Source organism: Actinotalea solisilvae (assembly GCF_016464425.1).
In the GTDB taxonomy this organism is placed as follows: domain Bacteria; phylum Actinomycetota; class Actinomycetes; order Actinomycetales; family Cellulomonadaceae; genus Actinotalea; species Actinotalea solisilvae.
The window spans coordinates 283967-399309 of sequence record NZ_JADDKQ010000001.1; the positions used below are offsets into that span (position 1 = coordinate 283967).

Annotated in this window: 98 protein-coding genes, 2 tRNA genes, 1 pseudogene and 1 riboswitch (1 of these 102 cut by a window edge); of the genes and pseudogenes, 43 read left to right on the forward strand and 58 right to left on the reverse strand. The window is 74.1% G+C overall.

Translation table 11 applies throughout. The features are described from left to right. Window positions 1-128: 128 nt before the first annotated feature. The 4 genes from JIG38_RS01290 to JIG38_RS01300 all read right to left on the reverse strand — a co-directional run bounded on the left by JIG38_RS01290 (window position 129) and on the right by JIG38_RS01300 (window position 2297). Window positions 129-1169 (reverse strand): hypothetical protein, encoded by a 1041-nt coding sequence (locus tag JIG38_RS01290; protein WP_199421676.1) that lies wholly within the window; start codon window positions 1167-1169, stop codon window positions 129-131. Between the two features lie 10 nt (window positions 1170-1179). Then, window positions 1180-1371 carry a hypothetical protein gene (locus JIG38_RS01295; protein ID WP_372419648.1) on the reverse strand — a complete coding sequence of 64 codons (192 nt, stop codon included), beginning with the start codon at window positions 1369-1371 and terminating at the stop codon, window positions 1180-1182. A 10-nt stretch (window positions 1372-1381) separates the two neighbouring features. After that, on the reverse strand, window positions 1382-1654 hold the full coding sequence (locus JIG38_RS21210; protein ID WP_372419649.1) for a hypothetical protein: 273 nt from the start codon (window positions 1652-1654) through the stop codon (window positions 1382-1384). 409 nt (window positions 1655-2063) lie between these two features. Beyond that, window positions 2064-2297 (reverse strand): DUF2188 domain-containing protein, encoded by a 234-nt coding sequence (locus JIG38_RS01300; protein ID WP_307844423.1) that lies wholly within the window; start codon window positions 2295-2297, stop codon window positions 2064-2066. A gap of 221 nt (window positions 2298-2518) precedes the next feature. Here JIG38_RS01300 and JIG38_RS01305 point away from each other — a divergent pair. Next, window positions 2519-3681 (forward strand): IS3 family transposase gene (locus JIG38_RS01305; protein ID WP_307844425.1). Its coding sequence is split into 2 segments (ribosomal slippage): window positions 2519-2780 and window positions 2780-3681, totalling 1164 coding nucleotides; the frame shifts between segments, so codons are not numbered across the junction. Window positions 3682-4780: 1099 nt separating this feature from the next. On the opposite strand, the gene JIG38_RS01310 is transcribed toward JIG38_RS01305, so the two are convergent. Both JIG38_RS01310 and JIG38_RS01315 read right to left on the reverse strand, forming a co-directional pair. Further along, entirely contained in the window at window positions 4781-5374 is a 594-nt protein-coding gene (locus JIG38_RS01310) for a hypothetical protein (protein ID WP_199421677.1), read from the reverse strand. Between the two features lie 278 nt (window positions 5375-5652). Further along, window positions 5653-5726 (reverse strand) — tRNA-Pro (locus JIG38_RS01315). Between the two features lie 101 nt (window positions 5727-5827). Here JIG38_RS01315 and JIG38_RS01320 point away from each other — a divergent pair. Further along, window positions 5828-6367, forward strand: coding sequence for a hypothetical protein (locus JIG38_RS01320; protein ID WP_199421678.1), 540 nt, complete (start codon window positions 5828-5830; stop codon window positions 6365-6367). 92 nt (window positions 6368-6459) lie between these two features. Further along, window positions 6460-6990, forward strand: coding sequence for an arsenic metallochaperone ArsD family protein (locus tag JIG38_RS01325; RefSeq protein ID WP_199421679.1), 531 nt, complete (start codon window positions 6460-6462; stop codon window positions 6988-6990). 15 nt (window positions 6991-7005) lie between these two features. Here JIG38_RS01325 and JIG38_RS01330 read toward each other — a convergent pair whose 3' ends face one another. The 12 genes from JIG38_RS01330 to JIG38_RS01385 form a co-directional block, all read right to left on the reverse strand. Continuing rightward, window positions 7006-8124 carry a hypothetical protein gene (locus JIG38_RS01330; RefSeq protein WP_199421680.1) on the reverse strand — a complete coding sequence of 373 codons (1119 nt, stop codon included), beginning with the start codon at window positions 8122-8124 and terminating at the stop codon, window positions 7006-7008. Beyond that, window positions 8121-9698 (reverse strand): ribosome biogenesis GTPase Der, encoded by a 1578-nt coding sequence (der, locus tag JIG38_RS01335; protein ID WP_199421681.1) that lies wholly within the window; start codon window positions 9696-9698, stop codon window positions 8121-8123. The genes JIG38_RS01330 and der overlap by 4 nt, the downstream gene beginning before the upstream one ends. A gap of 43 nt (window positions 9699-9741) precedes the next feature. Then, window positions 9742-10446, reverse strand: coding sequence for a lysophospholipid acyltransferase family protein (locus tag JIG38_RS01340; RefSeq protein WP_199421682.1), 705 nt, complete (start codon window positions 10444-10446; stop codon window positions 9742-9744). 19 nt (window positions 10447-10465) lie between these two features. After that, complete coding sequence (cmk, locus tag JIG38_RS01345) at window positions 10466-11173, reverse strand: (d)CMP kinase (protein WP_199421683.1); 708 nt, start codon at window positions 11171-11173, stop codon at window positions 10466-10468. Continuing rightward, window positions 11170-12324 (reverse strand): prephenate dehydrogenase, encoded by a 1155-nt coding sequence (locus tag JIG38_RS01350; RefSeq protein ID WP_199421684.1) that lies wholly within the window; start codon window positions 12322-12324, stop codon window positions 11170-11172. The genes cmk and JIG38_RS01350 overlap by 4 nt, the downstream gene beginning before the upstream one ends. After that, a complete protein-coding gene (gene aroH, locus JIG38_RS01355; RefSeq protein WP_199421685.1) occupies window positions 12321-12683 on the reverse strand; it encodes a chorismate mutase in 363 nt (120 codons plus the stop codon). The genes JIG38_RS01350 and aroH overlap by 4 nt, the downstream gene beginning before the upstream one ends. A gap of 64 nt (window positions 12684-12747) precedes the next feature. Continuing rightward, window positions 12748-13515: a pseudouridine synthase gene (locus JIG38_RS01360; RefSeq protein WP_199421686.1), complete on the reverse strand. Its 768-nt coding sequence runs from the start codon at window positions 13513-13515 to the stop codon at window positions 12748-12750. Next, complete coding sequence (gene scpB / locus JIG38_RS01365; RefSeq protein ID WP_199421687.1) at window positions 13512-14201, reverse strand: SMC-Scp complex subunit ScpB; 690 nt, start codon at window positions 14199-14201, stop codon at window positions 13512-13514. The genes JIG38_RS01360 and scpB overlap by 4 nt, the downstream gene beginning before the upstream one ends. After that, window positions 14198-15130 carry a segregation and condensation protein A gene (locus JIG38_RS01370; RefSeq protein ID WP_199421688.1) on the reverse strand — a complete coding sequence of 311 codons (933 nt, stop codon included), beginning with the start codon at window positions 15128-15130 and terminating at the stop codon, window positions 14198-14200. Before JIG38_RS01370 ends, scpB begins: the two co-directional genes overlap by 4 nt. Then, window positions 15120-15986 carry a ParA family protein gene (locus JIG38_RS01375; protein ID WP_199421897.1) on the reverse strand — a complete coding sequence of 289 codons (867 nt, stop codon included), beginning with the start codon at window positions 15984-15986 and terminating at the stop codon, window positions 15120-15122. Before JIG38_RS01375 ends, JIG38_RS01370 begins: the two co-directional genes overlap by 11 nt. A gap of 111 nt (window positions 15987-16097) precedes the next feature. Then, window positions 16098-17060 carry a site-specific tyrosine recombinase XerD gene (locus JIG38_RS01380; RefSeq protein WP_307844426.1) on the reverse strand — a complete coding sequence of 321 codons (963 nt, stop codon included), beginning with the start codon at window positions 17058-17060 and terminating at the stop codon, window positions 16098-16100. Window positions 17061-17065: 5 nt separating this feature from the next. Further along, window positions 17066-18043: a heme o synthase gene (locus JIG38_RS01385; RefSeq protein WP_199421689.1), complete on the reverse strand. Its 978-nt coding sequence runs from the start codon at window positions 18041-18043 to the stop codon at window positions 17066-17068. Window positions 18044-18328: 285 nt separating this feature from the next. Here JIG38_RS01385 and tkt point away from each other — a divergent pair, with 285 nt between their 5' ends. The 6 genes from tkt (at window position 18329) to JIG38_RS01415 (ending at window position 25816) form a co-directional block, all read left to right on the forward strand. Continuing rightward, complete coding sequence (gene tkt / locus JIG38_RS01390) at window positions 18329-20503, forward strand: transketolase (RefSeq protein WP_199421690.1); 2175 nt, start codon at window positions 18329-18331, stop codon at window positions 20501-20503. Window positions 20504-20587: 84 nt separating this feature from the next. Beyond that, window positions 20588-21784, forward strand: a complete 1197-nt coding sequence (gene tal / locus JIG38_RS01395) for a transaldolase (RefSeq protein ID WP_199421691.1) — start codon at window positions 20588-20590, stop codon at window positions 21782-21784. Between the two features lie 34 nt (window positions 21785-21818). Further along, window positions 21819-23360, forward strand: coding sequence for a glucose-6-phosphate dehydrogenase (zwf, locus tag JIG38_RS01400; RefSeq protein ID WP_199421692.1), 1542 nt, complete (start codon window positions 21819-21821; stop codon window positions 23358-23360). 58 nt (window positions 23361-23418) lie between these two features. Further along, a complete protein-coding gene (opcA, locus tag JIG38_RS01405; RefSeq protein ID WP_199421693.1) occupies window positions 23419-24339 on the forward strand; it encodes a glucose-6-phosphate dehydrogenase assembly protein OpcA in 921 nt (306 codons plus the stop codon). Then, entirely contained in the window at window positions 24336-25100 is a 765-nt protein-coding gene (gene pgl / locus JIG38_RS01410; protein ID WP_199421694.1) for a 6-phosphogluconolactonase, read from the forward strand. Before opcA ends, pgl begins: the two co-directional genes overlap by 4 nt. Before the next feature lie 59 nt (window positions 25101-25159). Further along, entirely contained in the window at window positions 25160-25816 is a 657-nt protein-coding gene (locus tag JIG38_RS01415) for an O-methyltransferase (protein ID WP_199421695.1), read from the forward strand. A 28-nt stretch (window positions 25817-25844) separates the two neighbouring features. On the opposite strand, the gene JIG38_RS01420 is transcribed toward JIG38_RS01415, so the two are convergent. The 9 genes from JIG38_RS01420 to uvrC form a co-directional block, all read right to left on the reverse strand. Next, window positions 25845-26192: an RNA polymerase-binding protein RbpA gene (locus JIG38_RS01420; RefSeq protein ID WP_199421696.1), complete on the reverse strand. Its 348-nt coding sequence runs from the start codon at window positions 26190-26192 to the stop codon at window positions 25845-25847. Window positions 26193-26204: 12 nt separating this feature from the next. Further along, window positions 26205-26450: a preprotein translocase subunit SecG gene (secG, locus tag JIG38_RS01425; protein WP_199421697.1), complete on the reverse strand. Its 246-nt coding sequence runs from the start codon at window positions 26448-26450 to the stop codon at window positions 26205-26207. A 177-nt stretch (window positions 26451-26627) separates the two neighbouring features. After that, on the reverse strand, window positions 26628-27428 hold the full coding sequence (gene tpiA / locus JIG38_RS01430; RefSeq protein ID WP_233404135.1) for a triose-phosphate isomerase: 801 nt from the start codon (window positions 27426-27428) through the stop codon (window positions 26628-26630). Continuing rightward, window positions 27428-28633 carry a phosphoglycerate kinase gene (locus JIG38_RS01435; protein ID WP_199421698.1) on the reverse strand — a complete coding sequence of 402 codons (1206 nt, stop codon included), beginning with the start codon at window positions 28631-28633 and terminating at the stop codon, window positions 27428-27430. Before JIG38_RS01435 ends, tpiA begins: the two co-directional genes overlap by 1 nt. Before the next feature lie 179 nt (window positions 28634-28812). Next, window positions 28813-29820, reverse strand: coding sequence for a type I glyceraldehyde-3-phosphate dehydrogenase (gap, locus tag JIG38_RS01440; protein ID WP_199421699.1), 1008 nt, complete (start codon window positions 29818-29820; stop codon window positions 28813-28815). A 212-nt stretch (window positions 29821-30032) separates the two neighbouring features. After that, a complete protein-coding gene (gene whiA / locus JIG38_RS01445; protein WP_199421700.1) occupies window positions 30033-31013 on the reverse strand; it encodes a DNA-binding protein WhiA in 981 nt (326 codons plus the stop codon). 17 nt (window positions 31014-31030) lie between these two features. Continuing rightward, entirely contained in the window at window positions 31031-32008 is a 978-nt protein-coding gene (locus JIG38_RS01450) for a gluconeogenesis factor YvcK family protein (protein ID WP_199421701.1), read from the reverse strand. 95 nt (window positions 32009-32103) lie between these two features. Beyond that, window positions 32104-33042: an RNase adapter RapZ gene (gene rapZ, locus JIG38_RS01455; protein WP_199421702.1), complete on the reverse strand. Its 939-nt coding sequence runs from the start codon at window positions 33040-33042 to the stop codon at window positions 32104-32106. Further along, the gene (gene uvrC, locus JIG38_RS01460; RefSeq protein WP_199421703.1) at window positions 33039-35147 is read right to left on the reverse strand and encodes an excinuclease ABC subunit UvrC; all 2109 of its coding nucleotides are present in this window, start codon (window positions 35145-35147) and stop codon (window positions 33039-33041) included. Before uvrC ends, rapZ begins: the two co-directional genes overlap by 4 nt. Window positions 35148-35243: 96 nt before the next feature. Here uvrC and JIG38_RS01465 point away from each other — a divergent pair, with 96 nt between their 5' ends. After that, window positions 35244-35732 carry an OsmC family protein gene (locus JIG38_RS01465; protein WP_199421704.1) on the forward strand — a complete coding sequence of 163 codons (489 nt, stop codon included), beginning with the start codon at window positions 35244-35246 and terminating at the stop codon, window positions 35730-35732. Then, window positions 35729-36268 (forward strand): DinB family protein, encoded by a 540-nt coding sequence (locus JIG38_RS01470; RefSeq protein WP_199421705.1) that lies wholly within the window; start codon window positions 35729-35731, stop codon window positions 36266-36268. The genes JIG38_RS01465 and JIG38_RS01470 overlap by 4 nt, the downstream gene beginning before the upstream one ends. A 21-nt stretch (window positions 36269-36289) precedes the next feature. On the opposite strand, the gene uvrA is transcribed toward JIG38_RS01470, so the two are convergent. Further along, window positions 36290-39151 carry an excinuclease ABC subunit UvrA gene (uvrA, locus tag JIG38_RS01475; protein ID WP_199421706.1) on the reverse strand — a complete coding sequence of 954 codons (2862 nt, stop codon included), beginning with the start codon at window positions 39149-39151 and terminating at the stop codon, window positions 36290-36292. Between the two features lie 125 nt (window positions 39152-39276). Between uvrA and JIG38_RS19850 the strand changes: the two genes are divergently transcribed. Next, window positions 39277-41157: a glycoside hydrolase family 15 protein gene (locus tag JIG38_RS19850; protein WP_233404136.1), complete on the forward strand. Its 1881-nt coding sequence runs from the start codon at window positions 39277-39279 to the stop codon at window positions 41155-41157. A gap of 2 nt (window positions 41158-41159) precedes the next feature. Continuing rightward, window positions 41160-41852: an MBL fold metallo-hydrolase gene (locus JIG38_RS19855; protein WP_307844429.1), complete on the forward strand. Its 693-nt coding sequence runs from the start codon at window positions 41160-41162 to the stop codon at window positions 41850-41852. A 102-nt stretch (window positions 41853-41954) separates the two neighbouring features. On the opposite strand, the gene JIG38_RS01485 is transcribed toward JIG38_RS19855, so the two are convergent. Together JIG38_RS01485 and JIG38_RS01490 are read right to left on the reverse strand one after the other, a co-directional pair. Next, window positions 41955-42524 carry a hypothetical protein gene (locus tag JIG38_RS01485; protein WP_199421707.1) on the reverse strand — a complete coding sequence of 190 codons (570 nt, stop codon included), beginning with the start codon at window positions 42522-42524 and terminating at the stop codon, window positions 41955-41957. Beyond that, complete coding sequence (locus JIG38_RS01490) at window positions 42521-43864, reverse strand: serine/threonine-protein kinase (RefSeq protein WP_199421708.1); 1344 nt, start codon at window positions 43862-43864, stop codon at window positions 42521-42523. The genes JIG38_RS01485 and JIG38_RS01490 overlap by 4 nt, the downstream gene beginning before the upstream one ends. Before the next feature lie 157 nt (window positions 43865-44021). On the opposite strand from JIG38_RS01490, the gene JIG38_RS01495 reads away from it, so the two are divergent. Further along, a complete protein-coding gene (locus JIG38_RS01495) occupies window positions 44022-44333 on the forward strand; it encodes a YciI family protein (protein WP_199421709.1) in 312 nt (103 codons plus the stop codon). 68 nt (window positions 44334-44401) lie between these two features. On the opposite strand, the gene uvrB is transcribed toward JIG38_RS01495, so the two are convergent. Then, complete coding sequence (gene uvrB, locus JIG38_RS01500) at window positions 44402-46507, reverse strand: excinuclease ABC subunit UvrB (protein WP_199421710.1); 2106 nt, start codon at window positions 46505-46507, stop codon at window positions 44402-44404. A 173-nt stretch (window positions 46508-46680) separates the two neighbouring features. Next, window positions 46681-46754, forward strand: a riboswitch (cyclic di-GMP riboswitch). A gap of 14 nt (window positions 46755-46768) precedes the next feature. Between uvrB and JIG38_RS01505 the strand changes: the two genes are divergently transcribed. Next, window positions 46769-46975, forward strand: coding sequence for a BldC family transcriptional regulator (locus tag JIG38_RS01505; RefSeq protein ID WP_199421711.1), 207 nt, complete (start codon window positions 46769-46771; stop codon window positions 46973-46975). Window positions 46976-47135: 160 nt separating this feature from the next. Here the strand turns inward: JIG38_RS01505 and JIG38_RS01510 are convergent, their stop codons facing one another. From JIG38_RS01510 to JIG38_RS01545, 8 genes are all read right to left on the reverse strand, one after another. Then, window positions 47136-47786 (reverse strand): pyroglutamyl-peptidase I, encoded by a 651-nt coding sequence (locus tag JIG38_RS01510; protein WP_199421712.1) that lies wholly within the window; start codon window positions 47784-47786, stop codon window positions 47136-47138. Next, a complete protein-coding gene (coaE, locus tag JIG38_RS01515) occupies window positions 47783-48409 on the reverse strand; it encodes a dephospho-CoA kinase (RefSeq protein WP_307844430.1) in 627 nt (208 codons plus the stop codon). The genes JIG38_RS01510 and coaE overlap by 4 nt, the downstream gene beginning before the upstream one ends. A 126-nt stretch (window positions 48410-48535) precedes the next feature. Continuing rightward, window positions 48536-50011 carry a 30S ribosomal protein S1 gene (rpsA, locus tag JIG38_RS01520; RefSeq protein ID WP_199421713.1) on the reverse strand — a complete coding sequence of 492 codons (1476 nt, stop codon included), beginning with the start codon at window positions 50009-50011 and terminating at the stop codon, window positions 48536-48538. A gap of 190 nt (window positions 50012-50201) precedes the next feature. Continuing rightward, window positions 50202-51227, reverse strand: a complete 1026-nt coding sequence (locus JIG38_RS01525; RefSeq protein ID WP_199421714.1) for a 6-phosphofructokinase — start codon at window positions 51225-51227, stop codon at window positions 50202-50204. A 167-nt stretch (window positions 51228-51394) separates the two neighbouring features. Then, a complete protein-coding gene (locus tag JIG38_RS01530; RefSeq protein WP_199421715.1) occupies window positions 51395-53143 on the reverse strand; it encodes a dipeptide ABC transporter ATP-binding protein in 1749 nt (582 codons plus the stop codon). A 5-nt stretch (window positions 53144-53148) separates the two neighbouring features. After that, a complete protein-coding gene (locus JIG38_RS01535; RefSeq protein WP_199421716.1) occupies window positions 53149-54138 on the reverse strand; it encodes an ABC transporter permease in 990 nt (329 codons plus the stop codon). Further along, entirely contained in the window at window positions 54135-55142 is a 1008-nt protein-coding gene (locus JIG38_RS01540; RefSeq protein WP_199421717.1) for an ABC transporter permease, read from the reverse strand. Before JIG38_RS01540 ends, JIG38_RS01535 begins: the two co-directional genes overlap by 4 nt. 3 nt (window positions 55143-55145) lie before the next feature. Further along, complete coding sequence (locus tag JIG38_RS01545) at window positions 55146-56774, reverse strand: ABC transporter substrate-binding protein (protein ID WP_199421902.1); 1629 nt, start codon at window positions 56772-56774, stop codon at window positions 55146-55148. Between the two features lie 179 nt (window positions 56775-56953). On the opposite strand from JIG38_RS01545, the gene JIG38_RS01550 reads away from it, so the two are divergent. Then, window positions 56954-57823: a class I SAM-dependent methyltransferase gene (locus tag JIG38_RS01550; RefSeq protein WP_199421718.1), complete on the forward strand. Its 870-nt coding sequence runs from the start codon at window positions 56954-56956 to the stop codon at window positions 57821-57823. Here JIG38_RS01550 and JIG38_RS01555 read toward each other — a convergent pair. The 3 genes from JIG38_RS01555 to polA all read right to left on the reverse strand — a co-directional run bounded on the left by JIG38_RS01555 (window position 57820) and on the right by polA (window position 62688). Further along, complete coding sequence (locus JIG38_RS01555; RefSeq protein WP_307844432.1) at window positions 57820-59463, reverse strand: monocarboxylic acid transporter; 1644 nt, start codon at window positions 59461-59463, stop codon at window positions 57820-57822. The genes JIG38_RS01550 and JIG38_RS01555 overlap by 4 nt on opposite strands. Continuing rightward, the gene (locus tag JIG38_RS01560) at window positions 59460-59795 is read right to left on the reverse strand and encodes a DUF485 domain-containing protein (protein WP_199421719.1); all 336 of its coding nucleotides are present in this window, start codon (window positions 59793-59795) and stop codon (window positions 59460-59462) included. The genes JIG38_RS01555 and JIG38_RS01560 overlap by 4 nt, the downstream gene beginning before the upstream one ends. Window positions 59796-59979: 184 nt before the next feature. After that, a complete protein-coding gene (gene polA / locus JIG38_RS01565; RefSeq protein WP_199421720.1) occupies window positions 59980-62688 on the reverse strand; it encodes a DNA polymerase I in 2709 nt (902 codons plus the stop codon). On the opposite strand from polA, the gene JIG38_RS01570 reads away from it, so the two are divergent. Beyond that, a complete protein-coding gene (locus JIG38_RS01570; RefSeq protein WP_199421721.1) occupies window positions 62687-63133 on the forward strand; it encodes a PaaI family thioesterase in 447 nt (148 codons plus the stop codon). The genes polA and JIG38_RS01570 overlap by 2 nt on opposite strands. On the opposite strand, the gene JIG38_RS01575 is transcribed toward JIG38_RS01570, so the two are convergent. Beyond that, window positions 63046-63705, reverse strand: coding sequence for a GNAT family N-acetyltransferase (locus JIG38_RS01575; protein ID WP_199421722.1), 660 nt, complete (start codon window positions 63703-63705; stop codon window positions 63046-63048). The genes JIG38_RS01570 and JIG38_RS01575 overlap by 88 nt on opposite strands. Window positions 63706-64055: 350 nt before the next feature. Here JIG38_RS01575 and JIG38_RS01580 point away from each other — a divergent pair, with 350 nt between their 5' ends. Genes JIG38_RS01580 through JIG38_RS01595 form a run of 4 tightly spaced genes read left to right on the forward strand, consistent with a single transcriptional unit; the run spans window position 64056 to window position 68263 of the window. Next, window positions 64056-65501 (forward strand): branched-chain amino acid ABC transporter permease, encoded by a 1446-nt coding sequence (locus tag JIG38_RS01580; RefSeq protein WP_307844433.1) that lies wholly within the window; start codon window positions 64056-64058, stop codon window positions 65499-65501. Window positions 65502-65512: 11 nt separating this feature from the next. Next, window positions 65513-66499 carry a branched-chain amino acid ABC transporter permease gene (locus tag JIG38_RS01585; RefSeq protein WP_199421724.1) on the forward strand — a complete coding sequence of 329 codons (987 nt, stop codon included), beginning with the start codon at window positions 65513-65515 and terminating at the stop codon, window positions 66497-66499. Next, complete coding sequence (locus JIG38_RS01590) at window positions 66489-67412, forward strand: ABC transporter ATP-binding protein (RefSeq protein ID WP_199421725.1); 924 nt, start codon at window positions 66489-66491, stop codon at window positions 67410-67412. The genes JIG38_RS01585 and JIG38_RS01590 overlap by 11 nt, the downstream gene beginning before the upstream one ends. Beyond that, window positions 67409-68263 carry an ABC transporter ATP-binding protein gene (locus JIG38_RS01595; protein WP_199421726.1) on the forward strand — a complete coding sequence of 285 codons (855 nt, stop codon included), beginning with the start codon at window positions 67409-67411 and terminating at the stop codon, window positions 68261-68263. Before JIG38_RS01590 ends, JIG38_RS01595 begins: the two co-directional genes overlap by 4 nt. Before the next feature lie 212 nt (window positions 68264-68475). Here JIG38_RS01595 and JIG38_RS01600 read toward each other — a convergent pair whose 3' ends face one another. Both JIG38_RS01600 and JIG38_RS01605 read right to left on the reverse strand, forming a co-directional pair. Continuing rightward, window positions 68476-69756 carry an ABC transporter substrate-binding protein gene (locus tag JIG38_RS01600; RefSeq protein WP_199421727.1) on the reverse strand — a complete coding sequence of 427 codons (1281 nt, stop codon included), beginning with the start codon at window positions 69754-69756 and terminating at the stop codon, window positions 68476-68478. A 250-nt stretch (window positions 69757-70006) separates the two neighbouring features. Beyond that, window positions 70007-70675, reverse strand: coding sequence for an ANTAR domain-containing response regulator (locus tag JIG38_RS01605; protein ID WP_372419668.1), 669 nt, complete (start codon window positions 70673-70675; stop codon window positions 70007-70009). An 88-nt stretch (window positions 70676-70763) separates the two neighbouring features. Between JIG38_RS01605 and JIG38_RS01610 the strand changes: the two genes are divergently transcribed. After that, window positions 70764-70837: transfer RNA gene (locus JIG38_RS01610), tRNA-Leu, on the forward strand. An 87-nt stretch (window positions 70838-70924) separates the two neighbouring features. Here the strand turns inward: JIG38_RS01610 and JIG38_RS01615 are convergent. The 3 genes from JIG38_RS01615 to JIG38_RS01625 are packed head-to-tail and all read right to left on the reverse strand — an operon-like array spanning window position 70925 to window position 73055. Further along, complete coding sequence (locus tag JIG38_RS01615; protein ID WP_199421728.1) at window positions 70925-71230, reverse strand: hypothetical protein; 306 nt, start codon at window positions 71228-71230, stop codon at window positions 70925-70927. A gap of 41 nt (window positions 71231-71271) precedes the next feature. Next, window positions 71272-71961: an ABC transporter ATP-binding protein gene (locus JIG38_RS01620; protein ID WP_199421729.1), complete on the reverse strand. Its 690-nt coding sequence runs from the start codon at window positions 71959-71961 to the stop codon at window positions 71272-71274. Then, window positions 71958-73055, reverse strand: coding sequence for an ABC transporter permease (locus JIG38_RS01625; protein ID WP_199421730.1), 1098 nt, complete (start codon window positions 73053-73055; stop codon window positions 71958-71960). Before JIG38_RS01625 ends, JIG38_RS01620 begins: the two co-directional genes overlap by 4 nt. Window positions 73056-73230: 175 nt before the next feature. Between JIG38_RS01625 and JIG38_RS01630 the strand changes: the two genes are divergently transcribed. From JIG38_RS01630 to JIG38_RS01650, 5 genes and pseudogenes are all read left to right on the forward strand, one after another. Next, a complete protein-coding gene (locus JIG38_RS01630; protein ID WP_199421731.1) occupies window positions 73231-74487 on the forward strand; it encodes a sensor histidine kinase in 1257 nt (418 codons plus the stop codon). Next, window positions 74471-75109 (forward strand): response regulator, encoded by a 639-nt coding sequence (locus JIG38_RS01635; RefSeq protein WP_199421732.1) that lies wholly within the window; start codon window positions 74471-74473, stop codon window positions 75107-75109. Before JIG38_RS01630 ends, JIG38_RS01635 begins: the two co-directional genes overlap by 17 nt. Window positions 75110-75227: 118 nt before the next feature. Further along, window positions 75228-75497, forward strand: a pseudogene (locus JIG38_RS01640) (magnesium transporter); the annotation flags it as partial. A gap of 457 nt (window positions 75498-75954) precedes the next feature. Further along, the gene (locus JIG38_RS01645; RefSeq protein ID WP_199421733.1) at window positions 75955-77178 is read left to right on the forward strand and encodes an FG-GAP repeat domain-containing protein; all 1224 of its coding nucleotides are present in this window, start codon (window positions 75955-75957) and stop codon (window positions 77176-77178) included. A gap of 60 nt (window positions 77179-77238) precedes the next feature. Beyond that, entirely contained in the window at window positions 77239-77787 is a 549-nt protein-coding gene (locus tag JIG38_RS01650) for a DUF6653 family protein (protein WP_199421734.1), read from the forward strand. Here JIG38_RS01650 and JIG38_RS01655 read toward each other — a convergent pair. From JIG38_RS01655 to JIG38_RS01665, 3 genes are all read right to left on the reverse strand, one after another. After that, the gene (locus JIG38_RS01655; RefSeq protein WP_199421735.1) at window positions 77759-77944 is read right to left on the reverse strand and encodes a hypothetical protein; all 186 of its coding nucleotides are present in this window, start codon (window positions 77942-77944) and stop codon (window positions 77759-77761) included. The genes JIG38_RS01650 and JIG38_RS01655 overlap by 29 nt on opposite strands. 62 nt (window positions 77945-78006) lie before the next feature. Then, window positions 78007-78978: a non-homologous end-joining DNA ligase gene (gene ligD, locus JIG38_RS01660; protein WP_199421736.1), complete on the reverse strand. Its 972-nt coding sequence runs from the start codon at window positions 78976-78978 to the stop codon at window positions 78007-78009. Between the two features lie 83 nt (window positions 78979-79061). Then, window positions 79062-80096 (reverse strand): TerC family protein, encoded by a 1035-nt coding sequence (locus JIG38_RS01665; RefSeq protein WP_199421737.1) that lies wholly within the window; start codon window positions 80094-80096, stop codon window positions 79062-79064. Between the two features lie 345 nt (window positions 80097-80441). On the opposite strand from JIG38_RS01665, the gene JIG38_RS01670 reads away from it, so the two are divergent. Then, window positions 80442-82373, forward strand: a complete 1932-nt coding sequence (locus tag JIG38_RS01670; protein WP_199421738.1) for a glycosyl hydrolase 53 family protein — start codon at window positions 80442-80444, stop codon at window positions 82371-82373. Between the two features lie 83 nt (window positions 82374-82456). Here JIG38_RS01670 and JIG38_RS01675 read toward each other — a convergent pair whose 3' ends face one another. Then, window positions 82457-83512: a LacI family DNA-binding transcriptional regulator gene (locus JIG38_RS01675; protein ID WP_199421905.1), complete on the reverse strand. Its 1056-nt coding sequence runs from the start codon at window positions 83510-83512 to the stop codon at window positions 82457-82459. An 11-nt stretch (window positions 83513-83523) separates the two neighbouring features. Here JIG38_RS01675 and JIG38_RS01680 point away from each other — a divergent pair, with 11 nt between their 5' ends. Then, window positions 83524-85731: an alpha-galactosidase gene (locus JIG38_RS01680; RefSeq protein ID WP_199421739.1), complete on the forward strand. Its 2208-nt coding sequence runs from the start codon at window positions 83524-83526 to the stop codon at window positions 85729-85731. Window positions 85732-85741: 10 nt separating this feature from the next. Here JIG38_RS01680 and JIG38_RS01685 read toward each other — a convergent pair whose 3' ends face one another. After that, window positions 85742-88975 carry a LamG-like jellyroll fold domain-containing protein gene (locus tag JIG38_RS01685; RefSeq protein ID WP_199421740.1) on the reverse strand — a complete coding sequence of 1078 codons (3234 nt, stop codon included), beginning with the start codon at window positions 88973-88975 and terminating at the stop codon, window positions 85742-85744. Between the two features lie 227 nt (window positions 88976-89202). Between JIG38_RS01685 and JIG38_RS01690 the strand changes: the two genes are divergently transcribed. Both JIG38_RS01690 and JIG38_RS01695 read left to right on the forward strand, forming a co-directional pair. Next, entirely contained in the window at window positions 89203-91860 is a 2658-nt protein-coding gene (locus tag JIG38_RS01690) for an ATP-binding protein (protein WP_199421741.1), read from the forward strand. 90 nt (window positions 91861-91950) lie between these two features. Beyond that, complete coding sequence (locus JIG38_RS01695; RefSeq protein ID WP_199421742.1) at window positions 91951-92766, forward strand: class I SAM-dependent methyltransferase; 816 nt, start codon at window positions 91951-91953, stop codon at window positions 92764-92766. Here the strand turns inward: JIG38_RS01695 and JIG38_RS01700 are convergent. Then, a complete protein-coding gene (locus JIG38_RS01700; RefSeq protein ID WP_199421743.1) occupies window positions 92718-93977 on the reverse strand; it encodes an MFS transporter in 1260 nt (419 codons plus the stop codon). The two genes, JIG38_RS01695 and JIG38_RS01700, sit on opposite strands and share 49 nt — an antisense overlap. A gap of 240 nt (window positions 93978-94217) precedes the next feature. On the opposite strand from JIG38_RS01700, the gene JIG38_RS01705 reads away from it, so the two are divergent. After that, window positions 94218-95807: a sensor domain-containing diguanylate cyclase gene (locus JIG38_RS01705; protein WP_199421744.1), complete on the forward strand. Its 1590-nt coding sequence runs from the start codon at window positions 94218-94220 to the stop codon at window positions 95805-95807. 15 nt (window positions 95808-95822) lie between these two features. On the opposite strand, the gene JIG38_RS01710 is transcribed toward JIG38_RS01705, so the two are convergent. Continuing rightward, entirely contained in the window at window positions 95823-96797 is a 975-nt protein-coding gene (locus JIG38_RS01710) for a LacI family DNA-binding transcriptional regulator (protein ID WP_307844441.1), read from the reverse strand. A 152-nt stretch (window positions 96798-96949) separates the two neighbouring features. Here JIG38_RS01710 and JIG38_RS01715 point away from each other — a divergent pair, with 152 nt between their 5' ends. The 4 genes from JIG38_RS01715 (at window position 96950) to JIG38_RS01730 (ending at window position 102844) form a co-directional block, all read left to right on the forward strand. Next, window positions 96950-99232, forward strand: a complete 2283-nt coding sequence (locus JIG38_RS01715) for a glycoside hydrolase family 3 C-terminal domain-containing protein (RefSeq protein ID WP_199421746.1) — start codon at window positions 96950-96952, stop codon at window positions 99230-99232. A 183-nt stretch (window positions 99233-99415) separates the two neighbouring features. After that, window positions 99416-100387 (forward strand): ABC transporter ATP-binding protein, encoded by a 972-nt coding sequence (locus JIG38_RS01720; protein WP_199421747.1) that lies wholly within the window; start codon window positions 99416-99418, stop codon window positions 100385-100387. Continuing rightward, window positions 100387-102111, forward strand: coding sequence for an ABC transporter permease (locus tag JIG38_RS01725; RefSeq protein WP_199421748.1), 1725 nt, complete (start codon window positions 100387-100389; stop codon window positions 102109-102111). Before JIG38_RS01720 ends, JIG38_RS01725 begins: the two co-directional genes overlap by 1 nt. A 106-nt stretch (window positions 102112-102217) precedes the next feature. Beyond that, window positions 102218-102844, forward strand: coding sequence for a cytidylate kinase-like family protein (locus JIG38_RS01730; RefSeq protein ID WP_199421749.1), 627 nt, complete (start codon window positions 102218-102220; stop codon window positions 102842-102844). A 25-nt stretch (window positions 102845-102869) separates the two neighbouring features. On the opposite strand, the gene JIG38_RS01735 is transcribed toward JIG38_RS01730, so the two are convergent. After that, the gene (locus JIG38_RS01735; protein WP_199421750.1) at window positions 102870-103079 is read right to left on the reverse strand and encodes a helix-turn-helix domain-containing protein; all 210 of its coding nucleotides are present in this window, start codon (window positions 103077-103079) and stop codon (window positions 102870-102872) included. After that, window positions 103079-103558, reverse strand: a complete 480-nt coding sequence (locus JIG38_RS01740; RefSeq protein WP_199421751.1) for a DUF2975 domain-containing protein — start codon at window positions 103556-103558, stop codon at window positions 103079-103081. The genes JIG38_RS01735 and JIG38_RS01740 overlap by 1 nt, the downstream gene beginning before the upstream one ends. 107 nt (window positions 103559-103665) lie before the next feature. Between JIG38_RS01740 and JIG38_RS01745 the strand changes: the two genes are divergently transcribed. Together JIG38_RS01745 and JIG38_RS01750 are read left to right on the forward strand one after the other, a co-directional pair. Continuing rightward, entirely contained in the window at window positions 103666-104025 is a 360-nt protein-coding gene (locus tag JIG38_RS01745; RefSeq protein ID WP_199421752.1) for a CU044_2847 family protein, read from the forward strand. Window positions 104026-104163: 138 nt separating this feature from the next. Beyond that, a complete protein-coding gene (locus JIG38_RS01750) occupies window positions 104164-105285 on the forward strand; it encodes a LacI family DNA-binding transcriptional regulator (protein WP_199421753.1) in 1122 nt (373 codons plus the stop codon). Window positions 105286-105491: 206 nt separating this feature from the next. Here JIG38_RS01750 and JIG38_RS01755 read toward each other — a convergent pair whose 3' ends face one another. Then, window positions 105492-107129 (reverse strand): HNH endonuclease signature motif containing protein, encoded by a 1638-nt coding sequence (locus JIG38_RS01755; RefSeq protein WP_199421754.1) that lies wholly within the window; start codon window positions 107127-107129, stop codon window positions 105492-105494. Window positions 107130-107417: 288 nt separating this feature from the next. On the opposite strand from JIG38_RS01755, the gene JIG38_RS01760 reads away from it, so the two are divergent. From JIG38_RS01760 to JIG38_RS01780, 5 genes are all read left to right on the forward strand, one after another. Beyond that, window positions 107418-108686: a sugar ABC transporter substrate-binding protein gene (locus tag JIG38_RS01760; RefSeq protein WP_199421755.1), complete on the forward strand. Its 1269-nt coding sequence runs from the start codon at window positions 107418-107420 to the stop codon at window positions 108684-108686. A 64-nt stretch (window positions 108687-108750) separates the two neighbouring features. After that, window positions 108751-109704 carry a carbohydrate ABC transporter permease gene (locus JIG38_RS01765; RefSeq protein WP_307844442.1) on the forward strand — a complete coding sequence of 318 codons (954 nt, stop codon included), beginning with the start codon at window positions 108751-108753 and terminating at the stop codon, window positions 109702-109704. Next, complete coding sequence (locus JIG38_RS01770) at window positions 109701-110600, forward strand: carbohydrate ABC transporter permease (RefSeq protein WP_199421756.1); 900 nt, start codon at window positions 109701-109703, stop codon at window positions 110598-110600. The genes JIG38_RS01765 and JIG38_RS01770 overlap by 4 nt, the downstream gene beginning before the upstream one ends. Further along, window positions 110600-114100 (forward strand): cellobiose phosphorylase, encoded by a 3501-nt coding sequence (locus tag JIG38_RS01775; RefSeq protein ID WP_199421757.1) that lies wholly within the window; start codon window positions 110600-110602, stop codon window positions 114098-114100. Before JIG38_RS01770 ends, JIG38_RS01775 begins: the two co-directional genes overlap by 1 nt. Further along, window positions 114097-115343, forward strand: the 5' portion of a protein-coding gene (locus tag JIG38_RS01780; RefSeq protein ID WP_199421758.1) for a glycoside hydrolase family 3 N-terminal domain-containing protein. 976 nt of this gene lie beyond the right edge of the window; only the first 1247 of its 2223 coding nucleotides appear in the window; its start codon is at window positions 114097-114099; its stop codon lies beyond the right edge, outside the window. Before JIG38_RS01775 ends, JIG38_RS01780 begins: the two co-directional genes overlap by 4 nt.

Sequence of the window (115343 nt, forward strand, 5' to 3'; positions counted from 1 at the left end):
CGACTTGGTGGACTAATAGCGACGTACGGGGTCGGCGTGATGTGGGAGAGCGGCGACGGGCTGATCGAAAACCTGCCCGTCTCCTGAGAGCCGCATCGTGTAGTCGCCCAGCTGCTAGGACCTAATTGTCAGCGCTCAGGACCGAGCAGTCCAAGGACGGTGTTCGGGAGGGATGAGCGCCCTCCCTCACGGAGGAGTGCCGCGTACACGAACAGGAAGCGCAGCAGCAGGGCAACGCCGAGAAAGAACGCGGAGGTCACCGACCAGCGAAGCCATGGCTCGAGCGTCATTGGGCCCAGGCTCATCAGAACGACCGGAAAGCCTATCCCTAGCATTGCCAATACGGTGAGAACCTGTAGGGCTAGGCCGAAGCCCTCCGGTTGGCGCGTCGCGTCAAGCGTCTCGGTCGCTAGGCGCTTCTCCTGGTGCAAGGCGCGCACCCCGGCCCTCGCCTCGTCGATACGATTCGTAAGTGAATTTTCGAACGCGATCTGGCGCTGGCCCTCCGCGATGCGCTCGGTGGCGCGAACCTGCGGATTGCCGTAGGAAAGCGCCGGCATGCGGATTGTGTCAAAACCTAGGCCGCCGAACGGCGATGACTTTCGCGCCGCCCTGCGCTCCTCTTCCAGCACTTCGTCTTCGCGCTCAGAGCATACGCGGTCGTAGAGCCACTCCCAGGCATGGCGATGCTCGACCGGCAGTTCGTGGTCGCGGCGGAACGTAGCCCAGTCGGGGTGCTCCTTCACCTTGGGTACGAGCGGGACGATCGCGCTCATCGCCGCCCTGAGGTCGGATGACAAATCCGCGAGCTTCGCAACAAGCAACGCTTGATTTAAATCCTCCTCCTGTTCTTCTTGCGCGGCGTCGAGGACGTCCCGCAGTGCGGGATCAAAACCACTATCGACGATGACCTCAAACACATCTTCGTCATCCAATAACTCGTCCACGTAGTACGCGTCAAGCGCCTGTTCAGATGCCGCAAGGTGCGACTGAGCTTCCGTTTCGCGCCGCGCTAGGTCAGCCACCCTGCGGCGTGCACCCTGCTGCTCGGCGTGCAGAGCGACATAGCGGGACACCAGGAGGCCCCCGACGATGGCGATCAGGGCCGCCGAGGCTTGCGTCACCGCGCTCAGGAGCCAGTTGACGTCGGCGACTGCGGAGGCGGGCATGTGCGTCAGACTAGTGACGCGGCACCGGGGGGTTGGCTTTTCGCCGGGTGCCGGCCTGCTTCGCGCCCGAGACAAGCACGTTGAGCCTCGCGGCGACCGCCGCGGCGAGGAAGCGCGCGGCCAGGCGCATCAGCGAGCCGAGCGCGACCAGGTCGTCGAGGTGCCCGGCCGCACGACGTACTTGCGGATGTTCACGGCCCACGTCGATCGCGTCACGTCGGGATCGCGACGTGCAGGCGCTCGCCGCCGGGCAGCGACGCGTCGACGAATGGCCTAGTACCCGACGGCCACTCCTGGTCCGACCTGCGGAAGCGTCCCGTGGCGTCGCGCTCACGGAGCTCCGAGCGGCACTTGGCCTTCGCCATGAGCGTAGCCTCGCCGCGCGTCGAGACGATCCGCACCGAGTCCGGACCGACCTCGATCCGGTCGATGACCTTCGCGAGGACCATGTTCTCCTCGGCGGGCGAGGCGCCCTCGCCCAGCATCGAGTCGAAGATCCGCGCGTAGACGTCCGGCCCGGGGTCGAGGTCGTCGAGTCCGGTGAGGTCGTCGTCCAGATCCGTGCGCGCCGCGCCCCCTTGGCCTCGATCTCGGCGAGGGTGATCCGGTGCCCGGGGTCATCCAGGAACCCGTCGACCCACCCCCGCGCGAGTCTGCCCGACCGCTCGTCCAGTGACTCCAGCTGCCCCTCCAGGACCTCTCGCCGGCCCTACAGGACGATCCTGTCCCCGGACGCTGTCCGGACGATCGAGGACGCCTTCCAGAGCGTCTCGAGCGCACCCTCGACACAAGGAAGCCCGCCCGGTGGGATGAGCTACGGGGCGGGCGTCTTCTATGTTCTGATGCGGCCAGCGGGGTTGCTCCGAGGTCAAGGCGGAGCAACCCCGCTTGGCATCAGCCCCGCGGCGGGTGCGGGTCAGTGCCGTAGGTGTTGCGCTCGTTGATCTGGCCGTCGGCCTTGCGGTGTCCGAGCCACTCCGAGCCAGTGTTGCGCGCGAGCTGCTGCCCGCGCTCGGAGGCGTCTGCCTTCCCGTTGTGGGTGGAGGACGCTCGAGTGTTGCCCTCGCGCCGGTTCGCCCACCGCTCGTTGTCGCTGTCCCACGTCGTATGCACGTCGCCCTTGGCCACGTGAACCACCTCATTTCATGTCGTGCCCGGAGGTACCGGGCTGTGATCATGAGTCTAGGACGGTGGAACCACTAGATGTAGTGGCAGGAGCAAGATCTTCGGCCAGATGTAGGCGCCGGCGGTACATGCCCTGGTCAGAGGCATCGGCCAGTGGAGGGGACTGCTGCCGGATCGGTTGACACTCCATCTGTGGGACGAGGTCCCGCTGGAAGGATGTCGCTGTGCCCAAGAAGTTCCCTCCCGAGTTCAAGCGTGACGTCGTGCGGGTCGCCCGCCGCGGTGACCTGACGCACGCCGAGGTCGCCTCCGACTTCGACATCTCCGTGGAGTCGGTGCGGCGCTGGGTGCGCCAAGCCGACATCGACGACGGCGTCGTGGACGGCAAGACCACCATCGAGCAGAACGAGCTGGTTCAGCTGCGCCGGGAGAAGCGTCGGCTGGAGCAGGAGAACGAGATCCTGCGCCGCGCGGCGGCCTACTTCGCCGCCGGCTCGCTCCCAAAATGAGCTACCCGCTGGTCCGTGACCTGGCCGCCGAGGGCATCCCGGTGCGGTTGACCTGCGGGGTGCTCGGCCACTCGAGGCAGGCGTACTACGCCTGGCTCGCCGAGCCCGTCAGCGCGCGCGAGCTCGAGGACGCCTACCTGACGAACGCCCTGATCGACGCCCACGGCGACGACCCGGAGTTCGGCTACCGGTTCCTGGCCGACGAGCTCGAGCGCGCCGGCCACGACGTCGGCGAGCGGCGGGTCTGGCGACTGTGCTCGCAGCAGCGGCTCTGGTCGGTGACCGTCCGCAAGGGCAGGCGCGGGGCCGGGAAGTCGCCGGGGCCGGCGGTCCACGACGACCACGTCCAGCGCAACTTCACCGCCGCCGGGCCGGACCAGGTCTGGGTCACCGACATCACCGAGCACCCCACCGCCGAGGGCAAGGTCTACTGCTGCGCGATCAAGGACCTGTTCAGCAACCGGATCGTCGGGTACGCACTCGACGAGCGGATGACCGCCCAACTCGCGGTCACCGCGTTGCGGACCGCCGTCGCCCGGCGCGCCCCGAGCGGTGTTGTGGTGGTGCATTCGGACAGAGGATCGCAATTTCGAGCCCGGACGTTCCGGGCGGTCCTGACCGCCGCGGGGCTGCAGGGCTCGATGGGTCGCGTCGCCTCGGCCGGTGACAACGCGGCCATGGAGTCCTGGAACGCGCTGCTGCAGAAGAACGTCCTGAACCGTCGCCGCTGGGCCACCCGCGACGAGCTGCACGACGCGATCGTCTTCTGGATCGAACGCACCTACAACCGTCGCCGACGCCAACGCGCCCTCGGCAAGCTGACCCCGGTCGAGTTCGAGCTCGCCTTCACCGCCCAGAACGCCGCCCTTGCGGCATGATCACCACTCACCCGGTGTCAACTGGTCCTGCAGCAGTCCCGAGCGTCGCCCTGCGCCTGCGGCGTGTCCGCGTCTGCGGCGTGTCGCCGGGTCGTCTCAAACGAGAAGCCCGCCCCGGTGGTCCTACCCGGAGCGGGCTTCTCTATGCGTTGAGGGCCTCTAGGACCCTCGGATCACCGCGGGCGGATCGTCCGGGTGGTGGTGGTCGTGGTGATCCGGATGCGGATCGGTCCACGGGTGACGGTGCGGGTGATGCGAGTGGCCACGGGAGTGACCTCCGATCGGGCTTGCGCCCGTCTGACAGAGGAGGGAATCCACCCGCTCAGCCGGTGAGTCAACGTCTCGCAGACGTTGACTCCCGAGGTACGCTCAGGGTTCACGAGGCAAGTGAAGCGAAGAGCTCTGGTCGGGCGAAGAGTCCGTCTAGGGCTCTTCTGCTGTCAGGCACTAGGATCTCACGCCAAACCGACACCCCAGCGTCCCGGAACCAAGATCTTTTTATCTCTAGGTGGCCGGACGCACGCGTACGGCTCTCGCGACCAGCATCGTTGCAGGTCACGGGCTTGCGGGGGGATTTCCGAACAGACTACCGCCGTGTAAGACGTTCTTGCGGGACGCGAGTCGCCGGGCGTGTCGTAGGCCCCCGCGTGTCGCAGAACCTCCCCAGAACGCCTCTATTGCCCCTAGGGGCCGACTTGGGTCGCCCCACGACCAGTACCTCGTTACGCGTACGCGCAGGGACTCCTAGTGCCGTTTCCGGGCCTCGATCACGAGGTAAACGAGGGACCCGACTGACCACCCGATCACGATCACGAACCCCACCAACACCGGTACGAGATCGTGGCGCTGCGACTCGATCGCCCTCGTTCCAGGTCCGCCACGCCGAGACAGGCGTCGTCAGGGACGTGGGCTGACCGTCCAAGCGTGTCGCTATACCGCACGGAGATGCCGCTGACTGGGTGGTGTGGGGGAAGCGCCCTGCGCTCTTTGGCGGATGGAGGCCGTGGCGTTGCCGGTGTTCGATCGGGGACTGGCCGAACCCGAGCACGACGGGCGATCGCGTAGCGGCTCTAGCGCCCGCGCCGACCGGCGTCGCCAGTCATCGATGACCTCTGGACGCCTCATTGCCTCGGGACACAAGGTGTGCCGCGATTGCCAACATGGCGAGGTCACGCAGGCGCACCCGATCGGCTGTTCTCGGTGTGCCGGGTGGGTGACCACCCTCGAGACGCTCAAGCACCATGAGGTGCCGCCGTTGCCCCTCGAGCACTTCCTCATGTCGTTGACGCGCCTCGGCATCGGCTCTGTGGCCGATCGAGAGGTCAGCCCCGAACGTGCCCACAACGCCTACAAAGAGCGCCACCAACAGCGCGGTGAGGGAGCCGCCGTCGCGCTCGAGGGTGGCGTGCTCGACGACGATCCCAAACTCGACGGTGAACAGCGTGCCAGTCACCGCCAGCAGGATTCCGCCGAGCAGACGCAATGCGCGCATGGCGGCGGTCGAGGGCCACGGCATGAGACACAGGAGGGCGGCGATCCCATTCGCAGCGATGAGGCGGCCTTCAACTTCATGCTCCCAGAACTGTCCCGCGAAGATGGCCGTCAGCAGCGCGATCGCTGCGATGGTCGGAATCCGGAGAGTCCCGGCGTCAGTCACAAGCTGGCCTCCTCTGTCGAGCTGGGCGAGCGGCATCGTACGGTCTTGCCCCGAACCGCGCGTCCGCCGATGTGCGGTGTGCCAGCCGCACGTGCGGTACCGACGCCGGGCACCTCGTCGGGCCACGCTGGCCAGGTGCCCCGCGAGCACAGCGCCCTACGGCATCACGAACGGGTTCCGGGACGCCTGTCCAGAGACGTGCTGCCAGCGTCCGTGTTCGTCCAGGGCGTACTTAGGCCTACCAATAGGCCTACCGGACGCCGAGAGGCCCGCCCCGCCGAAGCGGTGCGGGCCTCTGACCTGCTAAAACACTGTCGGGATGACAGGATTTGAACCTGCGACCCCTTGACCCCCAGTCAAGTGCGCTACCAAGCTGCGCCACATCCCGATACGACCCCCGCTGCGCGGTGGGCCTGAAGAACTCTACCGCAGCCCCACGCGGGATCTGCACACCGGCGTGAGCCCGTGCCCGCCCGACCGAGGAGTCTCATGCGACGAACGAGCATCCCCAGCGGCGTCGCGGTGCCCGCCGTGCTCCCGGTGCTCGCGGCGAGCGTGGTGCTCGGCGGGTGCACCCCCGACCCCGGCGTGGACCGGCGCGACGAGGTCGGCCGGCTCGTGAGCTCCTGGTCCGAGGCCGACCACGCCGAGCTCGGTGACCTCGACCGGACGCGCCCGGCGCTCGTGCTCGACGCCGAGGACCTCGACGACGTCACGTCGCGCTGGCCCGACGACGTCACGCTCGACGGGCTCGACGTCGACCTCGACGCGCCGGTCCTCGTCGTCGGCGCGTGGGCGCGGTGCACCGAGTCGTCGCGCGTGGTCGTCGACGACGACCGGACCACCCTCACCTTGCAGGTCGTGGACCCGCAGGAGCAGGTCGCCTGCGGATGGTCCCCGGTCCGGCTCGAGGTCTGGGAGATCTCGCGGTCCGAGCTGGGCGACGGCACCCCGCGTCTGACGGGGTACGGCCGCGGTCAGGCGGCCGGCGGTGGGCAGGTCCGCTGCCCGGAGCCTGCGCGCTGCTGACCCCGGGCACCCGTACGCGCTCCCGTGGGGCGACATGCCGGAAATGGTGCGATTCTGGGCGGACCATCCACCGAGGTCGCTGGGAGGTCGCCATGACGACCGTCGAGGTCTTCGCCCCCACGTGGTGCCCCGCCGCCTACGTGCAGCACGACGACGAGCCCGAGGCGTGCCACTTCGCCGCCGACGTCGAGTGGCTCGCGGCGCACGGCGTCACCGTCGTCCGCGCCACGCTCTCGGAGCAACCGGGCCGGTTCGTCGAGCACGACGCGGTGCGGTTCCTCATGAACGTGCTCGGGCCCGCCGTGCTGCCGGTCGTGCTCGTCGACGGGTTCATGCGCTGGCACGGCTCGTTCCCGACGCGCGACCAGCTCGCGGCGTGGGCCGGGGTGGACGCCGAGCTCGCGGCGGAGCGGGCCGAGGCCGCCGTCGTGCACGAGCAGCAGGCGGCGAGCGAGGCGAGCCCGGCAGCGGCGACCGGACCCGCCACCGCGGCGTCCGGAGTGCCCGCTGCGTCCGGCGTGCTCGAGGCGGTCGCCCGCGACGCGGTCGCGGCGCTCGACCGCTTCGTCACGGGCCACGGCGGCGTGCAGCCGGTCCCCTCCTCGCTGCTGCACGCGAGCTGAGGCGGGCGCGCCCGGTCAGGCGCGCGGCGACCCGGACGTGCGCGCGGCGCCGCTCTCCCGGCGCTCACGCGCCTCGTGCATCTGCGCGATCTCGGCGGCGACGAGCCCCAGGACGAGCAGGTCGACCACGAGCCCGGTCGTCGCCGCCCATTCGACCAGCCGGAAGACGAACACCTGCGTCACGAGCAGGCTGATGAGGACCGCGCGCCGGAACCGCAGGTAGCCGCGCATCCGGTCGCGCCGGACGACGGCGAGCCCGCTCACGGCGACCCCGGCCGAGGCCGCGGCGCTGGCGAGCATCGCGACCACCATCCAGTCGGGCACGTCGGTCCCGTCGCGCCACGCGAGCACGCCCCGCGCCACGGTCCCGACGACCGTGAGGAGCAGGACGGCGACCGTCACGCGCGGCACCCACCGCGCGCTCACCATGCGCCGCGTCGTGCGGACCACGGCCCGCGCCACGGTGATCGAGGGGTTCGGGAGCTCGGTCGGCTCGTCCTCCACGGCGGCCAGCAGGGCCCGGACCTCGGCCAGGCCGGCCAGGCCTCCCCCGCCGCCCACCTCGGCCCGCTCGAGCGCCTCGCGCGCGTGCTCCCGGTGGTGCGGCGTGAATCCGCCCACCAGGCCGGCGACCGCCTCGTCCGCCGCCGCCGCGAGGTGCTCCGCGGGGTGGTGACGCACCCGACCGTGCAGCCCCTCCCCGAGCAGGACGAGCGCGACGACGACGACGTAGATGAGCGCCGCCGTCGGCTCGTAGAAGTAGTCGTTGTCCGAGGTGACGAACTTGCCCACCTCGTCGATGAAGAGCCCGAAACCCACACCGCCGAGCACCGCGCCGGCCGGCCGCACCACCGGTCCGGCGAAGGACAGGAGCACGAGGAACGCGAGCGCCATGAGCAGCCCGCCCCACAGGACGTGCGCCACGTGCAGCCCGCCGCCGCCGATCTGCGGGTAGCCCGCCGCCGCGAGGAACGCGCGCGTGAGCAGGACGGTGGCGACCGCCGCGACCACGAAGGTCGCGAGGTTGCGCGAGGCCCCCGGGTCCCGCGGCAGCCCCCAGCGCAGCAGCAGCCCGCGCCGGGACGCGCGGTCCGCCGGTGCGTGACCGCGACCCGGCGCCGCCGGCGGCGTCACCGCTTGCGCTTCTCCCGGACGCGCACCGAGATCGAGATCGGCGAGCCCTCGAAGCCGAACGTCTCGCGCAGGCGGCGCTCGATGAACCGGCGGTAGCCCGCCTCGAGGAAGCCCGTCGCGAAGATGACGAAGCGCGGCGGACGGGTGTCCGCCTGGGTGGCGAAGAGGATGCGCGGCTGCTTGCCGCCCCGCAGGGGGTGCGGGTGCGCGGCCACGAGCTCGCCGAGGAACGCGTTGAGACGCCCCGTCGGGATGCGCGTGTCCCACGACGCGAGCGACCGCTCGATCGCGGGCACGAGGCGGTCCTTGTGCCAGCCCGTCTTCGCCGAGACGTTGACGCGCGGCGCCCACTGCACCTGGACGAGGTCCTGCTCGATCTCGCGCTCGAGGTACGGGCGGCGGTCCTCGTCCATGAGGTCCCACTTGTTGTACGCGATGACGAGCGCGCGTCCCGCCTCGACGACCTGCGAGATGACCCGGGTGTCCTGCTCGGTCATCTTCACGCTCGCGTCGACGAGCACGACGGCGACCTCGGCCTTCTCGATCGCCGCCTGGGTGCGCAGCGACGCGTAGAAGTCGGCGCCCGACGTCTGGTGGACACGCCGCCGGATGCCGGCCGTGTCCACGAACCACCACGTCCTGCCCGCGAGCTCGACGAGCTCGTCGACCGGGTCCCGCGTCGTACCGGCCTCGGCGTCGACGACGACGCGCTCCTCGCCGAGGATCTTGTTGAGCAGGCTGGACTTGCCCACGTTGGGGCGCCCGACGAGCGCGACGCGGCGCGGGCCGCCCGGGCGCAGCGTGCCCTTGGCCGAGACCTCGGGCATCTTCTCGACGACCGCGTCGAGCAGGTCGCCCGTGCCGCGGCCGTGGAGGGCCGAGATGGGGTGCGGCTCGCCGAGGCCGAGGCTCCAGAGCTCGGCCGCGTCGGACTCGCCCCGCGGTCCGTCGACCTTGTTCGCGGCGAGGACCACCGGCTTGCCGGCCTTGCGCAGGAGGCGCACGACCTGCTCGTCGGTCGACGTCGCGCCCACGGTCGCGTCCACGACGAAGAGCACGACGTCGGCGAGGTCGATCGCGACCTCGGCCTGCTCGGCGACGCGCGCGTGGATGCCCGCGACGTCGACCTCCCACCCGCCCGTGTCGACGAGCGTGAAGTTCCGGCCCGCCCACTCGGCGGGGTAGCTCACGCGGTCGCGCGTGACGCCCGGCTTGTCCTCGACGACGGCCTCGCGGCGGCCGAGGATGCGGTTGACCAGCGTCGACTTGCCGACGTTCGGGCGGCCGACGACGGCGAGCACGGGCACCGGCCCGGCCGGCGCGGCCTCGCCCTCCCCCGCCTCGCCGCCGTCGAGCAGCGCGAGGTCCTCGTCGGCGAGCTCGAACTCGCTCAGGCCGGCGCGCAGGGCCTGCTCGCGCGCGAGCTCCTCGGGCGTCTGGGGCACCGACGCGTCGGGCGCGGTGATGCCGTCGTCGTCGGCCCCGACGACCAGGTCGTCGTCGGTCTCGCCCGCCTCCGGCGCTCCGGCCGGGTCGTCGAGGTCGAGCGCGTCGTCGTGGTGCTGGTCCGTCATGACGCCCATCCTCCCCTGCCGGACGCGTCCACGACGAACCGGCTCACGCGAGCGGCTCGCGCCCGCCCGTCGGTGGACGGTCGACGTCGTCCGGCAGCGCGAAGCCGGTGCGCGCGCTCACGGCCTGCACGTGCGCGCTCAGCGCGGCGCGCAGCACGTCGGTCGCGTGCGCGACGGCCGCGCGGCCGGACGCCCCGGCGGGCCGCTCGACGACCACCGGCGGTCCGAGCTCGACGTGCAGCCGGCGGCGGAACCCCGGGACGTGGCCGACCGACTCCCCCGTGCGCCGCGTGCCGAGGACGGCGACCGGGACCACGGGCGCACCCGAGTTCACGGCGAGCCAGGCGACGCCGGCGCGCGCGGTCGACGCGTCACCACGGCCGCGGTTGCCCTCGGGGAAGATGCCGACCGCTCCCCCGCGGCGCAGCACGGCGAGGGCCGCCGCGAGGGCGGGCCGGCCGCCCGTGCGGTCCACCGGGATCTGGCCCGCGGCCCGCAGCACCAGCCCCACCGGTCCGTGGAACATCTCCTCCTTGACGAGGATGTGGGTCCCCCGCGGCACCACGCCGTGCACGAGCGGCCCGTCGATCACCCCGAGGTGGTTCGCCGCGAGGATCACCGGACCCGTGGCCGGCACGTGCTCGCTGCCGACGACGCGCGTGTCCCACACGACGCGCGCGAGGAACCGCCCGACCCAGCGCGACCAGCGCGGCCCGGCCGGGCCCGGCGCGGCGACCGGCCGGCTCATCGCGCCGCCTGGGCGCCGGTCACGCCGACCGGCCGCTGACCTGCGCCACGACGGCGAGGACGGCGTCGACGGTCTGGTCGAGGTCCAGGTCGGAGGAGTCCACCGTGACGACGCCGTCGGCGGCCGTCCGGAACTCGACCACGGTCGAGTCCTGCTCGTCGCGCCGGACCACCTGGTCGCGCGTCGCGGCCACGCTCGTGGCGTCGTCGGACCCGTGCAGCTCGCGCGCGCGGCGCGCGAGGCGCGCCTCCTCGCTCGCGGTGAGCAGCACGCGCACGTCGGCGTCGGGCGCGATGACCGTCGTGATGTCGCGCCCCTCGACGACGACGCCGCGGCCCTCGCTGAACCCCTCGGGGCCGCGCTCGACCTCGATGACGCGGCGCTGGCGCGCGCCGAGGTCCGCCCGCACGTCGAGGTTCGTCGCGACCGCGCTGACGGCCGCCGAGATCTCGCCCGTGCGGATCGCCGTGCCGACGTCCGTGCTGCCGATGCGGAAGACGGGCAGGCGCGGGTTGAGGTCCAGCTCGAGCACCATGGCGTGCACCGCCGCGGTGACGGCGGGGCCGTCCGCGAGGTCGACGCCGCGCTCGAGGCACCACCACGTCGCCGCGCGGTACATCGCGCCCGTGTCGAGGTACGCCAGGCCGAGGCGCGCCGCGACCTTGCGGCAGACGCTCGACTTCCCCGAGCCCGAGGGCCCGTCGACGGCGATGACGAGCGCGCTCATCCGGCCAGCCTCCATCCGCGTGTCCGCAGCTCGTCCTCGAGCCGGCTGCCCAGTCCCTGCTGCACCGAGATCGCCGCGAGACCGACCGCGCGGTGCGGCGCGTGCTCGAGCTGCAGCTCCTCGAGGTTGATGCCCGCCGCGCCGATCTCGGCGAGCAGGCGCGCGAGCTCGCCCGGCTGGTCCGGGACGAGCACCGTGACGACGTCGTAGGCGGTCCGCGCACCGCCGTGCTTGCCGGGGATGCGGGCGACGCCCTGGTTCCCCGCGGCGATCGCGCCCGCGACCGACCCGAGCGCGCCGGCCGGCGGCGGGCTCCAGGGGCCGGTCGACGCGGCGCCGTCGAGCGCCGCGACGAGCGCGTCGAGGTCGTCGCGCAGCGCGCGCAGCACCGGCGCGACGGCCTCCGCGTTCGCCGCCAGGATCGAGGTCCACATGGCGGGGTCGCTCGCGGCGATGCGCGTGACGTCCCGCAGGCCCTGGCCGGCCAGGCCGAGCGCCGAGGGCTCGGCCTCGCGCAGCCGCGCCGCGACCAGCGAGGCCGCGATCTGCGGCACGTGCGAGACCAGCGCGACGGCGGCGTCGTGCGCGCCCGCGTCGAGCATCACGGGGATCGCGCCGAGGTCGGACGCGAGGTCGCGCACGGCGAGCACCGCGGCGCCGGACGACTCCCCCGAGCCGACGACGACCCACGGCCGGCCCGTGAACAGGTCCCCGCGCGCCGCCGTCGGGCCGCTGCGCTCGGAGCCGGCCATGGGGTGCGAGCCCACGTAGCGCGTGAGGTCCGCGCCGCGCTCGCGCAGCGCCTCGAGCACCGCGCCCTTGACGCTCGCGACGTCGGTCACGACCGCGTCCGGGAAGGCCGCGAGCTCGGCCAGCACGACGTCGTGCGTGACGTCCGGCGGGGCCGCGACGACGACGAGCCGCACGTCGCGGTCGTCCGGGGTGGCGACCCTGCCCGCGCCCACGTCCTGCGCGAGCAGCACGGTCGTGAGCGACGGGTCGTGCAGCACGACGTCGACGCCGAGCGCACGCAGCGCGAGCCCGATGCTCGCGCCCAGCAGCCCGGTGCCGACCACGCGGACGGGTCCGCGCGTGGCGGCGACCGGTCCGGGACCGACGTCGGCGAGCGGGCCCCGGGTCTGCCCCGTCACTGGGCGAGGTCGCGACGCAGCACCGTCGCGCCGTGCAGGTACACGTGGCGCACGTCCTCGCGCGGCCGCTCGAGGTTCGCGTGCGCCATGAGCCGCACGACGCGCGGCAGCGCGCCGGGGACGTCGATCTCGACCGCGCACATGAGCGGCACGGCGCCCAGCCCCATCTCGCGCGCGGCCGCGGCGGGGAAGTCGCTGCGCAGGTCCGGCGTGCACGTGAAGAAGACGGAGATGAGCTCGTCGATGCCGAGCTCGTTCGCGGCGAGCACCTCGTGGACGAGCTCCGTCGTGCGCTCGAACAGGTGCTCGCGGTCGTCGCGGTCGAGCTGGGTCGCGCCGCGGATCGCGCGGACCGTCATCGTGCACCCCCGTCCGGCCGGGCCCCGGGCGGGCGGCCGCCCGGCAGCGTACCCACGCGCGCGCTCACAGCCCGACCTCGGCCATGAGCGCGCCGAGCTCCTCCCGGCCGAGCACGCGCGTGCGTCCCGGCCGGAGGTTGCCGAGGCGGATGGGGCCGACCTGCGTCCGAACCAGGCGCGTCACCGGGTGCCCCACCTCGTCCATGAGGCGGCGCACGATGTGGTTGCGGCCCTCGTGCAGCACGATCTCGACGAGCGTCGAGTCCGGCGACGTGTCGACGACGCGGAACTCGTCGACCTTCGCCGGCCCGTCCTCGAGGCGCACACCCGCGCGCAGCTGCTGCCCGACGGCGCCCTTGACGCGCCCCTCGACGGTCGCGAGGTAGGTCTTGGGCACGCCGTGCGACGGGTGCGCGAGCCGGTTGGCGAGCTCGCCGTCGTTCGTCATGAGCAGCAGCCCCTCGGTCTCGGCGTCGAGGCGACCGACGTGGAACAGGCGCTCCGAGCGGTCGGCGACGAGCTCGGCCAGCGAGGGCCGGCCGCGCTCGTCGTGCATCGTCGACACGACGCCGAGCGGCTTGTTGAGCGCGAGCGTCACGAGCGACGTGTCGAGCTGCAGCCGCATACCGTCCACGTGCACGACCGCGCGCCGCGGGTCGACCCGCACGCCCAGCTCCCGCACGACGACGCCGTCCACCTGCACCCGGCCCGCCGCGATGAGGTTCTCGCACGCGCGGCGCGAGCCGAGGCCGGCGGTCGCGAGCACCTTCTGCAGGCGCACGCCGTCCGGGTCGTGCACGTCGCGCTGCGGCGCGGACGCCCGGGGGCTCATGCGCTCACCCCGTCCGTCGCACGGGCGTCGTCGTCGATCCCGAGCGTCTCGATGTCGGGCAGGTAGGGCGCGAGCGGTGGCAGCTCGTCGAGGCTCGTCATGCCGAGTCGCTCCAGGAAGTAGGACGTCGTCCCGTAGAGGACGGCGCCGCTCGGCTCGGTGCCGAGCTCGGCGACCAGGCCGCGCGCCGTGAGGGTGCGGACGACCGAGTCGACGTTGACGCCCCGGACCGCGGACACCTGGCCGCGGGTCACGGGCTGGCGGTAGGCGATGACCGCGAGGGTCTCGAGCGCGGCCTGGGTGAGGCGCGCCGTCTGCCCGTCGAGCACGAAGCGCCCGACGACGTCGGCGTGCGCCGCCGCCGAGTAGAAGCGCCACCCGCCGGCGACGTGGCGGAGCTCGAAGCCGCGCGGGCGGCCTCCCCCGCCCCGGTACTCCTCGGCGAGCCCGACGAGGAGCGCCTCGACCTCCCCGGTCGGCAGGCCCAGCACGGTCGCGAGCTGGACGGCGGTCACGGGCTCGTCGGCGACCATGAGGACGGCCTCCACCGCCGCCGCGGCACCGCCCGGGAGGTCGGCGACGTCGAAGGCGAGCTCGTCCACGGCGGCCGGCGCGGCCGTGACGGGCGCGCCCTCCTCCGCGTCGACGGTCGGGCCGTCCGGGGCGTGCCCGGTGTCCTCGCTCATGCCTGTCCCTCCTGGGTGTGGTCCGTGTCCGTCCCACCCGACGGCTCGTCGTCGTAGTCGTCGACCACCTCGACGTCGCCCTCCTCGGAGCCCGTCCACCGCACGGTCAGCTCGCCGAGCGGGTCGATCTGGTCGAACGCGACGACGCCCTCGCGGAACAGCTCGAGCAGCGCGAGGAACCGCACGACGACGACGAGCGTCGAGTCGGCGTCCTGCACCAGCGCGCGGAACGAGCCCGAGCCGGTGCGGCGCAGCCGGTCGACGAGCACCGCGGCCTGCTCGCGCACGCTCACGGCGGGCGCGTGCAGGTGCGACAGGTCGACGCCGGCCGGGGCGGCCTTGGGGCGCAGCGCGTGGGCGGCGAGGATCGCCAGCTCGGACGGGCCGATCTCGAGCACGAGCTCGGGCAGCAGCGCCGCGAGCCCGGGCTCCATCGCGACGGCGCGCGGCAGGCTCCGCGCCTGCGTGGCGAGGCGCTCGCCGAGCGCTCCGGCGACCTCCTTGTACGCCCGGTACTGCAGCAGCCGGGCGAAGAGCAGGTCGCGCGCCTCGAGCATCTCGAGGTCCTCGGCGTCCTCGACCACGCCCGCGGGCAGGAGGCGGGCCGCCTTGAGGTCCAGCAGCGTGGCGGCGACGACGAGGAACTCGCTGATCCGGCCGAGCTCCCACGGCTCGTCGCTGCGCTCGGCGGCGCGGACGGCGGCGATGAACTCGTCGGTCACCTGCGCGAGCGCGACCTCGGTGATGTCGAGCTTGTGCTTGGAGATGAGACCGAGCAGCAGGTCGAACGGCCCGGTGAAGTTGTCGAGGTGGACCTCGAACGCCGCCTGGCCGCCCCGTCCGCGGGCGTGGTCGGGCGCCGCGGCCGACGTCGCCGCAGGCGCGGGCGCGGGCGTGGGTCCGGTCGCGACCGCGACGTCAGGCGGCATCGCCGCGAGCCACCAGCTCGCGAGCGAGCTGGCGGTAGGCCGCCGCACCGGCGTGCGAGGGCGCGTAGCTCGTGATCGGCTCGGCGGCGACCGAGGAGTCGGGGAACTTCACCGTGCGCCCGATGACCGTGTGCAGCAGCTGGTCGCCGAAGGCCTCGTGCACGCGGGCGAGGACCTCGCGCGAGTGCAGGGTGCGCGGGTCGTGCATGGTCGCGAGGATGCCGTCGACCTGGAGGCGCGGGTTGAGCCGGTCGCGCACCTTCTCGACGGTCTCGACGAGCAGCGCGACACCGCGCAGCGCGAAGAACTCGCACTCGAGCGGGATGAGCACGCCGTGCGCCGCCGTGAGGGCGTTGACCGTGAGGAGCCCGAGGGACGGCTGGCAGTCGACGAGGATGACGTCGTAGTCCTGCTCGGCCGGGCGCAGCACGCGCGAGAGGATCGACTCGCGCGCGACCTCCCCGACGAGCTGCACCTCGGCCGCGGAGAGGTCGATGTTCGCCGGCAGGAGGTCCAGGCCCTCGACCGCCGTCGGGCGCACGATCTCCTCGAGCGAGGCGTGGCGCTCCATGAGCAGGTTGTACACGGTGCGCTCGAGCTCGTGCGGGCTCGTGCCGAGGCCTACCGAGGCGGCGCCCTGCGGGTCGAAGTCCACCACGAGCACGCGCCGGCCGTAGTCGGCCAGGGCCGCACCCAGGTTGATGGTCGTCGTCGTCTTGCCGACGCCGCCCTTCTGGTTGCACAGCGCGATGATGCGCGCGGGACCGTGGGAGGCCAGCGGCGCGGGCTCGGGGAAGTGCGGGAGGGTCCGGCCGACCGGGTCGGTCGCCGTGGCGACGGGGGCGTCCGGGTCCAGGCTGGTCACGGCCCCGAGGTTACCGCAGGGACCGGCCCCGGCCTCGCTGCAACGCCCGGCGCCGTCGGCCGGCACGCTGCCCGCCGCGGTCCGGCACGGGTCCGCGGCGGGTCAGCCGAGCGCGCGAGGGTGCGCCGCGGCGTAGACCTCGCGCAGCGTGTCGGGCGTCACCTGCGTGTAGATCTGCGTGGTCGTGACCGACGCGTGGCCGAGCAGCTCCTGGACGACGCGGACGTCCGCGCCGCCCGCCAGCAGGTGGGTCGCGAAGGAGTGGCGCAGGGTGTGCGGCGAGACGTCGTCGGCGCGGGCGAGGCCCGCGCGCTGCGCGGCCAGCCGCAGGACCGCCCACGCGCTCTGCCGGCTGAGGCGCTCGCCGCGCGTGTTGAGGAAGACGGCCGGCGTGCCGCGCCCCGCGGCCGCGAGCGCCGGCCGGGCCCGCACGAGGTATGCGTCGACCGCCTCGCGCGCGAACGAGCCGACCGGCACGACGCGCTCCTTGCGGCCCTTCCCGAACAGGCGCGCTGCGGCGGCCGCCGGGTCGAGCTCCAGGTCGTCGACGTCGAGGCCGACGACCTCGCTGATCCGGGCGCCGGTCGAGTAGAGCAGCTCGAGCAGCGCGCGGTCGCGCAGCGGCACCGGACCGTCGCCGAGGCCCGCGGCGGCGAGCAGGCGCTCGACGTCGTCGGTCGACAACGCCTTGGGCAGGCGCTTGGCCTGGGCCGGCGGACGCACGCCGCGCGAGGGGTCGTCGGCGGTGAGGCCCTCGAGCGCGCAGAAGCGGTGCCAGCCGTGGACGGCGGCGACGGTGCGCGCCGTCGAGGCCGCCGAGAGGGCCGCGGCCCCGTCACCGCCCGTCCGGACGGCGGTGACGAAGGCGCGCACGTCCGGCTCCGTCACGTCGGCGACGCGCGTGCGCCCGAGCGCCGCCAGGTGGCTCGTGTAGCGCCGCAGGTCCCGCCGGTAGGCGGCGAGCGTGTTGGCCGCCAGGCCGCGCTCCACGGCGAGGTGGTCGAGGTACGCCTCGACCTCACCGAGGAGGGCCGGCGCCGGCCCGTCGGGCGCCTGCGTGGCCACGCCGCTCAGACCGGCAGGAAGGGGTCGACCGCGATGGCGACGAAGAGCAGCGTGAGGTACGTGATCGAGCCGTGGAACACGCGCATCTCCCCCAGGCGCACGCCGGCGCGAGGACTCCGGGCGCGGCGCAGCAGACCCACCGTGGACGCGAGGAACCAGAGACCCAGGACGGAGGCGAGGGCCGTGTACACCCACGTCATGCCGGCGAGCGGGACGAGTGCGAGCGAGCACGCGACCATGCCGAGCGTGTACGCGACCATCTCGACCGAGACGCGCACGTCGGTCGCGACGACGGGCAGCATCGGGACGCCGGCGGCCGCGTAGTCGCGGCGGAAGCGCATGGAGAGCGGCCAGTAGTGGGGCGGCGTCCAGAAGAAGATGACGCCGAACAGCGCGACCGGGGCCCACGCGACGGAGTTCGTCACGGCGGACCAGCCGATGAGCACCGGCATGCACCCCGCCGCCCCGCCCCAGACGATGTTCTGCGGCGTGCGGCGCTTGAGGATCATCGTGTAGCCCACGACGTACAGCAGGATCGCGGTCAGCGCGAGGACCGCCGAGAGGACGTTGACGAACGCGAGGAACCACGCGATCGAGAACGCGCCCAGGACGAGGCCGAAGGTGAGCCCGGCCCGCGGGCTGATCTCGCCCGTGACGAGCGGACGCCGCTTCGTGCGGTTCATCACCTCGTCGATGTCCCGGTCGAGGTAGCAGTTCAGCGCGTTGGCCGAGCCCGCGGACGCCGCGCCGCCGACGAGGGTCGCGAGCACGAGCGCGACCGACGGGAACCCGCGCTCGGCGAGGATCATGGTCGGGACGGTCGTGATGAGCAGGAGCTCGATGATCCGCGGCTTGGTCAGCGCGACGTAGGCACCGACACGGGCGAGGACGCCGGCGAGCCCCGCGGCCCGCGCGCGGGCGGGGACGCCGACCGAGGGGACGGTGGCGCCGGGGGTGTCGACGCGGCCACTGGCGGTGCGCACGCGGAAGGACTCCGTTCCTACAGGGGGTGCTGGCGACCATGGTAGGCCCGCCGCGGGCCCCGGGGCGTCGTGCCGTGCGCGTGCGGGCTGCCTCCGGGGGCGGCGCGTCCACCTGGCGGCCCGGGATTCGCGGGCGCGTCGCCGCAGGTAGGCTCGCAGCGTGATCCGGCGCACACCGCCGGTCCCCTCCGGCGCTCGCCAACCGGCCACTCTCGGCCCCCGACGGCGCGCGCCGCACGCACCAGGCGACGACCCGGGCGACCGTCCGGGCAGGAAGAAGGCTCCGTGAACGCGTCCCCCACCTCGACCACCGAGCAGCAGCTCGAGTGGACGGATCTCGACCAGCGCGCCGTCGACACGGTCCGTGTCCTCGCCGCGGACGCCGTCGAGAAGGTCGGCAACGGCCACCCGGGGACCGCGATCAGCCTCGCGCCGGCGGCCTACCTGCTCTTCCAGCGGACGATGCGCCACGACCCGGCCGACCCCCACTGGCTGGGCCGCGACCGCTTCATCCTCTCCGCGGGTCACTCGAGCCTCACCCAGTACATCCAGCTCTACCTCGCGGGCTACGGCCTCGAGGTCGAGGACATCGCGGCGCTGCGCACCTGGGGCTCGAAGACCCCCGGCCACCCCGAGTACCGCCACACGGACGGCGTCGAGATCACGACGGGCCCGCTCGGCCAGGGCCTCGCCAGCGCCGTGGGCTTCGCGATGGCGGCCCGCCGCGAGCGCGGCCTGCTCGACCCGGACGCCGCGCCTGGCGCGAGCCCCTTCGACCACCACGTCTACGTCGTCGCGTCCGACGGCGACCTCCAGGAGGGCGTGACGTCCGAGGCGTCGTCGCTCGCCGGCACGCAGAAGCTCGGCAACCTCGTCGTGCTGTGGGACGACAACCACATCTCGATCGAGGGCGACACCGAGATCGCGTTCACCGAGGACGTCCTCGGCCGCTACGAGGCGTACGGCTGGCACGTCCAGTCCGTCGACTGGACCCGCACGTCGGACGGCAGCCCCTACGCCGAGGACGTCGAGGCGCTCGCCGCCGCGATCGAGACCGCCAAGGCCGTCACCGACCGCCCGTCCTTCATCCGCCTGCGCACGATCATCGCGTGGCCGTCGCCCACCAAGCAGAACACGCACGGCTCGCACGGCTCCAAGCTCGGCGGCGACGAGGTGCGCGCACTCAAGGAGCTGCTCGGCTTCGACCCCGAGAAGACGTTCGACGTCGAGCCGGCGGTCATCGAGCACACGCGCAAGGCCCTCGAGCGCGGCGCGCAGGCCAAGGCCGCCTGGCAGGAGGGCTACGACGCGTGGCGCTCGGCCAACCCCGAGCGCGCGGCGCTCCTCGACCGGCTCGTCGCGCGCGAGCTGCCCGAGGGCTGGGCGGACGCGCTGCCGACGTTCCCCGCCGGCAAGGCCGTCGCGACCCGTGCCGCGTCCGGCGAGGTGCTCTCGGCGCTCGCGCCCGTGCTGCCCGAGCTGTGGGGCGGCTCGGCCGACCTCGCCGGCTCGAACAACACGACCATGAAGGGCGAGCCGTCCTTCCTCCCGCCGGAGCGCTCGACGCACGAGTTCTCGGGCGACGAGTACGGCCGCACGCTGCACTTCGGCATCCGCGAGCACGGCATGGGCGCGATCCTCTCGGGGATCGTGCTGCACGGCCTCACGCGCGCCTACGGCGGCACGTTCTTCACGTTCAGCGACTACATGCGCGGCGCGGTGCGCCTCGCGGCGCTCATGGGCGTCCCGGCGATCTACGTGTGGACGCACGACTCCATCGGCCTCGGCGAGGACGGTCCCACGCACCAGCCGGTCGAGCACCTCACGGCCGTGCGCGCGATCCCCGGCCTGGCCGTCGTCCGGCCCGCCGACGCCAACGAGACGGCGCAGGCCTGGAGGGCGATCCTCGAGCGGACCGACCACCCGGTCGGGCTCGTGCTCACGCGCCAGAACGTCCCGACGTTCCCGCGCGGCGAGGACGGCTACACCACCGCGGAGGGCGTGGCGCGGGGTGCGTACGTGCTCCTCGAGGCGAGCTCGGGCACGCCCGAGGTGATCCTCATCGGCACGGGCTCCGAGGTCCAGATCGCCGTCGCCGCGCGCGAGGCCCTCGAGGCCGACGGCGTGCCCACGCGCGTCGTCTCCGCCCCCAGCCTCGAGTGGTTCGCCGAGCAGGACGACGCGTACCGCGAGCAGGTCCTGCCGTCGGCCGTCCGCGCCCGGGTGTCGGTCGAGGCCGGCATCGCGCTCTCGTGGCACAAGATCGTCGGCGACGCCGGGCGCTCGGTCTCGCTCGAGCACTACGGCGCGTCGGCCGACTACGAGACGCTCTACCGCGAGTTCGGCCTCACGCCCGAGGCGGTCGTGGCCGCGGCCCGCGAGTCGCTCGCCGCCGTCGCGGGCGACGCCGCGCCCGGCACGCGTGCGGTGCCGACCGAGAGCGGCACCGGCGACCTCTGACCTCCTGACCGCCTGCGGGCGGCTGCACGTGGAAGGGCCCCGGCCGACGTCGGCCGGGGCCGGGCCCGACCGAAGGAGCACGTCATGACCGAAGCCACCGGCACCCCGACCACCACGTCCGCGACCACCACGCCCGGGGCGACGGCGCCCGCGCCCGTCACCGCGCTGCGCGAGGCGGGCGTCGCGATCTGGCTCGACGACCTCTCGCGCGAGCTGCTGCGCAGCGGCGGGCTCGACCGCCTGGTCGCCGAGCGCGGCGTCGTGGGGGTCACCACGAACCCGACGATCTTCGCCTCGGCCCTGTCGAAGGGCAGCGCGTACGACGCCCAGCTGTCCGAGCTCGCGACCGAGGGCGTGGACGTCGACGAGGCCGTCTTCCGGATCACGACGGACGACGTGCGCGACGCGTGCGACGCGCTCGCCGCCGTCCACGAGGCGACGGGCGGCCTCGACGGACGCGTCTCGATCGAGGTCGACCCGCGCCTCGCGCGGGACACCGAGGCGACCGTCGCCACGGCCGAGCGGCTCTGGACGACGGTCGGCCGGCCGAACCTCTACATCAAGATCCCGGCGACGGTCGAGGGCCTGCCGGCCATCACCCGGGTGATCGCGCGCGGCATCAGCGTCAACGTGACCCTGATCTTCTCGCTCGAGCGCTACCGCGCCGTGCTCGACGCCTACATGGCCGGGCTGGAGCAGGCGCGCGAGGCCGGGATCGACCTCGGCGGCATCGCGTCCGTCGCGTCGTTCTTCGTCTCCCGCGTCGACGCGGCGGTCGACGCCGAGCTCGACGCGATCGGCTCCCCCGAGGCCGCCGAGCTGCGCGGGTCCATCGCGATCGCCAACGCCCGGCTCGCCTACCGGCTCTACGAGGAGGTCGTCGCGGGCGAGCGCTGGCAGTCGCTGGCCGCGGCCGGCGCGCACCCCCAGCGCCCGCTCTGGGCGTCGACCGGCGTCAAGGACAAGGCGTACAAGGACACGCGCTACGTCGACGGGCTCGTCGCTCCCGGCGTGGTCAACACGATGCCCGGGACCACCCTCGAGGCCGTCGCCGACCACGGCGAGATCCGCGGCGACACGGTCACGTCGGCGTACGACGACGCCGCCGCCGCGGTCGAGCGCCTCGGCGCGCTCGGCGTCGACCTCGACCGCGTGACCACCACGCTCGAGGAGGAGGGCGTGACCAAGTTCGAGAAGAGCTGGGCCGAGCTCCTCGCCACCGTGTCCGCCGGCCTCGCGCGCAGTGCCGTCTCGTCGAGCTCGCAGGAGGCCGCCCAGTGACGTCCGCGCCCGTCCGCCGCGCCGGAGCCGCGCGGTGAGCCCCGCGCGCGCCACGCCGCCCGCGAACCCGCTGCGCGACCCGCGCGACCGCCGGCTCCCCCGGATCGCCGGCCCCTGCGGGCTCGTGATCTTCGGCGTCACGGGCGACCTCGCCAAGCGCAAGCTCATGCCCGCGGTGTACGACCTCGCCAACCGGGGCCTGCTGCCACCCGGCTTCGCGCTCACCGGCTTCGCCCGGCGCGACTGGGCCACGCAGGACTTCGCCGAGGTCGTCCACGAGGCGGTGAAGAAGAACGCGCGCACGCCGTTCCGCGAGAGCACGTGGGAGCAGCTGGCCCGCGGCATCCGCTTCGTCCAGGGCGAGTTCGACGACGACGCCGCGTTCGACCGGCTGAGCAAGACGGTCGAGGAGCTCGACGCCGAGCAGGGCACGGGCGGCAACCACGCGTTCTACCTCTCGGTGCCGCCCGGCGCCTTCCCGCTGGTCTGCCGCCAGCTCGCCCGCTCGGGCCTGTCCAGGCAGCAGGAGGGCGCCTGGCGGCGCGTCGTCATCGAGAAGCCGTTCGGCCACGACCTGGCGAGCGCACGCGAGCTCAACGACGTCGTCTCCGAGGTGTTCGAGCCCGAGTCGGTCTTCCGGATCGACCACTACCTGGGCAAGGAGACCGTCCAGAACATGCTGGCGCTGCGGTTCGCCAACCAGCTGTTCGAGCCGATCTGGAACGCCAACTACGTCGACCACGTGCAGATCACCATGGCCGAGGACATCGGCATCGGGGGCCGCGCGGGGTACTACGACGGGATCGGCGCCGCTCGCGACGTCATCCAGAACCACCTACTCCAGCTCCTCGCGCTCACCGCGATGGAGGAGCCCGTGTCCTTCGACGCGCAGGACCTGCGGGCCGAGAAGGAGAAGGTGCTCTCGGCCGTCCGCGTGCCCAAGGACCTGGGCCGTCACACCGCGCGCGGTCAGTACGCCGCCGGGTGGCAGGGCGGCGAGGAGGTCGTGGGCTACCTGGACGAGGAGGGCATCGCGCCCGACTCGGGGACCGAGACGTACGCGGCGATCCGCGTCGACATCGACACCCGCCGGTGGGCGGGCGTGCCGTTCTACCTGCGCGCGGGCAAGCGCCTGGGCCGCCGCGTCACCGAGATCGCGGTGGTCTTCAAGAAGGCGCCGCACCTGCCGTTCGAGTCGACCGCGACCGAGGAGCTCGGTCAGAACGCCCTCGTCATCCGGGTCCAGCCCGACGAGGGCGTGACGATCCGCTTCGGCTCCAAGGTGCCCGGCACGGCGATGGAGGTGCGCGACGTCACGATGGACTTCGGGTACGGCCACGCGTTCACCGAGTCGTCCCCGGAGGCGTACGAGCGGCTCATCCTCGACGTCCTGCTCGGCGACCCGCCGCTCTTCCCGCGGCACGAGGAGGTCGAGCTCTCGTGGAAGATCCTCGACCCGATCACGTCCTACTGGGCGCGGCACGGCACGCCCGACGCCTACCGCTCGGGCACGTGGGGCCCGGCGTCGGCCGACGCGATGATGGCGCGGGACGGCCGGGCGTGGCGCCGGCCGTGACGCACGGCACGAGCGCCGGCAGGCGACGCCCGACCGCACCGACCCGAAGGGACCACCGATGATCATCGACCTCCCCGACACCACGACGACCGCGGTGACGCGGACGCTCGTGCGGCTGCGGGACGAGGGCGGCGCCGTCGCCCTCGGCCGCGTGCTCACGCTCGTCGTCGACGCCGAGGCCGAGGACGTCGAGCAGGCGATCGAGGCCGCGAACGACGCGAGCCGCGAGCACCCGTGCCGCGTCATCGTCCTCGCGCGCGACGCGAGCCGGACGACGGCCCGCCTCGACGCCGAGATCCGTGTCGGCGGCGACGCGGGCGCGAGCGAGGTCATCCTCCTGCGCGCCTCGGGCGAGATGCTCGCGCACAGCGACACCCTGGTGATGCCGCTCCTGCTGCCCGACGCGCCCATCGTCGCCTGGTGGCCCAGCGAGCTGCCCGAGCACCCCTCGGAGCACCCGATCGGCGCGATGGCCCAGCGCCGGATCACCGACTCGCTCGCCTGCTCGGACCCGCTCAGCACGCTGCGGCGGCTGCGCGAGGGCCACCGGGCCGGCGACACCGACCTCGCGTGGACGCGGCTCACGGCGTGGCGCGGGCTCCTCGCTGCGGCGCTCGACCAGCCGCCGTACGAGCCCGTCACGCACGCCGTCGTCAGCGGCCACGAGACCCACCCGTCGGTGCCCCTGCTCGCGGCCTGGCTCGCGCACGCCCTGCGCTGCCCGGTCGACGTCGTGCGCGAGAAGGACGTCCAGGGCATCACGCGCGTCGTGCTCGAGCGCGAGTCCGGACCGGTCGTCGTCACGCGCCCGGACGGCCGCGTCGCGACCATCCAGCAGCCGGGCCAGCCCGAGCGGACGACGGCGATGCCGATGCGCTCCCTGCGCGAGTGCCTCTCCGAGGAGCTGCGCCGCCTCGACCCCGACGAGGTCTACGGCGAGGTCCTCGTCGACGGCCTCGAGCGCGTGGGCGCCGCGTGACCGCGCCCGCCCGCGTCGTCGTCGTCCACCCCGACGCCGCGACGCTCGCCACGGCCACGGCGGCGCGCCTCCTGCTGCGGCTCGTCGACGCCCAGAGCACCCACCGGCCGCTGCACGTCGCGCTCACGGGCGGGACGGTGGGCATCCGGACGCTCGCGGAGGTCGCCGCGTCACCGCTGCGCCACGCGGTCGACTGGACCGGCGTGCACCTGTGGTGGGGCGACGAGCGGTTCCTGCCCGCGGGCGACGCGGACCGCAACGAGACGCAGGCCCGCGCGGCCCTGCTCGACGCGCTCCCGGTCCCCGCGTCGAACGTGCACCCCGTCCCCGCCGCGGACGCGGCCGCGACCCCGGAGGAGGCGGCGGCGGCCTACGCCGACGAGCTCGCCCGGTTCGCCGCTCCCGCCGCCGACGCGGTCGACGACGCGGGCCCGGCCGTCCCCGCGTTCGACGTCGTCCTCCTGGGCATGGGTCCCGACGGCCACGTCGCGTCGCTCTTCCCGGGCCACGAGGCGCTCGACGTCGTCGACCGCACGGTCGTGGGCGTGCACGGCTCCCCCAAGCCGCCGCCGCTGCGCGTGAGCCTCACGTTCCCCGCGCTCGAGGCCGCCGACGAGGTCTGGGTCGTGGCCGCGGGCGCCGAGAAGGCGGACGCGGTCGCGCGTGCGCTCGGGGGCGACGAGGTGAGCAGCACGCCCGCCGTGGGTGCCGTCGCCCGGACCCGCACGCTCTGGCTGCTCGACGCCGCCGCCGCCGGCTGAGCGGCGACGCGGCGCACCACCGGGTCGCGTCCGCCGACCCCGTCCACGCAGGAGGCACCGTGCACGAGTGGCAGGACGTCGACGACCACCTCGCGACCCTGTTCCCCGACGACCCCGACCTCGTGGCGGCCAACGCCGCCGCCGAGGAGGCCGGCCTGCCGGCGATCCAGGTCTCGGCGCCGCAGGGCCGCTTCCTCACGCTCCTCGCGCGCATCCACGGCGCCCAGCGCGTGCTGGAGTTCGGGACCCTCGCCGGCTACAGCACGATCTGCCTCGCGCGCGGGCTCACCGGCGAGCGCCACGTGACGACGCTCGAGCTCGACCCCGCGCACGCCGCCGTGGCGCGCGCGAACCTCGAGCGGGCCGGCCTGGCCGACGTCGTCGAGGTCCTCGTGGGACCGGCCGCCGAGACCGGCGCGGCGCTGGTCGACGCCGGCACGGCCCCGTACGACCTCGTGTTCGTGGACGCCGACAAGCCGAACAACGTCCGCTACCTCGAGCTCGCCCTCGCGCTCACCGCGCCGGGCGCCGTCATCGTCGTCGACAACGTCGTGCGCGCGGGCGCGATCGTGCGGGCGCCGTACGACGCCGGGGCGACGGGCGCCCGCGCCGTGCTGGAGCGCGTCGCGGCGGACCCGCGGCTCGAGGCCACGGCGCTGCAGACGGTCGGCAGCAAGGGCCACGACGGCTTCCTGCTGGTCCGCCGCACGGCCTGACCGCCCGGCGCCCGGGCGGGTGCGGCGGTCAGCCGCCGCGGCGCGCGCGCAGGGCCGCGAGGGCCTCGTCGAGGATGGCCGCGCCGTCCTCGTCGCTGCGGCGCTCCTTCACGTACGCGAGGTGCGTCTTGTACGGCTCGTTGCGCGTGGGCGACGGCGGGTTGTCCTTGTCCTGGCCGGCGGGGAACCCGCAGCGCGGGCAGTCCCACGTCTCGGGGGCCTCGGCGCCGCCCTCCTCGGAGAAGCTGGGCTTGGTCTCGTGCCCGTTCGCGCACCAGTAGGACACCCAGAAGCGGGGGGCCTGCTCGCCGCGCTCGGCCTCGCCCATGGGGCCGGCTCCGACGCGGGACCCCCGGATCGCACTACCGCTCGCCATCTGACTTCCCCTTCAGGCGCTGACGCGCTGGATCAGGCCGAGCAGCACGACGACCAGGGTCCACAGGAGGGCCAGGCCGATCGTGAGCCGGTTGAGGTTGCGCTCGGCGACACCCGAGCTGCCGGCGCCGCTCGAGACGCCGCCTCCGAACATGTCCGACAGGCCGCCGCCCTTGCCCTTGTGCAGCAGCACGAGGACGACGACGAGGAAGGAGGACAGGACCAGGATGACCTGCAGGATGATGCGCAGTGCGTCCACGTGCTCGTACGTCCCTCGCGTCGGAAGTGCGGCGCCGGCGGGCGCCCGGTCAAGGATAGGCGACGCGCACCCGCACGGACGACATCCGGGCCGGGTGAGAGTCGCCCGACCGGTCGGCGCCCCGCGCGTGCGGGACGCCGACCGGCGTCAGGCTGGGTCCGGGCGGGGCCGCTCGGGTCACAGACCCGTCTGGTGCGACTGGTACCGCACGATCTTGGCGAACTCCTCGGGGTCGAGGCTCGCGCCGCCGACGAGCGCGCCGTCGACGTCGGGCTGGTCCATGATCGCGGCGATGTTGCCGGACTTCACGGAGCCGCCGTAGAGCACCCGCACGCCCGCGGCGAGCTCGGGCGAGTACAGCTCGCCGAGCTTCTCGCGGATCGCGCCGCAGACCTCCTGCGCGTCCTGCGGCGTCGCGACCTCGCCCGTCCCGATGGCCCACACGGGCTCGTAGGCGATGACGACGTCCTTCGCCTGCTCGGCCGACAGGCCTGCCAGGCCGCCCTCGACCTGGGCGAGCGTGTACGCGACCTGGTCGCCCGCCTTGCGGATGTCGAGGCCCTCGCCGACGCAGAGGATCGGGACGATGCCCTGCCCGAAGGCCGAGGCGACCTTGGCGGCGCACAGCGCGTCGTCCTCGGCGTGGAACTGGCGGCGCTCGGAGTGGCCGACGGCCACGTAGGAGACGCCGAGCTTGGCGAGCATCACGGGCGAGATCTCGCCCGTGTAGGCGCCCTCGGTGTGCGCCGAGACGTCCTGCGCGCCGTACTTCAGCTCGTACTTGTCGGCGTCGACGAGCGTCTGCACCGACCGCAGGTCGGTGAACGGCACGAGCACGGCGACCTCGACGGCCGCGTAGTCGTGCTTGGCGTCCTTGAGCGACCACGCCAGCTTCTGCACGAGGTGCGTCGCCTGGTGGTGGTCGAGGTTCATCTTCCAGTTGCCCGCCATGAGCGGGGTCCGCGACTGCGTGGCCATCAGGCCTCCTCCTCCAGGACGGCGATACCGGGGAGCGTCTTGCCCTCGAGGAACTCGAGGCTCGCGCCGCCGCCGGTCGAGATGTGGCCGAAGCCGGCCTCGTCGAAGCCGAGCAGGCGCACGGCCGCGGCCGAGTCACCGCCGCCGACGATGGTGAAGGCACCCTGCTCGCCCGCGTCGACGAGCGCCTGCGCGACGGCACGCGTGCCGCCCGAGAAGGCCTCGAACTCGAACACGCCGGCCGGGCCGTTCCAGACGACCGTCTTCGCATCGAGGATCTTGCTGCGGAAGAGCTCGGCCGACGCGGGGCCGATGTCGAGGCCGATCCGGCCGTCGGGGATCGCGTCCGCGGCGACGACGTCGTGCGGGGAGTCCGCCGCGAAGGCGTCCGCCACGACGATGTCGGTCGGCAGGACGATCTCCACGCCGCGCTGCTCGGCGTCCGCCAGGTAGCCCTTGACCGTGTCGATCTGGTCCTCCTCGAGCAGCGAGCTGCCCACCGAGTAGCCCTTGGCCGCGAGGAACGTGAAGACCATGCCGCCGCCGATGAGCAGGCGGTCCGCCTTGGTCAGCAGGTTCGCGATGACGCCGAGCTTGTCCGAGACCTTCGAGCCGCCGAGCACGACGACGTAGGGACGCGCCGGGTCCTCGGTCGCCTTGCGGAGCGAGGCGACCTCCTTGAGCACGAGCGTGCCGACGGCGGACGGGAGCTCGCGGGCGACGTCGTACACCGACGCCTGCTTGCGGTGCACGACGCCGAAGCCGTCGGAGACGTAGGCGTCGGCGAGCGAGGCGAGCTCGCGGGCGAGCTCCTCGCGCTCGGCGTCGACCTTGGAGGTCTCGCGCGGGTCGAAGCGGATGTTCTCGAGGAGGGCGATCTGGCCGTCCTCGAGCGCCGCGACGGTGGCCTTGGCCGACTCGCCGACGGTGTCCTCCGCGAGGGCGACCGGCTGGCCGAGCAGCTCGCCGAGGCGGGCCGCGACGGGCGCGAGCGAGTACTTCGCCTCGGGCGCGCCCTTGGGGCGGCCGAGGTGCGCCGTCACGACGACGCGGGCACCCGCGGCGAGCAGGGCCCGGAGCGTCGGCAGGGCCGCGCGCACGCGGCCGTCGTCGGTGATCGTCGTGCCGTCGAGCGGCACGTTGAAGTCCGAGCGGACGAGGACGCGCTTGCCGCGCAGGTCCCCGAGGTCCTCGATGGTCTTCATGGTCCTCATTCCTGGTTCACGCAGTGGTCGGGCCGGTTCGTGCCGGCCCATGCCGGTTCAGGTGGGGTCGACGCGCGCGGCGCGACCCCGGACATGACAGCGTCCGCGTGCGCCCGGGACCCGAGGGCCGCGGTGCGCACGCGGACGCATGGTCGATCAGTCGCTCGTGCGCGACGAGGTCAGAGACGCTCGCCCACGTACGTCGTCAGCTTGACGAGCGAGTTGGAGTAGCCCCACTCGTTGTCGTACCAGGAGACGACCTTGACCAGGTCGCCCGAGACCTTCGTGAGGCCGGCGTCGAAGATGCTCGAGGCCGGGTCCGTGACGATGTCGGTCGAGACGATCGGGTCCTCCGTGTAGGTGAGGATGCCCTTGAGCTCGGGGCTCTCCGACGCGGCCTTGATCGCGGCGTTGACCTCCTCGACGGTGACCTCGCGGCCGGCCGTGAACGTGAGGTCCGTCGCCGAGCCCGTGGGCGTGGGCACGCGCATGGCGTAGCCGTCGAGCTTGCCCTTGAGCTGCGGGAGGACGAGCGACACGGCCTTGGCCGCACCCGTGGACGTCGGCACCATGTTGAGGGCCGCGGCGCGCGCGCGACGCAGGTCCTTGTGCGGGCCGTCCTGGAGGTTCTGGTCCTGCGTGTACGCGTGGATCGTCGTCATGAGGCCGCGGACGATGCCGAAGCTCTCGTCGAGGACCTTGGCGAGCGGCGCGAGGCAGTTCGTGGTGCACGACGCGTTGGAGATGATGTGGTGGTTCGCGGCGTCGTACTCGGTGTGGTTGACACCGACGACGAACGTGGCGTCCTCGTTCTTCGCGGGCGCGGAGATGATGACCTTCTTGGCGCCGGCGTCGATGTGCGCCTTGGCCTTGGTCGCGTCGGTGAAGATGCCGGTCGACTCGATGACGATGTCGGCGCCCAGCTCGCCCCACGGGAGGGCGGACGGGTCGCGCTCGGCGAGGGCCTTGAAGGACTTGCCACCGACCGTGATCGAGGTCTCGTCGTAGGTCACGTCCTGGGGAAGACGGCCGAGGATCGAGTCGTACTTGAGCAGGTGCGCCAGCGACTTGTTGTCGGTGAGGTCGTTGACGCCGACGATCTCGATGTCGGCGCCCGACTCGAGCACGGCGCGGAAGAAGTTACGTCCGATGCGGCCGAAGCCGTTGATTCCGACGCGGATGGTCACAATGCCTCCTCGGGGCGCGCCGGTTCCGCCGACACGCGATGGGTCACTATCGGATGCGTACGGCGCTGTACGCGCCTGGCCGGATCGTGACTGACGCTCGATCCCCAGATGAGACTCAGGTTACACGGCGGACACATGCGTCGCGTCGGGACGTCGGTCCTCCGGACGCCGCGGCGCCGGGCGGTAGACCCGGCCCGCGACGGGCCTGCACGTCAGACGTCGAGCATGTCGGCCGTGAGGCCGGCCTCCGTGTCGGGGATCCCCAGGTCGGCCGCCTTCTTGTCCGCCGTCGCGAGCAGGCGTCGGATGCGCCCCGCGACCGCGTCCTTGGTCAGCGGCGGGTCGGCGAGCTGGCCGAGCTCCTCGAGCGACGCCTGCTTGTGGGCGAGCCGCAGCTCGCCGGCCTCGCGCAGGTGCTCGGGCAGGTCCTCGCCGAGGATCTCGAAGGCGCGCTCGACGCGCGCCCCGGCCGCGACCGCCGCCCGCGCCGAGCGGCGCAGGTTGGCGTCGTCGAAGTTGGCGAGGCGGTTCGCCGTGCCGCGCACCTCGCGCCGCATCCGGCGCTCCTCCCAGACGAGGACGGCGTCGTGCGCGCCCAGCCGGGTGAGCATCGCGCCGATCGCGTCGCCGTCGCGGATGACCACGCGGTCGACACCGCGCACCTCGCGCGCCTTGGCGGCGATGCCGAGGCGCCGCGCGGCGCCCACGAGCGCGAGCGCGGCCTCCGGGCCGGGGCACGTCACCTCGAGCGCCGCCGACCGCCCGGGCTCGGTGAGCGAGCCGTGTGCGAGGAAGGCGCCGCGCCAGGCGGCCTCGGCCTCCGCGAGCCCGGCCGACACGACCTGGGGCGGCAGGCCGCGCACGGGCCGCCCGCGCCCGTCCAGGAGCCCCGTCTGCCGCGCGAGCGACTCGCCGTCCTTGACCACCCGGACCACGTACCGGGTCCCCCGCCGCAGGCCGCCCCCGCTCACGACGACGACGTCGCTCGTGTGGCCGTAGACCTCCGAGATGAACTGCCGCAGGCGCCGCGCGGCGACGCCGGTGTCGAGCTCGGCCTCGATGACGATCCGGCCCGAGATGATGTGCAGGCCGCCCGCGAACCGCAGGGTCGCCGAGACCTCCGCCTTGCGGCACGACGTCTTGTCGACGGTCAACCGGGCGAGCTCGTCCTTCACCTGTGCCGTCAGCGCCATGGGCGTCATCCTGCCATTCACGCGCCCACCCTCCCGACGTCACCCAGCACGCCCTCGAAGGCGTCCCGGTACGCGGCCGCGAGCCGGAGCGCGTCGTGCCGCGGGCTGCCGTCGCCCACCTGGACCTGCCGCAGGAGCACCTGGGCACCCAGCTCCCGCGCCTTGTCCTGGACCTGGCCGATGTCCTCGATCGCGGCCGGGTCGGCCACGACGACGTCGATCCGCAGGTCGGGGGCGTGGTCCTGGAGCGCGCAGAGGTGCTCGTAGCACGTCATGCCCGACTCGTCGCCGGCCGGACGGAGGTTGAGCGTCACGCACCGGCGCGCGGCGGTGCGGTGCAGGGCTGCCGCGAGCTCGGGCACGAGCAGGTGCGGCATGACCGAGGTGAACCACGAGCCGGGCCCGAGGACCACCCAGTCGGCCGCGTCCACGGCCTCGACGGCCTCCGCGCACGCCGGCGGGTCCCCCGGCAGCAGGCGCACGTGGCGGACCCGACCCTCGGCGACGGCGACCCGGCTCTGCCCGCGGACCACGTGCAGGTGGCCGTCCGGCGCCTCGATGTCCGCCTCGATCGCGAGGGGCACCGAGGCCATCGGCAGGACGCGGCCGCGCGCGCCCAGGAGCCGGCCCACCCAGTCGAGCCCGCCCACGGTGTCCCCGAGCAGCTCCCACAGGGCGACGATGAGGAGGTTGCCGACGGCGTGCTGGTCGAGCGCGCCGTCGGACGAGAAGCGGTGCTGGAGGACGTCGCGCCACGTCCGGCCCCAGTCCGAGTCGTCGCACAGCGCCGACAGGGCCATCCGCAGGTCCCCTGGGGGCAGCACGTCCATCTCCTGGCGCAGGCGCCCGGACGAGCCGCCGTCGTCCGCGACGGTCACGACGGCCGTGAGGCGGTCGGACATGAGCCGCAGCGCCGACAGGCTCGCGTAGAGGCCGTGGCCGCCCCCGAGCGCGACCACGGCCGGCCCGACGCCGCCCGCGTGCAGCGGGATCATCGGCCGGGTCGCGGGGTCCTCGGGCGGGCCGGGGCGTGCCTGGCGCCCCGACGGCGCGCCAGGGCCGGCAGTGCCCGCCCTGCCCGACGCCGCCGTCACTCGCGCCCCAGGTCGCGGTGCGAGACGACGACGCGGTGCCCCCTGTCGCGCAGCAGCTCGGCGAGGCGCTCGGACAGCGCGACCGAGCGGTGCTTGCCGCCCGTGCAGCCCACCGCGAGCGTCGCGTAGCGCTTGTCCTCGTGGACGTACCCGGCGAGCACCGGCTCGAGCATGTCCGCGTAGCGCTCGACGAACGTCTGCGCGCCCTCGAGCCCGAGCACGTAGTCGCGCACGGGCTCGTCGCGGCCGGTGAGGTGGCGCAGCTCGGTCACCCAGTAGGGGTTGGCCAGGAACCGCACGTCGACCACGTGGTCCGCGTCGAGCGGGATGCCGTACTTGAAGCCGAAGGACAGCACGTTGATCCGCAGGCGGTCCTCGTCCCCGCCGGTGACGGCGAGCCGGACGGCGCGCGCGAGCTCGTGGACGTTGAGCTCGGTCGTGTCGATCGCCACGTCGGCGCGCTCGCGGATCGACGCGAGGACGCGGCGCTCGCGCGCGATCCCGTCGAGGATGCGCCCGTCGCCCTGCAGCGGGTGGGGCCGGCGCACGGCCTCGAAACGCTGCACCAGCACCTGGTCCGAGGCGTCGAGGAACAGGGTGCGGAACGTGATGCCCGCGGTGCGGAGCGTGTCGACGACCGCGTTGAGGTCGGCGAAGAACTCGCGGCCCCGCACGTCGACGATCGCGGCGAGCCGCTGCACGCCGCCCGGGCCGTGGGTCATCATGCCGGCGAGCTGCGGCAGGAGCTGGGCGGGCAGGTTGTCGACGACGTACCAGCCCAGGTCCTCGAGGACCGCACCGGCCCGCGTCCGCCCGGCGCCCGACATCCCGGTGATGAGGAGGAGCTCGGGCAGCTCGGTCCGCGGTGCGGGTGTCGCGGCCTCGAGAGCGGGGATCCCGGTGGGCACGGTCGTGGGGGGCGGCTCTCCGGTCATGGTTCCAGCATGCCAGCCCGGCCGGGTTCGCTCCCGAGCGCCGTGAGGACCGCCTGCGCCGTGCGCGGCCCCATGCCCTTGACCTGCGCCACCTCCTCGACCGACGCCGCCTTGAGCCGCGCCACGGAGCCGAAGTGCTGGAGCAGCGCTGCCGTCCGGCTCGGGCCGAGCCCCGGCACGGCGTCGAGCGCCGAGACCGTCATGCCCTTGCTGCGGCGCGCGCGGTGGTGCCGGATCGCGAAGCGGTGTGCCTCGTCGCGCACGCGCTGGAGCAGGTACAGGCCCTCCGAGCTGCGCTGGAGGATCACCGGGTAGTCCTCGCCGGGCAGCCAGACCTCCTCGAGCCGCTTCGCGAGCCCGCACAGGGCGACGTCGTCGACGCCGAGCTCCGCGAGCGCCCGCGCGGCCGCCGCGACCTGGGGCGGGCCGCCGTCGACCACCACGAGGTTGGGCGGGTAGGCGAACCGGCCGCGCTGGCCCTCGACCTCCGCCGGGACCTCGCCCGAGCGCCGCCGACCGGACCGCGCCCTCGCCGAAGAGCCCGTGGGCGCGGCGGGCGCATCCTCGCCGACGTCCGGGTGGCCCTCGGCCGTCGCGTCCTCCCCGGCGCCGAGGTCGGGCGCGCCCGAGCGGGCCTGGTCGTCGAGGTAGCGACGGAAGCGCCGCGTGATCACCTCGTGCATCGCGGCCGTGTCGTCGCGCGCGCCCTGGCCGTCCTCGCCCCGGACGACGAACTGGCGGTACTCGGACTTGCGCGCGAGGCCGTCCTCGAAGACGACCATCGAGCCGACCTGGTGGGTGCCCTGGGTCGTCGAGATGTCGTAGCACTCGATCCGCAGCGGCGCGCTGTCGAGCCCGAGGGCCTCCTGGATCTCGCGCAGCGCCTGGCTGCGCGTCGTGAGGTCCGACGCGCGCTTGGTGCGGTGCAGGACGAGCGCCTGCTCGGCGTTGCGCCGCACGGTGTCGGCCAGCGCGCGCTTGTCGCCGCGCTGCGGCACGCGCACGTCGACGCGCGCCCCCCGCAGCCCCGAGAGCCAGTCGGCGACCTGGGCCACGTCGGGCGGCAGCACCGGCACGAGCACCTCCCGCGGGACCGCGCTCGTGCCCGCGACGGCGCGCTCGGGCCGTGCCGCCGTCGCGCCGGGGCTCGGCGGCACCTGCGGGGCGTCGCCGTCGCCGTAGACCTGCTGCAGGAGGTGCTCGACGAGCTCCGCGTCGGTGGCGTCCTCGACCTTCTCGACGACCCAGCCGCGCTGGCCGCGGATCCGGCCCCCGCGCACGTGGAACACCTGCACGGCCGCCTCGAGGTCGTCGCCCACGAGGGCGAAGACGTCGGCGTCGGTCCCGTCCGCGAGCACGACGGCGTTCTTCTCCGTCGCGCGCTGGAGGGCGCCGATGTCGTCGCGCAGCCGCGCGGCCTGCTCGAAGTCGAGCTCGGCCGACGCGGCCTGCATGCGCTTCTCGAGCCGACGGACGAAGCGCTGGGTGTCCCCCGCCATGAAGTCGCAGAAGTCCTCGGCGAGCGAGCGGTGCTCCTGCGCCGTGACGCGACCCACGCACGGCGCCGAGCACTTGTCGATGTACCCGAGCAGGCACGGCCGGCCCGACTGCGCGGCGCGCTTGAAGACGCCCGCGCTGCACGTGCGGACCGGGAAGACCCGCAGCAGCAGGTCGACGGTCTCGCGGATCGCCCACGCGTGGCCGTAGGGACCGAAGTACCGGGTGCCCGGGCGCTTGGCGCCGCGCATCACCTGGACGCGCGGGTACTCGTCCGCGAGCGTGACGGCGAGGTACGGGTAGGACTTGTCGTCGCGGTACTTGACGTTGAACCGGGGGTCGAACTCCTTGATCCAGGAGTACTCGAGCGCGAGCGCCTCGACCTCGGTGCCGACGACCGTCCACTCCACCGACGCCGCCGTCGTCACCATCTGCTGGGTGCGCGGGTGGAGCGCCGACAGGTCCTGGAAGTAGCTGTTGAGGCGGGAGCGCAGGCTCTTCGCCTTGCCGACGTACACGACGCGGCCGTGGTCGTCGCGGAAGCGGTAGACGCCCGGGGAGTCCGGGATCTCGCCGGGCCGGGGACGGTACGTCGCCGGGTCTGCCATGGGATCGAGCCTAAGCCAGCCCGCCGACAGCCCCGACACCGGCCGCAGGGCCGCCCGGACGCCCCGCGTCGGGGCCGGCGCTCGCTAGGTTGAGGCATGGGCATCATGCACACGTACGAGGCGACCGTCCGGTGGACCGGCGCCGGCACCACCGGCACCACGAGCTACACCGCCTACGGCCGCGACCACGAGATCGTGGTGCCCGGCAAGCCGCCGCTGCTCGGCTCGTCGGACCCCGGCTTCCGCGGCGATCCCGAGCGCTGGAGCCCCGAGGAGCTGCTGGTCGCGGCGCTCGCGCAGTGCCACATGCTCTGGTTCCTCCACCTCGCCGCACGGTCCGGCGTCGTCGTGTCCGCGTACGTCGACGAGCCGGTGGGCACGATGCGGGTCGAGGCGGCCGGCCACGGCCAGTTCACGTCCGTCGTGCTGCGGCCGCGCGTGACGGTCCGCGACACCCGGCCGGTCGGCGACGACGAGCTCGCCGCCCTCCACCGGAGCGCGGGCGAGCACTGCTTCATCAAGCGCTCGGTCAACTTCCCGGTGCGCACCGAGCCCACGCCCGTCGTCGTGGAGCTGCCCGCGTGAGCGTCGTCGACGACCAGGGCCGGACCGAGCCACCGGTGGCGGCCGACGAGGCCGCCACCCTGCTGGGCTTCCTCGAGTTCCACCGCGAGACGCTCGCGTGGAAGTGCGCCGGGCTCGACGCGGCCGGTCTGGCCACGACCGTCGGGCCGTCGGCGATGACGCTCGGCGGGATGCTCAAGCACCTCGCGTTCGTCGAGGACTTCTGGTTCGGCGTCCGGCTCCACGGGCTCGCCCCGGCGCCGCCGTGGGACGCCGTCGACTGGGCCGCCGACGGCGACTGGGACTGGCACTCGGCGGCCGACGACTCCCCCGACGCCCTGCGCGCCCTGTGGTCGGACGCCGTCGGGCGCTCGCGGGCCCTCGCCGACGCGGCGCTCGCCGACGGCGGCCTCGACCGGCTCGCGGCGACGCCGTGGCGCGACGGGCGCCGGCCGAACCTCCGCTGGGTGCTCGTGCACATGGTCGAGGAGTACGCGCGCCACAACGGCCACGCGGACCTGCTGCGGGAGCAGGTCGACGGGGCGACCGGCGAGTAGTCGCCGGGCCCCGCGACCGGCTCAGGCGCTGGCGAGCTCCGCCTGCGGCTCGAGCACCTCCGCGAGGAACCGGCCCGTGTGGCTCCCGGGGACCGACGCGACGTGCTCGGGGGTGCCCTCGGCGATGACCCGCCCGCCGCCGGACCCGCCCTCGGGACCCATGTCGATCACCCAGTCGGCGTTCTTGATGACGTCGAGGTTGTGCTCGATGACGATGACGGTGTTGCCCTTGTCGGCGAGCGACTGGAGCACGCCGAGGAGCTTGCGGATGTCCTCGAAGTGCAGGCCCGTCGTCGGCTCGTCGAGCACGTACGCCGTGCGGCCGGTCGAGCGCTTCTGCAGCTCGCTCGCGAGCTTGACGCGCTGCGCCTCGCCGCCCGACAGCGTCGGCGCCGGCTGACCGAGCCGGACGTAGCCCAGGCCGACGTCGACGAGGGTGCGCATGTAGCGCGAGATCGCCGGGACCGCGGCGAAGAACTCCGCGGCCTCCTCGATCGGCATGTCGAGCACCTCGGCGACGGTCTTGCCCTTGAAGTGCACCTCGAGGGTCTCGCGGTTGTACCGCGCCCCGTGGCAGACCTCGCACGGCACGTAGACGTCCGGCAGGAAGTTCATCTCGATCTTGATCGTGCCGTCGCCGGAGCACGCCTCGCAGCGGCCGCCCTTGACGTTGAACGAGAACCGCCCGGGCGTGTAGCCGCGGACCTTGGCCTCCGTCGTCTCCGCGAACAGCTTGCGCACGTGGTCCCACACACCCGTGTAGGTCGCCGGGTTGGACCGGGGCGTGCGGCCGATCGGTCCCTGGTCGACGTGCACGACCTTGTCGAGCTGGTCGAGCCCGGTGACCCGCGTGTGCCGGCCCGGGACCTGGCGCGCGCCGTTGAGCTCGTTCGCCATGACCGTGTAGAGGATCGAGTTGACGAGCGTCGACTTGCCCGAGCCCGAGACGCCCGTGACGGCGACGAGGCACCCGAGCGGGAAGGTCACGTCGATCCCCACGAGGTTGTGCTCGCGCGCGCCGACGACGGTCACCGTGCGGTTCGCGTCGTAGGGCCGGCGCGTCTGCGGCATCGGGATCTCGCGCCGCCCGGACAGGTAGGCGCCCGTCACGGACTCCGCCGACGCGAGCAGCCCCGGCAGGTCGCCCGAGTGGACGACGCGGCCGCCGTGCTCCCCCGCGCCGGGACCGATGTCGACGATCCAGTCCGCGGTGCGGATCGTGTCCTCGTCGTGCTCGACGACGATGAGGGTGTTGCCGAGGTCCCGCAGGCGCGTGAGCGTGTCGATGAGCCGCCGGTTGTCACGCTGGTGCAGGCCGATGCTCGGCTCGTCGAGGACGTAGAGCACGCCCACGAGGCCCGACCCGATCTGGGTCGCGAGCCGGATGCGCTGCGCCTCGCCGCCCGAGAGCGTGCCCGCCGGACGGTCGAGCGCGAGGTAGTCGAGGCCGACGTCGAGCAGGAAGCCGAGCCGCGCCTGGATCTCCTTGAGCACCTGCGTGGCGATCGCGCGCTCGCGCTCGCCCAGCTCGAGCGCGCCGAGGAAGTCCCGCGCCTCGCGGAGCGGCAGTCGGCACACCTCGGCGATCGAGCGTCCGCCGACGCGCACCGCGAGCACCTCGGGCTTGAGGCGCGTGCCCTTGCAGACCGGGCACGGGACCTCGCGCATGTAGGCCTCGTACTTCTCCTTCGACCAGTCGGAGTCGGTCTCCGCGTGGCGCCGCTCGATGAACGTCACGACGCCCTCGAAGCCCGTCGAGTACTGCCGCTCACGACCCCAGCGGTTCCGGTACCTGACGTGCACCTTGTGGTCCTGGCCGTAGAGGATCGCGTCGCGGGCGCGCTCAGGCAGGGCGCGCCACGGGACGTCCATCCCGAAGCCCAGCTCGGCGGCCAGGGCGGTGAGCACGCGCTGGAAGTACTCGGACGACGTCTGCGCCCACGGGGCGACGGCGCCGCCCGACAGGGTCGCCTCCTCGTCCGGGATGACGAGGTCGGGGTCGACCTCGAGCCGGCTGCCGATGCCGGTGCACTCCGGGCACGCGCCGTAGGGCGCGTTGAACGAGAAGGTCCGCGGCTCGATCTCCTCGAGCGACAGCTGGTGGTCGTTGGGGCACGCGCGGTGCTCGGAGAAGCGGCGCTCGCGGTTCGGGTCGTCCGCCTCCGCGTCGACGAGCTCGACGACGAGCAGGCCGTTCGCGAGCACGAGCGCGGTCTCGACGGAGTCCGTGAGCCGGCGCTGCACCCCCTCGCGCGCGACGAGGCGGTCCACCACCACCTCGATCGTGTGCTTGAGCTTCTTCTCGAGCGTCGGCGGGCTGGTGAGCTGGACGACCTCGCCGTCCACCCGGGCGCGCGCGAAGCCCTTGGCCTGGAGCTCCTTGAACAGGTCGGCGTACTCGCCCTTGCGGCCGCGCACCATCGGCGCGAGCACCTGGTAGCGCGTCCCCTCGGGCAGCTCGAGCAGCCGGTCGACGATCTGCTGGGGCGTCTGCCGGCTCACCTGCTCGCCGCAGACCGGGCAGAACTGCGTGCCCGCGCGCGCGAACAGCAGGCGCAGGTAGTCGTAGACCTCGGTGATGGTGCCCACCGTCGAGCGCGGGTTGCGGTTGGTCGACTTCTGGTCGATCGAGACCGCGGGCGACAGGCCCTCGATGAAGTCGACGTCGGGCTTGTCCATCTGCCCGAGGAACTGGCGCGCGTACGCCGAGAGCGACTCGACGTAGCGCCGCTGCCCCTCCGCGAAGATGGTGTCGAAGGCCAGCGAGGACTTCCCGGAGCCGGACAGGCCCGTGAAGACGATGAGGCTGTCCCGGGGGAGGTCGAGGTCGACGTTGCGCAGGTTGTGCTCGCGCGCGCCCTGCACGATGAGTCGGTCGTTCACCGGAGCATCCTACGTCGCCGCTCCGACATGCGTACAGGCGTTCGAACCCCTGAGGGCGCGCGACGGTCTGTGACATCGCCCACGGGCGCCGTGCGCGGTCGGGATGTGCGGACCACACTGTGGTGATGACGACGCCGCCCCCCGACCCCGGTCGCCCGCCCCCCGCCGTCGCGGTCCAGACGCCGAAGTCGACCCCCATCGCGGACTACGCCGTCCTCGGGGACGGCCGGACGGCCGCGCTCGTCTCGCGCGGCGGCTCTGTCGACTGGCTGTGCCTGCCGCACTTCGACTCCCCCGCGTGCTTCGCCGCGCTCCTGGGCACGCCCGACCACGGCCGGTGGCTGCTCACCGTCCGCGACGCGACGTCGGTCACGCGCCGGTACCTCGACGACTCGTTCGTCCTCGAGACGACCTACGAGACCCCGACCGGCACCGCCGTCGTCGTCGACGCCATGCCCCTCCTCGACGGCCGGGCGGACCTCGTCCGCCGGCTCGAGGTCCTCTCCGGGACCGTCACGGTCGAGCACGAGTGGGTCGTGCGGTTCGGCTACGGGAGCATCGAGCCCTGGGTCCGGCGCGTCCGCGACGGCGAGGGCAACCGCGCCATCCGCGCGATCGCCGGCCCCGACGCGCTGCTGCTGCGCGGTGAGCGGCTCCCGAACGCGGTCGACCACCGCCACCGGGACGAGTTCGACATGCAGGAGGGCGAGTCCGTCGAGCTCGGGCTCACCTGGACGCCGTCGTGGGACCCCATCCCCGACCGCATGCCCATCGGCGAGCGCCTCGAGGCGACCCGCATCCGATGGGCGCAGTGGGCCCACAGCGCGCGCTACGACGGGCCCTACCGCGACGCCGTCGTGCGGTCGCTGCTCGTCCTGCGCCTCCTCACCGACGGAAGCACCGGCGGCATCATCGCGGCGCCCACCACGTCGCTGCCCGAGGACTTCGGCGGCGAGCGCAACTGGGACTACCGGTTCTGCTGGCTGCGCGACGCGGCGCTCACGCTCGAGGCGCTGCTCGAGCACGGCTACCGCACCGAGGCCACCGACTGGCGCGACTGGCTGCTGCGCGCCGTCGCGGGCGACCCGCGGGACCTGCAGATCATGTACGGCACGGACGGCCGGCGGGACCTGCCCGAGGTCGTGCTCGACCACCTGCCCGGGCACTCGGGGTCCCGGCCCGTCCGCGTGGGCAACGCGGCCGTGGACCAGATGCAGCTCGACGTCCTGGGCGAGGTGATGTGCGCCCTGCACCTCGCCCGGGAGTGCGGGCTCGAGGAGACGCACGACTCGTGGGCCCTGCAGCGCCTCCTCGTCGAGGACCTCACGCACACGTGGCGCCACGCCGACCGCGGCATCTGGGAGGTGCGCGGCGAGCCGCAGCACTTCACGCACTCGAGGATCATGTCGTGGGCCGCGGTCGACCGCGCCGTGCGCGCCGTGGAGGACTTCGGGCTCGAGGGACCGGTCGAGCGCTGGCGGGCGGTCCGCGACGAGATCCGGGCCGACGTGCTCGAGCACGGCTACGACGCCGCCCGCGGCACGTTCGTCCAGCACTACGGGAGCACCCGGACCGACGCCTCGCTCCTGCAGATGGTCCAGGTGGGCTTCCTACCGCCCGACGACGAGCGCTTCCGCGGGACGGTCGCGGCGATCCGTGCGGAGCTCGAGGTGAGCGAGGGGCTCGTGCACCGCTACCACCCCCAGCGGACCGACGACGGCCTGGTCGGCGGCGAGCACCCCTTCGTCGCGTGCAGCTTCTGGCTGGCCGACGCGCTCGCCCGCTGCGGCGACGTCGAGGGGTCGACGCGCGTGCTCGACCGCCTCGTCGGGCTCACCAACGATCTCGGGCTGCTCTCGGAGGAGTACGACGTGGAGGGGGACCGGATGGCCGGCAACTTCCCGCAGGCGCTCAGCCACCTCGCGCTGGTGCGCGCGGTGCACAGCCACGAGGTCGCGGTCGAGAGGGCGCGCCGGGCCCCCGACGCCGCGTCGGTGCGGGCCTGACGGTGGCCTACACCGGCGACGTGGTGCCCGGCGGACCGAGCGACGTCCGCGAGCTCGACGAGCTCGTGATCCGCAAGGCGTCCGTCGGTCCGATGGACAACGACACCTACCTGCTCACGTGCCGCGGGAGCGGCGACCAGCTGCTCGTCGACGCTGCCGCCGACCCCGAGCGCCTGCTCGCCCTCGTCCGCGAGGGCTCCGGCTCGGCCCGGCTCGCGACCGTGGTCACGACGCACCGGCACCCGGACCACCACGGCGCGCTCGAGTCCCTCGTCGCCGTCACGGGCGCGGCGACCGCTGCCGGGGCGGCCGACGCCGACGCGCTGCCGGTCCACGTCGCGCGCCGGCTGGTGCACGGCGACGTCGTGCTCGTCGGCCACGTGACGCTCGAGGTCGTGGCCCTGCGCGGGCACACGCCCGGGTCGGTCGCCCTCGCCTACCGCGAGCCGACGGCGACCCGGGCGCCCGAGGGCGTCGCGCAGCGGGTCCACCTGTTCACGGGAGACAGCCTCTTCCCGGGCGGGCCTGGGCGGACGAGGGACCCCGAGGCCTTCGCGTCGCTCATGACGGACCTCGAGGAGCGCGTGTTCGGCCGCTTCGACGACCTGACCTGGGTGTATCCGGGGCACGGGCGCGACACGACGCTGGGCGCGGAGCGACCGCACCTCGCCGCGTGGCGCGCACGCGGCTGGTGAGCGCCACGGCTGGTGCGGGCACCGGCACCGTGAGGACATCGGCATCGTGAGGACACCGGTGCGCGGCAGGCGAGGGCGCCCACGACGGGGCGCCCGCAGGGGTCAGTCGTCGTCCTTGTCGTTCCCCCGGCCGTTGCCCTCACCCTCGCCCTCGCCCTTGCCGCCGCCGCCGCCCTGAGCCGCCTGCTCCGCCGCCGCCTGCTCCGCCGCCGCCTGCTCGGCCGCCGCCTGCTCGGCCGCGGCCTGCTCCGCCGCCGCCTGCTCGGCCGCCGCCTGCTCCGCGGCGGCCTGCTCCGCGGCCGCCTGCGCGGCGCGCGCGGCGGCGAGCTCGGCGGTGACGCGGTCCAGGGCGTCGTCGACCACGCGGTACCGCGCCGCGCTCACGTCCCCCTCGTCGACCGCGGCCTCGAGCGCGGCACGCAGCTCGGTGAGCTCGGTCTCGGCGACGTCGTGCCGGCCGTCGGCGACCGCCTGGGTGACCGCGAGGACGCCGTCCTGGAGCGTCGCGGCGGTCTCGGGGCGCAGGTCCGGCGACGCCCCGCACGCCGCGAGGACGAGGGCCGTGGCCAGCGCGAGGGCGGCGGCACGCCCGCGGCGGGAGTTCCGGGCGCCGAGGGCCGGAGCGGGCGCGCTGCGGCGACGCGCGCCGGCGCCGGCGGGTCCGCGCCTCACGGCTCCACGCTCTGCTGGAGGTCGGTGAGGGCGTCGCCGAGGGGTCCCTCGACGCTCGGGTACGTCGGCGGCTCGGGCGGCGCCTCGCCCTGGGTGAGCCGCGCGCCGAGCAGCCCGATCGCACCGAGCACGACGACGGCGAGGGCCACGAGGGCGGCACCGCGCCGGCGCCGCCGGTCGACCGGCTGCTGCCCGGTGACCTCGGCCGCCGTGGGTCGCCGGCGCGGGCTGCGCGCAGCCCTCTCCGCCGCCTCCCGGACCTCGTCGGGCGAGTACCGGTGCGTGTCGTCGGCGAGCGGGACCTCGCCCGTGCCCCGGCGCCGGGGCGGCGGCGGGGGGACGCGCGGAGGGATGCTCGCGGGGAGCGCGTGACGCGGGACCGACCCGAGATCGCCGCCGTCGACCGTGGGCCCCGCAGGCATCGCACGCGTCGCGAGCGCGTGCACGCCCGTCGGCACCTCGCCCGTCGAGATCCCGTCCTCGGCGAGCGCGGCGAGCCGGGTGGCCGCCTCCGCCGCCGTGAGCCGCTCCTCGGGCCGCATCCGCGTCATCCCCTGGAGCACCACGACCCACTCCGGGCCGAACTCCGTGGGGACGGCGGGCGACGTGTTGAGCCGCGCCGCGGCGACCTCCACGACCGTCCCCGTGAACGACTTGCGCCCGGTCAGGCACTCCAGCAGGACGAGACCGAGGGCGTACACGTCGGTCGCCGGGCCGACGGACTGGCCCGCGGCCTGCTCCGGGCTGAGGTAGGTCGCCGTGCCGAGCGTCGTCCCCGTGACGGTGAGGCGGGCGCCGTCGGAGAGCCGCGCGATGCCGAAGTCCGCGAGCTTGACGATCGGGCCCGTGGTCACCGCGGCGGCCGGGTCCTCCGAGGCGGCCGAGGCGAGTCGGTCACGGTCGACGAGCAGCACGTTGGCGGGCTTGACGTCCCGGTGGACCACGTCGGCGGCGTGCACGACGGCGAGCGCCTCGGCCACCTGGCGACCGAGGCGCGCGGTGTGGCGCGGGCTGAGCGGGCCCTCGGTGAGCCGGTCCGCCAGCGTCGGGCCGTCGACGAGCTCCATGACGAGGTACGTCTGGCGCGCCGGACCACCCGCGTGCGCCGCGCCGGCGTCGTGGAGGGTCACGAGCCCCGGGTGGCTCAGCTGCGCGAGCACGCGCATTTCCGACTGGTGGCGCAGGAGGTCGTCCGCGTCGTCGGGGACGGGCGGGAAGAGCTTGACCGCGACGTCGCGGTCGAGGACGAGGTCGTGGGCGCGGTACACCGTCGCCATGCCGCCTCGCCCGAGCACGTCCTCCAGGCGGTACCTGTCGTCGAGGAGGACACCTCGGGCCACATCTGCCCCTGGCGTCACCGTCTGCCTCCAGTCCGCGCCGTGCCGAGCGTGACGCCGCTCGCTACCGGTCCCCTCACGTCGAAACTAGGGGCGCCCCGCGGGGTCCGCATGTCGAGGGCGGCACCCGAGCGGGTGAAAGTCCGGGCAGGATCGCGCCATGAGCGTCTACGCCGTCCACTACACCTACGACCAGCGCACCGGCGAGCGCGACCGCGTGCGCCCGGCTCACCGCGCGTTCCTCGGCGACCTGCACGACGCCGGCACCCTGCTCGCGAGCGGCCCGTGGGCGGGCCCCACGCACGGCGTCCAGGCCGAGCCGGACGGCGCCCTCCTGCTCGTGCGCGCCGAGGACGTCGCCGGGGTCGAGCGCCTCCTCGACGCGGACCCGTTCGCGCTCGCGGGGCTCGTCGCCGGACGCTCGGTGCGTCCGTGGACGCCGGTGTTCGGCCCGTGGACCGACGACGACTGAGGGACGCCCCGGGTCGGGGGTGCGACGGGGCGCACGAGGTGCGACCCGGCAAGCTCCTGCCGGCCGGGTCAGGCCGTCGCCGCGTGCATGTCCCGCAGCTCACGCTTGAGCCCGGAGATCTCGTCGCGCAGGCGTGCGGCGAGCTCGAACTGGAGCTCCGCCGCGGCCGCGTGCATCTGGTCGCTCAGCTCAGCGATGAGCTCGGCGAGCTCGGCGGCCGGGACCGCGGCGAGCTTCGCCCGCGGTGACTGCGCCGCCGCGCCACCCTTGCGGCCCGGGACGGGGGCCTTGCCCTTGCCCGGGTTGCGGTAGCCGCCCTGCAGCAGCTCGGCCGTGTCGAGGTCCTCGCGCGCGAGCATGTCGGTGACGTCGCTGATCTTCTTGCGCAGCGGCGTCGGGTCGATGCCGTTCGCGAGGTTGTACGCGACCTGCTTCTCGCGGCGGCGGGTCGTCTCCTCGATGGCGAGGGCCATGGCGGGTGTCACCTTGTCCGCGTACATGTGGACCTGACCGGAGACGTTGCGCGCGGCGCGGCCGATCGTCTGGATGAGACTGGTCCCCGAGCGCAGGAAGCCCTCCTTGTCGGCGTCGAGGATGCTCACGAGCGAGACCTCGGGCAGGTCGAGGCCCTCGCGCAGCAGGTTGATGCCGACGAGCACGTCGAACTGACCGAGCCGGAGCTCGCGCAGCAGCTCGACGCGGCGCAGCGTGTCGACCTCGGAGTGCAGGTACTGGACGCGCACACCCTTCTCGAGCAGGTAGTCGGTGAGGTCCTCCGACATCTTCTTCGTCAGCGTGGTGACGAGCACGCGCTCGTCCCGCTCGGTGCGCAGCCGGATCTCGTGGAGGAGGTCGTCGATCTGCCCCGTGGTCGGCTTGACCACGACCTCCGGGTCCACGAGGCCCGTCGGGCGGATGATCTGCTCGACGACGCCGTCGGACTGCGCGAGCTCGTAGGCCCCGGGCGTCGCCGACAGGTAGACCGTCTGGCCGATCCGCTCGACGAACTCCTCCCAGCGCAGCGGGCGGTTGTCCATCGCGCTGGGCAGCCGGAAGCCGTGGTCGACCAGCGCGCGCTTGCGCGACATGTCGCCCTCGAACATCGCACCGATCTGCGGCACGGTGACGTGGGACTCGTCGATGACGAGCAGGAAGTCCTCGGGGAAGTAGTCGAGGAGCGTGTGCGGAGGCGTCCCCGGACCGCGGCCGTCGATGTGCCGCGAGTAGTTCTCGATGCCCGAGCAGCTGCCGACCTGGCGCATCATCTCGATGTCGTACGTGGTGCGCATGCGCAGGCGCTGGGCCTCGAGCAGCTTGTTCTGGCGCTCGAGCTCGGCGAGGCGCTCCTCGAGCTCCGCCTCGATCGACCCGATCGCGCGCTCCATGCGCTCGGGGCCGGCGACGTAGTGCGTCGCCGGGAACAGGTGCACGTCGAGCTCGGACCGCAGCACGTCGCCCGTGAGCGGGTGCAGGAGGTGGATCGCCTCGATCTCGTCGCCGAAGAACTCGATCCGGATCGCGAGCTCCTCGTACACCGGGATGATCTCGACCGTGTCCCCACGGACGCGGAACGTGCCGCGCGTGAACGCCATGTCGTTGCGCGTGTACTGCATCGTCACGAACTTGCGCAGCAGCTGGTCCCGCTCGACCTGGTCCCCCACCGAGAGACGCACCATGCGGTCGACGTACTCCTGCGGCGTGCCGAGGCCGTAGATGCACGAGACCGACGCGACGACGACGACGTCCCGCCGCGTGAGGAGCGAGTTGGTCGCCGAGTGGCGCAGGCGCTCGACCTCGTCGTTGATCGACGAGTCCTTCTCGATGTAGGTGTCCGTCTGCGCGATGTACGCCTCGGGCTGGTAGTAGTCGTAGTACGAGACGAAGTACTCGACCGCGTTGTTGGGCAGCAGCTCGCGGAACTCCGTCGCGAGCTGCGCGGCGAGCGTCTTGTTCGGCGCCATGACCAGCGTGGGGCGCTGGAGCTGCTCGATGAGCCAGGCCGTGGTCGCCGACTTGCCCGTGCCGGTCGCGCCGAGCAGGACGACGTCCTTCTCGCCCGCGCGGATGCGCGACGTGAGGTCGGCGATCGCGGTCGGCTGGTCGCCCGACGGGGTGTACTCCGACACGACCTCGAACGAGGCCGCGCGGCGCTGCAGATCGGTGACGGGACGCATGGGACCACCGTACGTCGACCCTCCGACACGACCGCGCCGCGGGTCCGCGCGCGCGGACACCGGACGCCACCCTCGGATGTGACGCAGGTCACACGAAGATCACCTCAAGCATGTCCGGTTTGCCGCCGATGGGTGGTGTGAGGCGGATCCCGGGAGTCCGGGACCGCCCCGGTCAGCGACAAGGGCAAACCCGTCGAGAGGCGGGGACGCAGAGCCAGGGGCCCACGAGGGCAGCCCAGCCACCGAACGACAGGACATCTCATGCAGAGCGCACCCTCCACCACGAACGTCACGAGCCTCCTCACGCCGGGCGAGGTGGCCACGATGTTCCGGGTCGACCCGAAGACGGTCACCCGCTGGGCCAACGCCGGGAAGATCACCGCCGTCCGCACGCTCGGCGGGCACCGCCGCTTCGTCGAGACCGAGATCCGCGGGCTGCTGTCGACGGTCCCCGCGCAGCAGGGCTGAGCACTCCCCCCGGCGGGGGGGGCCCCCCCCCGGGGGGGCCCCCCCCGCGGCGCCCCCCCCCCCCCCCCCCCCCCACCACCCCCCCCCCCCCCCCCCCCCCCCCGCGGCTCGTCCGCCCACGGAGCTCCACCCACGGAACTCCGACCCCGGAGGGCCGCGATCAGTCGAGGCGCCCCGCCACGAGGCGGTCGGCCCCCGTCGCCGCGCCGGACGCCGACGCCGCCCGGATCACCGCGGTGAGCACCTCCGCTGAGGCCTCGGCGCTCAGCGCCGGGCCCTCGCCGCCGACCTGCTCGGGCGTGCGCGGCACGTGGACGAAGCCGCCCACCACACCCGGGCGCGACGCGAGCAGGTGCATGAGCGCGTAGAACGTCGCGTTGCACACGTAGGTGCCCGCGGTGGTCGAGACCTCGACCGGCCGCCCCGTCGCGAGCCCCGCGGCGAGGCACGCCCGGACCGGGAGGCCGCTGAAGAACGCGGCCGGGGCGCCCGCGACGACCGGCACGTCCACCGGCCGGGACCCGTCGTTGTCCGCGATCGGCGCGTCCACGAGATTGACCGCGACCCGCTCGATGCCGACCGCGGCGCGCGAGCCTGCCTCCCCCACGCAGACGACGACGTCGGGCGCGTGGTCGCGCACCGCCAGGCGCAGCTCCTGGCGCGCCCCCCGGAACGAGACCGGGAGCCGCAGCGTGACCAGGCGATCCGGCCCGTCCCATCCGGCGGCCACGCGCTCGACGGCCGCCCACGACGCGTTGACGTCCTGCCCGCCGAACGGCTCGAAGCCGGTGACGAGGACCGTCCGCGTCACGCGCTCCACCGCTGCCACAGCGCGTCGACCTGCGCCTCGAGCGCCGCGACGTCGCCCGACCCGTCGAGCACGACGTCGGCCGCCTCGAGCCGCGCCTCGTCGTCCGCCTGGGCCGCAAGCCGTGCCCAGGCGTCCGCCTCGGTCATCCCCCGGCCGTCGACGAGCCGGCGCACCCGGAGCTCGGCGGGCGCGTCCACCACGACGAGCTCGTCGAAGTGGCCGGCCTGGCCGGTCTCGACCAGCAGCGGGATGTCGTGCACGACGACCGCGCTGCCGTCCGCCACCGCCCTGGCCTCCGCCTCGTGCGACGCCTCGCGCACGAGCGGGTGCACGACGGCGTTGAGGCGCTCGCGCGCGGCGACGTCGCGGAACACCACGGCGCCCAGCGCCGCGCGGTCGAGCTCGCCCGAGGCCGTGAGCACCTCGTCGCCGAAGGCCGCCGCGACCGCGGCGAGGCCGGGCGTGCCGCGCGCGACGACCGCTCTCGCGAGCACGTCGTGGTCGACGACGGCGGCGCCGTGGTGCGCGAGTCGTGCCGCGACGACCGACTTGCCGGCAGCGATCCCGCCGGTCAGGCCGACGCGCAGGCGGGGGCGGTGGTCACCGTGCTGCTCGTGGGTCACGCGCCCACCCTAGGACGGCGTCCCCGTCGCGGGCGACGGCGGGCCCGGCACGCCGACGGGCCGGCCACCCCGAGGGGTGACCGGCCCGTGCGTGCGACCGTGCTGCCCGCGCGAGGCGGGCGGCGGTCAGTTGCCGGTGAGCTTCTCGCGCAGGGCGGCGAGCGCCTCGTCCGAGGCCAGCGTGCCGCCGGCCTCCTCGACCGGGGCCGAGGAGTAGCTGGACGTCGAGCTCACGGAGCCGCTGTCCGAGCTGCTGCTCGACGCGTCCGCGTCGGCCTGCGCGGCCTCGGCGACCTGCTTCTTGTGAGCCTCCCAGCGCTCGTGGGCGGCGGCGTACTGCGCCTCCCAGGCCTCGCGCTGCGTCTCGAAGCCCTCGAGCCACTCGTTCGTCTCGGGGTCGAAGCCCTCGGGGTACTTGTAGTTCCCCTTCTCGTCGTACTCGGCGGCCATGCCGTACAGCGCGGGGTCGAAGTCCTCGCTGTGGGGGTCGAGACCCTCGTTGGCCTGCTTGAGCGAGAGCGAGATGCGGCGACGCTCGAGGTCGATGTCGATGACCTTGACGAACGTGTCGTCGCCGACGTTGACGACCTGCTCGGGCAGCTCGACGTGGCGGACCGCCAGCTCGGAGATGTGCACGAGGCCCTCGATGCCGTCCTCGACGCGCACGAACGCACCGAACGGGACGAGCTTGGTGACCTTGCCGGGCACGACCTGGCCGATGGCGTGCGTCCGGGCGAACGCCTGCCACGGGTCCTCCTGCGTCGCCTTGAGCGACAGCGAGACGCGCTCGCGGTCGAAGTCGACGTCGAGCACCTCGACCGTGACCTCCTGGCCGACCTCGACGACCTCGGAGGGGTGGTCGATGTGCTTCCAGGACAGCTCGGAGACGTGCACGAGCCCGTCGACGCCGCCCAGGTCCACGAAGGCACCGAAGTTGACGATCGAGGACACGACACCGGGGCGGACCTGGCCCTTCTGCAGGGTCTGCAGGAAGGTCGAGCGCACCTCGGACTGCGTCTGCTCGAGCCAGGCGCGGCGCGAGAGGACGACGTTGTTGCGGTTCTTGTCGAGCTCGATGATCTTCGCCTCGATCTCCTTGCCGACGTACGGCTGGAGGTCGCGGACGCGACGCATCTCGACGAGCGACGCGGGGAGGAAGCCGCGCAGGCCGATGTCGAGGATGAGGCCACCCTTGACGACCTCGATGACGGTGCCGGTGACGACGCCGTCCTCCTCCTTGATCTTCTCGATCGTGCCCCACGCGCGCTCGTACTGGGCGCGCTTCTTCGACAGGATCAGCCGACCCTCCTTGTCCTCCTTCTGGAGGACAAGGGCCTCGACCGCGTCGCCGACCTTGACGACCTCGTCCGGGTCGACGTCGTGCTTGATGGAGAGCTCGCGGGAGGGGATGACACCCTCGGTCTTGTAGCCGATGTCGAGGAGGACCTCGTCCCGGTCGACCTTGACGATGGTGCCTTCGACGATGTCGCCGTCGTTGAAGTACTTGATGGTCGCGTCGATCGCGGCGAGGAAGTCCTCGGCCGAGCCGATGTCGTTGATCGCGACCTGAGGGGCCGACTTCGTCGGGGTGGAGATGGTCATTGAGTGTCGAGCTCCGATGCGGACAGGGAGTAGTGCGGACAGGGATGGTGCGGGATGCGCCGGGCGGAGCGCGTCACCCGGTGGGCGAGCGCGGTCGGACCAGCAGACCAGCGCGACGAAGGCACGTCACGCCGACCTCGATCCTACGCGGTGCCGCGAAGGAGGGCAAAGACGTCGGTCGCGCGTGCGCTCAGGCGAGCACCTGGGCCGCGCGCAGCATGTCCGCCGGCACGTGCTTGACCCGACCTGCGACCTCGGACAGCGGCACGAGCTCGATGTGCTCGCCGCGCAGCGCCGTCATCACGCCCGTCGTGCCGGCGGCGATCGCGTCCATCGCGGCGACGCCGAAGCGGCTGCCGAGGATGCGGTCCGTCGGGGTCGGTGCACCGCCGCGCTGCACGTGGCCGAGGATCGTCACGCGCGTCTCGAACCCGGTGCGCTGCTCGATCTCGTGGGCGAGCCGCTCGCCGATCGCGCCCGCCACGATCTCGCCGAACTTGCCGAGCTGCGTGCGGTAGTCCATCGACCCGCCCTCGCGCGGGCTCGCGCCCTCGGCGACGACGACGATCGAGAAGCTCGCGTGCGCGCGGTGGCGGTGCTTGAGGAACTTGACCACCTGGTCGATGTCGAACGGCTCCTCGGGCGCCAGCACCAGCTCGGCGCCGCCGGCCATGCCCGCGTTGACGGCGATCCAGCCCGCGTGGCGGCCCATCACCTCGACGACCATGACGCGGTTGTGGCTCTCCGCCGTCGTGTGCACGCGGTCGATCGCCTCGGTCGCGATGTTCACCGCGGTGTGGAACCCGATCGACAGGTCGGTCCCGGCGACGTCGTTGTCGATCGTCTTCGGGATCGCGACGATGCGGACGCCCGCCTCGGCCACCTTGCTCGCGGCGTGGAGGGTGCCGTCGCCGCCGATGCAGATGAGCGCCTCGATCCGCTCGGCCTCGAGCGTGGCGAGGACGGCGTCGATGCCCCCGTTCTCCTCGTTCGGGTGGAACCGCGCCGTGCCCAGCAGCGTGCCGCCCATGGGCAGGACGTTGCGGATGTGCGGGCGCCCCAGCGGCATGACGTCGCCGTCGACGACGCCCTTCCAGCCGTTGCGGAACCCGATGATCGAGTGGCCGTAGGTGCCCTCGCCGTGCTTGACGACGGCACGGATCGCAGCGTTGAGGCCGGGGCAGTCGCCACCACCGGTCAGCAGTCCGACGCGCACGAACGAGCTCCTTCAGTCGAGGGGGACGGAGCGGGTCCGACGCCCCGCTGCGCGCCCGCGGCTCCACCCTAGCGAGGGGGACCACGCACGACGCGGGCCGTCGGTCCCGTGGACGACGTCGCGGACGTGCCGCGTCGCGGCCCCCTGAGGTGCCGGTCAGGTGCCGGTCACGCGCCCAGCGACAGGGCCAGGCTCCGGCCCGGGATCGCGTCGAGCAGCCGCTGCGTGTACTCCTGCTGCGGGTCGTCGAAGACGTCGTCCACGGTGCCCTGCTCGACGATCCGCCCGCTCTCCATGACGCACACCTGGTCGGCGATCTGCCGGACGACCGCGAGGTCGTGGCTGATGAACAGGTAGCTGAGGCCCAGCCGGTGCTGGAGGTCGGCGAGCAGGTGGAGGATCTGCGACTGCACGATGACGTCGAGCGCCGAGACGGCCTCGTCGCACACGACGAGATCGGGGTTGAGCGCGAGCGCCCGCGCGATCGCGACGCGCTGGCGCTGGCCGCCCGAGAGCTCCCCCGGGTAGCGACGCAGCAGGTCGGGCGAGAGCGCGACGTCGTCCATGAGCTCGAGCACGCGCGCGCGCCGGTCCGCGGCCGAGCCGGTGCCGTGCGCCCGCAGCGGCTCCTCGATGGTGCGGTAGATGGTGTAGAGCGGGTCGAGCGACGCGTACGGGTCCTGGAAGATCGGCTGCACCTGGCGGCGGAAGCGGACCTCGGCCTCGCGGTCGCCGTGCCCGCCGACGACCTCCCCGTTGAAGCGGATCGTGCCCGACGTCGGCTCGAGCAGGTCGAGCATCATGCGCGCCACGGTCGACTTCCCCGAGCCCGACTCCCCCACGATCGCGACCGTCGATCCGCGCGGGATCACGAAGCTCACGTGGTCCACGGCGGTGAACTCGGTGCGCCGCGCGAACAGGCCCTGCCCGCGCAGGTGGAACACCTTCGTCACGTCGTCGACCTCGACGATGTGGTCGGCCTCGGCGATCGCGGCGGGCTCGTCCGCGGAGACGGCGAGCAGGTCGGTCGCGACGGCGTCGGTCGCCCCCGTCTGCTTCGCGATCTGGATGCGGCGCGACGCGAGCGACGGCGCCGCCGCGAGCAGGCGCTTGGTGTACTCGTGCTGGGGGTCCGTGAGCAGCTGCGTGGCGGGGCCGGTCTCGACGACCTCGCCCCGGTACATGACGACGACCCGGCTCGCACGCTCGGCGGCGAGGCCCAGGTCGTGCGTGATGAGCAGCACCGCCGTGCCCAGGTCGGACGTCAGCTGCTCGAGGCGGTCGAGGATGACGCGCTGCACGGTGACGTCCAGCGCCGACGTCGGCTCGTCCGCGATGAGCAGGCGCGGCCGGCACGACAGGCCCATGGCGATGAGCGCGCGCTGGCGCATGCCGCCCGAGAACTCGTGCGGGTACTGCTCGGCGCGGCGCGCGGCGTCGGGCAGGCCCGCCTCCTCGAGCAGCTCGACCGTGCGGCGGCGCGCCTCGGCACCGCGCGCGACGCCGTTGTCCTCGAGCGCCTCGACGATCTGGGCGCCGACGCGCATCACGGGGTTGAGGTTCGACATCGGGTCCTGCGGGACCATGCCGATCCGGGTGCCGCGCATCCGCGCGAGTCCCGCGCCGCCGAGGGCCGCGACGTCCTGGCCCTCGAAGAGGATCTGGCCGCCGGAGACGCGGCCGTTCTCGGCGAGCAGCCCGATGACGGCCATCGCCGTCGTCGACTTGCCCGAGCCGGACTCGCCGACGATCGCCACGGTCTCCCCCGCGAGCACGTCGAAGGAGGCGCCGCGCACGGCGGTCGCGGTGCCCTGCTCCGTGCGGAAGGTCACCTCGAGGTCGCGGATGCTCAGCAGGGGCGTCTGGCCCGCGCCCCTGCGGTCGGCGTCCGACCCGGTGCCGGTGGTGGTCGTCATGCGGGTCAGCGTCCCCTCGTCCGTGGGTCGAGCGCCTCGCGGAGGGCCTCACCGAAGAGCGTGAACCCGAGGGCGGTGACCGCGATGCAGAAGCCGGGCCACAGGGCGAGCCGCGGGGCCACCTCGAGCTCGTTCTGGGCCTGCGTGAGCATGCGGCCCCACTCGGCGGTGGTCGGCGAGCCGCCGCCGAGGCCGAGGAAGGACAGCGCCGCGGCCTCGATGACCGCCGTGGCCAGCATGAGCGTCGCCTGCACGATGACGGGGCCGAGGCTGTTCGGCAGCACGTGGCTCATGGTGACGGTGCGGCGCGACAGGCCGAGCGACCGGGCCGCGAGCACGTAGTCCTGCCCGCGCTCGGCGAGCATCGTCCCGCGCAGCAGGCGCGCGAAGATCGGGATCTGCACGACCCCGATGGCGACGACCACCGCCGTGGGCGACTGCCCGACGACCGCGGCGATCGACACCGCGAGGAGGAGCGACGGGACCGAGAGCATGAGGTCCACCAGGCGCATCGTCGCGGTGTCGACCCAGCCGCCGAACGCGCCGGCGAGCAGGCCGAGGAGCGCTCCGCCCAGGAGCCCGAGCAGGGTGGACAGCACGCCGACGAGCAGCGACGCCCGCGCGCCCCAGATGAGCTTGGACAGCAGGTCGCCGCCGTAGCGGTCGAGGCCCAGCAGGTACTGGTCGGACGGGCCGGGGATGAACGTCGGCCGGATCTCGGCGCGGCCCGGCAGCGCGCCCTCGGCGTACGGCGCGAGGACGGGCGCGAGCAGGGCGACGAGCACGAAGAGGAGGACGATCACGGCGCCCGTGAGGGCACCGGGGTTGCGGCGCAGGCGGCGCGCGGCGACGCGCCAGATGCTCGCGCCCTCGTCCTGCGCGCCGCGGCGCGGGCCGGGGGCCGGTGCGTCGGTCGTCGGGGTGCCGGTGCCGGTCGGCAGCGCGACGCCCGACGGACCGCCCGCGGCGGGCGTGGCGCTCGTGGGGTCGGTCATCGGCGGGCTCGCATCCGGGGGTCGATGATGCCGTAGGAGACGTCCACCGTGAGGTTCGCCAGCGCGTAGACGACCGCGATGAACAGGATGAAGCCCTGCAGCACGGCGTAGTCGAGGTCGAAGACGGCGTCGGCCAGGAAGCTCCCGATGCCGTTGAACGCGAACACGGTCTCGGTCAGGACGGCGCCCGAGAGCAGCAGGCCGACCTGGAGGCCGATCGTCGTGGCGACCGGCAGCATCGCGTTGCGGAGGACGACCCGGCGGCGCAGGCGTGGCGGCTTGAGGCCCTTGGCCCGTGCGGTGCGCACGTAGTCGGCGCTCTGGACCTCGATCACGGACGCGCGCGTGATGCGGGCGATGATCGCGAGCGGGATCGACCCCAGCGCCAGTGCCGGGAGCACGAGGTGCAGGAGCGCGTCCCACGCGGCGTCCCACTCGCGCGTCAGCAACCCGTCGAGGACGTAGAAGCCCGTCGGGTGGGTGGCGATCATGGCCGGGCTCTGGCGTCCCGTCGACGGGAACCAGCCGAGCTGGACGGCGAACACGTACTTGAGCAGGAACGCGAGGAAGAAGACCGGGATCGTCACGCCGATGAGGGACGCGACGACGGTCGAGTGGTCGAGGAACCGGCCGCGGTACCGCGCCGCGACGTAGCCGAGCGGGATGCCGACGCCGATCGCGATGACCAGCGCGAGGGCCGTGAGCTCGATCGTCGCCGGGAACCGGGTGAGGAACTCCTCCAGCACGGGGAGCCGCGTGCGGCTCGAGACGCCGAAGTTGCCCTGGAGGAGCTGCCCGAGCCACCGGACGTACTGCTCGTGCAGCGGGCGGTCGAAGCCGTACAACGTGTTGAGCCGCTCGACCGCCTCCGGGGTGGCGCGCTCCCCCAGGAGGGCCGTTGCCGGGCCTCCCGGGAGAGCGCGCACCCACAGGAACAGCAGGATCGAGAGCCCGAACAGCGTCGGGATCAGCAGCGCGAGCCGCTGCAGGACGAGTCGGGCCATCGATCAGTCGTCGAGCGTGATGACGTTGAAGACCTCGTCCTGCACGGGCGACGCCGGGTAGTCGTGCACCTTCGGGCTGAAGGCGAGCGACGGGACCGGGTGCGCGAGCGGGACGCCGGGGAGGCGCTCGAGGATCGCCTCGTTGGCCGCCTCGTACGCCGCCGTCTGGTCCTCGACGCTCGTCTGGTAGCGCGCGTCGCCGATCATCTCGAACAGCTCGGGGTCGTTGAAGCCCCACTCCATCGAGGGCGCACCGAAGAACACGCCGATGAAGTTGTAGGTGTCGTTGTAGTCACCGGTCCACCCGAGCAGGTGCAGGCCGTGCTCGGCCGTGCCCTGCATGCGGTCGAGGTACTCCGGGTTCCACGGCTCGGGCACCGGGTTGACCGTGATGCCGACCTCCTGGAGGTCGGCGCTGATCGCCTGGAACGTCTGCTCGGGCGTCGGCATGTAAGGCCGCGAGACGTTCGTCGGGTAGTTGAAGTCGATCGTCAGGGTCGACTTGCCGGCCTCGGCGAGCAGGGCGCGCGCCTTGTCGGGGTCGTACTCGTACGTCGCGACCTCGTCGCTCCAGCCCGCGACCGACGGCGGCACGAAGTTCGTCGCGACCTCGGTGCCCTCGGGCAGCGTCTGGGCGACGAGCGCCTCCTTGTTGATCGCGTGCGCGATCGCCTGGCGCACCTTGAGGTCGGCGAGCTCGGGGTTCGCCTGGTTCATGCCCAGGTAGAGGATGTTGAAGGGCTCGCGGTTGACGATCTGGAAGCCCTCCTCCTCGAGCGCGGCGACGTCGGCCGGGCCGACGAGGTCGTAGCCGTCGATGTCGCCCGCCTGGAGCGCCTGGCGGCGCGCCGTGGCGTCGGAGATCACCGGGAAGACGATCCGCTGGATCTGGCCCGCCTCGCCCCAGTAGTCGGGGTTGGCCGTCAGCACGACCTCCTGGCCCGACGTCCACGACTCGAAGACGTAGGGGCCCGTGCCGGTCGGGTGCGCCGTCGCGTACTCCGGGAGGATCGGCGCGTCGGCCTCACCCGTGACGTCGTCCGCGCCGTACTCCTCCATCGCCGTGGGCGACTGCATGGAGAACGCCGGGAGCGAGAGCGCCGAGATGAACTCGGGCAGCGGGCTCTTCATGGTGATGACGGCCGTCGTCGCGTCGGGCGCCTCGCAGCTCTCGTACTTGCCCGTGCCGTTGAGCTCGGGGACGTCGCTCGTCGCGAAGCCGCCGTTCACCTTCTGCCAGTAGTACGAGAGGCTCTCGGACTGCTGGATGCCGGTGAAGTTGTTCCAGCGCTCGAAGTTGGCGCACACGGCCTCGCCGTCGAACGGCGTGCCGTCGTGGAAGGACACGCCCTCCTTGAGCTGGAAGGTGTACTCGAGGCCGTCCTCGCTCACCTCCCAGTCCTCGGCGAGCAGCGGCGCGGGGTCGGCCGTGCCGGGCTCGGTGCCGACGAGCCCCTCGAAGATCTGCCGCGCGACGCGGAACGACTCGCCGTCGTTGGCGAACGCCGGGTCGAGCGACGCGGGGTCCGAGGAGGCCGCGAAGATGAACGTGTCGCGTCCGCCCTCGCCGCCGCCCTCGGTCTCGCCGCCGGTGGTCTCCCGGTCACTTGCGGCGCACGCCGTCAGCGCCATCGCTGCTGCGGCGGCCAGCGCCGTCACCTTCACTACGGTCCTCACACGATCACCTCTCGTGGGTACTGCGAGTCGGGGGTCCTGCGTGCCCGGGCAGTCCGGACGGCCCGACGCTAACCACACCGTGTCACGCCTTTGTTACTGGTCGGTCACGTCAGGGACTCGGCGAAACTACTGCCATGGAACGCCTTTTGCCCAACCAGGCCCGTTTCGCCCACGTGCCCGTCGAGGCGGGCGGCGGGGCCGCACGCGGGTGGTGGGACGCCAACGCCGCCGACTACCTCGCCGAGCACGGGGACTTCCTCGGGCCGGCGGACTTCCGGTGGTGCCCCGAGGGTCTGCGCGAGCAGGACATGCGGCTGCTGGGCGACGTGACCGGCCGGCGCGTGCTCGAGGTGGGGGCAGGCGCGGCGCAGTGCACCCGGTGGCTCGTGGCGCGGGGCGTCGACGCGGTCGCGACCGACGTCTCGGGAGGCATGCTGCGCGCGGGTCTCGCCCTCGACGCCGCCGCCCCCGGCGTGCGCACGCCCCTGGTGCAGGCGGACGCCCGGCGGCTGCCGTTCGCGGGCGCCACGTTCGACGTCGCCTTCACGGCGTTCGGCGCCCTGCCCTTCGTGCCCGACGCCAGCGTCGTCCACCGCGAGGTCGCGCGCGTGCTGCGGCCCGGCGGGCGGTGGGTGTTCGCCGTGACCCACCCGCTGCGCTGGGCGTTCCCGGACGACCCGGGCGAGCGCGGCCTCACGGCGATCCGCTCCTACTTCGACCGGCGGCCCTATGTCGAGACCGACGAGCACGGTGCCGTCGCCTACGCCGAGTACCACCGGACGGTGGGCGACCACGTGGCCGAGCTCGTCGGCGCGGGCTTCGTCCTCGAACGTCTCGTCGAGCCGCCGTGGCCCGAGGGGCACGACCGCACGTGGGGCGGGTGGGGCCCGGTGCGCGGGGCGCTGCTGCCGGGCACCGCGATCTTCGTCTGCCGGCGCGCCGACCAGGTCCCCGGAGCGGGCCCCGCGGCGGCGGGACCCGCTCCGGGCCTGCCGGCGGGCTAGTGGACGGAGGCCTTCTCGGCGCCCGCCCCCGTCAGGGACCGCACCTCCATCTCCGCGAACTTCTCCGGGTGCGGCTGCTCCTTGCTGAGCATCGTCCCGACGATCCCGAGCAGGAACGCGAGCGGGATCGAGACGATGCCGGGGTTGGACAGCGGGAAGATCGCGAAGTCGACCGACGTGTCCTTGATCATCGACAGGCTCGCACCCGTCACCGGGTCGACCTTGCCCGAGACGACCGGCGAGAACGCGATGAGCACGATGCACGAGATCAGGCCGCCGTACATGCTCCACAGCGCTCCGGCCGTGTTGAACCGCCGCCAGAACAGCGAGTAGATGATCGTCGGCAGGTTGGCGCTCGCCGCGACGGCGAACGCCAGCGCGACGAGGAACGCGATGTTCTGCCCCTGCGCGAAGATGCCCCCGACGATCGCCAGGATCCCGATGACGACGACCGTGAGGCGCGCGACGCGCACCTCGCCGTCCGGGTTGACCTCGCCGCGCTTGATGACGTTCGCGTAGATGTCGTGCGCGAACGACGCCGCGGCCGTGATCGTCAGGCCCGCGACGACCGCCAGGATCGTCGCGAAGGCCACGGCCGAGATGAAGCCCAGGAGCAGGACGCCCCCGAGCTCGTACGCGAGCAGCGGCGCCGCGGAGTTGACCCCGCCCGGCGCGCTGCGGATCGTCTCCGGGCCCACGAGCGCGCCGGCACCGTAGCCGAGCACCAGCGTGAACAGGTAGAAGGCGCCGATGAGCCAGATCGCCCAGACCACGGACCGACGCGCCTCCTTGGCCGACGGCACGGTGTAGAAGCGCATGAGCACGTGCGGCAGGCCGGCCGTGCCGAGGACCAGCGCGAGGGCCAGCGACAGGAAGTCGATCCGCGTGAGCGCGGACACGCCGTACTGCTTGCCGGGCTCGATGAGCGCCTCGCCGCCCTCGCCGCCCGCGTCGACCGCCGCCTGGAGCAGGGCCGAGAGGTTGAGGCCGAACTTCGCCATGACCCAGATGCTCATGACGAGCGCCCCGGCGATGAGCAGCACGGCCTTGACGATCTGGACCCAGGTCGTGCCCTTCATGCCCCCGACGAGCACGTAGAGGATCATGAGCGCGCCGACGACGGCGATGACCGCGCTCTGACCGGCCGTGGTGTCGATCCCGAGCAGGAGGGCGACGAGCCCGCCGGCGCCCGCCATCTGCGCGAGCAGGTAGAAGAAGACGACCATGAGGGTCGCGAGCGCCGCCGCCATCCGGACCGGCCGCTGCCGGAGCCGGAACGACAGGACGTCGGCCATCGTGAAGCGGCCCGTGTTGCGCAGGAGCTCGGCGACGAGCAGGAGCGCGACGAGCCACGCGACGAGGAAGCCGATGGAGTACAGGAAGCCGTCGTAGCCGTTGAGCGCGATGGCCCCGGCGATCCCGAGGAAGCTCGCGGCCGAGAGGTAGTCGCCCGCGATCGCGGTGCCGTTCTGCGGCCCGGTGAAGGACCGTCCGGCGGCGTAGTAGTCCGCCGCGGTCCGGTTGTTGCGCGACGCCCGGAACACGATGACGAGGGTCACGAGGACGAACGCCCCGAAGATCCCGATGTTGACGCCCGGGTCGCCGATCTGCTCGGCCTCGGCGGCGGTGCGCAGGATCACCGGACCTCCCCCGTCTCGATGTGACGGCGGAGCCGGTCCGCGACCGCGTCCTGCTTCTTGTTCGCCCAGCTCGCGTAGATCATCGTGATCGCGAAGGTCGAGACGAACTGCGCGAGCCCGAAGAGCAGCCCGACCGTGATGGTCCCGACGACGCGCGTGCTCATGAAGTCGTGCGCGTACGCGGCCAGGAGGACGTAGAGGAAGTACCAGACGAGGAAGAACGCCGTCATCGGGAAGACGAAGTTGCGGAACCTGCGGCGCAGGTCCTGGAACTCCTGCGATCTCTGCACGCGTTGGTAGTCGGTCTCAGACGGTTCGAGGACCTCGGACATGCTGCCTCCGGGTGTGTCTGGGTGGCGACGCTGCCACTGCGCGAGCCAGTGTGGCCCAGGTCACTCCCGGACGCGACCCTCCGGCGGCGTCGCGTTCGCCATTTGGTCACTCACCGAACGAAACCCGTTCGGCCCAGTGACGCGCCCGGGCGACCCGCCCGCCGACCCGGCTCGACGACCTGGCTCAGTGACCCGCCTCGTGCCAGCTGCTCCCCGTGCCGACCGACACGTCGAGCGGCACGGAGAGGTCGGCGGCCGCCGCCATCTCGGCGCGCACCAGCGCCTCGACGGCCGCGCGCTCCCCCGGGGCGACCTCGAGCACGAGCTCGTCGTGCACCTGCAGCAGCATGCGCGAGGCGAGACCCTCCTGCCGCAGCCGCCGCTCGACGCCGAGCATCGCGACCTTGATGAGGTCCGCCGCGCTGCCCTGGATCGGCGCGTTGAGCGCCATCCGCTCGGCCATCTCGCGGCGCTGGCGGTTGTCGCTCGTGAGGTCCGGCAGGTACCGGCGCCGGCCGAGGATGGTCGCCGTGTACCCGCTGCGCCGGGCCTCGTCGACCACGCCCGAGAGGTACTGGCGCACGCCGCCGAAGCGCGCGAAGTAGTCCTCCATGAGGGTGGCCGCCTCGCCGACCGAGATGCTCAGCTGCTTGGACAGGCCGAACGACGACAGCCCGTAGGCGAGGCCGTACGACATCGCCTTGATCTTCGAGCGCATCGCCGGCGTGACCTCGTCCGTGCCGACGCCGAACACGCGTGAGGCGACGAAGTTGTGCAGGTCCTCGCCCGACCGGAAGGCCGCGATGAGGCCCTCGTCCCCCGAGAGGTGCGCCATGATCCGCATCTCGATCTGGCTGTAGTCCGCCGTGAGCAGCGTCTCGTAGCCCTCGCCGACGACGAACGCGCGCCGGATCTGACGCCCGGACTCGGTCCGGATGGGGATGTTCTGCAGGTTGGGGTCCGTCGAGGAGATGCGGCCCGTGGCTGCGATCGTCTGCTGGAAGGTCGTGTGGATGCGTCCGTCCGCGCCGACGGACCGGAGCAGACCCTCGACGGTCTGCCGCAGGCGGGACGCGTCGCGGTGCGCGAGCAGGTGCGCGAGGAACGGGTGCTCGGTGCGCTCGAACAGGTCGGTCAGCGACGCCGCGTCCGTCGTCCAGCCGCTCTTGATCTTCTTGGTCTTGGGCATGTTCAGCTGCTCGAAGAGGACCTCCTGGAGCTGCTTGGGCGAACCCAGGTTCACCTCCCGCCCGATGACGGCGTAGGCCTCCGCGGCCGCGTCCGCGACGGCGGCCGCGAACTCCTGCTCGAGGCCAGTGAGGTACTCGACGTCGGCCGCGATGCCCGCCTGCTCCATGCCGGCCAGGACGCGCACGAGCGGCAGCTCGACCTCGTCGAGGAGCCGGCGCGCACCCCGGTCCGCGACCTCGTCGCCGAGCATGGTGGTGAGCTCCGCGACCGCCGCGGCGCGCAGCCCCGTGCGGCGTGCCTCGGAGCTGTCCTCGAGGTCGAGGTCGAGCGCGCCCTGACCCGCGCCCGCCGCCCCGTCCTCGGCGCGGAGCTCGCGGTGCAGGTGGCGCACCGCGAGGTCGCCCAGCTCGTAGGAGCGCTGGTCGGGGTAGCAGAGGTACGACGCCAGCAGGGTGTCGAACACGACGCCCTCGAGCGCGAGGCCGCGGCCCGCGAGCGCGTGCCACGCCTCCTTCGACCCGTGCAGCGTCTTGGGCGCGGCCGGGTCGGCGAGCCAGGTCGCGAGCGCGGCCTCGTCCGCGGGGGCCAGCTCGGTGAGGTCGATGCTCGCCGCCTCCTCGGGACCGTCGGCGACCGTGACGGTCCACGCGTCGCCCGAGGCGGGCGTCGCGCGACCGCTGACGTCGACCGCGAGCGTGCGGCCTGCCCGGGCCGCGAACCACGCCCCGACCGCGCCGGGCCCCGGCACCGTGACGTCGAGGTCGAAGCCCGTCGTCTCGGGGGCGTCCTCGGGCACCATCGCGAAGAGGCGCTCGCGCAGCGTCCGGAACTGCAGGGCGTCGAACACCGACGACATGGCCTCGCGGTCCCAGGGCTGCACCTGCGTGTCGGCCACCCCGATGGGCAGCTCGACGTCCCGCACGGCACCGTTGAGCATCCGGTTGATCCGGACCTGGTCGACGGCGAGCCGGAGGTTGTCGCCGGCCTTGCCCGTGATCTGCGACGCGGCGGCGAGCACGCCGTCGAGGCCGCCGTAGGTCGTGATCCACTTCGCCGCGGTCTTGGGCCCGACGCCCGGGATGCCCGGCAGGTTGTCGCTCGACTCCCCCACGAGGGCGGCCAGGTCCGGGTAGCGCTCCGGCGGCACGCCGTACTTCTCCTCGACGGCCGCGGGCGTGAAGCGCACGAGGTCCGAGACGCCCTTGCGCGGGTAGAGCACGGTGACCGCGTCCCCCACGAGCTGGAAGGCGTCACGGTCGCCGGTGCAGACGAGCACGTCCATGCCCTGCCCGACGGCCTCGTCGGTCAGGGTCGCGATGACGTCGTCGGCCTCGAAGTTGTCCTTCTGGACCGTGACGATCCGCATGCTGCCGAGGATCTCCTGGATCAGCGGGACCTGGCCCTTGAACTCCGACGGCGTCGCGTCGCGGGTGCCCTTGTACTCGGGGTACTGCTCGGTGCGGAAGGTCGTCCGCCCGGCGTCGAAGGCGATCGCCACGTGGGTGGGCTGCTCGTCGCGGAGCAGGTTCGCGAGCATCGCCGTGAACCCGTAGACCGCGTTCGTCGGCTGGCCCGTCGTCGTCGAGAAGTTCTCCACGGGCAGGGCGAAGAAGGCTCGGTACGCCATCGAGTGGCCGTCGATCAGCAGGAGCAGGGGTCGCGTTCGCGCCAGGTCGGTCACGGGTGCCAACCTATCGGCCATGACCGACACGACCTCCCCCAGCCCGGCGACGACCGAGGCCGACGTGCTCGCGTCCATCCGCGCGTCGACCCGCGGCACGCTCATCGAGCGCATGGGCATCGAGATCCTCGAGGCGTCCCCGTCGGGTGCGCTGGGCACCATGGCCGTCGAGGGCAACACCCAGCCCTACGGCCTGCTCCACGGCGGCGCGTCGGTCGTGCTGGCCGAGACGCTCGGGTCGTACGCGGCGATGCTGCACGCGGGCGAGGAGCGCCAGGCCGTCGGCATCGAGGTGAGCGCGACCCACCACCGCGGCGTCCGCACGGGCCTCGTCACCGGGCGCGCGACCGCGCTGCACCTCGGCGGGACGACGGCGAGCTACGAGATCGTCGTCGAGGACTCGGCGTCGAAGCGCGTCTGCACCGCGCGCCTCACGTGCTTGCTGATCGAGAGGCGCGGCGCCTGAAGGGGCGACACGTCGGACGCGTGCGCGAGCGGAGCGGCCGACGGCACGGCGCGTGACTGCCGCCGCCGGGCGATGAGGTCCTCGATGCCACGCGGACCGGGCCGGCGGGAGGCCGCGGCGCCGTCGGCGGCGAGCCGACGCTGGAGCGCGCTGGTGCTGGTCATGCGGTGGGCCGCCGCGGGCGCGAAGCCCAGCTGGACGAAGAAGCGCTGCATGCCGCGGGCGCCCGGGATCGGCGCGGCGTAGACGTGCTCGGCGCCCGCCGCGGCGGCGAGGTCGGCCGCACCGACCATGAGCGCGTGGCCGACGCCCCGGCGACGCTGCCCGCTCGCCACGTAGAGGAGCTCGACCGCGAGGCTCACGTCGTCGGTGAACGGGTTGGGGCCGAGCACCCGCCCCAGCAGCAGGCCGACGACGGCACCCTCGGAGCGCGCGACGAGGACCGTGCCGCCGGGCGCCGCCGTGAGGGCACCGAGCTGCTGGGCGAGCGTGGCGGGCTCGGGGCTGCACACCTGGGAGCCGACCGACGACTCCTCGCGTGCGGCGAGGCACAAGCGGACCAGACCGTCCATGTCGGCCGGCTCGGCCGGCCCTACCTCGATCCCGGGACGCACGACGACGAGCCTCCTCCGGTGCAGGGCCCCGGCGCTCCCCGTGGGGGGTGGGAGGCCGGGTTCGATGACGAAAAGATAACGGCCCGAGGTCCCCGCGCAAAGCCCGAGGTCCTGGGTGTGCGCCACCCGCACGTGGGCTTGGGCCGTGGGCACTTCAGGTGCAAGGGTGTGGCGTGTCCGTAATGCGTCCGACACACGAGGTGCCTATCGTCCTGGTCCTCGGCGGGCGACCCCGCAGAACGGACACACCTCCGCGCAGCGCCGCGCGGACAACCGCGCACCAGCGCGAGAACGGACGGAGACCACACGTGCGACGAGCTGCGTCCTCGCGGGCACGGTCCTGGACATCGCGGCCCGCAGGGGCCGCCGGCACGGTCGGGCGGTGGCTCGCGCTGCTGCTCGTGACCCTCGCCGTCACGGCGCTCGGCCAGCAGGCCGCCGTGGCCGCCGAGGGGCCGTGCGTCGCCAGCGCCGAGAACGCCTGCATCAACGGCACCATCCGCACCGCGGCGGGCGACCCCGCGGTCGGCGTCGTGCTCACGGTCGAGGGCGAGGGCGAGGAGGTCACGGCGACCACGGGTGCGGACGGCCGGTGGTCGGCGTCGGTCGCGACGCCCGGCACCTACTCCGTGACGCTCGACGAGGCCACGCTGCCGGCCGGCGAGACCCTGCGCGACCCGGCCGCCAACCCGCGCGAGGTCACGGTCGAGCTCGGCGCGACGCGGCCGGCGCTCTTCCCCCTCGGGGCGTCGAGCGGCGAGCCCGCCCCGCAGGCGACGTCGGACCCCGGCGGCGGCGAGGAGCCGGACGACACCGCCGCCGAGCCGGGCGACGAGCCCGCGGGCGTGGGGACGAGCTCGGGCGGCGGCGTCACGATGAACCGCTTCGTCCAGCAGCTCGTCAGCGGCCTGGTCTTCGGCCTGCTGCTCGCGCTCGCCTCGGTGGGCCTCTCGCTCATCTACGGCACCACGGGCCTGAGCAACTTCGCCCACGGCGAGCAGGTCACGCTCGGCGGGATCTTCGCGTACATGGGCGTCCAGTTCTTCGACCTGCCGCTCGTGCTCGCCGGCGTGATCGCCGTGGCCCTGGCCGCGGCGACCGGCTGGTTCCAGGACGCCGCGATCTGGCAGCCGCTGCGCCGCCGCAACGTCGGGCTCACCCAGGCGATGATCGTCACCATCGGCTTCTCGATGGCGCTGCAGTACATCTTCCAGTTCTTCTTCGGCGGCGGGCCCCTGCGCATCGTCACCGCGACGCCCACGTCGGTCGCCCTCGGGCCCGTGCGCGTCACGGAGCAGACCATCGCGTCGGTGATCATCGCGCTCGTCACCCTCGCGGGGGTGTCCTACTTCCTCCTCCGCACGCGCTCCGGCCGCGCGACCCGCGCCGTGTCCGACAACGCCGCGCTCGCGGCGGCGTCGGGCATCAGCGTCAACCGCGTGATCCGGCTCGTGTGGACGCTCGGCGCGGGCCTCGCCGGTCTGGGCGGCGTGCTGCTCGGCCTGTACCTCGGCGCCGCGCGGTGGAACTCGGGCGGCGCGCTGCTGCTCCTCATGTTCGCCGCGGTGACGCTCGGCGGCCTCGGGGCCGCCTTCGGCGCTCTCGCCGGGTCGATCGTCATCGGCCTCGTCGTCGAGCTCTCGAGCCTCTGGATCCCGAGCGACATGCGCTACGGCGCGGCCCTCGTGATCCTCATCCTCGTCCTGCTGCTCCGTCCGCAGGGCATCCTCGGCCGCGCGACCCGCGTGGGATAAGGGAGACACCGGTGGACTGGACCAACCTCCTCGTCAACGTCGCGGGCGAGCTCATCGCCCCCACGACGGCCGCCTACGCCCTCGCGGCCATCGGCCTCAACATCCACTTCGGCCTCACCGGCCTGCTCAACATGGGCCAGGCCGGCTTCATGCTCCTGGGCGCCTACGGGTTCGCGATCTCGACCATCGCGGGCTGGCCGCTGTGGGCTGCGGTGCTCGCGGCGATCGTGTGCGCGGTGATCTTCGCGATCATCCTGGGCATCCCGACCCTCAAGCTGCGCGGCGACTACCTCGCGATCGTCACGATCGCGGCGGCCGAGATCGTGCGCATCGTCGGACGCTCGACGACGCTCACCGACCTCACGGGCGCCTCGAGCGGCCTGCGCGGCAACAGCTACAAGTCGACCTTCCAGGACGCGTCGCCGTTCCCCGACGGGACCTGGGAGCTGGGTCCGTTCGAGTACGCCGTCAACGCGTCCAACAGCTGGTGGATCCGCATCGTCGGCTGGGCGGTCGTCGCGCTCGCGTGCCTGCTCATCTGGCTCCTCCTGCGCAGCCCGTGGGGACGCGTGCTCAAGGGCATCCGTGAGGACGAGGACGCCGTGCGCTCGCTCGGCAAGAACGTCTACGCGTACAAGATGCAGTCGCTCGTGCTCGGCGGGGTGATCGGCGCGGTGGCCGGCATCATCTACGTGCTCCCACGCGCCGTCCAACCCGACGCGATGGGCCGGTCCATGACGTTCTTCGTCTGGACGATCCTGCTCCTGGGCGGCGCCGCGACGGTGTTCGGCCCGGTGCTCGGCTCCATGCTGTTCTGGGCGGCGCTCATGCTCATCAAGCTGACGATGCGCGGCACGGTCCCGGACACGGTGATGCGGAACGAGCAGATCGAGCAGTTCGGCTGGATCATCGTCGGCGTCACGCTCATGCTGCTCATCATCTTCAGGCCGCAAGGCATCCTCGGCGACAAGAAGGAGCTGGCGATCAATGTCCGCTGAGACCGCCGTCCGCGCCCTCGCCGGCGTGCCCCACGAGCCCGGCGCCCCCAAGCCCGACGCGATCGTCGTCGCCGACGACGTCGTCCGCCGCTTCGGCGGCATGACCGCCGTCGACGTCCGTCACCTCGAGGTGCAGCGCGGCGCGATCACCGCGCTCATCGGGCCCAACGGCGCGGGCAAGACGACCCTGTTCAACCTGCTCACGGGCTTCGACAAGCCGAGCTCCGGCAGCTGGACGTTCGAGGGCAGGTCGCTCCACGGCATGCCCGCGGCGCGCGTCGCGCGGCAGGGCATGGTGCGCACCTTCCAGCTCACCAAGGCGCTGTCGCGCATGACCGTGATCGAGAACATGCGCCTCGGGGCGAGCAGCCAGCCGGGCGAGAACCTCCTCACGGCCCTCGTGCCGCCGCTCTGGCGGGCGCGGGAGAAGGAGATCACGGAGCAGGCCGAGGAGCTGCTGGTCCGGTTCAAGCTCGACCACCACCGCGACTCCTTCGCCGGCAGCCTCTCGGGCGGCCAGCGCAAGCTGCTCGAGATGGCGCGCGCGCTCATGAGCAAGCCGACCATGATCATGCTCGACGAGCCGATGGCCGGCGTGAACCCCGCCCTCACGCAGTCGCTCCTGGGCCACATCCAGGCCCTGCGCGACGACGGCACGACCGTGCTCTTCGTGGAGCACGACATGCACATGGTCCGGCACATCTCGGACTGGGTGGTGGTCATGGCCGAGGGGCGCATCGTGGCCGAGGGCCCTCCCGAGACCGTCATGCAGGACGCCGCCGTCATCGACGCGTACCTCGGTGCGCACCACGACACGGACCTCGGCGACGACGCGCTGCTGAGCGACGAGGTCGCCGAGCGGCTCGAGGCCGAGGCTGCCGCCGAGGCGGCGGCCGAGGAGGGGAAGGCATGAGCACCACGTCCGAGACCACCGAGCTCCACCGCGGCGCGCCGGCGGGCACGCCGCTGCTCGACGCGAGCGACCTCGTCGCGGGCTACCTGCCCGGCGTCGACATCCTCAACGGCTGCAGCCTCGTGGTGCACCCGGGCGAGCTGGTCGGCATCATCGGCCCGAACGGCGCCGGCAAGTCGACGCTCCTCAAGGCGCTGTTCGGCCTCGTCACGGTGCGGTCCGGGACCGTCACCCTCGCCGGCGAGGACATCACCAACCACCGGGCCGACTCGCTCGTGCGCCGCGGCGTCGGGTTCGTCCCGCAGAACAACAACGTGTTCCCCTCGCTCACGATCGAGGAGAACCTGCAGATGGGCATGTTCCAGGCGCCCAAGCGGTTCGCGGAGCGCTTCGAGTTCATCACCGACCTCTTCCCCACCCTCGGCGACCGGCGGCGCCAGCGCGCCGGGTCCCTCTCGGGCGGCGAGCGGCAGATGGTCGCGATGGCCCGCGCCCTCATGATCGAGCCGTCGGTCCTGCTGCTCGACGAGCCGTCGGCGGGCCTGTCCCCCGTGCGCCAGGACGAGACCTTCATCCGGACGCGCAAGATCAACAAGGCGGGCGTGTCCGTCGTCATCGTCGAGCAGAACGCGCGCCGCTGCCTGCAGATCTGCGACCGCGGCTACGTGCTGGACCAGGGCCGCAACGCGTACTCCGGTCCGGGCCGGGAGCTCATGCACGACCCGAAGGTCATCCAGCTCTACCTCGGCACGCTCGCGACCGACGTCGAGGAGGCCGCCAAGGACCACCCGACGCCGCCCGACGCGCCGCGCGCAGGCGAGCCCACGTCGGGCACGGGCCCGGTGGTCTGACCCGCCCGACCGCCGCCGCACGCCTCCCGACGCCGCGGGTCCCCCAGGGGCCCGCGGCGTCGGCGTGCGCACCGCGGCGCGTCCGCGACCCCGCCCCCGACGGAGCCGCACGGGGCCTTCCTGCCGCGGCACGCCAGGAGGCCCGGTGCGGATCGCTCCGCACCGGGCCTCCTGGTGCTCAGCCGGTCACGCCGGCCGTCCGTGCTGCGAGGTCAGCCGACCTCACCGAACTCCGACTTGGAGAAGGTGTAGGTGTTGTCCTCGCCGAACTGGTAGACGCCGATGTACGCGGACGACGGGTCGTTGTCCTCGTTGAACGGGCCCACGCCGGACTGCGCCTCGTAGTCGATGTCCTCGCCGGCCTCGATGAGCTCGACGCACTCGGCGAAGGTGGCGCACTTCTCGCCACCGTCGGCACCCGAGACGGCCGCCATGTTCTCCTGGATGGTCGGACCGTCCGTCGCGCCGCCCTTGATGGCCGCGAGGGCCGCCAGGACGGTCGCGTCGTAGGACTCGGCCGCGTAGGAGAAGTCCTGCAGGTCGGGGTTGACCTCGAGGAGCCGACCCTGGAACTCGTCGCTCGGGAACGCGCCCGGGAGCGTGCCCTGGGCGCCGGTGAGCAGGCCGGGGTCGAAGGTGTCCGCGAAGTTCTGCAGGTTGCCGTCGACGAGGTAGACCTTCGACATGTCGAAGCCCTGCGTCGCGAGCTCCGGCAGGATGAGCGGCGTCTGGTCCGTGAACGCGATCACGGCGATCGCGTCCGGGCTCGTCGCGAGCGCGGTCGACACGATGGAGTTGAAGTTCTGCTCCGTCGGGTCGAACTCCTCGCCCTCGCCGCCGTAGACCAGCGTCGCACCGGCCTCCTCGACGACGCCCTGGACGACGTTGCGCAGGCTGATGCCGTAGTCGTCGTTGAAGACGAGCACGCCGACGTTCGTCGCACCGTCACCGAGGATGAGGTTGGCGAGCGCCGAGCCCTGGACCGTGTCCGGCGGGGCCGTGCGGAAGTAGAACGGGTCGTAGCCCGAGAGGTCGGTCGCCGTGTTGGCCGGCGAGATCTGGACGATCTCCGCTCCCGTGACGTCGTCGATGACGTTGCGGGTGACCGACGAGGACGCTGCGCCGATGATCACGGACACGTCCTGGCTGATGAGGTCGGTGACCGACTGCGTGGCGACCTCGGCGTGCTCCGCGTCGGAGGAGTCCGTGTGGACCACCTCGACGTCGGCACCGAGGACGCCGCCGGCCTCGTTGATCTCCTGGACTGCGAGGTCGACACCGGCGATCTCGGGGGGGCCGAGCTGCGCGAGCGAACCGGTCTGCGGCAGGAGCGTGCCGATGATCAGCGGGCTGCTGCTGCTCTCGCCCGAGTCGCCACCGGTGTCCTCGCCGCCGTCGCCCGTCTCCTCGCCGCCGCCGGAGCAGGCGGTGAGCACGAGGGCGACAGCACCGGCCAGCGCAGCCGCGCGGACCGCGTAGGTGGATCTCTTCATACGGAGCTCCCTTGTCGTGAGCACGAGTTCTCCCGCACCGACCGTGGGGACGCCCGGTGCGGGACTGTGCTCGGAAAGGTACCCCGGATGTGTGTCCGTAGTGTGACATGCGACATACCAGGCGCGGTCGTTGCAGAGTTGTGACCAACGTCCTGACCTGCGCCTGCACCTGCTGCGGCACCAGGACGGGCCCGGACGCACGGCCGCCCCGGCCGCGCGCATGGTCGCGGCCGGGGCGGTGCGGGGTCGGTCAGGAGCCGGAGCCGCCGACCTGCTCGATCACGGCGTCGGCGACCTCGCGCATCGTGAGGCGGCGGTCCATCGACGTCTTCTGGATCCAGCGGAACGACTCGGGCTCGGTCAGGCCCATCTTGGTCATGAGCAGGCCCTTGGCGCGGTCCACGCGCTTGCGTGTCTCGAAGCGGTCCGCGAGGTCCGCGACCTCGGCCTCGAGCGCGCTGATCTGGCTGTAGCGCGAGATCGCGATCTCGACCGCCGGGAGCAGGTCCGCGGGCGTGAAGGGCTTGATGACGTAGGCCATGGCGCCTGCGTCGCGCGCACGCTCGACGAGCTCGGTCTGCGAGAACGCGGTCAGCAGCACGACGGGCGCCGCGTGCTCCTTGCCGATCTTCTCCGCGGCGCTGATGCCGTCCATCACGGGCATCTTCACGTCCATGACGACGATGTCGGGGCGCAGCTCGACCGCGAGCTTCACCGCCGTCTCGCCGTCGCCCGCCTCGCCGACGACGTCGAAGCCCGCCTCGCGGAGCGTCTCGACGACGTCCATGCGGATGAGGGCCTCGTCCTCGGCGACGACGGCGCGTCGCGCGGGCCTGGCGCCGGACGCGTCGGGAGCCGGTCCAGGACCCCCCACCGGCAGGTCGAGGTCAGGGGTCTGCGGCGCGTCACTCTCGGTCACGGCGCTAGCCTAGTGGAGTCGGCACCGCCGTCAGCCCTCCGGCCGCCGGTGGGTCGACCTCGGCCGACGCGCGGCCCCGGGCCGCGGTGCCCCGATAGCCCAACCGGCAGAGGCGTTCGGCTCAAACCCGATCCAGTGTGGGTTCGAATCCCACTCGGGGCACAGCGTTGTCGCCGTCCGTGCCTTCACCGAACCCGGGGCGGTTCACCGCCGCCGTAGAGCAACCGAGTGCTTGCACCACAGGCCCGACTACCTGGCGATGGCTCTCGAGGTGGGCGTGGCGGGCAGAGGCCGGGCCGTCGCGCGCAGCACCGGGACAGCGTTGGCGACGCTCCGGCGCACCGTCTCCAGCGTGGTGGGCCCCAGTGAGCACTCCAAGGTGATCTGTGCTGTCTCGTCGGGCGTCGTGTCGTACTGCAGGTGATGGACGAGGACCCGGCGCGAGTGCAGGACCGAGAGGACTCTGAGGAGCCCCGCGGTGCCCTGGCTCGCGGCGAGGTGGATGACGAGCTCATCGGAGGGCACGTCGTACGCGCGGTCGCCGGCCGCACGCACGGCCTGCTCCCCGGCTCCAGCCGGGCGCCGTGCCACCGCGGTCAGGCGTGAGCGGAGTCGAGGACCGACGCGGCGCGGCCGTCGCGCATCTGGACGACGGCGTCCGCCGTCTCGAGGTGGTCGTGGTCGTGGGTGACCAGGACGGTGGCAGTACCTCGTGCCCGGGTCAGTGAGGCGATCAGGTCCAGGACGGCGGCGCCCCGTTCCTGGTCCAGGGCGCTGGTCGGTTCGTCGACGAGGAGGACCTCGGGGTTGTTCATCAGCGCCCGGGCGATGTTGACCCGCTGGCGCTGGCCCCCGGAGAGCTGGTGCGGTCGCCGGTCGGCTTCCTTCTCCAGACCGACGGCGGCGAGGAGCTCGCGGGCCCGGTCCCGTACCGCGGACGGTGTGGTGCCGTCGATGTGAGCCATGACCTGCAGCTGCTCGACAGCGGTGAGTGATCCGAGGAGGTTGGGCTGCTGGAACACGATGCCGATCAGGGTCCGGCGCAGCCTGGTGAGGGCGTCACGGTCGAGGTCCGCGGTGGGGGTGCCGGCGACGGTCACCGCGCCCTGGTCGGGGCGGATGAGGGTCGCAGCGACGGCCAGGAGGCTGGACTTGCCGGACCCGGACGGGCCCACGACAGCGGTGACCGTCCCGCTGGGCACCGTGAGGGTCACGTGGTCGAGGGCGACGAGGCGCCCCGCGCCATCGGGGTAGGTGAGGGTGATGTCGGTCAGGTGCAGGCTCATCGGGCACTCCCAAGCGCGGTCAGGGGATCGACGGAGGTGATCTGGCGGATGGACAGGGCGGCGCCGGCGGCGCCGAGGACGACCATCACGGCGGCTGGGAGCAGCACGGTGGCGGGGTCCAGCACGAAGGGCACCGAACCTTGGACGAGCCCGCCCAGCCCGGCGGCGGTGGCCGTTCCCAAGGCGGTGCCCAGGACGAGCAGCACCACCGCCTGACCGAGGGCGTCCCGCAGCAGGTAGCGGGTGGAGGCACCGAGCGCCTTGAGGACGGCGACGTCGCCGGAGCGCTGGATCGTCCAGACCATGAAGAACGCTCCGATGACCAGCGCGGAGATCGCGAACAGGAACCCGCGCATGAGCTGTAGGGAGCCGTTCTCCTCGCTGAACGACCCGATCGCCGACGCCGTGGCACCCAGCGGGAGGGTCTGCGTGCCGAGCCGGTCGTCGGTGGCGGCCAGCTCCGCGCCGTCGAGATCGATCGCGATCAGGGCCACGACGGTGGCGACCTGCGTGCTCGGGTCATCAGCGCGCAGGAGCGGCTGGGTGTCGGTGAGGTCGGCCCACACCACCGGGGTATGGCTGTAGGAGCCCTCCCCAGCCACGGCTCCGACCACCAGATCGTTGCCCGCGACGACCACGATGTCACCGGCCTGGGCGTCGAGAGCCTCGGCGGCGCCTGCCGAGAGCACGACGGTCCCTGCCTCGAGGGCCGCGCCGACCTCTGTCTGCGGCAGCAGGGGTGAACCCGGGCGCACACCGAAGACCGACACGGCGGCCGTCCGCTCCTGGTGCTCGACGCGGGTGGTCGCGATCGCCAGCGGCTCGGCCGCCTCCACACCGGGCACCTGGGCCCACTGCTCCCACGTCTCGGCCTCGAGGGTGGAGTCGGAGAACGACACGTCGCCGTCCTCCGGCGGGGCGGCGAAGGCCAGGTGGTCGGCCGGCAGATCCAGGACGGCTGAGGTGTTCTCCCTACCAAGGCCGGCCGTCAGGCCCGAGAGCATGACGACGAGCATGGTGATCAGGATGATCACCACACCCATGAGCGTGAACCGGCCCCGCGCGAAGCGCAGGTCTCTCCAGGCGACGAACACGTCGCGTCCCTTCTGTCTGCGGTGACGACCGGCAGGTCGACTCCCTCAGCGTGCGCCGCACGGAGCTGCCACCGCATCGCGCACCAGAGGGCTCCTGCGACGCCACAGGGTTGAGGGTCCGCTCAACCTTTTGAGCGATGGCCCCGGCTCGAGCGCGACCTACGCTGGAGCGGACGTGAACCCCCTCGACCCGACCTCGCTGTCACCCGTGCTGCGTACGCTGCGCTGGCTCCTGCATGCCTTGATCGGGGTACTCCTGCTTGTCGTGGTCGTGCGTGCCGTGCGCCTGACGGGCAGCAGCCCTTCCCTCGAGATCGTGTGGGCCGCTGCGGCGACGGCCGTGATCTACACGGCCGGGGCGCTGGTGCCGGTGGTCAAACGGTCCGCCCACGCGGCCGTCGTGTGGCTGGCGGTGCTGCTCGCCGCCTGGCTCTGGCTAGTGATCTTGACCCCGGACGCTGTGTGGCTCGCCTTCCCCCTGTTCTTCCTCGAGCTCCACCTGGCCGGCCGCTGGGGCCTACCGGCGGTGGTCGTGACGACCCTGGTCGCGGTCGGCGGGTCGGCTTGGCACGCTGACGGCCCGCAGATGGGCGGCCTCCTGGGCCCGGTCATCGGCGCGGCGGTCGTCGTGGCCACGGTGCGGGGGTACGAGGCGCTGCACCGCGAGAGCGAGCGGCGCCGGCTCCTGATCTCCGAGCTGACCGCTACGCGCAACGACCTCGCTCATGCGGAGCGCGCCGCCGGTGTTCTCGCCGAGAGAGAGCGCCTCGCCCGGGAGATCCACGACACCCTGGCTCAAGGGCTGTCCAGCATCCAGCTGCTCCTGCGGGCGGCGGAGCGCACCATCGGCACCGACCCCGACACCGCTCGCCATCAGGTCGTCACCGCCCGCGAGGCGGCAGTGGCGAACCTGGCCGAGGCGCGCCGCTTCGTCCACGACTGGGCGCCACCGGACCTGGAGTCCGGCTCGCTGCGCCACGCCCTGGAACAGCTCGCCCAACGCACGACGGCGAGCAGCAGCATCACCGTGGACCTCACCGTCTCGGGCACCGCCGTGCCGCTGCCCACCGGGCACGAGGTCGCCCTCCTGCGGATCGCCCAGCAGGCCGTCGCGAACGCGATCCAGCACGCCGACGCACGCCGCATCCACCTCACGCTCAGCTACATGGACACCGAGATCGTCCTCGATGCCGTCGACGACGGACGCGGCTTCGACGGCACGGACAGGAGTGATCGCACCACTGTCGGCAACCGGGCCGGGTCGACCACGCACCACTACACCCACGGCCCGCGGGGCTTCGGGCTGGCAGCGATGCGTGCCCGCGCCGCTGCCCTGAACGGGACCCTCGCGATCGAGTCCGCACCAGGGCACGGAACCGCCGTGGCCGTGACCCTTCCCCTCTCGGCGAGCGGCCATGACCGCCGAGGCTGACGTCCGCATCGTGATCGCCGACGATCACCCCATCGTCCGGGCCGGGCTGCGCGCCGTGCTGCAGACCGAGCCCGGCTTCGTCGTCGTCGCGGAATGCTCCACCGCCGAGCAGGCAGTCCAGCGCTGCGCCCAGGGGGACGCCGACGTCGTGCTCATGGACCTGCAGTTCGGGGCCGGCATGGGCGGCGCCGCGGCGACTGCCGCCATCACCCAGACGACCGGCGGTCCCCGGGTGGTCATCCTCACCACCTACGACTCCGACGCCGACGTCATGGCCGCGATCGACGCAGGCGCCTCCGGATACCTGCTCAAGGACGCACCACCGGAGGAGCTGGCCATCGCGGTCCGCACCGCTGCAGCAGGCGGGTCAGCCCTCGCGCCCACGATCGCCACCAGACTGCTCGAACGCCTCCGCGCTCCAGGGGTCGGACTCAGCCCCCGCGAGCTCGAAGTGCTCCAGCTCGTCGCCGAAGGACTGTCCAACCAGCAGATCAGCCAACGCCTCTTCCTCAGCCAAGCGACCATCAAGACCCACCTGGCCCACGTCTACGCCAAGCTCGACGTCGACTCACGCAGCGCAGCCGTCGCCACCGCAACCAAGCGCGGCATCCTGCGCCGCTGATACCGGTACGTCACGCCAGTCGGTCTGCCAGCCCGCCACTCATGCTCATCGGCGCCGGAGGCAGCACTGGCCACCAGGCGGCCACGACGACCGCCCGCGCGCTCTCGTCGAACGCGAAGCTCGGACCGCCACCCTCGGCACCGTCCTCGGCCTGGTCGGGCTCGCGATCGCATCGCTGATCCACGGTGCATCCGTCGGTGCTGTCATCGGGCTCACGCTGCTGGCGGACTGCACGTTGGCTGCCACGGTCGCCGGCGCCGTGCCGCTCCCCGCGACGGCCTTGCGCGCCGACACAGCCGGGTTCTCCAACCTCCTCATCACGACGTTCGTCGACGCGACCGGGCTGATCATCTCCCTCCTGGTCGCCCGCCTCGTCCTGATCGAGTGAGCTCTGCCGCACACCGGGGGCGAGGCCACTCCCAGTCCCTGGACGGAGGGGTCACACCTTGATGTTGACCTCAACTCCTCCCTGTTCGTGAGCCGTGCTCACACGGAGCGCGGCGGACCGGACGGGACGGTGATCGTCATGCGGACTCCTCGTCCTGCCGGTCCGAGACCCCGAGTTCCACCCTCAGCCGCCACGAGCGGCCCCGCGCCGAGAGGCGCGCGTCGGCAGGACGCATGCATCACCGGGGTCGTCGCGGGCGGGTGTCGCCAGGCCGACGCACCTGCGAGACGCCCCGTGCGCCGGACGACACCGTTGATGCGACGCCCCACGCCCAGGCGTCCGCCCGGGGCGCCCGGGGCGTCCGACCCTGGTTCCCCCCGCACGCCGACGCGAGCCTGGGGTCGGTGCCGCCCCTCCACCGGCTGGCCACGCCCAGGGATCGGCACCGGAGAGGTCGGTGAGTCCTGTGCGTCACCTCTGGAAGCCGGTCGCCACGGTGCTCGCGGCGGTGGGACTGGCCGTCGCACCCTCGGCAGCGCCGCTCGCGGGCGCCGCGGACGACGTCGAGCTCGCGGTCCAGCCGCCGGGCGGCGGGACCCCGGACCTCACCCTCGTCCACGCGCTCCCGGGCGGGATGAACCTGTGGCACATGCCGCTGGCCGAGGTCGGCGGCGCGTTCGCCGCGCCGCAGCTCGCGACCACCCTCGCCAGCGGCGGCTTCTCCTACGCCGCCTCGAGGACGCTCGCCGGCGACTTCGGCGACATCACCGGCTCGGACGACGGCACCGCGGACCAGGTGGTCTGGCACGCCCAGCCGGACGACGCGGTGATCCTGTGGGCCGTCCCCGGCGCCGCAGACCGCGCGCCCCGCCTGTGGGCCACCCTGCGCGGCGGGGGGTGGTCGTGGCGCGACTCGACGCCGGTGGCCGGTGACGTGAACGCCGACGGCTGGGACGACCTCGTCGTCCTGCACCGCAACGGGCCCGGCACGAACATCTGGGTGTTCCTCAGCGACGGCACGCGGCTGGCCGAGACGCCGAGCGAGGTCACGTACAACCCGTACCTGGCGTTCGGCACGGTCCGGGCGGCGATCGCCGACGTGTCCGGTGACGGCTACGGCGAGATCGTGCTCTTCCGCCCGGACCCGTCCTCGGGCGGCGTCCAGACCGTCGTGGCGTGGAAGCAGGCCGGCAGCTTCGCCGGTGCTGCCACCGGCGTCTGGGTCATCGGCACGGCGTCCGGCGGAGGCTGGTCCTACGCCGGCTCGCGGCAGCTCATCGGCACCGTGCGGCCCGGGGGCACGCCCAGCATCATCCACCTGCACGCGCAGGGCGCGAACCCCGGCATCCTCGTGTGGGAGCAGCCGCTGGTGCCCGCGCCCGGGGCGCCCGGTCCCGCGGTGCTCGCGGGTGCGCCCGAGGTCTGGCAGGACCTGCGGAGCGGCGGCTGGTCGTGGACCGGCTCCCGCCAGGTCCTCGCCGACACGAACGCCGACGGTCTCGACGACCTCGTGAGCGTCCACGACCAGGGGGCGGCCGGCGGCGAGCTGGTGTGGCGGCACGTCTCCACGGGTGCCGGCCTGCTCGCGCCTCAGGTGATCGCCGACCTGCGCACCGGCGGCTGGAGCTTCGGCGCGAGCCGTGAGGACGTCGCCGTACCGCGGCCGGCAGCACTCGGCTGAGGTCCCGGAGGCAGGCCAGGACGGCGTACCGGCGTCAGCCGGCCCCCGCGAGCGAGCACCATGGTGAGCAGCACGGGCTCGTGGACGCCGTCCTCGGCCTTCCTCGACCTTCCCGGGAGCAGGGAGATGGCGACGTCGCTCATCGATCAGGTCTTCCTCCGGCACGCCCACCCCGTCAGCGCGTGGAGCAGATGGGCCTCGACACCTCTCGTCGTCGTCCCGCTCTGGTCCCGCCGCGCCTGGACCGCGCTGCCCGTCGCGGCCTGGATGATCGTCAACCCCGTCGTCACGCCTCCCCCGGCCGACGACGGCGCCTTCGCGACCCGTGCCATCCTCGGCGAGCGACAGTGGTTGACGAGCCCCGGCGAGCACCACGACGTCCTCGCTCTCAACGCGCTCGGCACGGTCTGCCTCGCACTCGCGGGCGTGGCCGCCTGGCGGCGCCGCGCGCTGCCGACGGTCGTCGCGCTCGCGGCGGCGATGGGAGTGATCCTCGCGACCTGGCGCAGCTACGCAGGGATCTACGACCGCGCGGCCCGGCCACCCGACCGCCTCGGGCGACGGCCGTCCGAGGCCGGCGTCAGCGGTCGCAGCCGCACACGCCGTTGATCTCGAGGACCTGCTCGCCCTCGTCGGGCCGCGCCCACGCCTCGGCCTCGGCGCGGCTCGCGAAGGTGCGGCCCGCGAGGCGGCCGTTGGCCAGGAGGACGACCACCTCGAGCTCGTCCCGCGGGTCGACCCACCCGGTCTCCGTCGACGCCGTCACGGCCGCTCCTCCCTGCTCGCCCGGTCCTCGTCCGATCGTAGGCACGGGTGCGCCGCGGCGGCTCACGCGTCGTCGGGGTCGGGTGGCGGCTCCGCCTCCCCCGCGTGCTCGTCGCGCCCGGCCCACTCCAGGAGCGGGGCGAGGTCGAAGACGGCGTCGTCGATGCCCGCGTGCAGGTCGCCGAGCGCGGCGAAGCGCGCGGGCACCGTGCGGAGCGTGCAGTCGCGCGGGTCGACGTCGTCGACCTCGTCCCAGCGCAGGGGCGTGGAGACGGTCGCCTCCGGCGTCCCTCGCACCGAGTAGGCGCTGGCGATGGTGTGGTCCCGTGCGTTCTGGTTGTAGTCCACGAAGACGAGCGACGGGTCGCGGTCGCGGCGCCACCAGGTCGTGGTGACGTCGTCGGGCGCGCGCCGCTCGACCTCGCGCGCGAAGGCGAGCGCCGCGCGCCGGACGTCGGCGAACCCGTGGTCGGGCGCGACGCGCACGTACACGTGCAGCCCGTGCCCGCCCGACGTCTTCGGCCACCCGACGGCCCCCAGCTCGTCGAGCACCTCGTGCACGACGCCGGCCACGCGGCGCACCCGGTCGAAGGGGCAGTCGGGCATCGGGTCGAGGTCGATCCGCCACTCGTCGGGCCGCTCGGTGTCCGCGCGGCGGCTGTTCCAGGGGTGGAACTCGACGGTCGACATCTGGACCGCCCAGATCACGTGGGCCAGCTCGGTGACGCAGAGCTCGTCCGCGGTCCGCCCGTAGCGGGGGAAGAACAGCTCGACCGTCTCCATCCACGGCGGGGCGCCGTGGGGCAGGCGCTTCTGGTGCACCTTCTCCCCCGCGACGCCGGTCGGGTAGCGGTGCAGCATGCAGGGCCGCTCGCGCAGGGCGGTGACGATGCCCGGGCCGACGGCGAGGTAGTACTCGGCGAGGTCCCGCTTGGTCGCGCCGATCGCCGGGAAGTAGACGCGGTCGGGGTTCGAGAGGCGGACGGTGCGGCCGCCGACCTCGAGCTCGACGGCGGGGGCACGGTCGGTGGCCATGGCCCATCTCAGCATGCCACCCCGGGCCGGGGCGCGGTCACGGCGGTGCCGTGCCGCACCCCGGCGGGGGGCCGCCGCGCCGGTCAGCCGCCGACGCGGGCCGGGGGCCTCCCCGGACGGCGCCAGAGCGGCTCCAGCTCGGCCAGCTCCTCGGCGGTGGCGTCACGGAACGGCGGCTGCGCCGGCGCCTCCGGAGCGCGGCGGGCCTGGCCCCGCGTCGCACGCAGGCTCGCGACGACGGACACCGTGAGGATCGTCGCCACCACCGCGAGCGAGAGCGACGTCGGCACGTACAGCACGTCGATCTTGAGCATCATCTTGATCCCGACCCAGATGAGCACGAGCGCGAGCCCGACCTTGAGGTACACGAACCGGTGGATGAGGTCGGCCAGCAGGAAGTACATCGCCCGGAGGCCCAGCACGGCGAACGCGTTCGCGGTGAAGACGAGGAACGGCTCGGAGGTCACGGCGAAGATCGCCGGGATCGAGTCGACGGCGAACACCACGTCCGTGACCTCGATGAGCACGAGCACGGCCAGGAGCGGCGTCGCGAGCAGCACCCCGCCCCGGCGGACCAGGAGGCGCTGACCGTGGTACGCGTCCGTCATCGGGACCCAGCGGCGGAACGCGCGGAGCGCGCGCGAGCGACTCGGGTCCAGGTGGTCGGACCGCTGGCGGATCATGCGGTAGCCGGTCCACAGGAGGAACGCCGCGAAGACGTAGAGCACCCACGCGAAGCGCTCGATGACCAGCGCGCCGACCGCGATGAACGCGCCCCGGAAGACGAGCGCGCCGACGACGCCGAGGAACAGCACCCGGTGCTGGTACGCACGCGGGACCGCGAAGTAGGTGAGGATGATCGCCCACACGAAGACGTTGTCCACGGCGAGCGACTTCTCGATGAGGTAGCCGGCGAAGTACGCCTGGCCGTGCTCGGCTCCCCAGACCTGCCACACGAGGACGCCGAAGCCGACGCCCGTGGCGACCCAGAAGGCCGACCAGCCGGCGGCCTCCCGGACGCCGATGACGTGCGCGTGCCGGTGCGCGACGAGGTCGACGGCGAGCATGAGCAGGATGCCCGCCACCACGGCGAGCCAGATCCACAGGGGGACGTCCACGAGGGCACCTTCCGGTCGACGGACCGGAGGTCTCTCCCGACGGCCGACGAGCCGCCCGCGGCGCCGGGCCCGGGGTCGGGCCGTAGTGACGACGTCCGCGCTGAGGGTGGGGATACTCCCCTCCACGTAGATGAAGGGTGAACGATCCGCGCTGGGTCGTCAACCGCTGGCCGGCGGCGGGCCGAGAACGCGCCGCCCCCGCATCCCTGCCGGTCGGCTAGCGCCGGAGTGTGCGCGTTCCCAGCCACGGCAGCTCCAGGCCCTGTTGACCTCGAGCCCGACCCGCTCCTACCGTGGCCGTGAACCACTGTGCACGTGCACACCACGATGAGACGAGGACGTCCCATGCAGCCGCTCAGCCGACGCCGCCGACCCCTGCTCGCGGGCCTCGCCCTCGCGGCCCTCGCCCTCGCCGGGACGAGTCCCGCCTCCGCCGAGGAGCCCGACGGCGCCGTCCACTTCCCGCCCGTGCGCAGCAACCTCGCCGCCAAGCCCTGGGTGACGGTGAGCGCGACCCGCGCCGCCGACCTCGCGGCGCTCGCCGTCGACGGGGACCCGGCGACGGCCTGGACGGCGCGCGGCCGCGGGCCGCACTCGCTCGTCCTCGACCTCGGGGGTGCGTACGACGGCATCCGGAAGGTCGGCGTGCTCCTCCCCGACGCGCACGGCACGTACCGGTACGTCGTCGAGGCGTCCACCGACGGCACGTCCTGGGAGACGCTCGCCGACCGCTCCGACCAGCGCCACCCGGGGCGCGGCGAGGAGCACCTCGTCGCGCGGCCGGGCATCGCCTTCCTCCGCGTGACGATCACCGACGCGTCACCGGGCGCCGTCGTCGGCGTCAGCGAGCTGTCCGTCTGGAACTACCTGCGCGACGACGTCGTGCTCGGGGCCGACCTGTCCTACGCCGACCAGGACGACGCGCAGGGGCTCACCTACGTCGTGGACGAGGGCGCCGAGCCCGTGCCGCTCCTCGACGCGGCGGCCGACGCCGGCATGGAGTACGTCCGCCTGCGCGTCTTCAACGACCCCCGCGACGAGCGGACGGGCGAGTACCTGGAGCCCGCGTTCCAGGGTCCGGAGCGGACGCTCGAGGTGGCGAGCGAGGTCGTGGAGCGCGGCATGGGCCTCGGGATCGACCTGCACTACGCCGACTCGTGGGCCGACCCGAGCAAGCAGGCGAAGGCCACCGCGTGGCGCGAGCTGCCGTTCGAGGAGCTGACGCAGGCGGTCTACGACTACACGTACGCGACGGTCGACGCGCTGGTCGCGCGCGGCGCCGTCCCCGACAAGGTCGCGGTCGGCAACGAGCTCATCAACGGCTTCCTGTGGGGCAGCGAGCGCCCGCAGCCCTGGTTCGACGACGCCGCCTGGTGCGGCACGTGCTACTTCAACCACGACCCGTCCTTCGTCTCGCAGCCCGGCGGCGCCCTGCTGTGGGACTACTGGGGCTCGGACGACCCCACCGAGCAGGCCGCGTACGACGCCGCCTGGGACCGCTTCGTCACGCTCCAGGCCTCCGGCATCGCGGCCGTCCGCGACGTCGCCGCGGCGCACGGCGAGGAGATCCAGGTCGAGACCCACGTGATCATCGACGACGGCCGGGTCGACAAGACGCTCGAGTTCTGGGACCAGTTCCTCACCCGGCTCCACGCCCGGGGCCAGGACATCGACGTCATCGCGCACTCCTACTACCCGGACTGGCACGGGACGCCCGAGCACTACGAGGCGAACCTGCACGCCGTCGCCGCGGCGCACCCGGGCTACGCGATGGAGATCGCCGAGACGTCGCACCAGTCGAACGACTGGGACGGCCTGCCGGTCCCGAACTCGCCCTACCCCAAGACCGCGGAGGGCGCGGGCCTCTTCCTCCAGGACGTCTTCCGGATCGCCAACGACCTCCCCGACAACCGCGGCGCGGGCGTCCTGGTGTGGGAGCCGGCGAACTGGCAGGAGATGATCGACTGGTCGAGCAGCGCCTGGCCGGTGCTCACCTTCCACGAGACCGTCGAGGTGTACGAGGCGAGCGACGCCGAGCACGTCGTCGCCGACACGGTCCGCCGGACGGTCCGGGTCGGTGACCCGGTCCAGCTGCCGCCGACGGTCGACGTGCTCGACGCGGACGGCACGCTCCACGCGGTGCCGGTCGCCTGGGACCCGGTCCCCGCGGGCGCGACCTCCGCGCCCGGGGAGGTCGTCGTCGCGGGCACGACGGTCGGGCACGGCCCGGTGACCGCGGTGGTCGACGTCGTGCGCCGGTCGCTCGGCAGGTCCTGAGCGGCACGCCCGACGCCGCCGGCGGTGGCCCCACCCGGGCCGCCGCCGGCGTCGCCGGCCACCCGTCCGCCGCCGGGGGGGCCTCAGGTGGAGTCGCGCACCACGAGCGTCGTCGGCAGCGTGATCGCCGCCGGCTCGCTCCCCGCGACGACCTCGAGGAGGAGGCGCACCATCTCCTGCGCGATCCGGTCGAACGGCTGACGCATCGTGGTGAGCGGCGGGTGCAGCGTCGCCGCGAGGCCGGAGTCGTCGAACCCGCCGACGGCGACGTCGTCCGGCACGCGCCGCCCCGACGCGGCGAGCGCCGCGAGCGCGCCGGCCGCCATGAGGTCGGAGGCGACGAACACGCCATCCAGGTCCGGCCGCCGGGCGAGCAGGTCGCGCATCGCCGCCTCGCCGCCGGCGCGGGTGTAGTCGCCGTGCGCCACGAGCGACGCGTCGTGGTCGTCGCCGAGCTCGAGGCGGTACCCCTCGAGCCGCTTGCGCCCACCCGGGGTGTCGAGCGGCCCGGTGATCGTCGCGACGCGCGTGCGCCCGCGCTCACGCAGGTGCTGGACCATGCGCCGGGCGCCGCCCAGGTCGTCGGCCTCGACGAAGCCCACGCGGTCCTCGAGCCCGAGCGGGGCGCCGCAGGCCACGACCGGCAGGCCCTTGCGCAGGAGCGCGGGGATGATCGGCGAGCCCGCGTGCGACGAGACCACGAGGACGCCGTCGACGTGACCGGCGCCCACGTAGTCGGTGATGCGGCGCCGCTCGTCCGTGGTGCCGGCGACCATGAGGAGCAGCGGCATGCCGCGGGCGCCGAGGGCCTCCGCGGCCGCGCGCAGGAGGATCGCGAAGGTCGGGTCCTCGAAGAGCAGGTGCTGGGGCTCGGTGAGCAGGAACGCGACGGAGTTCGACCGTCCGGTCACGAGGCTGCGCGCGTGGCTGTTGGTCTGGTAGCCCGTGCTGCGGATGGCGTCCTGGACCGCGGCGAGCGCGTCGGGCGAGACGAGCCGGCCGCCGTTGAGCACGCGCGACACCGTGCCCCGCGAGACGCCCGCGACGGCGGCGACGTCCTTGATCGTCGGCCGGCGGCGCGGCTGCTGGTTCACGGGTCCCAAGCCTAGGACGACGCGGCGCGGGACGGACGCTGCCATCATCGGTGTCCATGCGCGACGGGGCGACGACGACCGGCACCACTCCCGACGACGACCGTCCGGGTGGGCCTAGCGGGCTCGACGGGCCGGAGGGGCGCACGCGCGCTCTCCACCTGCGTGCCGGCGGCACGAGCGTCGTGCTCGACCTGGGTGCGTGGCCGCACCCGGCGGTCGTCCACTGGGGCGAGGACCTCACCGGGCCCGGCGCGGAGCAGCTCGAGGACCTCGTGCTCGCGAGCCTCCCCCAGCGTGTCTCGGGCGGACTCGACGTGCCCGCCGCGCCGACGCTGCTGCCGACGCCCGCGGGCGGGTGGCTCGGCACCCCCGGGATCGAGGGGCACCGCGACGGCTCCTCCCCCAGCGTCCGGCTCGACCTCGTCTCGGTGCGGGCCGACGAGAGCACCGCCCTCCTGCACCTCGCGGACGCCGAGGCCGGGCTCGAGGTCGACCTCGAGCTGCGCGTCGGTCCGAGCGGCCTGCTGCACCAGCGCGCCGTCGTGCGCAACGTCGGCGCGACCCCGTACCGGCTCGCCTCGGTGCTGCTGGCCTTCCCCCTCCCGTGGGACGCGACCGAGGTGCTCGACACCACGGGACGTCACCTCCGCGAGCGGTCGCCGCAGCGGCGCGCCCTCACGCTCGGCACCCACCTGCGCGAGAGCCGTCGCGGCCGGCCCGGCGCCGACGCGACGCTCCTGCTGGCCGCGGGCCGCCCGGGCTTCGGCTTCGAGCGCGGCCGCGTCCACGGGATCCACGTCGCGTGGAGCGGCAACCACCGCGTCCTGGCCGAGCGCACGCCGACCGGCGACGCCTTCCTGGCGGGCGGCGACCTGCTCGCGGCGGGCGAGGTCGTCCTCGCGCCGGGCGCCGAGCTGGTGACGCCCGAGGTGATCGGCTCGTGGGGCGACGGGCTCGACGCGCTCGCGCACCGGTTCCACGACGCGTGGCGCCGTCGGCCGCACCACCCGCGCCGGCCACGCCCGATCACGCTCAACACGTGGGAGGCGGTCTACTTCGACCACACGCTCGCGCGGCTCACCGCGCTGGCGGACGCGGCCGCCGAGGTCGGCGTCGAGCGCTTCGTGCTCGACGACGGCTGGTTCCGCGGTCGACGCGACGACTCCGCGGGCCTCGGCGACTGGTTCGTCGACGAGGGCGTCTGGCCCGACGGGCTGCACCCGCTCGTCGCGCACGTCACCGGGCTGGGACTGGAGTTCGGGCTCTGGGTCGAGCCCGAGATGGTGAACGCGGACTCCGACGTCGTCCGCGCGCACCCCGACTGGGTGCTCCGCGGGCGGACGGCGCTGCCACCGGCGGCGCGCCAGCAGCAGGTGCTCGACCTCACCCACCCCGACGCGCACGCCTTCGTCGCCGGACGCCTGCACGCGCTCCTCGACGAGTACCCGATCGCCTACCTCAAGTGGGACCACAACCGCGACCTGCTGGACGCGGGCGGGACCGACGGCACCTCAGGCGTGCGCGCCCACACGCTCGCCCTCTACCGGCTGCTCGACGAGCTCCGGGCGGCCCACCCGGGGCTCGAGGTCGAGAGCTGCGCGTCGGGCGGCGCGCGCGTCGACCTCGGGATCCTCGACCGCACCGACCGCGTGTGGACCAGCGACACCCTCGACCCGCTCGAGCGGCTGACGATCCAGCGCTACACGGGGCTCGTCGTGCCGCCCGAGATGATGGGCATGCACCTGACCAGCCCCGTCGTGCACTCGACCGGGCGCACCGTCGACCTCGACCTCAGCGCGGCCGTCGCGCTGCTCGGCCACGCGGGCATCGAGTGGGACCTCACGCGCACCGACGGGCCGACGCGCCGGCGGATCGCGCAGTGGGTGGCCCACGCGAAGCGCCTGCGCCCGCTGGTCGCGACCGGGCGCGTGGTCGGCACCGACGGGACCGAGCCCGGGATCGACGTGCGGGGCATGGTCGCGCCCGACGGCGCGTCGGCCGTGTTCGTCCTCACCCAGACCGGCACGACGGCGTCCTACCCGCCCGGGCGCGTCCGCCTCCCCGGGCTCGACCCGGTGCGCCGCTACCGCGTCCGCGCGCTCGACCCGACCGCGGCGGCGCGCCACGCGGGCCAGTCGGGGCTCGCGTGGCTCGAGCGCGGCGTCACCCTGACCGGCCGCGAGCTCGACGCCGTCGGCCTGCGGCCGCCCGTCCAGCTCCCCGAGCGGGCGACCGTCCTCGAGCTCGTCGCCGAGGACGCCTGACCGCGCAGGGTCAGGGCACCGCGCGGACCGCGAGGTCGTCGTACGCGACCGTGAGCGGGCCGTTCGTCGCCGAGCCGAAGAGGTAGGTCGACAGGCCGACGGCCCCGGGCACCTGGAGCGACGCCGTCGTGTCCGTGGCCTGCGTGTGCCAGGCCGCCGGCTCCGGCGTGCCCGCGCGCCAGACCTTGGCGCGGACCGTCGTGGGTGACGAGCCCGTGGCCTGCACCCGGACCTGGAGGCGGTCGCCCGCGGCGTACGTGAGGCCCGGGACGACGACGCCGGCCACGGGCGACCCGTTGCCGCGGGTCACGTGGAGCTGCACGCTGCCGTCGGCCTGGAGCCGGACGCGCGCGGCGTAGGCGTCGGCCGCGGCGACGCGCCGCGCCTGGACCACGACGAACGCGCCGCCGCCCGTGGGCACGCGGTCCGGGCTGACGACCACGCTGACGTCCGTGCTCGTGGACGCGACCGCGAGCGCCGAGGTCAGCGTCGCGCCCGCGGCGACGACGTGGCGCCCCTGGCCCGTCCCCACCGCGTGCTGCGCGGCGGTGCCCGTCGCGGTCCACGTCCCGCCGAGGTCGGCCGTGCCCCAGCCGCCCGCGACCGTGCGCTCGAACGCGTCCTGGGCGAGGACGCCCGCGGGGGGCGCCGTGACCGTGACGTCGCGCGTCATGGAGGCGGTCGCCCCGCGGTCGTCCGTCACCGTGAGCGTCACGGGGTAGGTCCCGGCCGCCGCGTAGGCGTGGTCGACGACGGGCCCGGTGGCCGTGGCCCCGTCCCCGAACGCCCACGACCACGTGGCCACGCGCCCGTCCGGGTCGCTCGACCCGCCGCCGTCGGCCCGCACGGCGAGGCCCGAGGGCGTCGCCGCGAAGGACGCCGTCGGCGCCTGGTTGGCCGCGACCGTCCGGCCGGCCGTGTGGTGCGCCGCGACGCGCGCGGCGCTCAGCGCGCGCGTGTAGACGGCGACCTCGTCGAGGGTCGCGGCGAGGTTGTCCGACGTCGGGTCCGCGGGCCAGCCCAGCAGCCGGTCGCCGCCCAGGCGCCACCGTCCCCAGTACGGGCGCACGTAGACGAGGCCGGACCGCTCGGCGACCTGCGCGCCGTCGACGTAGAGCCGCATCGTCCCGTCGGCGTAGGTGCCCACCACGTGGTGCCACGCGTCGTCGTTGTAGGACCGCGAGCCGAGGACCGCCGTGAGCCCCGTGGTGTGGATGCCGAAGAGGAGCCGGCCGCGGTCGTCCATGTAGAGGTGCCGGTCGGCCTGGCTCGACGTCCCCGTGGCGAGGCTGCCGAAGCCGACGATCTTGCCGCCGGTCGTGGAGGTCGTCCGCACCCACGCCTCGACCGAGAACTCCTCGGGCGCGTTGCCCGCGACCGCGCTCGCGGCGGACGCCGTGGTCGCGCCGCTGAAGCGCGTCGCGCCGTCGGCGTCGCCCGCGAGCGCGCCCGGGCCCCCCGCCACGACGCCCGCACCCGCCGTGGCGGGCAGCGTGCCGGTGGTGTCGTCGAGGGTGGTCCCGGCGGTCTCGCCGAGCCGCCAGTAGGCGGCGGGCGCGTCGTCCATGACGGTCTCGGCGTACGCCGAGCGGGCGCCGGCGGCGCTCACCTGGACGCTCACCCAGGCCGACTCGGCGACGTTGCCGTCGGGGTCGCTCACCACGAGGCGGTACTGCTGCGTCGACCCGGGCGGCAGGCCGACGTCGCGGAAGGTCATCGCGTGGCGGTCCCAGAACGACGTCGTCAGCGTCTGCTCGTGGACCGGCGGCGCCGACGGCGAGCCGCGGAGCACGCGGTACGTGAGGGTCGCGTCGTCCGCGTCGGTGCCGGCGCGCCAGCTCAGCTGGACCCGGCCCGCGGCCGTCGAGCGCGCCACGAGCGCGGTCGTGCCGCCGGTGAGCTGCGGGCCGACCGCGTCCGGGGCGAGCGCGGGGACGGCGAACCGGACGAGGCCCTGCTGCGCGACCCCGCCGACGCGCGTGAACTCGCCGCCGAAGAGCGCGTACTCCGCGGTCCCCGTGACCGTCCAGGGACCCTGGTTCTTGCCCGTGTAGGTGCCGGCGTCGATCTCCGGGTACCACTCGAGGAACGTCGGGCCGGGCCGGCCGCGGTGGTCCGCGGCGCCGTCCGGGTCGGGGGTGTTGACCCGCGTCGCCGCGCGCGTCACCGCCGTCGCCCGGTGGTACGTGCCCGGGTTGGTGTGCGGGAAGCCGCCGGTGTTGCTGCAGTCGTGCTTGTGCGACGCCTGGTAGACGACGTCGCCGATCGGGAACGCCGAGTACGTGTCGCCGTGGCAGTCCTCCACCCAGACGAGGTCGCCCGTGGCCCACGACGCGGCGAACGACCCCTCGAGGTTGCCGCCCGTGCCGTAGTGGTAGCCGGTGCCGTAGAACGCCGTCCCGTCGGTCTCGAGGCTCATCACGGCCGCGTTCGCGCCCGCGTTGCGCACCGCGCTGTTGACCGGGAGCGGCAGCGTGGCGCCGCTCGCGAGGTCGAGGCGAGCGAGGCCGTAGCCCGGGGAGGACGAGCCGCCCACGCTCGTGAAGCTGCCGCCCACGACGACGGAGGCGGCGTCGGGCGCCACGGCGAGCGCGAGCACGGAGCCGCCCTGGACGTCGGCGCTCAGCGGCTGGGTGGCCCCGGTCGGGCTCACCGCGGCGACCTTGCTCCGGGGGACGCCGTTGAGCGAGGTGAACGTGCCGCCCATGACCACCGTCGACGCGGTCGCCCCGATCGCGCTGACCTTGCCGTTGAGGACCGGCCGGAACGTGGGCACGAGGGCGCCCGTGGCGACGTCGAACGCCGCGGCGCGGTAGCGGGTCTGCCCGTCGACCGACGTGAACTGGCCGGCGACGTAGAGCGTGCGGCCGTCGGGCGAGGCGGCCAGGTCGAGGACCTGACCGTCGAGGACGGGGGCGAAGCCGGGCACGAGCTCCCCGGTCGCGAGGTCGTAGGCGAGGAGGTTGCGGCGCGGGACCTCGCCCACGCCCGGAGCCGCGCCGGCGGGACGCGCCGAGGCGAAGCTGCCGCCGACGTACACGGTCCCGCCGAGGACGAGCTGGGTCCACACGACCCCGTCGACCTGCGTCGTCGGCAGCGGGTCCGCGGTCACGGCCGGCGGCGGCGGGACGGCCGCGGGCCCGACGTCGGCCACGGCCGGCGGCGCCACGGCGGCGCCGACCACCAGCAGGGACAGCAGGACCCAGGAGACCCGGCGTCGGGGGGCCGTCGGGGGAACTCGCATCGCACACTCCGCGGGACCGCCCGGATCACGGTGACCGTGGCGCCCACGAGGACGTTACGTGGCATTCGTCCGGATCCCCTGCGGTGGTCCGCCGGACCCACGACCGCTCGCACGGCGCCGTGCGCGGAGCCGGTCCGGGCACGTGACGAGGATCACTGCGGGGCGCCCGATCCGTGGACGGAGGGCGGGGACTCCACCCCGACGTCGCACCGGCGTAGCGTCGCGCCATGGCCGACCTCCTCGAGCGCGGGGTGCTGCTCGACGCGCTCACCACCGCCCTCGAGGGGGCGGCGACGGAGGGCCGGCTGGCCCTCCTCGCCGGCGAGGCCGGGATCGGCAAGTCCAGCGTCGTCGCGCGGTTCGTCGAGCAGGAGGCGGGGTCGCGTCGCGTGCTGCTCGGCGTCTGCGACCCGCTGCTCACCCCGCGGGCGCTCGGCCCCCTGCACGACGTCGCCCGCCAGGTCGGCGGGCGGCTGGCGGCGCTGCTCGCCCACGGCGGCGCGCGCGAGGAGCTCCTCGCCGCGCTGCTCGACGAGCTCGACCGGCCCGGCCCCCCGCAGGTCCTCGTCGTCGAGGACGTGCACTGGGCCGACGAGGCGACACTGGACCTCCTGCTCCTCCTGTCGCGCCGGGTCCGCCACGTCCGCGCGCTGGTCGTCGTCACCCACCGCGACGACGAGCTCGCGGCGGACCACCCGCTGCGCACGGTCCTCGGGCGCCTGCCGACGGACACCGTCGTGCGCCTCCACCTGGACCCGCTCTCCCCCGCCGCCGTCGCGGACCTGGCGAGGGCGGCGGGTCGCGCCGAGGCGGGGCTGCACACGCTCACAGGCGGCAACCCCCTGCTCGTCACCGAGGTGCTCGCGGCCGGGGACGCGGACGTGCCCCTCACCGTGCGCGACCTCGTGCTCGCCCGGGTCGCCGGGCTGCCGCCCGAGGCGCAGGACGCGCTGCGGGTGGTCGCCGTCGTGCCCACGCGCGCGGAGACCTGGCTCGTCGAGGCCGTGCTCGGCCCGTCGGCGGGCGCGGTCGACGACGCGGTCGCCGCGGGGCTGCTGGTCTCGACGCCGGACGCGGTCGGGTTCCGGCACGAGCTGCTGCGCCGCGCCGTGGAGGGCGCCACGTCCGGTGTCGTGCGGCGCGAGCTCAACCGCCGCGTGCTGGACGCGCTCACCTCGACGGACCGCCCGGTCGACGTCGCACGCCTCGTGCACCACGCGCGCGAGGCGGACGACGTCGCGGCGACGGTCCGGCACGCTCCCGAGGCCGCACGTCAGGCGGCGGCGGTCGGCGCGCACCGCGAGGCCGTCGGGCACCACCGGGTCGCCCTGCTCCACGCCGACCGGTTCACCCCGCACGACCGCGCCGACCTGCTCGAGGCGTGCTCGGTCGAGTGCTACCTCGCCGGCTTCTCGTCCGAGGCCGTCGCCGCGCGACGGGCCGCGGTGCTCCTGCGCGAGCAGCTCGCCGAGCCCGAGCGCGTGGGGTCCGGGCTCCGCTGGCTCTCGCGTCTGCACTGGTGGGACGGCGACCGCGCGGCGGCGGAGGCCGCCGCGGCCCGCGCCGTGGACGTGCTCGAGGCCGTCGGGCCCGGGCACGAGCTCGCGATGGCGTACAGCAACCGCGCGCAGCTCGAGATGCTCGCCCACCACCTCGCCCCTGCGGTCGAGTGGGCCGGACGTGCCGTCGCGCTCGCCGAGCAGCTCGACGACCGGCAGACGCTCAGCCATGCCCTGACGAACATCGGTTCCGCGCGCCTCCAGGGCGAGGACCCCACCGGGCGCGCCGACCTCGAGCGGGGCTTCGAGATCGCGGCCGCCGCGGGGCTCGAGGACGACGCCGCCCGGGCGCTGTGCAACCTCGCGACGATCCCCGCCGAGCACCGCGACTACGCGGCCGCAGCCGAGGACCTGGAGCGCGCGTTGCGCTACGCGCGCGAGCGCGAGCTCGGCGGGTACGTCCAGCACCTGCTCGGCCACCGGGCGCGGCTCCGGCTGGACCTCGGCGACTGGACCGGCGCGGAGCGCGACGCGCGCGCGGCGCTCACCGAGCGCGCGAGCGGCGGGGCGCGCGTGGTCGACGCGCTCGTCCCGCTCGGCCTGCTCCAGGCCCGGCGGGGCGACCCCGACGCGGACGCGACGCTCGACGAGGCCGCCGCGCGGGGCTTCGCGACGGCCGAGCTGCAGTGGACGGTGCCGGTCGCGGCCGCCCGCGCCGAGCACGCGTGGCTCGCCGGGGACCACCCGCGGGCCGCGGCCGAGGTCGCGCGGGTCTACGACCGCGCCGTGGCCGCGGCCCACCCGTGGTTCGTGGGCGAGCTGGCGCTCTGGCTGTGGGCGGCGGGTGCGCTGCCGGCGGTCCCCCGGACCGCCGCGCCGCCCTACCACCTCCTGGTGACGGGCCGGTGGCGCGAGGCCGCGGACGCCTTCGGCGCGCTCGGCTTCACCTACCACCGCGCGCTCGCGCTCGCGTGGTCCGGCGACGACGACGCCCGGCTCGCCGCGCTGCCTCTGCTCGACGGGCTGGGCGCTCACCGGACGGCGCAGCGGGTGCGCCGCGACCTGCGCCGCGACGGGCTCGGCGCGGTCCCGCGCGGCCCGATCCGCGCGACGGCGGCGCACGCCGCCGGCCTCACGCCCCGTCAGGCGGAGGTGCTGACGCTCCTCGCCCAGGGGCTCACGGACGCCGAGGTCGCGACACGGCTGTCCCTCTCGGCGAAGACCGTGGGCCACCACGTCTCGGCCCTCCTCGCCAAGCTCGGCGTCGCCTCGCGCCGTGACGCCGCCGCGGCCGCGCGACGGCTCGGCGTGGCCCTCGACCTCCCCGACCGCCCCCTACCGCGTGCAGCGCCCGGGCGTCAGGAGATGGGGAACGCGGTGCCCTGACCTGGGGAGCCGCTCCCGATCCGGGCGCGGCCGCGCCGTCCCTACCGTCGCCGTACGGCCTCGCCGAGGCCCCGAGGACGGAGGACTCCCATGGACACCACCACCATCAAGCAGCGCCAGCAGGCCACCTGGGCCTCGGGCGACTACGCGGCCGTCGGCTCGCGGCTCCTGCCGGTCGCCGAGCAGCTCGTCGAGGCGGTCGACCTGCGCGCGGGAGAGCGCGTGCTCGACGTCGCGACCGGGAACGGCAACGCCGCCCTCGCGGCCGCCCGCCGGTTCGCCCGGGTCACGGGCGTCGACTACGTGCCCGCGCTGCTCGAGCGCGCACGCCGGCGCGCCGACGCCGAGGGCCTCGACGTCGCGTTCGAGGAGGGCGACGCCGAGGCGCTCTCCTTCGGCGACGCCACGTTCGACGCCGTGCTGTCGACGTGCGGCGCGATGTTCGCACCCGACCAGGAGCAGACGGCCCGTGAGCTGCTGCGCGTGACGCGGCCCGGGGGCCGGGTCGGGATGGTCAACTGGACGCCCGACAGCTACGTCGGCGAGCTGTTCCGCACGATCGGCCGGTACCTGCCGCCGCCGGCCGGGCTGCGCCCGCCCGTGGAGTGGGGCGACCCGGCGCGGCTCGCCGAGCTGTTCGGGCCCGACGTCGCGGTCGACGCGCCGCGGCGCGCGTTCCGCTGGCGCTTCCCGTCCGCCGAGCACCAGGTCGAGTTCTTCACGACCTTCTACGGGCCGACGAACCGTGCGGTCGCCGCGCTCGACGCCGACCGCGCCGCGAGCCTCAAGGCCGAGATGGTGGACGTCGTGCGGCGCTTCGACGTGTCGGACGACGCCACGCTCGTGCTGCGGATGGACTACCTCGAGGTCGTCGCGCGGACGTCCCCCGCCTCGGACGGCGCCTGAGCCGGCGTCGTGGGCCGACCGGCGAGCACGCGCCCCGTCGCCAGCACGCCGACGCCCGCGAGGACGACGCCGAGCAGCGCGACGCGCAGGCTCGTCGCGTCGGCGACGACGCCGACGAGGGCGGGCGAGGCGAGGAAGCCGACGCGCAGCAGCCAGCTGACCACGGTGAGGCCGACGCCGTGCGGGAGCCCCGGGAGCTCGTCGGCCGCGTGCATGACGGCGGGAACCAGGGTGGCGACGCCGAGGCCGGCGAGCGCGAAGCCCACGAGCGTCGTCGCGACGGACGGCACCGCGAGCGCGAGGCCCATGCCCGCGGCGATGCCCGCGCCCCCGACGAGCGCGACGCGGCGTTGGCCCCACCGGTCGACGACCCGGTCGCCCAGAAGGCGCCCGACCGTCATCGCGACGGAGAGCGAGACGAACGCGAGGCCCGCCGTCGCGGCGTCGGCGCCGACCTCGCCGCGCAGGTACAGGGCGCCCCACGAGGACCCGGCGTCCTCGACGAGCGCCCCGCACGCGGCGAGCACGCCGAGCGCCGCGAGCGGGAGCAGCGCGGCGCGGGCGAGGCGCGGACGGGCTCCCCGACGACCGGCGGCCCCGTCGGACTCGGGCACGGGCTCGCGCTCGGCGTCCTCGGGGCCACGGAGCATGGATCGGTAGGCGACGACGGCGACCACGGAGAACAGCACGCCCGACGCCGCGAGGTGCACGGGCAACGGCACGCCGAGGCCCGCTGCCGCCGAGCCGAGCAGGCCGCCGACGACGGCGCCGACGCTCCACAGCCCGTGGAACGCGTTGACGATCGAGCGCCGGTAGGCGCGCTGGACCCGGAAGCCGTGCGCGTTCTGCGCGACGTCGATGACCGCGTCGAGCGCCCCTGCGAGCAGCAGCACCGCGGCGAGCGCGCCCCAGCCCGGGGCGAGCGGCACGACCGCGACCGCGACGGCCGACCCGACAAGGCCGAACGCGGCGACGCGCGCGGAGCCGAGGCGCTGGATCAGCGCGGGCGCCAGCAGGCCCGCGAGGAGCGCGCCGAGCGGCATCGCCGCGATCGCGGTGCCGAGCTGGGCGTTGCTCAGACCGAGCTGCTCCTTCACCTCGGGCAGCCGCGGCACCAGGTTCGCGTAGAGCACCGCGTTGACGAAGAACACGGCCGACACCGCGGCGCGCGCGCGGCGCAGGTGCGGTGGGGTCACGGGGGCAGCAGACATGCGGGGGCGCTCCGAGCGTCGACCGACGGGTATGTGGACGAGCGTACGCATAGCCGGGTGTGGCTGTCCACCCGCCGCCTGCGCCCGCACCACCCCGCGTCCCAGCCCTCGGAACGGAGCGGGAGAGACCTCAAGGCCGGCCCGCGCGCGCCGATGAGTCCTCGCGACGTCCCGCCGACCGTCGTGGCCGGCCGGGTGGAGGCCGTCGCAGCCGGCGAGGACGACCGCCCGAGGAGACCCATGGCGCAGGACGGGCAGACCCGTGCGACGACGACCGCTCTCGTCGCACCCCGCGAGTTCGGCCCGTTCGACGAGCTCTCCGACGTCGTGCACGCGCGGTACATCACCGGGTTCTCGCAGGACGCGGTCCGGATGTGCCGGCAGTGGCGCGCGCTGACCGTCGCGGCGGGCGACGACACGACCACCCGGTACCTGCAGTACCTCGAGGGCCTCGCCCTCGAGGAGCTCGGCCGCCACGACGAGGCGATCGCCGTCTCGCGCGACCTGCTCGCCGGCCTGCCCGGCACGGACGACGCCATCTGGCGCGCCAAGGCGCTGTCGATCGTCGCGCAGGCGAGCACGCGCACCGGCGACCACGCCGAGGCGACGCGCGCGCTCGCCGAGGCGGAGTGGCTCGTCCGCGACGTGCCCGCGGGCTCCTACGGCCACCTCTCGGCGAGCATGGCCGTCGGGCTCACGCTGCGGTCGTTCGACCTGCTCGAGCAGGCCGACGTCGTCCTCGGCGCGATCCGGGGCGGCGGCTCGCGCGAGGTCGACCTCTACGTCATGCAGGAGCTGGCCGTGCTCAGCGCCTACTGGGCGAGCCTGCTGCGCCTCATCGGACGCGACGACGAGGCGACGGCCCAGGACGCGCTGACGCTCTCGCGCGGACTGCACATGCAGCGCCTCGCCCGCGAGACGGGTCACGAGCAGATGCGTGCACGCGGCGAGGTCGTCGAGGCCTTCGCGACGCTCTGGCTCGGCGACCCCGGGCTCGCCGTCGCGCGCGCCCGCAGCGCCGCCGACCGCTTCACGGCGCGGCCCGAGCTCGTCGAGTCCGGGCTGCTCCGCTTCGTCCTCGCGCGCGGCGAGGCCGCCGAGGGCCGGTACGACGACGCGCGTGCGCACCTGCGCGCGCAGATCGCCGACGCCGAGGCGTCGGCGCGCGACGTGTGGGCCGCCGTCGGGCGGGCCGCGCTCGCGGACCTCGACGTCGAGCAGCACGGTGACCACGCGGGCATGTGCCTGTGGCGCAGCGTCGCGCGCTCGGCGTTCGAGCGGCTGTGGTCCGAGCGCGAGGCGCGCTTCGCCGCCCTCCAGGACCGCCACCACGTGCGCGAGCTGCGGGCCGAGACGCGACGCATCGGCGCCGCGGTCCTCACCGACCCCCTGACCGGCCTGGGCAACCGCCGCATGCTCGACGACCTCTCCGGCTCGAGCGCCGTGGCCGCCGCCGTCTTCATCGACGTCGACGACTTCAAGGACATCAACGACAGCTACTCGCACGCCGTGGGCGACGACGCGCTGCGCGCCGTCGCGCGCATCCTGCGCGCCGAGTCCCGGTCGGTCGACCAGGTCGTCCGCTACGGCGGCGACGAGTTCGTCGTCCTCACCGGCGAGGGCCGCGAGGGCGCCGAGCGCCTCGCCGAGCGCATCCACGGCGCGGTGCGCAGCGCGCCGTGGGACGACGTCGCCGCAGGCCTGCGGCTCACGGTGTCGGTCGGCGTCGGCGTCGTGGGGCCGCGGAGCCCGGACGCGCTCGCGGCCGCCGACGCCGCGCTGCTCGCGGCCAAGCGCGACGGGCGCGACCGCGTCGTCGTGGGCGTCTGAGCCCCGGCGCGGCGGCTACGCGGACGCGCGCACGACGAGCGTGATCGCCTCGGACCGCGGGGCGGCCGGGAGCGGCCTCCCCTCGATCCGCCGGAGCACCGCGGTCGCGAGGTACGCCGCGAGCGCCTCGACGTCCGTGCTCACGGTCGTGAGCGGAGGCGACGCGAAGGGCGCGAGCGGGATGTCGTCGACGCCGATCACCGCCAGGTCGTCCGGCGCGCGCAGCCCGGCCGCGCGCATGCCCGCGAGCAGGGCGAACGCCACCTCGTCGTTGTAGGCGCACACCGCCGTCACGCCCTCGGCGCGCCACGCGAGCGCGGCCCGCGCCGCGGCGTCGACGTCGGGCGGCACCACGCGGTCCGACGGGTCGGGCAGGCCGAGCTCGAACGCCGCGCTGCGTGCGCCGTCGAGGCGCGGGTCGCGGAAGACCGCGACCCGCGGGTCGCCCGGGCTCGCGTACCCGGTGCGCACGTGACCGGTCGCGGCCAGGTGCTGCAGCTGGAGCGCGCCGACGAGGAGCTGCGAGGTCGCGAGCACGCCGTCGCCAGAGCGACGCTCGCGCACGGCGGCCGAGATCACCGGGACGCCGGCGTCCTCCATCGCTCGCACCTCGGCGGCGTCGAGGCCCTCGAGCGTCACGACGGCGGCGGGCGAGACCGTGCGCCACAGCTCCGCGAGCGGCCGCGACGCCCGGACCCGCCGCGTGAGGAGGGAGAGCCCGCGGTCCTCGAACCCGTCCGACAGGCGCTCGATGATCGTGTCGAGCGACGGCCCCAGCGGCCAGTCCGGCACGACGAAGAGCACGACGTCGCTCCGGCCCGTGCGCAGCGCGCGCGCCGCGGCGTGCGGCGTGTAGCCGAGGCGCTCCATCGCCGAACGCACGCGCTCGCGCGTGCGCTCGGGGATGGTCTGGCCCGGGGTGTCGTTGAGCACGTAGCTCACGGTCGCCTGGGAGACGCCGGCCTCGCGCGCGACGTCGGCCGCGGTCACGCGCCGCCGCGTCGCTCCCCGCACGGTCCCCTGGCTCCTTGACGGCTCCACGGGCGCCAACCTACCGTTCGCCACTGATACGTCACAGTGACGGCGTGCTGCACGCCCCCTCTCACCACCCGTCCGCCCACCCCCACACCCCGGAGGCACGCGTGCCCGTCACCACCACCCCGCCGACGTCGCTCGACGTCCCGGCCCTGCTCGCCGGGCTGACGCTCGAGGAGAAGGTCGGCCTGCTCGACGGCGCCGACCTCTGGCGCACGCGCGCCGTCGAGCGGCTCGGCATCCCGAAGATCATGGTCTCGGACGGCCCGCACGGCCTGCGCGCCCAGCACGAGCAGGGCGACCACCTCGGCGGGCTCGAGGCCGCGCCCGCCGTGGCGTTCCCACCCGCCGCGGCGACGGCGTCGTCGTGGGACGTCGCGCTGCTCGGCCGCATCGGACGCGCGCTCGGCGAGGAGGCGCGGGCCCTCGGCGTCTCGGTCGTCCTCGGCCCGGGCGTCAACATGAAGCGGTCGCCGCTCTGCGGGCGCAACTTCGAGTACTTCTCCGAGGACCCCTTCCTCGCCGGCCGCCTCGCGTCCGCCATGGTCGACGGCACGCAGGGCGTCGGCGTCGGCGCGTCGCTCAAGCACTTCGCCGCCAACAACCAGGAGACCGACCGCATGTCGGTCTCGGCCGAGGTCGACGAGCGCACCCTGCGCGAGATCTACCTGCCGGCGTTCGAGACCGTCGTCACGCGCTCGCAGCCGTGGACCGTGATGTGCTCGTACAACCGCATCAACGGCGTCTTCGCCTCGCAGGACCCGTGGCTGCTCACGACCGTCCTGCGCGACGAGTGGGGCTTCGAGGGTCTCGTGGTGTCCGACTGGGGAGCGGTCTACGACCGCGACCGCGCCGTCGCGGCGGGCCTCGACCTGGAGATGCCGTCGTCCGGCGGCGTCGGTGCGTCCGCGGTGCTCCGCGCGCTCGAGGCCGGCACGCTCTCCGAGGCGGAGGTCGACCGGGCCGCGGCCCGCGTGCTCGAGCTCGTGTCCCGCTCCCTGCCCGCGCTCGGCGCGGGCCGGACGTACGACGAGGACGCGCACCACGCGCTCGCCCGCGAGGCCGCCGCCGACTCCGTCGTGCTCCTGGAGAACGACGGCGTGCTGCCCCTCGCCCCGACGGGCGGTGCGGTCGCCGTCGTCGGCGAGTTCGCCCGGTCGCCGCGCTTCGGGGGCGGCGGCAGCTCGCAGGTGACGCCGACGCGGCTCGACGACGCGCTCTCCGAGCTCCGTGCCGGGCTGGCCGGCCGGGAGGTGCGCTTCGCGCCCGGCTTCACCCTCTCGGACGAGACGCCCGCCGCGGAGGCCGCGCGCCTCCGGGACGAGGCGGTCGAGGCCGCGCGCGGCGCCGAGGTCGCCGTCGTCCTCCTCGGCCTGCCGGACGCGTACGAGTCCGAGGGGTACGACCGGCAGCACATCCACCTGCCGCCCCAGCAGGTCGCCGTCCTCGAGGCCGTCGCGCAGGTCGCGGCGAAGGTCGTGGTCGTGCTCACCAACGGGTCCGTCGTCGAGGTCGCGGGCTGGCGGCAGCACGCCGACGCGCTGCTCGAGGCGTGGCTGCTCGGCCAGGCGGGCGGCGGGGCCGTCGCCGACGTGCTGCTCGGCCGGGTGAACCCGTCGGGCCGCCTCGCCGAGACGATGCCGCTCGCGCTCGAGCACAACCCCGCGCTCGGCAACTTCCCGGGCACGGGCGACGTCGTGCGCTACGGCGAGGGCCTGCTCGTCGGGTACCGCTGGTACGACGCGCGGCGGCTCCCGGTCGCGTACCCGTTCGGCCACGGCCTGTCCTACACGACGTTCGCCTGGGCGGACCTCGAGACCGAGGTCGTCGAGGACGGCGCGGCACCGCGCGTGCGCGTCGCGCTCACGGTGACCAACACCGGCGACCGCGCCGGCAAGGACGTCGTCCAGGTCTACGTGCGCGACGAGGACGCGTCGGTCTTCCGGCCCGAGCAGGAGCTCAAGGGCTTCGCGAAGGTGGCCCTCGAGCCCGGCGCCTCGACCCGCGTCGAGCTCGAGCTCGACGCGCGCGCGTTCTCCTTCTGGCACCCCGTGCTCGGGCGCTGGGTCGTCGAGCCGGGAGCCTTCACGGTGCGCCTCGGCGCCTCGTCGCGCGACGTCCGCCTCGAGCGGACGGTCGACCTGGCCGGGGAGCCGGTCGTGCTCCCGGTCGACGCCGACTCGACGGCCGCGCAGTGGCTCGCCCACCCCGTGCTCGGCGACCGCCTCCGCGCGGTGCTCGACGGCACGAGCCACGGTGCGATCCTCGCGGACCCGGAGGTCGGCCAGATGATGAGCGCGATCCCCGTGCGGCGGCTGGCCCGGTTCCCCGGGTCACCCTTCTCCGAGCAGTGGCTCGAGGACACGCTCGCGGCGCACGCCGCGGGGTGAGCCCGGCCGCGCGCTCGTCGGCCCCGCGTCGCCCTGGGTGCGCGGGGCGGACGGCCGCCCGGCCGGGACGTTGTGCCCTCGACGCCCGGCGCACCCGCTCGCACGCTGGGAGTGCGCGCCGGACGTCGTCGTCCACCCCACCGATGGGGCGCGAGGCGGACGTCCCGCGCGGCGGGAGGGGCGATGGCTGCGGTCGAGGTCGAGGGCCTGCGGAAGACCTACGGGGACGTCGTCGCGGTGGACGACCTCTCCTTCACGATCGCGGAGGGTGAGGTCTTCGCCCTCCTCGGACCCAACGGCGCCGGCAAGACGACGACGGTCGAGATCCTCGAGGGGCACCGCGCGCGCACCGCGGGCTCGGTCCGGGTGCTCGGCCACGACCCGGGCGCGCGCAGCCGCGAGCTGCACGAGCGCATCGGCGTCGTCCTTCAGGAGTCCGGCCTCGACGAGGACTTCTCGGTGCGCGAGCTCGTCCGGCTGTACCGCGGCATGTACCCGCGGCGGCGGGGCGTCGACGCGGTCATCGCCCAGGTCGGGCTGGCCGACAAGGCCGACGCGCGGGTGAAGACCCTCTCGGGCGGGCAGCGGCGCCGGCTCGACCTCGCGCTCGGACTCGTCGGCGACCCGGAGCTGCTCTTCCTCGACGAGCCCACGACGGGCTTCGACCCCTCCGCGCGGCGCCGCGCCTGGGACATGGTCGAGGGCCTGCGCGCCCTCGGGACCACCGTGCTCCTCACGACTCACTACCTCGACGAGGCCCAGCACCTCACGGACCGTGTCGGGGTGCTCGTCCGGGGCCGGTTCGTCGCGCTGGGCCGGCCGGACCAGCTGACCGCCGGTCAGGCCGCCGCCGTCGTGACCTTTCGGCTGCCGGCTGGCACCACGGCCGCGGACCTCCCGGCGCTCGACGGCGCCCTCGACGCCGACGGCCCGGACCTGCGCCTGTCGACCCCGCGGCCGACGGCGGCGCTGCACGCGCTCACGGGCTGGGCGACGGCACGCGGCCTCGAGCTGCCCAACCTCGCCGTGGGCCGCCCGTCGCTCGAGGACGTCTACCTCGAGCTCGTGGGCGCCGCGCCCGACGGCGGCCCCGACGCCGACCCCGACGCCGAGCGCGCGACGGCGGCCTCGGGCGCCGTGACCGGGGAGCCCTGATGTCCGCGGCAACGGGTGACGTGCTCGACCGACGTCCGCGCGGCACGGCCCGGCTGCTGGGCGACCAGCTGCGCCACACCGCGACCGAGCTGTGGCGCGCGCGCGTGGTCCTCGTGTTCACCGTGCTGCTCCCGGTGGTGTGGCTCGTCGTCATCGGCTTCCTCGCCGGCGACGCGACGCTCGACGGCCCGGACGGGCCGCGCGTCATGCAGGTCGTCACCCCTGCGGCGGTCGCGATGGGCGTGCTGTTCGCGTGCTTCCCCACGGTCGCCATCGCCCTCGCGGGTGCACGCGAGCGCGGGACGCTCAAGCGCGTGCGCACCACGCCGCTGCCGGTGGCCGTGTTCCTCGCCGGCCGTGTGGGTGGCGCGGCCGCCTACGCGCTCGTCGCGGTCGCAGCCACGCTCGGCCTGGCCGTCGTCGCCTACGACGTGCGCCTCGTGGGCCGGACCCTCCTCGCCACCGTCGTGACGCTCGTCCTGGCCGCGCTGTGCTTCGCGGCGCTCGGCGTCGCGGTCGCGGTCCTCGCACCGTCGACGGCGCTCGCGCAGGCGGCCTCGATCGCCGCGGCCGTCGTGCTCACGTTCGCGTCGGGCCTCTTCTCCGTGGGTGGCGAGCTGCCGGACTGGCTCGAGCGGCTCGGGAGGGTCCTCCCGCTCGAGCCCTTCGCGACGGCGCTGCGGCACCAGCTCGACCCGTCGCGCCCCGGGAGCGGCTGGGACCCTCGCGCCCTGGCCGTCGTCGGCGCGTGGGGGCTCGCGGGGGCCCTCGTCGCGGTCCTCCGGTTCGACCGCGAGCCCCGACCACCGCGTCGGGCCGCCGTCGCGGACGCGGGCCGCGGCGGCGCCGCGACGCGCCCGACGGCCGGGCCTGCGGGCGTGCCGTCCCCTGGCGGGGTCGCGACGCGCGCGACGGCCGGGCCTGCCGGCGTGCCGTCCCCTGGCCCGGTCGAGACCGGCCGGCCGGGTCCGCTCCGGCTCGTCGCGGACCAGGCGCGCGCCGCCGACCGCTCGACGTGGCGGGACCCGGGCACCGTGTTCTTCACCCTGGCGATGCCCGTCGGGCTCTACGCCCTCATGGTCTCGATGCAGGGCCCGCGCAGCGCGACGCCGTCGGGCGTGCCGCTCGCCGTGTCCTTCGCCGCGGGCATGGTGACGTGGGGCGTCGCGGTCGCCGCCTTCATGAACCTGCCGGAGGCCGTGGCCTCGGCGCGCGACCGTGGCGTGCTCGCGCGGCTGCGGACGACGCCGCTGCGGCCCTGGCACCACCTCGCCGGCCGCGCCGCGGCGAGCCTGTGGCTCGTGGCCGTGATCGCCGCGCTCGTGCTCGTGACCGCGCGCCTCGCCTTCGACGCGGGTCCGACGGCCGCTGGCCTGCTCGTGGGCGCCCTCGTGCTCGTGCTCGGGACGCTGAGCCTGGCCGCGTGCGGGTTCGCGGTGGCCGCACCCGCCCCGAGCGCGCAGGCGGTGGGCGCGGTCGGGCTCGCCGTCCTGCTGCCGCTCTCCTTCTTCTCCGACGTGTTCGTCACCGACGTGCCGTCCTGGATGAGCACCGTCGGCTCGCTCTTCCCGCTCCAGCACCTCCAGCACGCCCTGGTCGCCGCGTGGGACCCGGCGGGGACCGCGGTGCCGTGGGGCGACCTCCTCGTGCTCGCCGCCTGGGCCGTCGCCGCCGGCGCGTTCGCGGTGCGCACGTTCCGCTGGGAACGTCGCGCGTCCGGCTGAGCCCGGCCGGTGCCGGCCGGGTCCGGACACCGTGGCGGGCCCGGACGAGCGTGGCGGGTCCGGACGACCGTGGCGGCGCGAGCCGCCGGCGGCGCACACTGGCCGGGTGACGAGCGCCGCAGCCGTCGCGCACCGCCCGCCGCCGGTCGTGACGATCTTCGAGCAGTACGGCGCGGGCGCCGACGCGGTCGGCCGGCGCGTGGCCGAGGCGCTGGCCGTGCCGTTCCACGCGCAGGCGTTCAGCTCCGCCGACCTCGAGGCCGGTGAGGCCGCGCTCGAGCAGAACACGGTCCTCGCGACCGTCTACGCGGCGCTGGGCGGGGCGTACGGCGGCTTCGACGGCGCCGACGTCGTCAGCACGCAGGAGCAGTGCCACGAGCTCGTCGCGGCGAACAACCGCACGGTGCACGAGCTCGCCGCGACGGGCGGCGTGCTCGTCGGGCGCAACGGCGCCGTCGTGCTCGCCGACCGGCCCGCGACCCTGCACGTCCTGCTCACCGGCGCCGTCGAGGACCGGGTCGCGCGCGCCGCACGGGAGGCCGGCATCGGCCTCGAGCAGGCCGCGCGCCGCCAGGCGCGCGAGGACGACGTCCGCGCCCGGATGTCGCTCGTGCTCTACGGGTGGGACCCGCGCCTGCCGGACCGGTACGACCTGGTGGTGAGCACGAGCCGCCTGCCGCTCGAGGCGGTCGCGGACGTGGTCGTCACGGCGGCACGCGCCGTCGCCGCCTGAGCGCCGCCGCCGGACCACCGGCGGGTCACTCCTCCTCGACCCACTCCAGGAGGTCGCCGGGCTGGCAGTCGAGCACGCGGCACATCGCCTCGAGCGTGCTGAAGCGCACGGCCTTCGCGCGACCGTTCTTGAGCACGGCGACGTTGGCGGGCGTGAGCCCCACCCGGTCGGCGAACTCCCCCACGCTCATCTTGCGTCGAGCGAGCTCGACGTCGATGCGCACGACGATCGGCATCAGATGACCGCTTCCATGTCGGCCCGCAGCGCGGTCGCCTGGCGCAGCAGCGCGCGCATGACGACGACGAGCAGGCCCAGGACCGTCACCCCGATGAGGAGCAGGAGCAGCAGCACGGGCGTCCCGGGGTCATCCGCCGTGAATGCGAAGTACCCGAAGGCGACGGCGAGCAGGAGCCAGGCCGCCGCGATCGCCCCCACGATCGTGTCGACCCAGACCAGCGACGTCTCGCTGAAGATGACGTCGTCCTTGACCATCGTCAGCAGGCGCCAGGTGCACACGATGACGACCTGGGCGCACAGCAGCTCGAGGACGAGGAAGACGAGCAGGGGCCAGCGGAGGTAGGCGTCCTCGGGCGACTCGGCGGCCTGGTACGCGAGCGTCCCCGGGACGATGAGCGTCTGCGCCGCGAGGAGCGCGAGGAAGGCCACCACGAGGACGACCCGCAGGAGCGCCACGGTGCGGTCGAGTCTCTTCATGCATCGAGTATCGATCACTTCCTGTCGACGATCGTGCTCGGCGCTCCGTGCGGTCCGGACGACCTCGCGTCGGCCTAGGCTGGCGGCGACGGGACGAGGGGGCGCGCATGAGCCGGGTGGTGGAGTTCGCTCTGGAGGACGGCGGGACCGTGCTGGTCCGGGTCGCCGACGACGTCGCGCCGCGCGAGGCGCCGCAGGGGTCCGTCACGCCGCGTGGCTGGGGGGACTCGTCCGTCGTCGAGCGGGCGCAGCACACGTTCGAGGGCGCGGTCGAGAAGGTCATGCCGGCGGTCGAGTCCGTCGTCGACCGGCTGCGCTCCGCGATCGACGCCCCCGACGAGGTCACCGTGGAGTTCGGCATCGAGCTGAACGCGCAGGCCGGGGCCATCCTCGCGGCCGCGGGCACCACGGCGAGCCTGTCGGTGTCGGTCACGTGGCGCGCGGGAACGGCGCCGCCACCGCACTGACGCACGACCGGTCCGACGGCGCCGGCGCGGACGCGTGCGGCACCCCGTGCGCCGCCCGCCCGGCTCCCTGACTCGCGCCGCGCCCCGTCCCTCCTCGCGGGCGTGAAGCGCTTAGGGTTGGCGCCGGGAGGTGGCCAGGTGCCCAAGCGTCCGACGGTGTACGACGTCGCCCAGGAGGCGGGCGTCTCGATCGCCACCGTGTCGTTCACGTTCCGCCAGCCGGGGCGGGTCAAGGCCAGCACGCGCGAGCTCGTGCTCGAGGCGGCGCGCCGCCTGAACTACGTGCCGAGCGCGAACGCGCGCGGCCTGGCCGACGGCCGGACGGGCGCGCTGGGCCTGTACTCGTTCGACATGTTCCTCGAGGCGACCGGGCCGGGTGCCGCGCGGCCGGTGCGCGAGGACCCCGGCGCCTTCTTCGGCCCCGGCGCCGCGGCCGTGGGCGACCGCGCCTTCGCCGACGACTCGGACGCCGAGGACTTCCGCGTCTTCCCGCTCTACGTCGACGAGGTCCAGCGCGGATTCGAGGTCGAGTGCGCGCGGCGCGGACGCGCGCTCCTCATCGGGAGCGGCCCGAGCGGCGACGGCGGCGCCGTCATCGACATCGCGAGTCGCGTGGACGGCCTCGCAGTCTTCCCCGGCGCGCGCTCGGAGGAGATCATCGCCCAGCTCTCGCACCGCCTGCCCGTCGTCGCGTTCGCGATGCCGTACGGCGCGGGCACGCTCAGCCACGTCCGGGTCGACAACCAGGGCGGTGCCGAGGCGCTGACCGAGCACCTCGTCGTCGACCACGGGATCACCGACGTGCAGTTCGTCGGGGACCCCGAGATGACGGACTACCAGGAGCGGTTCGCCGGAATGCGCGCCACGCTGGCCCGGCACGGGCTGCCCGTGCCCGACCGCGTGCTCGACGCGACCGCGCTCGTCGACGACGCGCCCTACACGGTCGTCCGGAGGTTGGCCGCCGAGGGGCGGCTCCCGCGCGCGCTCGTGTGCGCGAGCGACCAGCACGCGCTCGGGCTGCTCGACGTCCTCGCCGAGCTCGGCGTGGACGTGCCGGGGCAGGTCGCGGTCACGGGTTTCGACGGCGTCGTGGCCGGCCGCCTCTGCACGCCGCCGCTCACCACCGTGCGCCAGCCCATGGAGGCGATGGGGCGCCTCGCGGTCGACGTGCTCATGGCCTCCCTGGTCGACCCCGACGCCGCGCCGGTCGACCACACGCTCCCGGTCCGGCTCGTCGTCCGCCGCAGCTGCGGCTGCTGACGTCTCCCGCGGTCGCACCTCTCCGACCGTCCCCTCGTCCCGCGACGGCTGGCCTCTCGGCCGGCCGCACCGCTCCGGCCGTCCCGTCGTCCCAGGGCGCCGCGGACTCGGGACGTCTGGTCGAAGCACGCTCCGCGTGTCCGGCGCGCTCCGCGTGGCCGGCGCGCGCTCCGACCGCCCGCGGTGCGCTCCGACTGCCCGGGGCGCTAGAAGGGCGGCTCGTCGTGTCCGGGGTCGGGTGGTCGCGGGTCGCCGGTGGGCGTGTGCTCGTCGGGTGGGTCGTCGGTCCATGCGGGGCCGGGGTCGTCGGGGGGTGGCGGGTCGGGGTCGGGCCAGGCGGGTGGCCGGTCGTAGGCGTGGCCGGTCGGTGAGGTCCACACGGTGGTCCCGTCCGCCCCGCGGACGGGGGTCCAGCCGGCGTGGGTCTTGGCGCGGTGGTGGTGGCGGCACAGGGCCTGCAGGTTGTCCAGGCGCGTCTGGTCCACGCCCGCACCCGCAGCGCCCGAAGCACGGGCAGCACCCGGGGGGCTCGCGGGCCCGGACGTGCTCGCGGGGTCCGTCGCGCTGGCGGGGTCTGTGGCGCTGGCGGGGTCTGTGGCGGCTGCGTGATGGTCGTGGTTGAAGGGGTCGATGTGGTCGATGTCGCAGCGGGTGGCCGGGACGCGGCAGCCGGGGAAGGTGCAGGTGCGGTCGCGGGCGGTCACCGCGTTGCGCAGGGGTTGGGTCGGGGCGTAGCGGCGGGTCGAGCGGGCCAGGGGCTCACCGGTGGCCGCGTCGACCAGCAGCGGCTCCCACGTCGAGCGCGCGGCCAGGCGCCGCACGAGGTTCGAGGGGATCACCCCGTACCCGTCCAGCAGGCCGGGCTGGTCCTCCAGGCCCAGGACCGTCGCGGCGGTCGCGGTCAGCGTCAGGTGCGGCGCCCGACCCTGGGTGGTGCGCAGCGGGCGGCCGTCGGGGTGCATGCCGGCGTCCCACCACCGGGTGGCCAGGTCCACCAGCGCGTCGGCGCGGCGCTGATCCAAGGTCCGGGCATCGAAGCGGTCCCGCTCCTCCGGTGAGACGTCCCGCGCCAGCGCGGTCAGCGTGGCCTGGACCGCGACCGCGTCCACCGCGGGCAGGTACGCCGACAGCCACGCCATCGCGTCCGCCGCCGGCACGAGCTCCACCCGCCGCTGGTCGCACGCCCGCCGGTGACGCACCTCCGCACCATCGGGGTCCCGCAACAGCTCCATCCGCCGCAACCGCTGCCGCAGCTGCGGCGCCGTGCATCCCACGGCCTGCGGCAGCACCGCGGCCGCGACCTCGACCGCCACGTGCTCGGGGACCCGGGCCAGCTCATCGACCAGCACCGTCGCCCGCCGCACATCCAGACGACCCTCAGCCAGGGCATCGGCGACCACCGGGACCCGGTCCAGGCCGATCGCCAACCCCACCTTCCCCTCGGCCACCGCACGCGTCACCCCCAACCGCGCCGCGACCTCATCACCCACGAACTCCGCCCGCTCCCCCACCCGCCGCCGACCGAGCTCGGCCAGCGCCGCCGCCTGACCCGCCGCGGCCCACGAGGCGACCCGCTCCCACCCCGCGACCAGCTCCACCAGCGCCGCATCATCGACATCCGCCGGCTCACACCGCGCCAGCACCTGCGCCAACCCCACACCCGGCACCATCGCGTCCAACGCCGCCGCCAACGGATGACGCTCCGCCCAGGACGGCACCGTCCTCGCCTCCACGGCGCCCTCGTCGGTGGTGCCCGCGGCCCCGGACGTCGCGGCGTCGTCGAGCAGCGCGACCGCGCCCGCGCGCGTCCCCGCCACCGGCGCCTCGACCACGGAACTCGACATACCGGACACGCTAGAACCGACCACTGACACGACCCGCGCCCGGGTCGAGGCGCTCACCTCTGCGACTCCCGAGCCGCCCGCGGGCACCCGGGACCGACCGCGCCTCGAGGCCGTTCGCGCCCCAGCGAGCTCGCGCGCACGGCCTCTGCGGTTGCGACCGTCCGGTTAAGCGCTTAGTGTCCCCCTCGTCGACGGTTGCTAAGCGCATAGATCCACGAGGTCGCACGCATCCGGCGCAGTTCCCGCGCCGACAACCGACGTCGGTCGTACTCAACGAGGAGGACACCCATGAACAGGACCGTGCGCGTGAACAGGACTGTCCGCGCAGGCGCCGCCACGTTCGCACTCGCACTCGTCGTCGCCGGCTGCGGCCGCGGCGACGGCGAGGCCGGCGGCGAGGAGACCGCCGCCGCCGTCGACGAGGGTGCCGCGTCCGGGACCGTCGAGGTCTGGGCGATGGGCACCGAGGGCGAGATGCTCGGCGACTTCGCCGCAGCCTTCACCGAGGAGAACCCGGACATCGAGGTCGAGGTCACCGCGATCCCGTGGGACGCCGCCCACGACAAGATCGCGACTGCGATCGCCGCCGGGCAGACCCCCGACGTGTCGATGATCGGCACCACGTGGATGGGCGAGTTCGCCGCGACCGGCGCGCTCGACCCGACACCCGACCTCATCGACGACTCGACCTTCTTCCCGGGCGCGTGGGAGACGACGGACGTCGGCGGCACCAACTACGGCGTCCCCTGGTACGTCGAGACGCGCGTCCTCTACTACCGCTCCGACCTCGTCGCCGAGCCGCCGACCGACTGGGCGGGCCTCACGGCCATGGCCCAGGGCATGCAGGCGGCGGGCGCCGAGTGGGGCATCAACCTCCAGCCCGGGCAGACGGGGGCGTGGCAGACCTTCATGCCGTTCGCCTGGCAGGCGGGCGCGGAGATCGTCACCGAGGACCAGGCCGAGTTCACGCTCGACACCCCGGAGATGGTCGAGGCGCTCACGGCCTACCAGTCGTTCTTCACCGAGGGCCTCGCCCCGACCGAGCTCCCCCAGGGCTCGCTCGAGCCGGACTTCATGGCGGGCAAGATCGGCTCCTTCGTGTCCGGTCCGTGGCACGTCGGCATCTTGGAGGACACCGACGCCGCGGGCATGGCCAACGTCGCCCTCGCCCCGCTGCCGGCCGGCGCGGAGCAGGCCTCGTTCATCGGCGGCGCGAACCTCGCCGTCTTCAAGGACGCCGAGAACCGCGACGCCGCCTGGACGTTCATCGAGTGGCTGAGCCAGCCCGAGGTCCAGGTCCAGTGGTACTCCGAGGTCAACGACCTGCCGTCGGTCGCGTCCGCGTGGGAGGACCCGGCCATCGCCGACGACCCGTACCTCGGCGTCTTCGGCGAGCAGCTCGAGACCGCCGTCGCTCCGCCCTCGATCCCCACCTGGGAGGAGGTCGCGAGCGTCATCGACACCGAGCTCGAGCGCCTGTGCAAGTCGGGGGCCGACCCGCAGGAGGTCGCCACGACGATCCAGCAGCAGGCGTCGTCCATCGGCACCGGGCTCTGACGTGTCCACGGACACCACCGTCCGGCCCGGGGCTCACGCCCCGGACCGGACGGACCCCCCGGCGGTGCGCAAGCACGCCCCGCTCTACTGGCGGCACACCCGCGCCGCGTGGGGCTTCGCGCTCCCCTTCGTCCTGCTCTTCACGGCCTTCACCGCGGGGCCCGTGCTCATGTCCCTCGCGATGGCCGTGACGGACCTGCGCAGCCGCGACCTGCGCGACCCGTTCGCCGTGAACTTCGTCGGCATCGAGAACTTCGTCACGGTGTTCGAGGACCCGCTCTTCCGCAAGGCAGCCCTCAACACGGCGTACTTCGTCCTCGTGGGCGTCCCGCTGACCCTGTGCCTGTCGCTCGGCATCGCGGTGCTGCTCAACTCCGGCATCACGCGGCTCAAGACGTTCTTCCGGGTCGGCTACTACATGCCCGTGGTCACGAGCATCGTCGCCGTCGCCGTCGTGTGGCGCTTCCTGCTGCACCCCGACAGCGGCCTGCTCAACGAGGTGCTGGGGCTCTTCGGCGTCGAGGGCCCGCACTGGCTCGGCAGCACCACGTGGGCGATGCCGTCCATGATCGCCATGGCGACGTGGCGGTCGATCGGCACGCTCATCATCATCTTCGTCGCCGGTCTCCAGGGCGTCCCCACGTCGCTCCACGAGGCCGCGGCGCTCGACGGCGCGGGGGCCTGGCAGCGCTTCCGGCACATCACCATCCCGACGATCCGGCCGACGCTGCTCTTCGGCGCGGTCATCACCGGCATCGGCTACGTGCAGTTCTTCGAGGAGCCGTTCGTCATGACCCAGGGCGGCCCGCTCAACAGCACGCTCTCGGTCGCGTTCCACACGTACAACCAGTTCGGCTTCGGCAACTACGGCTACGCCGCGGCGATGAGCTACGTGCTCTTCCTCGCCGTCGTGCTGCTCACGCTCGTGCAGTTCCGCTTCCTCGGCGAGCGCGACGACCGGCCGCGCCGTCGACGTCGCCGGCCCGTGCCGGTCGCGAGCAAGGAGATCGGACGATGACGACCACCGACCGCACCGCCGCGCCGGTCGTCCCCGACGACGCCCCGGCCGCGCGCCGCACGAAGGAGCGGCCGATCGGCGAGGCGCGCCCCCACATCCTCGCCTACGTCGTCCTCGGGCTCGGGCTCGTCGTCGTCATGAGCCCGTTCTTCTGGATGGCGCTCAGCTCGGTCAAGGGCGAGGGCGAGATCCGCCGCGTCCCGCCGACCTGGTGGCCCGAGGCGCCCACGCTCGACAACTTCCGCGAGCTCTTCGCGCGCCTGGACTTCCCGCAGTTCTTCACGAACTCGATCCTCGTCGCGACCGTCGTGACCCTCGGCAACCTCGTGTTCTGCTCGATGCTCGGCTACGTCCTGGCCAAGTACGACTTCGCCGGCAAGAGGCTCCTGTTCCGGGTCGTGCTCGGGACGCTGATGATCCCCGGCATGGTCACGCTCGTGCCCCTGTTCGTCCTCGTGGCGAACATGGGCATGGTCAACACCTACTTCGGCCTGATCCTGCCGTTCCTCGCGGCGCCGTTCGGCGTCTTCCTCATGCGGCAGTTCTTCCTCGGCATCCCGGACGAGCTCATCGACGCCGCGCGCGTCGACGGCGCCGGCGAGGCGCGGATCTTCGTCCAGATCGTCGTGCCGCTCGCCAAGCCGGCGCTCGCGACGCTCGCGATCCTCACGTTCCTCGGCTCCTGGAACAACTTCCTGTGGCCGCTCGTGGTCGCGACCACGGAGGACAAGTACACGCTCCCGGTAGCGCTCGCGCTCTACAGCACCGGCCAGAACCAGACGGACTACGGCCTGCTCCTCGCGGGCGCGGTCGTCGTGCTCGTGCCGATCCTCGTGCTCTTCCTGCTGCTCCAGCGCTACTTCGTCCAGGGCGTCGCCATGACGGGGATCAAGTGATGGCTGCCGCCGGACCCCCGTGGGTCCTGCCTGCCCCCGCCGACGCCGGGATCGGTGCGGTGCTCGTCGACGGCGGCGCCCCCGCGTCGCTCACGGCCGGCCCCCTCGAGCTGGTCCAGCACGCCGCGTCGCCGTACGAGCCCGGCCTGCTCCAGCTCTGGCTCCGCGACCGCGGGACGGGCGACGTCCGGCCCCTGCTCGGCGCGGGCAGCGGGGGCCGGGTGCACGTCGCGGGGCGCACGGCCGTCGTCACCGGGCGCACCGACGGCCTCGCCTGGCGCGTGACCTTCGTGCCCGACGACGACCGCCCGGCCTGGGCCTGGCACGTCGAGGTCCGGGCCGAGGGCACGGACGGGTCCGGGGACGACGGCGCGCGCGAGATCGACGTCCTGCACGCGCACGACGTCGCCCTGTCGGGCACGGGCGCGCTGCGCGCCAACGAGCTCTACGTGAGCCAGTACCTCGACGTGCGCCCGCTGGGCGAGGACTCGCCCGAGGGGCCGGCGCTGGCCGTGCGGCAGAACCTGCCGCAGGACGGGCGGTACCCGTGGTGCGTGCTCGTGGCCACGACGCCCGTCGTGGGCTGGGCCACCGACCTCCTCGACGTCGGCTGGGCCGACCGGACCGGGCGGCGCCCCGGACCCGCCGGCGACCTGCCGTCGCGCCGGCGCCAGCACGAGCACACGCTCGCGACCCTGCAGACCGCGCGCGTGCGGCTCGCGCCCGGCGAGGTCCACCGCGTCTCGTTCGCGGGCCTCGTCCTCGCCGACCACCCGGCGGCGACGTCGGCCGACGACCTCGAGCACGCGCGCGAGGCGCGCGCGTTCGCGACGGCGAGCGCGCCGTGGGGCCGCCGACGCGACGACGCGGAGGAGCGCGACGTGGCGGCGGGGCGCCCGGCGCCGTCGGGCGTCTACGACAGCGGGCGGACGCTCGTCACCCGCGACCTCACGGCCGACGAGCTGCGGGCCCGGTGGCCCGGCCGGTGGCGTGCGGTCGAGGAGGAGGCCGACGGCCGCCCCTGGTCGTTCTTCACCGGCGACGCCCAGCACGTCGTCACACGCGCCAAGGAGCTCGCGGTCCTCCGTCCGCACGGCACGATCCTGCGCACGGGCGCGTCGGCGCTGCCCGACCCGGCGGGCCTCACGGCGACCGCCTGGATGACCGGGTCGCCGCTCTCCTACCTCACCCGCGGCCACGCGTCGTCGGGCCGGGTGCTCACGACGGTCCGCGGGTACCTCGGCCTGCACCGCGCCTACGGCGTGCGCGTGCTCGTCGAGGTGGGCGGCCGGTGGCGTCTGCTGGACCTGCCCTCGGCCTTCGCGATGACGCTCGACGCGGCGCACTGGACGTACGCGCTCGACGCGGACGTCGAGGGCGAGGCCGGCACGGTCGAGGTGCGCACGTCGGCCCCGCCCGGCGAGCACCGCGTCCGGCTCGAGGTGCGCACCACGGCCGGACCGGAGCGGCGGGTCCTCCTCGCGCTGCACCTCGCCACGGACGCCGACCCCCTGCCGTCGGCGCGCCGCACCGACGTGCGCGAGGACGGCGCGACCCTCGTCGTGCGCAGCCGCGACGGCGGGGCGCTCGAGGTCACGGCGACCGCGCCGGTCGAGGTGGGCGACGGCGGCGCCCTGGTCGACGACGGCGTGGCCCGCGACCGCTCGACCCTGACCCTGACGACGACCGGCGCGGTGACGCTCGACCTGCGCGTGCGCGCCGACGAGCCGGGACCTCCCGCCGCCCGGGCCGCGCGGACGCCCGCGGGGGCGTCCGGGCCCGCGGCCGCGTCCGACGACGTCGCCCGCGCGTGGTGGTCGCAGGTGACGGCCCTGCGCGTCGGGGACGCCCCCGCGGCCGAGCCGCTCGCGGTGAGCCTGCCCTGGCTCGTGCGCGACGCGCTCGTGCACTACCTCTCGCCGCGCGGCCTCGAGCAGTACACGGGCGGGGCGTGGGGGACGCGCGACGTGACGCAGGGACCGCTCGAGCTGCTCCTCGCGCTCGACCGGCCGCGCGACGCGCGGGCCCTCCTCCTGCGCGTGCTGAGCGCGCAGAACCCCGACGGGACGTGGCCGCAGGCGTTCGGGTTCCTACCCGGCGACGAGGGCTTCCGGCACGAGCCGCCGCACGGCGACGTCGTGCACTGGCCGGTGCTCGCGCTGGGCCGCTACCTGCTCGCGACCGGCGACGCGTCCGTGCTCGACGAGGTCGTGCCCTTCTGGGCGCCCGGGACCGGGCACGGGGCCGCCGACGCACCGCGCGGCGCGGGGCGGGGCACGAAGCGGGGCACGGAGCAGGGCACGGAGCAGGGCACGGTGCGCGAGCACGTCCGGCGCGCGCTCGACCGCGCGCGGTCCGACGTGCTGCCGGGCACGCGCCTGGTCGCGTACGGGCACGGCGACTGGAACGACTCCCTCCAGCCCGCCGACCCGGCGATGGCACGCACCCTCGCGAGCGCGTGGACGGTGACCCTGCACCACCAGGCGATGTCGACCCTGGCGGCGGGGTTGCGGACCGCCGGGACCGACGAGGACCTCGCGCGCGCCCTCGACGAGGACGCCGCGGCCGTCGCCGCGGACCTCGACCGCCACCTGCTCGTCGACGGCGAGCTCGCGGGCTACGTCCAGCTCGACCCGCCGGCCGCACCGGGCGCGACGCCCGAGGCGCGACGCCTGCTCGTCCACCCGCGCGACGCCGAGACGGGCCTGCGGCACGGGTCCCTGCAGATGATCCACGCACTGGTCGCCGACCTGCTCGACCCCGCGCAGGCCGAGCGCCACGTCGCGCTCGTCCGCGAGCACCTCTCGGGGGTCGACGGCGTCCGTCTGTTCGACCGGCCGCCGGCCTACCACGGCGGCCCGATGCGGCACTTCCAGCGGGCCGAGACGGCGAGCTTCGTCGGCCGCGAGATCGGCCTCATGTACGTGCACGCGCACCTCCGCTGGTGCGAGGCGATGGCCCGCTGGGGTGACGCCGACGCGCTCTGGCTGGGCCTGCTCCAGGTGCTGCCGCCCGCGGCGGCCGCGACCGTGCCGGGTGCGCGCCCGCGGCAGGCGAACGCCTACCCCTCGAGCTCGGACGCCGCGTGCCTGCACCGGGAGGACTTCGCGGCGCGCTACGACGACGTGCTCACCGGCGCGACGGGCCTCGAGGCCGGTTGGCGCGTCTACTCGTCCGGCCCTGGCGTGCTGGTGCGCGTCGTCGCGCAGTCGTTGCTCGGCGTGCGGCGCCGGGCGTCGGTGGTCGAGGTCGACCCCGTGCTCCCGGCCGCGCTCGACGGCCTCACGGCCGCGGTGCCGCTCGACGGCGGCGTGCTGCGCGTCCGGTACCGCGTGGGGCAGCGCGGGCACGGCCCCGCGGCCCTGCGGCTCGACGGCGCCGAGCTCGCCGCGACCCGCGTGGCCAACCCCTACCGGACCGGCGCCCTCGCGGTGGACCTCGTGGCCCTCGCGCCCGCGCTCCACCCGGACGGGCCGACGCTCGAGGTCGACCTGCCGTGACCCGCGCCTGGCTCGATGCGGGCCTCCCGGTGGCCGAGCGGGTCGACGCGCTGCTCGCGGCGATGACGCTCGAGGAGCGCGTCGCCCAGCTCCACCAGGTCGCGAACCCCGACCCGGTCCGCGACGCCGAGGCCCTGCGCTCCGGCGCCTTCGGGACGTGCATCGTCGCGAGCGGCGCGTTCGCGGGCACGGTCCGGGACGCCGGCACGCAGGCCGCGTCGGTCAACGCCCTCCAGCGCGTCGCGGTCGAGGAGTCCCGCCTGGGCGTCCCGCTGCTCGTCGCGCGCGACGTCGTCCACGGGCACCGGACGGTCTTCCCGATCCCGCTGGGGCAGGCCGCGTCGTTCGACGCCGACCTCGTGCGGCGGTGCGCGCGGGCCGCCGCGGTCGAGGCGACGGCCGACGGCGTCCGGTGGACCTTCGCGCCCATGGTCGACGTCGCCGCGGACGCCCGCTGGGGACGCGTCGCCGAGGGCTGGGGCGAGGACCCCTGGCTCGCGTCGGAGCTCGGGGCGGCCGCGGTCGAGGGCTTCCAGCACGGCCGCGGCGGCGGCGGGCTGGCCGACCCGGACGCCATGGCCGCGTGCGCGAAGCACTACGTCGGCTACGGCCTGGCGCAGGGCGGGCGCGACTACGCCGAGGTCGACGTCGGTCCTGTGACGCTGCACAACCGCCACCTGCGGCCGTTCGTGGCCGCGGTCGAGGCGGGCGTCGCGACCGTGATGACGGCGTTCCACACGCTCGACGGCACGCCGATGACCGCGCACGTCCCGCTGGTGCGCGAGCACCTCAAGGGCGCGCTGGGCTTCGCGGGCGCCGTCGTGAGCGACTGGGACGCGGTCGCCGAGCTCCTCCTGCACCGGGTCGCCGTCGACGGCGCGCACGCCGCGGCTCGCGCGCTGCGCGCGGGCGTCGACGTCGACATGGTCAGCGGGCTGTACGCCGCGCACCTCGTCCGGCTCGTGCGCGAGGGTTCGGTCCCGGCGGCGCTCGTCGACGACGCGGCCGCGCGCGTGCTCGCGCTCAAGGTGCGCCTCGGTCTCTTCGAGGACCCGTACACGGACCCCGGGCGCGCCGCGGCCGTCCACCTCTCCCCCGCCCACCGCGCGCTCGCGCGCGAGGCGGCGGCCGCCGCGGTCGTCGTCCTGCGTGACGACGGCGCCCTGCCGGTGACGTCCGCCGGCGGGGTCCGCGTCCACGTGACGGGCCCGTTCGCGACGGCGCGCGACGAGCTCTTCGGCAC

Bases quoted from the DNA above. Each gene is read 5' to 3' on its own strand.
- opcA (WP_199421693.1), top strand. From the start codon at position 23,419: ATGATCATCGACCTCCCCGACACCACGACGACCGCGGTGACGCGGACG.
- JIG38_RS01505 (WP_199421711.1), top strand. From the start codon at position 46,769: ATGCAGAGCGCACCCTCCACCACGAACGTCACGAGCCTCCTCACGCCG.
- JIG38_RS01545 (WP_199421902.1), bottom strand. From the start codon at position 56,774: ATGGCGCTGACGGCGTGCGCCGCAAGTGACCGGGAGACCACCGGCGGC.
- rapZ (WP_199421702.1), bottom strand. From the start codon at position 33,042: ATGACCGGAGAGCCGCCCCCCACGACCGTGCCCACCGGGATCCCCGCT.
- JIG38_RS01775 (WP_199421757.1), top strand. From the start codon at position 110,600: ATGGCTGCCGCCGGACCCCCGTGGGTCCTGCCTGCCCCCGCCGACGCC.
- JIG38_RS01650 (WP_199421734.1), top strand. From the start codon at position 77,239: ATGGTGAGCAGCACGGGCTCGTGGACGCCGTCCTCGGCCTTCCTCGAC.
- uvrB (WP_199421710.1), bottom strand. From the start codon at position 46,507: ATGCGTCCCGTCACCGATCTGCAGCGCCGCGCGGCCTCGTTCGAGGTC.
- JIG38_RS01570 (WP_199421721.1), top strand. From the start codon at position 62,687: ATGACCGACACGACCTCCCCCAGCCCGGCGACGACCGAGGCCGACGTG.
- JIG38_RS01620 (WP_199421729.1), bottom strand. From the start codon at position 71,961: ATGAGCCTGCACCTGACCGACATCACCCTCACCTACCCCGATGGCGCG.
- JIG38_RS01495 (WP_199421709.1), top strand. From the start codon at position 44,022: ATGAGCGTCTACGCCGTCCACTACACCTACGACCAGCGCACCGGCGAG.
- JIG38_RS01685 (WP_199421740.1), bottom strand. From the start codon at position 88,975: ATGCGAGTTCCCCCGACGGCCCCCCGACGCCGGGTCTCCTGGGTCCTG.
- der (WP_199421681.1), bottom strand. From the start codon at position 9,698: ATGACGGACCAGCACCACGACGACGCGCTCGACCTCGACGACCCGGCC.
- JIG38_RS01760 (WP_199421755.1), top strand. From the start codon at position 107,418: ATGAACAGGACCGTGCGCGTGAACAGGACTGTCCGCGCAGGCGCCGCC.
- JIG38_RS01595 (WP_199421726.1), top strand. From the start codon at position 67,409: ATGAGCACCACGTCCGAGACCACCGAGCTCCACCGCGGCGCGCCGGCG.
- uvrC (WP_199421703.1), bottom strand. From the start codon at position 35,147: ATGGCAGACCCGGCGACGTACCGTCCCCGGCCCGGCGAGATCCCGGAC.
- JIG38_RS01340 (WP_199421682.1), bottom strand. From the start codon at position 10,446: ATGAGCCGGCCGGTCGCCGCGCCGGGCCCGGCCGGGCCGCGCTGGTCG.
- JIG38_RS01700 (WP_199421743.1), bottom strand. From the start codon at position 93,977: ATGTCTGCTGCCCCCGTGACCCCACCGCACCTGCGCCGCGCGCGCGCC.
- cmk (WP_199421683.1), bottom strand. From the start codon at position 11,173: ATGAGCGCGCTCGTCATCGCCGTCGACGGGCCCTCGGGCTCGGGGAAG.
- JIG38_RS01320 (WP_199421678.1), top strand. From the start codon at position 5,828: ATGCGACGAACGAGCATCCCCAGCGGCGTCGCGGTGCCCGCCGTGCTC.
- JIG38_RS01740 (WP_199421751.1), bottom strand. From the start codon at position 103,558: ATGAAGAGACTCGACCGCACCGTGGCGCTCCTGCGGGTCGTCCTCGTG.
- JIG38_RS01670 (WP_199421738.1), top strand. From the start codon at position 80,442: ATGCAGCCGCTCAGCCGACGCCGCCGACCCCTGCTCGCGGGCCTCGCC.
- JIG38_RS19850 (WP_233404136.1), top strand. From the start codon at position 39,277: ATGACGACGCCGCCCCCCGACCCCGGTCGCCCGCCCCCCGCCGTCGCG.
- JIG38_RS01690 (WP_199421741.1), top strand. From the start codon at position 89,203: ATGGCCGACCTCCTCGAGCGCGGGGTGCTGCTCGACGCGCTCACCACC.
- JIG38_RS01535 (WP_199421716.1), bottom strand. From the start codon at position 54,138: ATGACCGACCCCACGAGCGCCACGCCCGCCGCGGGCGGTCCGTCGGGC.
- JIG38_RS01695 (WP_199421742.1), top strand. From the start codon at position 91,951: ATGGACACCACCACCATCAAGCAGCGCCAGCAGGCCACCTGGGCCTCG.
- JIG38_RS01450 (WP_199421701.1), bottom strand. From the start codon at position 32,008: ATGATCCCGCTGCACGCGGGCGGCGTCGGGCCGGCCGTGGTCGCGCTC.
- aroH (WP_199421685.1), bottom strand. From the start codon at position 12,683: ATGACGGTCCGCGCGATCCGCGGCGCGACCCAGCTCGACCGCGACGAC.
- JIG38_RS01755 (WP_199421754.1), bottom strand. From the start codon at position 107,129: ATGTCGAGTTCCGTGGTCGAGGCGCCGGTGGCGGGGACGCGCGCGGGC.
- JIG38_RS01360 (WP_199421686.1), bottom strand. From the start codon at position 13,515: ATGAGCCCCCGGGCGTCCGCGCCGCAGCGCGACGTGCACGACCCGGAC.
- JIG38_RS01575 (WP_199421722.1), bottom strand. From the start codon at position 63,705: ATGGACGGTCTGGTCCGCTTGTGCCTCGCCGCACGCGAGGAGTCGTCG.
- JIG38_RS01465 (WP_199421704.1), top strand. From the start codon at position 35,244: ATGGGCATCATGCACACGTACGAGGCGACCGTCCGGTGGACCGGCGCC.
- JIG38_RS01540 (WP_199421717.1), bottom strand. From the start codon at position 55,142: ATGGCCCGACTCGTCCTGCAGCGGCTCGCGCTGCTGATCCCGACGCTG.
- JIG38_RS01420 (WP_199421696.1), bottom strand. From the start codon at position 26,192: ATGGCGAGCGGTAGTGCGATCCGGGGGTCCCGCGTCGGAGCCGGCCCC.
- JIG38_RS01530 (WP_199421715.1), bottom strand. From the start codon at position 53,143: ATGACGACCACCACCGGCACCGGGTCGGACGCCGACCGCAGGGGCGCG.
- polA (WP_199421720.1), bottom strand. From the start codon at position 62,688: ATGGCCGATAGGTTGGCACCCGTGACCGACCTGGCGCGAACGCGACCC.
- JIG38_RS01770 (WP_199421756.1), top strand. From the start codon at position 109,701: ATGACGACCACCGACCGCACCGCCGCGCCGGTCGTCCCCGACGACGCC.
- JIG38_RS01725 (WP_199421748.1), top strand. From the start codon at position 100,387: ATGTCCGCGGCAACGGGTGACGTGCTCGACCGACGTCCGCGCGGCACG.
- JIG38_RS01560 (WP_199421719.1), bottom strand. From the start codon at position 59,795: ATGTCCGAGGTCCTCGAACCGTCTGAGACCGACTACCAACGCGTGCAG.
- JIG38_RS01550 (WP_199421718.1), top strand. From the start codon at position 56,954: ATGGAACGCCTTTTGCCCAACCAGGCCCGTTTCGCCCACGTGCCCGTC.
- JIG38_RS01370 (WP_199421688.1), bottom strand. From the start codon at position 15,130: ATGCCGCCTGACGTCGCGGTCGCGACCGGACCCACGCCCGCGCCCGCG.
- tpiA (WP_233404135.1), bottom strand. From the start codon at position 27,428: ATGGCCACGCAGTCGCGGACCCCGCTCATGGCGGGCAACTGGAAGATG.
- JIG38_RS01600 (WP_199421727.1), bottom strand. From the start codon at position 69,756: ATGAAGAGATCCACCTACGCGGTCCGCGCGGCTGCGCTGGCCGGTGCT.
- JIG38_RS01435 (WP_199421698.1), bottom strand. From the start codon at position 28,633: ATGAAGACCATCGAGGACCTCGGGGACCTGCGCGGCAAGCGCGTCCTC.
- whiA (WP_199421700.1), bottom strand. From the start codon at position 31,013: ATGGCGCTGACGGCACAGGTGAAGGACGAGCTCGCCCGGTTGACCGTC.
- JIG38_RS01310 (WP_199421677.1), bottom strand. From the start codon at position 5,374: ATGCCGCTCGCCCAGCTCGACAGAGGAGGCCAGCTTGTGACTGACGCC.
- ligD (WP_199421736.1), bottom strand. From the start codon at position 78,978: ATGGCCACCGACCGTGCCCCCGCCGTCGAGCTCGAGGTCGGCGGCCGC.
- JIG38_RS01325 (WP_199421679.1), top strand. From the start codon at position 6,460: ATGACGACCGTCGAGGTCTTCGCCCCCACGTGGTGCCCCGCCGCCTAC.
- JIG38_RS01680 (WP_199421739.1), top strand. From the start codon at position 83,524: ATGCGCGACGGGGCGACGACGACCGGCACCACTCCCGACGACGACCGT.
- JIG38_RS01635 (WP_199421732.1), top strand. From the start codon at position 74,471: ATGACCGCCGAGGCTGACGTCCGCATCGTGATCGCCGACGATCACCCC.
- JIG38_RS01675 (WP_199421905.1), bottom strand. From the start codon at position 83,512: ATGGCAGCGTCCGTCCCGCGCCGCGTCGTCCTAGGCTTGGGACCCGTG.
- JIG38_RS01745 (WP_199421752.1), top strand. From the start codon at position 103,666: ATGAGCCGGGTGGTGGAGTTCGCTCTGGAGGACGGCGGGACCGTGCTG.
- JIG38_RS01590 (WP_199421725.1), top strand. From the start codon at position 66,489: ATGTCCGCTGAGACCGCCGTCCGCGCCCTCGCCGGCGTGCCCCACGAG.
- JIG38_RS01720 (WP_199421747.1), top strand. From the start codon at position 99,416: ATGGCTGCGGTCGAGGTCGAGGGCCTGCGGAAGACCTACGGGGACGTC.
- JIG38_RS01705 (WP_199421744.1), top strand. From the start codon at position 94,218: ATGGCGCAGGACGGGCAGACCCGTGCGACGACGACCGCTCTCGTCGCA.
- JIG38_RS21210 (WP_372419649.1), bottom strand. From the start codon at position 1,654: ATGCTGGGCGAGGGCGCCTCGCCCGCCGAGGAGAACATGGTCCTCGCG.
- tal (WP_199421691.1), top strand. From the start codon at position 20,588: ATGACCGAAGCCACCGGCACCCCGACCACCACGTCCGCGACCACCACG.
- rpsA (WP_199421713.1), bottom strand. From the start codon at position 50,011: ATGACCATCTCCACCCCGACGAAGTCGGCCCCTCAGGTCGCGATCAAC.
- JIG38_RS01735 (WP_199421750.1), bottom strand. From the start codon at position 103,079: ATGCCGATCGTCGTGCGCATCGACGTCGAGCTCGCTCGACGCAAGATG.
- scpB (WP_199421687.1), bottom strand. From the start codon at position 14,201: ATGAGCGAGGACACCGGGCACGCCCCGGACGGCCCGACCGTCGACGCG.
- JIG38_RS01290 (WP_199421676.1), bottom strand. From the start codon at position 1,169: ATGCCCGCCTCCGCAGTCGCCGACGTCAACTGGCTCCTGAGCGCGGTG.